Source organism: Micromonospora sp. GCM10011541, from assembly GCF_042650725.1.
Lineage (GTDB): Bacteria > Actinomycetota > Actinomycetes > Mycobacteriales > Micromonosporaceae > Micromonospora > Micromonospora sicca.
Map to the genome: position 1 here is coordinate 783,937 of NZ_JBHSBP010000049.1, position 114,434 is coordinate 898,370.

At 73.7% G+C, this 114,434-nt stretch carries 96 protein-coding genes, 1 tRNA gene and 3 pseudogenes (1 of these 100 running past the window's edge); 55 read left to right on the plus strand and 45 right to left on the minus strand.

Annotated features, from left to right (window positions below; genetic code table 11):
* Window positions 1-122 precede the first annotated feature (122 nt).
* Both ACFOYX_RS20935 and ACFOYX_RS20940 read left to right on the plus strand, forming a co-directional pair.
* Window positions 123-338: a biotin/lipoyl-binding carrier protein gene (locus ACFOYX_RS20935; protein ID WP_109804212.1), complete on the plus strand. Its 216-nt coding sequence runs from the start codon at window positions 123-125 to the stop codon at window positions 336-338.
* Window positions 335-844 (plus strand): GNAT family N-acetyltransferase, encoded by a 510-nt coding sequence (locus ACFOYX_RS20940; RefSeq protein WP_322441270.1) that lies wholly within the window; start codon window positions 335-337, stop codon window positions 842-844. The genes ACFOYX_RS20935 and ACFOYX_RS20940 overlap by 4 nt, the downstream gene beginning before the upstream one ends.
* Before the next feature lie 60 nt (window positions 845-904).
* Here ACFOYX_RS20940 and ACFOYX_RS20945 read toward each other — a convergent pair whose 3' ends face one another.
* Window positions 905-1,474, minus strand: coding sequence for a TetR/AcrR family transcriptional regulator (locus ACFOYX_RS20945; RefSeq protein WP_109804210.1), 570 nt, complete (start codon window positions 1,472-1,474; stop codon window positions 905-907).
* A 112-nt stretch (window positions 1,475-1,586) separates the two neighbouring features.
* Here ACFOYX_RS20945 and ACFOYX_RS20950 point away from each other — a divergent pair, with 112 nt between their 5' ends.
* A complete protein-coding gene (locus ACFOYX_RS20950; protein ID WP_322441271.1) occupies window positions 1,587-3,176 on the plus strand; it encodes an MDR family MFS transporter in 1,590 nt (529 codons plus the stop codon).
* A gap of 69 nt (window positions 3,177-3,245) precedes the next feature.
* Here ACFOYX_RS20950 and ACFOYX_RS20955 read toward each other — a convergent pair whose 3' ends face one another.
* Window positions 3,246-5,081 (minus strand): tetratricopeptide repeat protein, encoded by a 1,836-nt coding sequence (locus tag ACFOYX_RS20955; protein ID WP_322441272.1) that lies wholly within the window; start codon window positions 5,079-5,081, stop codon window positions 3,246-3,248.
* Window positions 5,082-5,265: 184 nt separating this feature from the next.
* On the opposite strand from ACFOYX_RS20955, the gene ACFOYX_RS20960 reads away from it, so the two are divergent.
* A complete protein-coding gene (locus tag ACFOYX_RS20960; RefSeq protein WP_109804207.1) occupies window positions 5,266-6,297 on the plus strand; it encodes an SIS domain-containing protein in 1,032 nt (343 codons plus the stop codon).
* A gap of 25 nt (window positions 6,298-6,322) precedes the next feature.
* A complete protein-coding gene (locus tag ACFOYX_RS20965; RefSeq protein ID WP_109804206.1) occupies window positions 6,323-7,870 on the plus strand; it encodes a sensor histidine kinase in 1,548 nt (515 codons plus the stop codon).
* Window positions 7,871-8,052: 182 nt separating this feature from the next.
* Here ACFOYX_RS20965 and ACFOYX_RS20970 read toward each other — a convergent pair whose 3' ends face one another.
* Window positions 8,053-9,690: a glycosyltransferase family 39 protein gene (locus tag ACFOYX_RS20970; protein ID WP_377534250.1), complete on the minus strand. Its 1,638-nt coding sequence runs from the start codon at window positions 9,688-9,690 to the stop codon at window positions 8,053-8,055.
* A 401-nt stretch (window positions 9,691-10,091) separates the two neighbouring features.
* Between ACFOYX_RS20970 and ACFOYX_RS20975 the strand changes: the two genes are divergently transcribed.
* Genes ACFOYX_RS20975 through ACFOYX_RS20990 form a run of 4 tightly spaced genes read left to right on the plus strand, consistent with a single transcriptional unit; the run spans window position 10,092 to window position 13,595 of the window.
* Window positions 10,092-11,804, plus strand: coding sequence for a nitrite/sulfite reductase (locus tag ACFOYX_RS20975; RefSeq protein WP_322441273.1), 1,713 nt, complete (start codon window positions 10,092-10,094; stop codon window positions 11,802-11,804).
* Entirely contained in the window at window positions 11,801-11,959 is a 159-nt protein-coding gene (locus ACFOYX_RS20980; RefSeq protein WP_322441274.1) for a hypothetical protein, read from the plus strand. The genes ACFOYX_RS20975 and ACFOYX_RS20980 overlap by 4 nt, the downstream gene beginning before the upstream one ends.
* Window positions 11,956-12,717 (plus strand): phosphoadenylyl-sulfate reductase, encoded by a 762-nt coding sequence (locus ACFOYX_RS20985; protein ID WP_322441275.1) that lies wholly within the window; start codon window positions 11,956-11,958, stop codon window positions 12,715-12,717. The genes ACFOYX_RS20980 and ACFOYX_RS20985 overlap by 4 nt, the downstream gene beginning before the upstream one ends.
* Entirely contained in the window at window positions 12,699-13,595 is an 897-nt protein-coding gene (locus tag ACFOYX_RS20990; protein WP_377534252.1) for a sirohydrochlorin chelatase, read from the plus strand. Before ACFOYX_RS20985 ends, ACFOYX_RS20990 begins: the two co-directional genes overlap by 19 nt.
* Here ACFOYX_RS20990 and ACFOYX_RS20995 read toward each other — a convergent pair.
* Both ACFOYX_RS20995 and ACFOYX_RS21000 read right to left on the minus strand, forming a co-directional pair.
* Window positions 13,549-13,806, minus strand: coding sequence for a WhiB family transcriptional regulator (locus ACFOYX_RS20995; RefSeq protein ID WP_089012725.1), 258 nt, complete (start codon window positions 13,804-13,806; stop codon window positions 13,549-13,551). The genes ACFOYX_RS20990 and ACFOYX_RS20995 overlap by 47 nt on opposite strands.
* Before the next feature lie 444 nt (window positions 13,807-14,250).
* Window positions 14,251-15,201 carry a diacylglycerol kinase family protein gene (locus ACFOYX_RS21000; RefSeq protein ID WP_109804406.1) on the minus strand — a complete coding sequence of 317 codons (951 nt, stop codon included), beginning with the start codon at window positions 15,199-15,201 and terminating at the stop codon, window positions 14,251-14,253.
* 43 nt (window positions 15,202-15,244) lie between these two features.
* Between ACFOYX_RS21000 and ACFOYX_RS21005 the strand changes: the two genes are divergently transcribed.
* On the plus strand, window positions 15,245-15,634 hold the full coding sequence (locus ACFOYX_RS21005) for a hypothetical protein (protein ID WP_322441276.1): 390 nt from the start codon (window positions 15,245-15,247) through the stop codon (window positions 15,632-15,634).
* Window positions 15,635-15,676: 42 nt separating this feature from the next.
* Here ACFOYX_RS21005 and ACFOYX_RS21010 read toward each other — a convergent pair whose 3' ends face one another.
* The 3 genes from ACFOYX_RS21010 to sodN form a co-directional block, all read right to left on the minus strand.
* Window positions 15,677-16,084, minus strand: coding sequence for an ATP-binding protein (locus tag ACFOYX_RS21010; RefSeq protein WP_109804408.1), 408 nt, complete (start codon window positions 16,082-16,084; stop codon window positions 15,677-15,679).
* A 32-nt stretch (window positions 16,085-16,116) separates the two neighbouring features.
* Complete coding sequence (locus ACFOYX_RS21015; protein WP_109804413.1) at window positions 16,117-16,626, minus strand: GNAT family N-acetyltransferase; 510 nt, start codon at window positions 16,624-16,626, stop codon at window positions 16,117-16,119.
* A gap of 65 nt (window positions 16,627-16,691) precedes the next feature.
* On the minus strand, window positions 16,692-17,096 hold the full coding sequence (gene sodN, locus ACFOYX_RS21020; protein WP_109804409.1) for a superoxide dismutase, Ni: 405 nt from the start codon (window positions 17,094-17,096) through the stop codon (window positions 16,692-16,694).
* An 84-nt stretch (window positions 17,097-17,180) separates the two neighbouring features.
* Here sodN and ACFOYX_RS21025 point away from each other — a divergent pair, with 84 nt between their 5' ends.
* From ACFOYX_RS21025 to ACFOYX_RS21035, 3 genes are all read left to right on the plus strand, one after another.
* Window positions 17,181-17,531 (plus strand): S24/S26 family peptidase, encoded by a 351-nt coding sequence (locus ACFOYX_RS21025; RefSeq protein WP_109804410.1) that lies wholly within the window; start codon window positions 17,181-17,183, stop codon window positions 17,529-17,531.
* A gap of 140 nt (window positions 17,532-17,671) precedes the next feature.
* Entirely contained in the window at window positions 17,672-18,847 is a 1,176-nt protein-coding gene (locus ACFOYX_RS21030; RefSeq protein ID WP_322441277.1) for an NADP-dependent malic enzyme, read from the plus strand.
* Window positions 18,848-18,930: 83 nt separating this feature from the next.
* On the plus strand, window positions 18,931-19,893 hold the full coding sequence (locus tag ACFOYX_RS21035; protein ID WP_322441278.1) for a zinc-binding dehydrogenase: 963 nt from the start codon (window positions 18,931-18,933) through the stop codon (window positions 19,891-19,893).
* Window positions 19,894-19,917: 24 nt separating this feature from the next.
* Here ACFOYX_RS21035 and ACFOYX_RS21040 read toward each other — a convergent pair whose 3' ends face one another.
* The 3 genes from ACFOYX_RS21040 to ACFOYX_RS21050 form a co-directional block, all read right to left on the minus strand.
* Window positions 19,918-20,883 carry a chlorophyllase gene (locus ACFOYX_RS21040; RefSeq protein ID WP_322441279.1) on the minus strand — a complete coding sequence of 322 codons (966 nt, stop codon included), beginning with the start codon at window positions 20,881-20,883 and terminating at the stop codon, window positions 19,918-19,920.
* A gap of 85 nt (window positions 20,884-20,968) precedes the next feature.
* Window positions 20,969-21,124 carry a hypothetical protein gene (locus ACFOYX_RS21045; RefSeq protein ID WP_322441280.1) on the minus strand — a complete coding sequence of 52 codons (156 nt, stop codon included), beginning with the start codon at window positions 21,122-21,124 and terminating at the stop codon, window positions 20,969-20,971.
* A 16-nt stretch (window positions 21,125-21,140) separates the two neighbouring features.
* Window positions 21,141-22,100, minus strand: a complete 960-nt coding sequence (locus tag ACFOYX_RS21050) for an alpha/beta hydrolase (protein WP_322441281.1) — start codon at window positions 22,098-22,100, stop codon at window positions 21,141-21,143.
* Window positions 22,101-22,258: 158 nt separating this feature from the next.
* Here ACFOYX_RS21050 and ACFOYX_RS21055 point away from each other — a divergent pair, with 158 nt between their 5' ends.
* Window positions 22,259-22,429: a hypothetical protein gene (locus ACFOYX_RS21055; RefSeq protein ID WP_322441282.1), complete on the plus strand. Its 171-nt coding sequence runs from the start codon at window positions 22,259-22,261 to the stop codon at window positions 22,427-22,429.
* A 13-nt stretch (window positions 22,430-22,442) separates the two neighbouring features.
* Here ACFOYX_RS21055 and ACFOYX_RS21060 read toward each other — a convergent pair whose 3' ends face one another.
* The 8 genes from ACFOYX_RS21060 to ACFOYX_RS21095 form a co-directional block, all read right to left on the minus strand.
* Window positions 22,443-23,564, minus strand: coding sequence for an acetate kinase (locus ACFOYX_RS21060; RefSeq protein ID WP_322441283.1), 1,122 nt, complete (start codon window positions 23,562-23,564; stop codon window positions 22,443-22,445).
* Window positions 23,561-25,627, minus strand: coding sequence for a phosphate acetyltransferase (pta, locus tag ACFOYX_RS21065; protein WP_375373507.1), 2,067 nt, complete (start codon window positions 25,625-25,627; stop codon window positions 23,561-23,563). Before pta ends, ACFOYX_RS21060 begins: the two co-directional genes overlap by 4 nt.
* Before the next feature lie 70 nt (window positions 25,628-25,697).
* A complete protein-coding gene (locus ACFOYX_RS21070; protein WP_322441284.1) occupies window positions 25,698-26,417 on the minus strand; it encodes a DUF998 domain-containing protein in 720 nt (239 codons plus the stop codon).
* A 103-nt stretch (window positions 26,418-26,520) separates the two neighbouring features.
* A complete protein-coding gene (locus ACFOYX_RS21075; protein WP_091570976.1) occupies window positions 26,521-26,700 on the minus strand; it encodes a DUF6104 family protein in 180 nt (59 codons plus the stop codon).
* Window positions 26,701-26,790: 90 nt separating this feature from the next.
* The gene (locus ACFOYX_RS21080; RefSeq protein ID WP_322441285.1) at window positions 26,791-30,516 is read right to left on the minus strand and encodes a multifunctional oxoglutarate decarboxylase/oxoglutarate dehydrogenase thiamine pyrophosphate-binding subunit/dihydrolipoyllysine-residue succinyltransferase subunit; all 3,726 of its coding nucleotides are present in this window, start codon (window positions 30,514-30,516) and stop codon (window positions 26,791-26,793) included.
* Window positions 30,517-30,775: 259 nt separating this feature from the next.
* Window positions 30,776-31,609, minus strand: coding sequence for an ABC transporter permease subunit (locus tag ACFOYX_RS21085; RefSeq protein ID WP_322441286.1), 834 nt, complete (start codon window positions 31,607-31,609; stop codon window positions 30,776-30,778).
* Window positions 31,606-32,544, minus strand: coding sequence for an ABC transporter ATP-binding protein (locus ACFOYX_RS21090; protein ID WP_322441287.1), 939 nt, complete (start codon window positions 32,542-32,544; stop codon window positions 31,606-31,608). The genes ACFOYX_RS21085 and ACFOYX_RS21090 overlap by 4 nt, the downstream gene beginning before the upstream one ends.
* 161 nt (window positions 32,545-32,705) lie before the next feature.
* Window positions 32,706-33,362 (minus strand): hypothetical protein, encoded by a 657-nt coding sequence (locus ACFOYX_RS21095; protein WP_322441288.1) that lies wholly within the window; start codon window positions 33,360-33,362, stop codon window positions 32,706-32,708.
* A gap of 243 nt (window positions 33,363-33,605) precedes the next feature.
* On the opposite strand from ACFOYX_RS21095, the gene ACFOYX_RS21100 reads away from it, so the two are divergent.
* The 10 genes and pseudogenes from ACFOYX_RS21100 (at window position 33,606) to ACFOYX_RS21145 (ending at window position 42,852) form a co-directional block, all read left to right on the plus strand.
* Entirely contained in the window at window positions 33,606-34,385 is a 780-nt protein-coding gene (locus tag ACFOYX_RS21100) for a GNAT family N-acyltransferase (protein WP_322441289.1), read from the plus strand.
* The gene (locus ACFOYX_RS21105; protein ID WP_322441290.1) at window positions 34,382-35,251 is read left to right on the plus strand and encodes a lysophospholipid acyltransferase family protein; all 870 of its coding nucleotides are present in this window, start codon (window positions 34,382-34,384) and stop codon (window positions 35,249-35,251) included. The genes ACFOYX_RS21100 and ACFOYX_RS21105 overlap by 4 nt, the downstream gene beginning before the upstream one ends.
* Before the next feature lie 106 nt (window positions 35,252-35,357).
* Entirely contained in the window at window positions 35,358-36,200 is an 843-nt protein-coding gene (locus tag ACFOYX_RS21110) for a DUF4097 family beta strand repeat-containing protein (protein WP_322441291.1), read from the plus strand.
* Window positions 36,197-36,820, plus strand: coding sequence for a PadR family transcriptional regulator (locus ACFOYX_RS21115; protein ID WP_322441292.1), 624 nt, complete (start codon window positions 36,197-36,199; stop codon window positions 36,818-36,820). Before ACFOYX_RS21110 ends, ACFOYX_RS21115 begins: the two co-directional genes overlap by 4 nt.
* Window positions 36,821-36,918: 98 nt before the next feature.
* Window positions 36,919-37,620 carry a response regulator transcription factor gene (locus tag ACFOYX_RS21120; protein WP_109800454.1) on the plus strand — a complete coding sequence of 234 codons (702 nt, stop codon included), beginning with the start codon at window positions 36,919-36,921 and terminating at the stop codon, window positions 37,618-37,620.
* Window positions 37,617-37,773, plus strand: a pseudogene (locus ACFOYX_RS21125) (two-component sensor histidine kinase); the annotation flags it as partial. The gene ACFOYX_RS21120 and the pseudogene ACFOYX_RS21125, both read left to right, overlap by 4 nt.
* Window positions 37,774-38,054: 281 nt before the next feature.
* Window positions 38,055-39,167 (plus strand): annotated as a pseudogene (locus ACFOYX_RS21130) (ATP-binding protein); the annotation flags it as partial.
* Window positions 39,168-39,229: 62 nt separating this feature from the next.
* The gene (locus ACFOYX_RS21135; RefSeq protein ID WP_322475096.1) at window positions 39,230-40,795 is read left to right on the plus strand and encodes a trypsin-like peptidase domain-containing protein; all 1,566 of its coding nucleotides are present in this window, start codon (window positions 39,230-39,232) and stop codon (window positions 40,793-40,795) included.
* Between the two features lie 187 nt (window positions 40,796-40,982).
* Window positions 40,983-41,654, plus strand: a complete 672-nt coding sequence (locus tag ACFOYX_RS21140) for a BON domain-containing protein (protein WP_322441294.1) — start codon at window positions 40,983-40,985, stop codon at window positions 41,652-41,654.
* 136 nt (window positions 41,655-41,790) lie between these two features.
* The gene (locus ACFOYX_RS21145) at window positions 41,791-42,852 is read left to right on the plus strand and encodes a glycosyltransferase family 4 protein (protein WP_322441333.1); all 1,062 of its coding nucleotides are present in this window, start codon (window positions 41,791-41,793) and stop codon (window positions 42,850-42,852) included.
* Here the strand turns inward: ACFOYX_RS21145 and ACFOYX_RS21150 are convergent.
* Window positions 42,839-42,970, minus strand: a complete 132-nt coding sequence (locus ACFOYX_RS21150; protein WP_322441295.1) for a hypothetical protein — start codon at window positions 42,968-42,970, stop codon at window positions 42,839-42,841. The two genes, ACFOYX_RS21145 and ACFOYX_RS21150, sit on opposite strands and share 14 nt — an antisense overlap.
* A 155-nt stretch (window positions 42,971-43,125) precedes the next feature.
* Between ACFOYX_RS21150 and ACFOYX_RS21155 the strand changes: the two genes are divergently transcribed.
* From ACFOYX_RS21155 to ACFOYX_RS21185, 7 genes are all read left to right on the plus strand, one after another.
* Window positions 43,126-43,959, plus strand: a complete 834-nt coding sequence (locus tag ACFOYX_RS21155; protein ID WP_109805011.1) for a patatin-like phospholipase family protein — start codon at window positions 43,126-43,128, stop codon at window positions 43,957-43,959.
* Window positions 43,959-44,978, plus strand: coding sequence for a 1-acyl-sn-glycerol-3-phosphate acyltransferase (locus ACFOYX_RS21160; protein ID WP_322441296.1), 1,020 nt, complete (start codon window positions 43,959-43,961; stop codon window positions 44,976-44,978). Before ACFOYX_RS21155 ends, ACFOYX_RS21160 begins: the two co-directional genes overlap by 1 nt.
* 49 nt (window positions 44,979-45,027) lie before the next feature.
* Window positions 45,028-45,348 (plus strand): divalent-cation tolerance protein CutA, encoded by a 321-nt coding sequence (gene cutA, locus ACFOYX_RS21165; protein WP_109805013.1) that lies wholly within the window; start codon window positions 45,028-45,030, stop codon window positions 45,346-45,348.
* Between the two features lie 47 nt (window positions 45,349-45,395).
* Window positions 45,396-48,935, plus strand: coding sequence for an SCO7613 C-terminal domain-containing membrane protein (locus tag ACFOYX_RS21170; protein WP_322441297.1), 3,540 nt, complete (start codon window positions 45,396-45,398; stop codon window positions 48,933-48,935).
* 126 nt (window positions 48,936-49,061) lie between these two features.
* Window positions 49,062-50,114 carry an acyl-CoA desaturase gene (locus ACFOYX_RS21175; protein ID WP_322441298.1) on the plus strand — a complete coding sequence of 351 codons (1,053 nt, stop codon included), beginning with the start codon at window positions 49,062-49,064 and terminating at the stop codon, window positions 50,112-50,114.
* Window positions 50,115-50,201: 87 nt separating this feature from the next.
* A complete protein-coding gene (locus ACFOYX_RS21180) occupies window positions 50,202-50,495 on the plus strand; it encodes a 4a-hydroxytetrahydrobiopterin dehydratase (protein WP_201749429.1) in 294 nt (97 codons plus the stop codon).
* Window positions 50,492-51,640, plus strand: coding sequence for an FHA domain-containing protein (locus ACFOYX_RS21185; RefSeq protein WP_201749428.1), 1,149 nt, complete (start codon window positions 50,492-50,494; stop codon window positions 51,638-51,640). The genes ACFOYX_RS21180 and ACFOYX_RS21185 overlap by 4 nt, the downstream gene beginning before the upstream one ends.
* A gap of 55 nt (window positions 51,641-51,695) precedes the next feature.
* On the opposite strand, the gene rocD is transcribed toward ACFOYX_RS21185, so the two are convergent.
* The 3 genes from rocD to ACFOYX_RS21200 form a co-directional block, all read right to left on the minus strand.
* Window positions 51,696-52,910 (minus strand): ornithine--oxo-acid transaminase, encoded by a 1,215-nt coding sequence (gene rocD / locus ACFOYX_RS21190; protein WP_201749430.1) that lies wholly within the window; start codon window positions 52,908-52,910, stop codon window positions 51,696-51,698.
* On the minus strand, window positions 52,910-53,725 hold the full coding sequence (gene ddaH, locus ACFOYX_RS21195) for a dimethylargininase (protein ID WP_201749427.1): 816 nt from the start codon (window positions 53,723-53,725) through the stop codon (window positions 52,910-52,912). The genes rocD and ddaH overlap by 1 nt, the downstream gene beginning before the upstream one ends.
* A 301-nt stretch (window positions 53,726-54,026) precedes the next feature.
* Complete coding sequence (locus ACFOYX_RS21200) at window positions 54,027-54,686, minus strand: thrombospondin (RefSeq protein WP_322441299.1); 660 nt, start codon at window positions 54,684-54,686, stop codon at window positions 54,027-54,029.
* 326 nt (window positions 54,687-55,012) lie between these two features.
* Between ACFOYX_RS21200 and ACFOYX_RS21205 the strand changes: the two genes are divergently transcribed.
* The gene (locus ACFOYX_RS21205; protein ID WP_322441300.1) at window positions 55,013-55,822 is read left to right on the plus strand and encodes a DNA-formamidopyrimidine glycosylase family protein; all 810 of its coding nucleotides are present in this window, start codon (window positions 55,013-55,015) and stop codon (window positions 55,820-55,822) included.
* A gap of 147 nt (window positions 55,823-55,969) precedes the next feature.
* On the opposite strand, the gene ACFOYX_RS21210 is transcribed toward ACFOYX_RS21205, so the two are convergent.
* The 3 genes from ACFOYX_RS21210 to ACFOYX_RS21220 all read right to left on the minus strand — a co-directional run bounded on the left by ACFOYX_RS21210 (window position 55,970) and on the right by ACFOYX_RS21220 (window position 58,809).
* Entirely contained in the window at window positions 55,970-56,131 is a 162-nt protein-coding gene (locus ACFOYX_RS21210; RefSeq protein ID WP_322441301.1) for a hypothetical protein, read from the minus strand.
* 80 nt (window positions 56,132-56,211) lie between these two features.
* A complete protein-coding gene (locus tag ACFOYX_RS21215) occupies window positions 56,212-57,591 on the minus strand; it encodes an FAD-dependent oxidoreductase (RefSeq protein ID WP_109799764.1) in 1,380 nt (459 codons plus the stop codon).
* 69 nt (window positions 57,592-57,660) lie between these two features.
* Window positions 57,661-58,809: a glutamate--cysteine ligase gene (locus ACFOYX_RS21220; RefSeq protein ID WP_322441302.1), complete on the minus strand. Its 1,149-nt coding sequence runs from the start codon at window positions 58,807-58,809 to the stop codon at window positions 57,661-57,663.
* 187 nt (window positions 58,810-58,996) lie between these two features.
* Here ACFOYX_RS21220 and lysX point away from each other — a divergent pair, with 187 nt between their 5' ends.
* The 4 genes from lysX to ACFOYX_RS21240 all read left to right on the plus strand — a co-directional run bounded on the left by lysX (window position 58,997) and on the right by ACFOYX_RS21240 (window position 65,714).
* Window positions 58,997-62,332, plus strand: a complete 3,336-nt coding sequence (lysX, locus tag ACFOYX_RS21225) for a bifunctional lysylphosphatidylglycerol synthetase/lysine--tRNA ligase LysX (RefSeq protein WP_322441303.1) — start codon at window positions 58,997-58,999, stop codon at window positions 62,330-62,332.
* Window positions 62,329-63,024, plus strand: a complete 696-nt coding sequence (locus ACFOYX_RS21230) for a DUF998 domain-containing protein (RefSeq protein WP_322441304.1) — start codon at window positions 62,329-62,331, stop codon at window positions 63,022-63,024. The genes lysX and ACFOYX_RS21230 overlap by 4 nt, the downstream gene beginning before the upstream one ends.
* Window positions 63,025-63,118: 94 nt before the next feature.
* Window positions 63,119-63,862, plus strand: coding sequence for a membrane protein insertase YidC (locus ACFOYX_RS21235; protein WP_322441305.1), 744 nt, complete (start codon window positions 63,119-63,121; stop codon window positions 63,860-63,862).
* 286 nt (window positions 63,863-64,148) lie between these two features.
* Window positions 64,149-65,714: a cellulose binding domain-containing protein gene (locus tag ACFOYX_RS21240; protein WP_322441306.1), complete on the plus strand. Its 1,566-nt coding sequence runs from the start codon at window positions 64,149-64,151 to the stop codon at window positions 65,712-65,714.
* A gap of 41 nt (window positions 65,715-65,755) precedes the next feature.
* Here the strand turns inward: ACFOYX_RS21240 and ACFOYX_RS21245 are convergent, their stop codons facing one another.
* Window positions 65,756-66,427, minus strand: coding sequence for a DedA family protein (locus ACFOYX_RS21245; protein WP_322441307.1), 672 nt, complete (start codon window positions 66,425-66,427; stop codon window positions 65,756-65,758).
* A gap of 87 nt (window positions 66,428-66,514) precedes the next feature.
* Window positions 66,515-67,114, minus strand: coding sequence for a DUF1349 domain-containing protein (locus tag ACFOYX_RS21250; RefSeq protein ID WP_322441308.1), 600 nt, complete (start codon window positions 67,112-67,114; stop codon window positions 66,515-66,517).
* 56 nt (window positions 67,115-67,170) lie between these two features.
* Here ACFOYX_RS21250 and ACFOYX_RS21255 point away from each other — a divergent pair, with 56 nt between their 5' ends.
* Complete coding sequence (locus ACFOYX_RS21255) at window positions 67,171-68,823, plus strand: alpha-amylase family protein (RefSeq protein WP_322441309.1); 1,653 nt, start codon at window positions 67,171-67,173, stop codon at window positions 68,821-68,823.
* 102 nt (window positions 68,824-68,925) lie between these two features.
* On the opposite strand, the gene ACFOYX_RS21260 is transcribed toward ACFOYX_RS21255, so the two are convergent.
* On the minus strand, window positions 68,926-72,672 hold the full coding sequence (locus ACFOYX_RS21260) for a S8 family serine peptidase (RefSeq protein WP_322441310.1): 3,747 nt from the start codon (window positions 72,670-72,672) through the stop codon (window positions 68,926-68,928).
* Between the two features lie 225 nt (window positions 72,673-72,897).
* Between ACFOYX_RS21260 and fabG the strand changes: the two genes are divergently transcribed.
* Window positions 72,898-73,656, plus strand: coding sequence for a 3-oxoacyl-ACP reductase FabG (gene fabG, locus ACFOYX_RS21265; protein ID WP_109800491.1), 759 nt, complete (start codon window positions 72,898-72,900; stop codon window positions 73,654-73,656).
* Here fabG and ACFOYX_RS21270 read toward each other — a convergent pair.
* A pseudogene (locus ACFOYX_RS21270) lies at window positions 73,629-74,143 on the minus strand (hypothetical protein). The gene fabG and the pseudogene ACFOYX_RS21270 overlap by 28 nt on opposite strands.
* Entirely contained in the window at window positions 74,136-74,531 is a 396-nt protein-coding gene (locus tag ACFOYX_RS21275; protein WP_375373500.1) for a hypothetical protein, read from the minus strand. Before ACFOYX_RS21275 ends, ACFOYX_RS21270 begins: the two are co-directional and overlap by 8 nt.
* Window positions 74,532-74,699: 168 nt before the next feature.
* Between ACFOYX_RS21275 and ACFOYX_RS21280 the strand changes: the two genes are divergently transcribed.
* Entirely contained in the window at window positions 74,700-75,599 is a 900-nt protein-coding gene (locus ACFOYX_RS21280; RefSeq protein WP_322441312.1) for a Gfo/Idh/MocA family oxidoreductase, read from the plus strand.
* 215 nt (window positions 75,600-75,814) lie between these two features.
* On the opposite strand, the gene ACFOYX_RS21285 is transcribed toward ACFOYX_RS21280, so the two are convergent.
* Complete coding sequence (locus ACFOYX_RS21285) at window positions 75,815-76,006, minus strand: DUF2795 domain-containing protein (protein WP_109800488.1); 192 nt, start codon at window positions 76,004-76,006, stop codon at window positions 75,815-75,817.
* Window positions 76,007-76,110: 104 nt separating this feature from the next.
* Here ACFOYX_RS21285 and ACFOYX_RS21290 point away from each other — a divergent pair, with 104 nt between their 5' ends.
* Window positions 76,111-77,367: an erythromycin esterase family protein gene (locus tag ACFOYX_RS21290; protein WP_322441313.1), complete on the plus strand. Its 1,257-nt coding sequence runs from the start codon at window positions 76,111-76,113 to the stop codon at window positions 77,365-77,367.
* A 17-nt stretch (window positions 77,368-77,384) separates the two neighbouring features.
* Here the strand turns inward: ACFOYX_RS21290 and ACFOYX_RS21295 are convergent, their stop codons facing one another.
* The 3 genes from ACFOYX_RS21295 to ACFOYX_RS21305 all read right to left on the minus strand — a co-directional run bounded on the left by ACFOYX_RS21295 (window position 77,385) and on the right by ACFOYX_RS21305 (window position 80,677).
* Window positions 77,385-79,565, minus strand: coding sequence for an MMPL family transporter (locus ACFOYX_RS21295; protein WP_322441314.1), 2,181 nt, complete (start codon window positions 79,563-79,565; stop codon window positions 77,385-77,387).
* Between the two features lie 36 nt (window positions 79,566-79,601).
* Entirely contained in the window at window positions 79,602-80,147 is a 546-nt protein-coding gene (locus ACFOYX_RS21300; protein ID WP_109800495.1) for a TetR/AcrR family transcriptional regulator, read from the minus strand.
* A 155-nt stretch (window positions 80,148-80,302) separates the two neighbouring features.
* The gene (locus ACFOYX_RS21305) at window positions 80,303-80,677 is read right to left on the minus strand and encodes a helix-turn-helix domain-containing protein (RefSeq protein WP_201749502.1); all 375 of its coding nucleotides are present in this window, start codon (window positions 80,675-80,677) and stop codon (window positions 80,303-80,305) included.
* Window positions 80,678-80,777: 100 nt separating this feature from the next.
* On the opposite strand from ACFOYX_RS21305, the gene ACFOYX_RS21310 reads away from it, so the two are divergent.
* On the plus strand, window positions 80,778-82,196 hold the full coding sequence (locus ACFOYX_RS21310) for an MFS transporter (RefSeq protein ID WP_322441315.1): 1,419 nt from the start codon (window positions 80,778-80,780) through the stop codon (window positions 82,194-82,196).
* A gap of 126 nt (window positions 82,197-82,322) precedes the next feature.
* On the opposite strand, the gene ACFOYX_RS21315 is transcribed toward ACFOYX_RS21310, so the two are convergent.
* Window positions 82,323-83,726, minus strand: coding sequence for a PLP-dependent aminotransferase family protein (locus tag ACFOYX_RS21315; RefSeq protein ID WP_322441334.1), 1,404 nt, complete (start codon window positions 83,724-83,726; stop codon window positions 82,323-82,325).
* Between the two features lie 53 nt (window positions 83,727-83,779).
* On the opposite strand from ACFOYX_RS21315, the gene ACFOYX_RS21320 reads away from it, so the two are divergent.
* On the plus strand, window positions 83,780-84,541 hold the full coding sequence (locus tag ACFOYX_RS21320) for an isocitrate lyase/phosphoenolpyruvate mutase family protein (protein WP_322441316.1): 762 nt from the start codon (window positions 83,780-83,782) through the stop codon (window positions 84,539-84,541).
* A 48-nt stretch (window positions 84,542-84,589) separates the two neighbouring features.
* Complete coding sequence (locus ACFOYX_RS21325) at window positions 84,590-85,549, plus strand: ATP-dependent DNA ligase (protein ID WP_322441317.1); 960 nt, start codon at window positions 84,590-84,592, stop codon at window positions 85,547-85,549.
* Window positions 85,550-85,606: 57 nt separating this feature from the next.
* Here the strand turns inward: ACFOYX_RS21325 and ACFOYX_RS21330 are convergent, their stop codons facing one another.
* The 8 genes from ACFOYX_RS21330 to ACFOYX_RS21365 all read right to left on the minus strand — a co-directional run bounded on the left by ACFOYX_RS21330 (window position 85,607) and on the right by ACFOYX_RS21365 (window position 93,974).
* Window positions 85,607-86,878, minus strand: a complete 1,272-nt coding sequence (locus ACFOYX_RS21330) for an ROK family protein (RefSeq protein WP_377534264.1) — start codon at window positions 86,876-86,878, stop codon at window positions 85,607-85,609.
* 96 nt (window positions 86,879-86,974) lie between these two features.
* On the minus strand, window positions 86,975-88,081 hold the full coding sequence (locus ACFOYX_RS21335) for a sugar-binding protein (protein WP_322441318.1): 1,107 nt from the start codon (window positions 88,079-88,081) through the stop codon (window positions 86,975-86,977).
* A gap of 53 nt (window positions 88,082-88,134) precedes the next feature.
* Entirely contained in the window at window positions 88,135-89,433 is a 1,299-nt protein-coding gene (gene mmsB, locus ACFOYX_RS21340) for a multiple monosaccharide ABC transporter permease (RefSeq protein ID WP_322441319.1), read from the minus strand.
* Window positions 89,430-90,977, minus strand: coding sequence for a multiple monosaccharide ABC transporter ATP-binding protein (gene mmsA / locus ACFOYX_RS21345; RefSeq protein WP_322441320.1), 1,548 nt, complete (start codon window positions 90,975-90,977; stop codon window positions 89,430-89,432). The genes mmsB and mmsA overlap by 4 nt, the downstream gene beginning before the upstream one ends.
* Window positions 90,978-91,370: 393 nt before the next feature.
* A tRNA-Arg gene (locus tag ACFOYX_RS21350) sits at window positions 91,371-91,442 on the minus strand.
* Window positions 91,443-91,593: 151 nt separating this feature from the next.
* On the minus strand, window positions 91,594-92,289 hold the full coding sequence (locus ACFOYX_RS21355) for a winged helix-turn-helix domain-containing protein (protein ID WP_322441321.1): 696 nt from the start codon (window positions 92,287-92,289) through the stop codon (window positions 91,594-91,596).
* Window positions 92,290-92,475: 186 nt separating this feature from the next.
* The gene (locus tag ACFOYX_RS21360) at window positions 92,476-93,144 is read right to left on the minus strand and encodes a DUF305 domain-containing protein (RefSeq protein WP_322441322.1); all 669 of its coding nucleotides are present in this window, start codon (window positions 93,142-93,144) and stop codon (window positions 92,476-92,478) included.
* Between the two features lie 8 nt (window positions 93,145-93,152).
* Complete coding sequence (locus tag ACFOYX_RS21365) at window positions 93,153-93,974, minus strand: DUF3105 domain-containing protein (RefSeq protein WP_322441324.1); 822 nt, start codon at window positions 93,972-93,974, stop codon at window positions 93,153-93,155.
* A gap of 98 nt (window positions 93,975-94,072) precedes the next feature.
* Between ACFOYX_RS21365 and argS the strand changes: the two genes are divergently transcribed.
* The 10 genes from argS (at window position 94,073) to ACFOYX_RS21415 (ending at window position 112,297) form a co-directional block, all read left to right on the plus strand.
* The gene (gene argS / locus ACFOYX_RS21370; protein WP_322441325.1) at window positions 94,073-95,740 is read left to right on the plus strand and encodes an arginine--tRNA ligase; all 1,668 of its coding nucleotides are present in this window, start codon (window positions 94,073-94,075) and stop codon (window positions 95,738-95,740) included.
* A gap of 6 nt (window positions 95,741-95,746) precedes the next feature.
* A complete protein-coding gene (lysA, locus tag ACFOYX_RS21375; protein WP_322441326.1) occupies window positions 95,747-97,129 on the plus strand; it encodes a diaminopimelate decarboxylase in 1,383 nt (460 codons plus the stop codon).
* 8 nt (window positions 97,130-97,137) lie between these two features.
* A complete protein-coding gene (locus tag ACFOYX_RS21380) occupies window positions 97,138-98,451 on the plus strand; it encodes a homoserine dehydrogenase (RefSeq protein WP_322441336.1) in 1,314 nt (437 codons plus the stop codon).
* 104 nt (window positions 98,452-98,555) lie between these two features.
* Window positions 98,556-99,605, plus strand: coding sequence for a threonine synthase (thrC, locus tag ACFOYX_RS21385; RefSeq protein ID WP_322441327.1), 1,050 nt, complete (start codon window positions 98,556-98,558; stop codon window positions 99,603-99,605).
* Between the two features lie 214 nt (window positions 99,606-99,819).
* Window positions 99,820-103,095 (plus strand): efflux RND transporter permease subunit, encoded by a 3,276-nt coding sequence (locus tag ACFOYX_RS21390; protein WP_322443682.1) that lies wholly within the window; start codon window positions 99,820-99,822, stop codon window positions 103,093-103,095.
* A gap of 177 nt (window positions 103,096-103,272) precedes the next feature.
* Window positions 103,273-104,094 carry a polysaccharide deacetylase family protein gene (locus tag ACFOYX_RS21395; protein ID WP_322443683.1) on the plus strand — a complete coding sequence of 274 codons (822 nt, stop codon included), beginning with the start codon at window positions 103,273-103,275 and terminating at the stop codon, window positions 104,092-104,094.
* Between the two features lie 9 nt (window positions 104,095-104,103).
* A complete protein-coding gene (locus ACFOYX_RS21400; RefSeq protein ID WP_322443684.1) occupies window positions 104,104-105,348 on the plus strand; it encodes an MFS transporter in 1,245 nt (414 codons plus the stop codon).
* 114 nt (window positions 105,349-105,462) lie between these two features.
* The gene (gene thrB / locus ACFOYX_RS21405; protein ID WP_322443700.1) at window positions 105,463-106,401 is read left to right on the plus strand and encodes a homoserine kinase; all 939 of its coding nucleotides are present in this window, start codon (window positions 105,463-105,465) and stop codon (window positions 106,399-106,401) included.
* 294 nt (window positions 106,402-106,695) lie between these two features.
* A complete protein-coding gene (rho, locus tag ACFOYX_RS21410) occupies window positions 106,696-108,669 on the plus strand; it encodes a transcription termination factor Rho (protein WP_322443685.1) in 1,974 nt (657 codons plus the stop codon).
* A 142-nt stretch (window positions 108,670-108,811) separates the two neighbouring features.
* Window positions 108,812-112,297: a phosphodiester glycosidase family protein gene (locus ACFOYX_RS21415; protein WP_322443686.1), complete on the plus strand. Its 3,486-nt coding sequence runs from the start codon at window positions 108,812-108,814 to the stop codon at window positions 112,295-112,297.
* A gap of 52 nt (window positions 112,298-112,349) precedes the next feature.
* Here ACFOYX_RS21415 and ACFOYX_RS21420 read toward each other — a convergent pair whose 3' ends face one another.
* Window positions 112,350-113,246 (minus strand): AAA family ATPase, encoded by an 897-nt coding sequence (locus ACFOYX_RS21420; RefSeq protein WP_322443687.1) that lies wholly within the window; start codon window positions 113,244-113,246, stop codon window positions 112,350-112,352.
* 267 nt (window positions 113,247-113,513) lie between these two features.
* On the opposite strand from ACFOYX_RS21420, the gene rpmE reads away from it, so the two are divergent.
* Both rpmE and prfA read left to right on the plus strand, forming a co-directional pair.
* Window positions 113,514-113,738 (plus strand): 50S ribosomal protein L31, encoded by a 225-nt coding sequence (gene rpmE, locus ACFOYX_RS21425; protein ID WP_109804941.1) that lies wholly within the window; start codon window positions 113,514-113,516, stop codon window positions 113,736-113,738.
* 108 nt (window positions 113,739-113,846) lie between these two features.
* A protein-coding gene (gene prfA, locus ACFOYX_RS21430) for a peptide chain release factor 1 (protein ID WP_109804940.1) crosses the window boundary here: on the plus strand, window positions 113,847-114,434 show its 5' portion. 501 nt of this gene lie beyond the right edge of the window; 588 of the gene's 1,089 nt are visible here — the first part of the coding sequence; the start codon lies at window positions 113,847-113,849; the stop codon falls past the right edge of the window.

Consider the following 114,434-nt stretch of genomic DNA (forward strand, 5'->3'; position numbering starts at 1 on the left):
GTTGCCTCGCCCATGGTCCGGCGGGGCCGAAAGCGGCGTGCCGGCCGCTCCGCGTCCGGCGTGACCCGGGTCATGATTGGATACCGTTCGCAGGCACACCGGTGGAGAGGGAGGGCCGTGACATGGCCGAGGAGATCCGCGCCGAGATGGTGGCGAACGTCTGGAAGGTCGTCGCGACGGCCGGAGACACCGTGTCCGAGGGGGACACGCTGGTGATCCTGGAGTCGATGAAGATGGAGATCCCCGTGATCGCCGAGTCGGACGGCGTCGTCCAGCAGATCGCGGTCAACGAGGGGGACGTCGTGCAGGACGGCGACCTGATCGCGGTGATCGGTTGACCGGCCTCACCGTCCGTCGGGCCGACCCGGCCGACCACCCGGCGGTGGCCCGGCTGACGGTCGCCGCCTACGAGGCCGACGGGCAGCTCAAGGGCGAGAACGGGTACGCCGTGGTGCTCGCCGACGTGGCCACCCGGGCGGAGACCGGCGAGGTGCTGGTCGCCGTCGACACCGGCACCGGGGAGGTGCTCGGGGCGGTGACGTTCGTGCTGGCCGGCACCCCGTACGCGGAGCTCTCCGGGCCCGGCGAGGCGGAGTTCCGGATGCTGGCGGTCGACCCGGCGGCGCAGGGCCGTGGCGCCGGGGTGGCGCTGGTCCGCGCCTGCGTGGCCCGGGCGACCGAGCTGGGCTGCTCGGCGGTGGTGATCTGCGTACGCAGCGGCATGGCCGTCGCGGCGCACCGGCTCTACCAGCGGATGGGCTTCGTCCGGGTGCCGGAGAAGGACTGGTCCCCGCTGCCGGGGGTGGAGCTGCTCGGGCTCCGGCTGGACCTCACCGGCGACTGACGGCGCCCGTACCGGCCTCCGGGCCGGCCCGGAGGCCGTACCGCGCCGGTGACCGGCGGGTCAGCCGGCCTCGCCGATCTTCGACAGCAGCTCGTCGGCGACCTCGAGAGCGATCTTCTTCCGCTCCTCGTCGGTGATGTGCGGGGCGCGTACCGCGAACCAGCTGCTGTGCACGGCGAACAGGGTGAGCGCGGCGCGGAGCTGCGCGGCGGGCGAATCGTCGCCCCGGCACAGCTGGTCGGCGAGGCCCAGCATCCGTTCCCGCATCTGCATCCCGGCGGCGAGGCTCTTCAACACGGTCTGGTTCTGCTCGAAGAAGCGCATCACCGACGGCTGCTCGCTGGCGAATATCGCGTCGGCGTACCGGGTGATCAGGGCCCGGCGGGTGGCCAGGGTGGCCGGTTGCGACCGGGCCCAGTCGATCAGCTCGTCCATCCGGTGCAGCCGGTCCTCGACGAAGCTGTTGACGATCTCGTCCTTGCTCTTGAAGTGGTAGTAGAGGGCGGCCTTGGTCACACCCAGCCGCTCGGCGATCTCCCGCAGCGAGGTCTTCTCGTACCCCTGCTCGGTGAAGAGCTCCAGCGCGACGGCCTGGATGCGTTCCCGCGTGCCGCCTGTGCTCTCCCTCACCTGAACCACCCAACTCACTTGACGGTTTTCTGCTGTCCAACTTACCGTGCGGCTAGTAAGGTGACTAGCCGGGCGGCAAGTAAGTGCGACACATCTCCGGGGGAGCTTACCCATGACTCAGGAAACCCAGGCGACGGCGAGACCCAACATCCGGGTCGTCCTGTTCGGTCTGATGATCGCGATGATGCTCGCGATGCTCGACAACATGATCGTCAGCACCGCGCTGCCGCGGATCGTCGGCGAATTCGGCGGCGTCGACCACTTCACCTGGGTGGTCACCGCGTACGTGCTGGGCACCACGGTCTCCACTCCGATCTGGGGCAAGCTCGGCGACCTGTACGGCCGCAAGGCCGTCTTCCTCACCTCCGTGGTGATCTTCCTGATCGGCTCCGCGCTCTGCGGCATGTCGGGCTCCGGCATGTTCGGCGGCGCCGACACCGGCATGATCGAGCTGATCGCGTTCCGGGCCGTCCAGGGCCTCGGCGCGGGCGGCCTGATGGTCGGCGTGATGGCGATCATCGGTGACCTGGTGCCGCCGCGCGAGCGGGGCCGCTACCAGGGCATGATCGCCGGCATCATGGCCATCGCCATGGTGGCCGGCCCGCTGGTCGGTGGCTTCATCACCGACAACCTCTCCTGGCGCTGGGCGTTCTACGTCAACCTGCCGCTGGGCGGCGTCGCGCTGCTGGTCCTGGCCACCACCATGCACCTGCCGAAGTACCGCACCGAGCACAAGATCGACTGGCTGGGCGCCGCGCTGCTCTCGGTCGGCATCACCGCGATCGTGCTGGTCACCACCTGGGGCGGCAACGAGTACGACTGGACCTCGCCGCAGATCCTCGGCCTCGCCGTCCTCGCGCTGGTCGCCCTGGTCGTGTTCGCCGTCGTCGAGCGCCGCGCCGTCGAGCCGATCCTGCCGCTCGGGCTCTTCGCCAACCGCAACTTCGCCCTCATCTCGGTGATCGGCTTCCTGCTCGGCTTCGCGATGTTCGGCGCGATGAACTTCCTGCCGCTCTACCAGCAGACCGTGCAGGGCGCCTCGGCCACCAACAGCGGCCTGCTGTTGCTCCCGCTGATGTTCGGCATGCTGGTGGTCTCGCTGGTCGTCGGCCGGACGATCACCAAGACCGGCCGGTACCGGATGTTCCCGATCGTCGGCGGCGTGGTGATGACCGCCGGCATGTTCCTGCTCAGCCGGCTCGACGTCGACACCAGCAAGGCCGAGTCCTCGGTCTACATGGTCGTGCTCGGCGCGGGCATGGGCTTCCTGATGCAGACCTCGATGCTGATCGCGCAGAACAGCGTCGAGCAGAAGGACCTCGGCGCGGCGAGCGGCGGAGCCACGTTCTTCCGCTCCATCGGCGGTTCGTTCGGCATCTCGCTCTTCGGCGCGATCTTCGCCAACCGGCTCGCCGACTCGGCGGCTGGCAGCGCGTTCAGCGGCGGTGGCGGTGAGGGCGGCCGGATGGACCTCGAGCAGCTCAAGGCGCTCCCGGCGCAGGTGCGCGAGCTGGTGCTCGGCGGACTGTCCGACGCCATCTCGCACGTCTTCCTCTGGGCGGTCGTCTTCACCATCGCGGTGCCGGTGCTCGCCTGGTTCATCAAGGAGGTCCCGCTGCGCTCGGCCAACGACGCCCCGCCCGCGGACGCCACCCCCGAGGAGCAGGCCGAGACCGCCCTGGGCAAGGCCCCGGTCGCCTGACGCACGCTCCGCGGCCACGCCGATCCCACCCGGGGTACGGCGTGGCCGCGGTCGTTTCCAGCGCGTTGGTCAGGGGCGCCAGAGGAGGGCGGCGAGGCGGCGCCAGAGGCGGCGCAGTGCCCCCGGTCGCTGGTGTGGGTCGGCGGCCGGGATGGCGGCCAGCTCGCGGGCCAGGGCCTTGGTCGTCTCGTCCAGCGCCGGGGTGGCCAGGGCCAGGTGGGCCACGGAGGTGGCGATCGGCACCCGGCGTTCGCGGGACACGGCCGCCACGTCGGCGAGGCGTTCGGCCACCGCCCGGGCCACGTCGGGGCGTACCGCGGGATCGACCCAGGCGGCGGTGACCAGGGCGAACAGCGCCGCCTCGGTGATCCAGTCCTCGACGCCCCAGACCAGTTCCAGCAGCACCCGCCGCCGGGTGGACTCCGCCCACGGTTCGTCGGTGCGGTGGTGCAGCAGGCCGAGGCAGGCCCAGACCTGCACGCAGCGCACCCAGAGCGAGGGGTCCTGGCCGGCGAGCACCCGGCCCAGCGCGGTCGGCGGCGCCTTGGGCGGGTGCACCAGCAGGGCGAGCAGGTCGGCCAGCTCCAGGGTGGCCAGCCCCACCGCGGCGTCGTAGGCGGCCGGTGGGTGCGGCCACGCCGGGTGGGCGAGCTGCCGGATGCGTTCGGCCGCCTCGGCCGACGGGACCGGCAGGGTCGGCGCGGCGTGGGTGCCGTCGTACCGCCAGAGCTGGCAGGTGGTGGCGCGGCGGGGCTGGCGGGGGTCCGGGTCGGTCACCTCGGTCACCTCGACGTCGAGGCCGGGCACGGCCGCCGCGACGGTACGCATCGCGCTGGGCGGCTCCAACGCGTCCAGCCGTACGGCGAGCCGGGCGGCGCCCTCGGCGGCGAGGGCCTGCCGCAGCGCGTCCAGCATCGGGCCGCCGGCCGGGGTGACCTGCCCCAGCCAGGGGCGGCTGCGGCAGCACTCGGCGAGGTCGCCGTGTTCGTGGCTGTCGTCGGGGTGGTCCCGGCCGAAGTCGGCGAGGGCGACCAGGTGGGCCACGTCCCCGTCGCGCTGGAAGCGCAGCCGGTGCGCGGTGTGCACGGCGCAGTCGAAGGTGGGGTCGCGGGCCAGGGCCCGGTCGATCCAGTCGAGCGCCTCGTCGAGCCGGCCGGCGTCGGCGAGCGTGCCGGCGATGTCGGCGTAGACCGCGAGGTCGTCGGGGTCGTGCTCGACGGCGCGGCCGAGCGCGGCCAGGGCGTCCCGGGTCCGGCCGGCGCTGCGGTACGCGTACCCGAGCCAGACCTCGCCGAGTTTGGTCGGCTCCGCGCGTACCCCCCGGGAGGCCCAGGTGACGGCGAGGGCGACCGCGCCGATCCGCCGGGCCAGCGCGGACGCCGCGCCCAGCAGCAGCGGGTGGCCGGGGTGCACGGTGACCGCGTTGCGGGCCAGGGTGAGGTACGGCCGCAGCGGGTCGCGGAGCCGTCGGGGCACCGGGTCGGGGGCCGCCGCGCAGATCTGCATGAGGATCCGGGCGGTCCGCTCGGGTTCGAGGCGTTCGGGCAGCTCGGGGGCGGTCACCCAGGGCACGCCCGCCCAGTCGGCGCCGGGCGCGTAGCCGGTGGCCGCGGCCAGCAGGTCGAGTCCTTCGGCCGGTCGCCCGGCGGCGGCGAGCAGGTGCGCGCGGGCCACCACCGCGCCGACGAATGCGTGGTGTCCCAGCGGGAAGAGATCCAGGTCTCCGCCGCTGGCCGCGGCGACCCGGGCCAGGATCTCGTGCACCTCGGGCAGCGTGGGGGCCTGGACGAGCGCGGCGGCGACGTGGTCGGCGGCGTGCTGGAGATCCCCGTCGCCCAGCGCCAGGCGGGCGAGCGCGAGCTCCCCCTCCGCGGAGAGCGCGGAGTCGTCCGTTCCGTCGGGCACGTCGTCCTCTCGGTGAGTCGGTTCGCCAGCCGGGCAAGCCTAGGGGATGGTGCGTCGATTCGGTGATCCACTGCGCATTGCTGTTCGTTACATTGCTCGTGTGGGCGCAAAGGTGCAAGACTGAGCACCGATCGCGCGACATTCGCGCAGGGGGGAGTTCTCCGTGACCCGTCCAGGGGCCGGCATGGCCGCCGACATCGACGAGCAGCCGGCCGGCTACGACCGCCTGCTCTCCGCCGAGCACGCCGGGGCGATCGCCCGGGTCGCGGCGGTGATCGCCGAGCGCCGGCCCCGGCACGTGGTCTTCACCGCCCGCGGCACCTCCGACCACGCCGCCCTCTACGCGGCGTACCTGACCGAGATCCGCCTCGGCCTCCCCGCCGGCCTCGCCTCGCCGAGCGCGATCACCGTCTACGGCGCCCGGCCCGACCTCTCCGACGCCCTCGTCGTCGGGGTCAGCCAGAGCGGCGGCTCGCCCGACCTGGCCGAGGTGCTCCGGGTCGCCCGGGCCTCCGGCGCGCTCACCCTCGCCGTCACGAACGCGCCCGACTCCCCGCTGGTGGAGACCGCCGAGCTCGCCGTCGACATCGCCGCCGGGCACGAGCGGGCCGTCGCCGCCACCAAGACGTACACCGCCGAGCTGCTCGCGCTGCTGATGCTCGTCGAGGGGGTACGTGCCGGCGACGGCGTGCTGCCGGCCGAGGAGCAGGCCGCCCTCGCCGCCCTGCCCGAACTGGCCGAGCGCACCCTCGCCGACGCCACCCCGGCCCAACTCGCCCCGCGCTACCGGTTCGCCGCCCAGCTCGTCACCACCGGCCGGGGGTACGCGTACCCGACCGCCCGGGAGGCCGCGCTGAAGCTGATGGAGACCTCGTACCTGCCGGCGCTCGCCTTCTCCGGCGCCGACCTGCTGCACGGCCCCCTGGCCATGACCGACCCGGACGTCCCGGTGCTCGCCGTCGTCGGCTCCGGCCCCGGCGGGCGGTCGATGGGCGAGGTGCTGCCCCGGCTCGGCGAGCGCCGCGCCGACGTGGTGGTGGTCGGCTCCGCCGACGTCGAGGGGGCCACCCGGATGGCCGTCCCCGAGGTCGACGAGCGGTACGCCCCGCTGCTGGACATCCTCCCGTTGCAGCGGCTGGCCCTGGCCCTGGCGCTGACCCGGGGCGAGGACCCGGACGCCCCGCGCGGGCTGAAGAAGGTCACCGCGACGATGTGACCGCCGGCGTGGCACGCTGTGTCTCGTGTCCACGCTGCGCGACCTCGCCGAGGAGCACACCCAGCTCCGCCCGGCCGACATCGACCACCTGCACCGGATCGCCGGGGACTGGCAGCTGCTGTCCGACCTCTCCTTCGCCGACCTGCTGCTGTGGGTGCCGGTGGACGGCGACGGGACGTTCCTCTGCGTCGCCCAGGTCCGCCCCACGACCGCCCCCACCGCGTACCTCGACGACCAGGTGGGGCGGATCGTCGGCGGGCCGGAGGTCGCGCACCTGGAGGTCGCCCACCGGCAGGGCCGGATCTGGCGGGAGGGCGACCCGGTCTGGTACGGCGACGTGCCCGCCCGGCACGAGGCGATCCCCGTCCGGCTGCGTACCGCCGACGGGGAGAACGGCGAGGTCGTCGCCGTGGTCGGGCGGGACACCAACCTCTCCACCGCCCGCACGCCCAGCCAGCTCGAACTGAACTACCTGACCACCGCCGACGACCTGGCCCAGATGATCGCCGACGGCACGTTCCCGCCGCCCCGGCACCCCGGCGAGACCACCTCCGCGCCCCGGGTCGGCGACGGTTTGGTCCGCCTCGACGCCAACGGCAAGGTCACCTACGCCAGCCCGAACGCGCAGTCCGCGTACCGCCGGTTGGGCTACGCCTCCCACCTGGTGGGTGAGGACCTGGCCAAGCTGCACCGCCGGCTGGCCGGCGACCCGCTGGAGGGCACCGACGCGGCGAACGCCATCCTGGCCGCGCTGCGCGGGGACGCCCCGCCCCGGCGGGAGATCGACGCCCGGGGCGCCACCATGCTCACCCGAGCCTTGCCGCTGATGCCGGCCGGCGTGCCGATCGGCGCGCTGGTGCTGGTCCGCGACATCACCGAGGTACGCCGCCGGGACCGCGCCCTGATCACCAAGGACGCCACCATCCGGGAGATCCACCACCGGGTGAAGAACAACCTCCAGACCGTCGCCGCGCTGCTCCGCCTCCAGGCCCGCCGGGTGTCCATGCCCGAGGCCCGGGTCGCCCTGGAGGAGTCGGTCCGCCGGGTCGCCTCGATCGCCCTGGTGCACGAGACGCTCTCCATGTCCAGCGACGAGGCGGTCGAGTTCGACGGGATCGTCGACCGGGTGGCCAGCGCGGCCACCGAGGTCGCGGCGACCGAGGTGACGGTCGGAATGCGCCGCAAGGGCAGCTTCGGCGTGCTGCCCGCCGAGATCGCCACCTCGCTGGTGATGGTCCTCAACGAGCTGCTGCTCAACGCCGTCGAGCACGGCTTCCCGCCCGCCGGCGAGGAGGGCGCGGTCGTCGCCGACGGGGACGGCAAGCCCGAGGTGGTGGTGTCCGCGCACCGGTTCCGCAAGCAGCTGCACGTCTCGGTCGCCGACAACGGTCGCGGCCTGCCCGAGCAGTTCGACGCCGAACGCGGCGGCCGGCTCGGCCTGCAGATCGTCCGGGCGCTGGTGACCGGCGAGCTCCGCGGCACCATCGAGCTGCGCAACGGCGCCACCGGCGGCACCGAGGCCGTCCTGGTGGTCCCCCTCGCCCGCGGCTCCGCCGACCGCCTCACCCCCTGATCCGCCGCGTGGCGCCGGGTCGGGGCGTCGCGCAACTGCCGGGAAGTCGCGGTATCGGGGCCCGTTTTCACCCCCACCTCCCGTATGTTGCGAGGCTGTCGACGGCCCGGGGGGCTCGCGGCGGCCCACGGGCTCCCCGCGAGCGGCGGGCTGCCGGCAGGCCGTGCGGTGGGACGGCGGGATCAGCGGGTGAGCAGGGCGACGGTGAGGCCGGGGCGCGGCCAGACCTGGCGGACGGTGAAGCCGTCCCGCAGCGCCGCGCCCTTCGCCCCCGGCACGGCCGCCGCCGGGTCGCTCCGCCACCCGGCGACCACCAGCCAGACCCGGCCCGCGCCGGCCAGGCACTCCGCCGGCCGGTCGCACTCGCCGGCCCAGAGGTCCGCGCGCTGCCGCTGGTCGCAGACCACCAGCACGTCGCGGGGCTGCCGGGACCCCAGGTGGTACGCGGTGCCGAGGTCGAGGAAGAGCCAACTCTCCCGGGGGGAGAAGACGATCACGTCGCCGGGCTGCTCATGGTCGGCGATCACCCGGGCCACCCCCCGGTAGTCGACCGTGGCGCTGCGCGGCCACTCGTGCGTACGCCGCAGCCCCGCCTGGTCGGGCAGGCCGAGCAGCCCGGCCAGCACCACCACGGCGAGCGCCGGCGCCAGCCGTACGCCGGCCGGCGCCGCGCCGGCCAGCAGGCAGCCGAACGGCACGGTGAAGACCAGGTAGCGCGGCACCCACAGCGGCACGACCACCCCGGCGGCGAAGACCAGCAGCACCGGCAGCAGCACGCAGGCCGCGGGCAGCAGGGCCCGCCGGCCGAGCCGTCCGGCACCGAGCGCGGCGAGACCGAGCAGCAGGCCGCCGACCGCGCCGCTCTGCGCCACGCCGCCGGGGAGCGCCGCCAGGTCGGTCAGCCGGGCGGGGTCCACCCAGTCGAGCTGCCGGGACCGCTGCCCCCGCGCCACCAGCACCAGCGGACCGACCAGCAGCACGGCCGGCACCAACGCCACCAACCACCGCAACAGGGCGTGACGTCCGGCCCGCCGCACGCCGCCCAATCCCTCGCCGCCTGGTCGGGCGTCGCCAGGTTGCCCGTCGCCGGGCGGTTCGACGTCGGGCCGGTCATCGGCCGGCGGGTCGTCCCTCCGACGGCTGTCGGCGGGCCGCTCGGCGCCATCCGGGGGAGTGTCGAGGCCGGCGGCCGCCGGGTCGCGCCACTGGACCAGCAGCACCGCGACGGCGTGCGCGGCGAGCAGGGTGAGCGCGATCAGGTGGGTCAGGCCCAGCGCGGCGACGGCGGCGGCGTAGCCGGCCCAGCGGGCCCACGACGGGCGACGCAGCGCCTCGACCAGCAACAGCGTGGCGAGCACGGCGAGCAGCGTGGCCAGCGCGTACGGGCGGGCTTCCTGGGCGTACCGCGAGGTGCCGGGGAGGACGGCGAGGAGCAGCCCGGCCAGCAATCCGACCCGGGCGTCGACCAGCCGCTCGCCGAGCCGGGCGGTCAGCCCGGCGGTGGCCGCCATGGCCAGCACCGACGGCAGCCGCAGCGCGGTCGTCGAGTCGCCGAACAGCGCGATCCAGCCGTGCATGAGCAGGTAGTACGGCCCGGTGGCGGCGTCGATGGTGCCGGCCAGCCGGACCAGGTCGCCGACCGGCCGGGTCGCCGCGCTCCAGGTGGCCAGCTCGTCCCGCCAGAGCTGCGCCCGGCTCACCCCGGTGAGGCTGACCGCCAGCGTGAGCGCCGCCGGCGGCAGCCAGACCAGCCACCGTCGGTTGCTCCTGGCGGGAGCGGCCGCGCCGCTGGCCCGTCTCGGCTCCGAAGGTGCGGTCACATGTCGCAGCGTCACACAGCCGGACGGCCGGGCGGGCTGGTCCGCCGATTCGCGCGCGGGGCTCGGCTGCTCCCGCCGCCGACCGAGGGCGCGGCACGGTAGCACCCGGGGACGGGCGGTCCGTGATGTGGGATCACACACGCGGTCATTGGCCGGTCAACCGGGGGTGTGGGAGCATGGCACTCATGACCGCCGCTGTCGTCCGCCGCTTCGTGGCCCGTCGCCACGTCGATTACGGCCGCGTGCGCAGCGCGATCTGTCCGGCCAACTGACGACGCCCGACCCATCCGTCTCGGGCGCGTAGTCGCGCCGGCCGTCGAAGACATCGCCGTCCACGGCCCTCATGAGGGGCCGGCCGCCGCGTCCGCGTCCAGGCACAGCAGACATCGGAGGACGCCGCGATGGCGGTCAGCAGCACCCCGACCCGGCCCGAGACCCCGGCGGCCCCCGCCGCCCGGGCCGCCCGCCGTCCGCGCGGGGAGGGGCAGTGGGCGCTCGGTCACCGCGAGCCGCTCAACGCCAACGAGCGGATCAAGAAGGACGACGATCCGCTGAACGTCCGGGCCCGGATCGAGACCATCTACGCCCACCGGGGCTTCGCCTCCATCGACCCGCAGGACCTGCGCGGCCGGTTCCGCTGGTGGGGCCTCTACACCCAGCGCAAGGCCGGCATCGACGGCGGCCGTACGGCGGTGCTGGAGCCGCACGAGCTGGAGGACGAGTTCTTCATGCTCCGGGTCCGGGTCGACGGCGGCCAGCTGACCCTGACCCAGCTCCGGGTCATCGCCGACATCTCCCGGGAGTTCGCCCGGGACACCGCCGACATCACCGACCGGCAGAACGTCCAGTTCCATTGGATCCGGGTCGAGGACATGCCGGAGATCTGGCGCCGGCTGGAGGCGGTCGGCCTGCAGACCACCGAGGCGTGCGGCGACTGCCCGCGCATCGTGCTCGGCAGCCCGGTCGCCGGGGTGGCCGAGGCCGAGCTGGTCGACCCGACCCCGGCGATCGACGAGATCGTGAGCCGGTACGTCGGCGACAAGCAGTTCTCCAACCTGCCCCGCAAGTTCAAGACCTCGATCTCCTGGCTGGTCGACACCCCGTACGAGGCGAACGACGTCGCCTTCCTCGGCGTGGACCACCCGGAGCACGGCCCCGGTTTCGACGTCTGGGTCGGCGGCGGCCTGTCCACCAACCCGATGCTGGCCAAGCGGCTCGGCGTGTGGGTGCCGCTGGCCGAGGTGCCGGACGTCTGGGCCGGCGTGGTCGGCATCTTCCGCGACTACGGCTACCGCCGGCTGCGCAACCGGGCCCGGCTGAAGTTCCTGGTCGCCGACTGGGGCGTGGCGAAGTTCCGCGAGGTGCTGGAGAAGGAGTACCTGGGCCGGACCCTGCTCGACGGCCCGGCGCCGGAGCTGCCGAGCAAGCCGGTCGACCACATCGGCGTGCACCGGCAGCGCGACGGGCGGCACTACGTGGGGGCCGCCCCGGTGGTCGGGCGGGTCTCCGGCGGGCAGCTCGCCGAGCTGGCCGACGTGGTCGAGGCGCACGGCAGCGACCGGGTTCGGCTCACCCCGTACCAGAAGCTGCTGGTCCTCGACGTGGCGCCGGAGCGGACGGAGTCGCTGGTCGCGGCGCTGCGCCGGATCGGCCTGGAGGCCCGGCCGTCGGCCTGGCGGCGCGGCACCATGGCCTGCACGGGAATCGAGTTCTGCAAGCTGGCCATCGTCGAGACGAAGGCCCGCGGCGAGGAGCTGGTGGCCCGGCTGGAGGAGCGGCTGCGCGACTTCGACGCCGACATCTCCATCCACCTCAACGGCTGCCCGAACGCCTGCGCCCGGACCCAGGTCGCCGACATCGGGCTGAAGGGCCAGCTGGTGGTCGGTCCGGACGGCCGCCAGGTGGAGGGCTTCCAGGTGCACCTGGGCGGTGGCCTCGGCATGGCCGAGGGGCAGACCGCCGGCTTCGGCCGCAAGCTGCGTGGCCTGAAGACCACCGCCGAGGAGCTTCCGGAGTACGTGGAACGGCTGGCCCGCCGCTACCTGGCCGGCCGGATCGAGGGTGAGACGTTCGCCAACTGGGTGATCAGGGCCGACGAGGAGGAGTTGCGATGAGTGACGCCCGTTCCGCGCCTCTCTACTGCCCGTACTGCGGTGAGGAGAACCTGCGGCCGAGCGAGGCCGGGCACGGCGCCTGGGAGTGCCACGCCTGCGCCCGGGTCTTCACCGTGAAGTTCACCGGCCTGCTCGGCAGGGCGGTGGCCCGATGAGTCTGGTCTCCGCCACCAACCTGGGCCTGGTCGGCGTGGGCGGCCCGGCACCGGCCGACCCGCGGCGCCGCGACCCGGAGGAGCTGCGCGCGCTGGCCGAGGCGGCCGGGCGGGAGCTGGAGGGTGCCCCGGCGCTGGAGATCGCCCGTTGGGCCGCCGAGACCTTCGGCGACCGCTTCTGCGTGACCAGCTCGATGGCGGACGGGGTGCTCGCGCACCTGGTCTCCCGGGTCGCGCCCGGGGTGGACGTGGTCTTCCTGGACACCGGGCTGCACTTCCCGGAGACGCTGCGGGTCCGCGACGAGGTGGCCCGCCGGCTGCCGGTGAACGTCCGCTCGATCCGTCCCCGGATGACCGTCGGGCAGCAGGACGGCCAGTACGGCCCCCGGCTGTTCAACCGGTCCCCGGACGACTGCTGCCAGCTGCGCAAGGTCGAGCCGCTGGAGCGGGCCCTGACCGGGTACGACGCCTGGGCCGCGGGGCTGCGTCGGGACGAGTCCCCGACCCGGGCCAACACGCCGGTGGTGACCTTCGACGCCCGGCGCGGCAAGGTCAAGGTGAACCCGATCGCGACCTGGACCCAGCGCGACGTGGACGCCTACATCTCCCGCTACGACATCCCCGTCAACGAGCTGCTCAGCCGCGGCTACGGCTCGATCGGCTGCTGGCCCTGCACCCGGCGCACGAAGGCGGGGGAGGACCCACGGGCCGGCCGGTGGGCCATGTTCGAGAAGACCGAGTGCGGCCTGCACGTGTGACCTCGGCGGGCGCCGGGGCGGTCGTCGGGTCCGCCCCGGTGGTCCTGGTCGCGCACGGCAGTCGCGATCCGCGCGCCGCCGAGGCGACCCGTGCGCTGGCCCGGGCCGTCGAGGCGGCCCGTCCCGGGACGACGGTGCTGCCGAGCTGGCTGGACCACACCGAGCCCGGGCCGACCGGCGTGCTGCGTGAGCTCGCCGCCGCGGGACATCCCCGGGCGGTGCTGGTCCCGCTGCTGCTGACCGCCGCCTACCACCGGAAGGTCGACATCCCGGCGGCGGTCGCCGCCGCCCGGGAGTCGGGGCCGCCGATGGACGTCCGGATCACCGACGTGCTGGGACCGGCGGACGGGGTGGTGGACGCCGCGCTGCTGACCGGGCTGCGGCGACGGCTGGCCGAGGTCGAGCCCGGACCGGTGGACGCCCTGGTGCTGGCCGCGGCGGGCACCCGGGACGCGCGGGCGCGTGGCTCGGTGGGCCGGGTGGCGGCGGCCCTCGGGGCGCGGCTGGGGGTGCCCTGCCGGGTGTCGTACGCCTCGGCGGCGTCCCCGGCGGCCGGCGTCGCGGTGGCGAAGTTGCGCGCGGCGGGCGCCCGGCGGGTCGCGGTGGCCGCCTACTTCCTGGCTCCGGGCCTGTTCCACGACGCGGTGCTGGCGGCGGCCCGGGACGCCGGCGCGACGGCGGTGGCCGCCCCGCTCACCGACGCCCCCGACCTCGCCGATCTGGTGCTTCGTCGGGTCGACGCCACGTGGTCGACGAGTCGCGCCGCCGGACCCGAACAGCACAACGCCCCGGCGGGTGACCCTGCCGGGGCGTTCAGCTTGTGCGGTGTGGTCAGGCGGAGTGAGCGCGCAGCACCCGGAGACCGCCGCGGCGCTTGACCGCACGGCGCTCCTCTTCGCTCATCCCGCCCCAGACGCCGGCATCCTGACCGGACTCGAGCGCCCACTTCAGGCACTCGTCGGTCACGGAGCAGCGCCGGCAGACGGCCTTGGCCTGCTCGACCTGCAGGAGAGCCGGACCGGACGTCCCGATCGGGAAGAACAGCTCCGGGTCCTCGTCGCGGCAGACAGCATGGTGACGCCAGTCCATGGCGGCAACACTCCTCATTCTGGATGGGTGGCAGATATCGCTTCGTGCTTTTCTTATATGCATCCGCATTGCCGATTGGTGACGGTCAGCGTCCATCAATTCGGCACTGCGTGAGCAGGCTGCGGGCCCCTGGACCTGCTGGAACAGCTCAACCTGCCGAGCATATCCAGGCAATGTCCCGGTAACTCAAGTTCGCTTGTGAATACTTTCACGAACTGCCGCGATGTCAAGGGTGCCACTCGGAAAAACTCCGAGCAGTGAGCGAGCTCACCACCCTTTTGTCCGGGTTTCAGAGCGCTCTGGTTACCCGGCGTGCCACAGTCGAGGATCAATATAGTACAGTGCGCGTGACATTGCTGACATTTCCGGCACCTACCCCTCGGGTGTGGCGGTCACCGCGGCTGGCGGTGGGCGACCACGTCAACCGACGGGAGTACCCGAGACCTAGCAGATTACTCTCAGTGCGGCCGGAACGGATGTGAATCTAACTTTCTCCCGCTCTCCCAGGTAGTCCCCGTCGAGCTGAAAAGCCTGGGGACGGGCCGAGAGCAGGGTGAACTCCGCCACGTCGTGCAGCCGTAGCACCTGACGGCCGCGCGGATCGGGCTTCCGGGAGAAGGACTGGGTCACGATCCGTGCCGTACTGGCGACCCGGAGCTGACGCATCGCCAGCACGTCCAGGCCGAGGTCGAACGAGGCGTCCGGGTTCGGGTTGATCTCGCGCTCGCCCAGATACGTCCACGGTGCGGTGTTCTGGATGATGACGGTCGCCAGCTCGGCCTCGGGCTGCTCGCCGGGGCGTTCCAGGCTGATCGCCGGGTGCCGGCGGTCGGAGCCGAAGAAGTACTGGCCGAGGGTCGACCGCACATAGAGCCCGGGCGAGGAGACCCGTCCCTTCCGCCGGGCCCGCTCGACCCGGTGGATCACCGCGGCGTCGACGCCGAAGCCGGCGCAGAACGTGAAGTACCGGTCGTCCGCCCGGCCCAGGCCGATCGTCCGGGAGCGGCCCAGGCGCAGCCCCTCCAGGATCATGCTGGTCCCCTCCGGCCATTCCCGGGGCAGCCCCAGCGCCCGGGCGAAGACGTTCGTCGAGCCGCCGGGGACGGTGGCCAGGGCGGGCAGCCGCTCCGCCGGCGTGTCGCCGGTCCGGAACGTCGGCGGCTCGGCCGCCATCAGGCCGTTCACCACCTCGTTGACCGTGCCGTCGCCACCCAGCGTGACCACCAGGTCGACGCCCTCCTCGGCGGCCTCCCGGGCCAGGTCCATGGCGTGACCCCGTCGGCGGGTGTACCGCACCGACAGGTCGACTTCGCTGCGCAGCGCCCGGACCAGCACGTCCCGGCTGCGTTCGCTGGTGGTGGTGGCCTTCGGATTGACCACCAGGACGGCCCGCATGGGCGGCACTGTACCGCGCCTACCGGCGGGTATCGTGTCGCGCGTGACCATCGACTCCGGGCCGATCCCCGACACGCTCCGTTGGGCGGTACGCCTGCTGCGCGCCGAGGCGGTGGCGCTCGGCCTGGTCGCGGTCTGGCTGATCTGGTCCGACCTCACCGCCACCACGACCCACCTCACCTCGGCGTTGCTGGTCACGGCGTTCGCGCTCGCCGGCGCGGTGGCGCTCTGGGCCCTCGGCGGCGCGTTGGCCCGCCGGAAGAGCGGTGCCCGGGCCCCGGCCATCGTGCTTCAGCTCATGCTGCTGCCGATCGGCTGGTACATGATCCAGGGCGGGCTGGGCTGGCTGGGCCTGCCGCTGATGGCCCTCGGCCTGGGCGTCACCGGCCTGCTGGTCAGCCCGCCGACCAACCGGGCGCTCGGCTTCCAGTGACCCGGCCGCCCACACCCCTCGGGGGCGGTGCGGGACGCGCGGTCAGTAGCCGGAGGCCCGGCGGGTGAGCAGCGAGATCGTGGCTCGGCCGTCGGCCGCCTTCGCGGCCGCCGACGTGGTCAGCGCGGTGAGCACCTTCCAGGCGAAGGACGACTCGGACGGGAGCGTGGCGCCCCGGACGGTCGGCACGGTCACCTCGACGGTCAGCGCGTCGTCGGTGACCGTGAAGCGGCACTCCAGTTCGGCGTTCCGGGTGGCGATGGCGAGCAGCATGGCGCACGCCTCGTCCACCGCGATGCGCAGATCCTCGATCTCGTCGAGGGCGAACTGGAGCCGGGCCGCGAGACCTGCCGTGGCGGTACGGAGCACACCGAGGTAACTGCCGTCGGCGGGCACGGTGAGGTGCACCACGTCGTCGTCGGTCGTCGGCTGGCCGGTCAGTTGAGTCACGCCTCATCCCCCCGGTGCGGGACTCTACCCGGTCAGGTGTGCGACTGCGGGGGCACGGCCGTGGCCTGCGCCGCGAGGCCGTGCAGCGCCGGGCCGGCGAGCCGGTACGGCACCCACTCGTCCATCTGCACCGCCCCGATGGACGCGTAGAAGCCGGCCGCCGGATTCCACTTGATCATCCACCACTCGAGCCGGCGGTAGCCCCGTTCGACGCAGATCGCGGCGAGGGTGGCGAGCAGCAGCCGCCCCGCCCCGGTGCCCCGGGCGGCCGGGCGGACGTAGAGGTCCTCCAGGTAGATGCCGTGCACACCTTCCCAGGTGGAGAAGTTGAGGAACCAGAGCGCGAAGCCGAGCGGAGTGTCCCGGTCGTCCACCGCGACGTGGCCGAAGAGCGCCGGCGCCGGGCTACGACTGCTCCAGCTCGGCGCGTCTGACGCCGCGCCGCGACCTGGAGCAGTCGCGAACAGGGCGGCGGTCAACTGCTCGGCGGTCAGGTGGCACTGCTCCGGGGCGCGCTCGTACTCGGCGAGTTCGTGCACCATCGCGACGACGGCCGGCACGTCCTCGGGACGCGCCGGCCGGATCGTCGGTGCCTGGGCGGCCAGGGTCACGCCTTCTTGGTCTCCCAGAAGATCTTGGAGATCTCGTCGATCTTCTGCAGCAGCTTGTCGGCCACGGCCGGGTCCACGCTGCCCTTGGCGCCACTGCCGCCGGCGAGCTTGGTGGCCTCGTTGAAGAGCGTGTGCAGGTTCGGGTACTTCTCGAAGTGCTCCGGCTTGAAGTAGTCGGTCCACAGCACCCAGAGGTGGTGCTTGACCAGCTCGGCCCGCTGCTCCTTGATGATGATGGCGCGGGTGCGGTACTCCGGGTCGGTGTTCGCCTGGTACTTCTCGGAGATCTTCTTGACCGACTCGGCTTCGATCCGGGCCTGCGCCGGGTCGTACACGCCACACGGCAGGTCGCAGTGCGCGCTGGCGGTCACACGGGGCGAAAGGATGCGGGGAAGGCGCATCAGGGTCCTCCATGGGATGTTTGCGATGATCCAAGCCGACATTACTCCTGGACATGCTCCCCGGCGGGCGGGAGGTGAAACCCGATGCGCCCCACAGGCGACTCCGCCGCGCCCGAGCTGCGCGGCCCGTTGGTGACCGTCCTGGTCACCGGCCCCTCCATGGTCCCGACGCTGCGGCACGGGGACTCGGTACTGGTACGCACGGGCGGTCGGGCCGTGCGTGCCGGCGACGTCGTGATCGCGGTCTTCCGCAGCCGCCCCGACCTGCTGGTCGTCAAGCGCGCGGTCCGTCCGCAGGACGGCGGTTGGTGGTTACGCGGCGACAACGACCTGGTCGCCGACGACTCCCGGGCGTACGGGGTGGCCGACGTCCGGGGCCGGGTGGTGGCCCGGTACTGGCCCCGGCCGGGCCGGGTGGGCCGCCGGCGGATATGACCCCGCTCACATCGGCGCTCCGCGTGCGCCACTATGCTCGGAAAGTGCCCGGGTGACCCCCTGCACCGCCCGCCCCGCTCGCCGCTGACCTCGCGCCCGAGCCGGCTGGTCCGTCTGCTCGACAGATCCTGGAGTCACCAATGTCTTCGTCCACCGTGGACCCCGCTGATCCCGTCTTCCGGCTGCACGTCGGCGGCAAGATGGCCGTCGCCTCGACGGTGCCGCTCACCAGCCGGGAGGACCTCTCCCTCGCGTACACCCCCGGGGTGGCCCGGGTGTGCGAGGCGATCGCCGCCGACCCCGCCCTCGCCGACGACTACACCTGGGTGTCGCACGCCGTCGCCGTGGTGACCGACGGTTCCGCCGTACTCGGCCTGGGCAACATCGGCCCGCGCGCGGCGCTGCCGGTGATGGAGGGCAAGGCGGTGCTGTTCAAGCAGTTCGCCGGCGTGGACGCGGTGCCGATCTGCCTGGACACCCAGGACGTGGACGAGATCGTGGCGACGGTGAAGGCGCTCGCCCCGTCGTTCGGCGGGATCAACCTGGAGGACATCAGCGCGCCGCGCTGCTTCGAGGTGGAACGCCGGCTCGACGAGGAGCTGCCGATCCCGGTCTTCCACGACGACCAGCACGGCACCGCGATCGTGGTGCTGGCCGCGCTGCGCAACGCCGCCGCCCTGCTCAACCGGAAGCTCGGCGACCTGCGGGTGGCGGTCAGCGGCGCCGGCGCGGCCGGGGTGGCGGTGACCAAGATGCTGATCGCCGGGGGAGTGAACCCGGACCAGGTCGTGGTCTGCGACTCCAAGGGGATCATCGGCCGGCACCGCGAGCTGACCGGGACCAAGGCGGAGCTGGCGGAGATCACGAACGCCGAGGGCCGCCAGGGGGACATCACCGAGGCGCTGCGCGGCGCGGACGTCCTGGTCGGCGTCTCCGGCGGGCAGATCCCCGAGGCGGCGGTGGCCGGGATGGCGCCCGGTGGCATCGTCTTCGCGCTGGCCAACCCCACCCCCGAGGTGCACCCGGAGGTGGCCGCCCGGCACGTGGCGGTGGTCGCCACCGGGCGCAGCGACTACCCGAACCAGATCAACAACGTGCTCGCCTTCCCCGGCGTGTTCCGGGGCGCGCTGGACGCCCGGGCCACCCGGATCACCGAGGGGATGAAGGTGGCCGCCGCCGACGCGATCGCCGGTGTGGTCGCCGAGTCGCTGACCGCCGAGGCGATCGTGCCCTCTCCGCTGGACCCGCGGGTCGCCCCCGCGGTCGCCGAGGCGGTGGCCGAGGCGGCCCGCCGCGACGGGGTCGCCCGCCGCTGAGCGGCACCGAGCCGTACCGGGGGCCCTTTCTATCGCCTTTTGGTGGGAAGGGCCCCTTCTTAACGGGCGCTCAGCTTGTTACCGTGCCGATCATGCGTGCCGCCTTTGCTTCTAGCTTCGACGCCGACAACCCGCTCGCCGCGCTCAGCGTCGGCGACCGCCCCGAGCCGACCCACCCGCAGGACGACTGGATCACCGTGCAGGTGCGGGCCAGCTCGCTCAACCACCACGACCTCTGGTCGCTGCGCGGGGTGGGGCTCGGCCCGGACCAGCTGCCGATGATCCTCGGCTGCGACGCGGTCGGCACCGACCCGGACGGCAACGAGGTGGTCATCTACCCGGTGGTGCCCACCCCCGGCGACCCCCGCGGCGTGTCCATCCTCTCCGAGCACTTCGCCGGCACCTTCGCCGAGCGGGTGGCCGTACCCCGGATGAACCTGCTGCCACTGCCCACCGGCCTGGCGGCGACCGACGCGGCGTGCCTGCCCACGGCCTGGCTGACCGCGTGGCGGATGCTCACCACCAGGGGCCGGGTCGACGAGGGCGAGTCGGTGCTGGTCCAGGGGGCGGGCGGCGGCGTGGCCACCGCGGCCGTCGCGCTCGGCGTCGCGCTCGGCAAGCGGGTGTACGCCACCAGCCGGGACGCCGCCAAGCGGGAGCGGATCACCGAACTGGGGGCGACCGCGCTGCAACCCGGCGCCCGGCTGCCCGAGCGGGTCGACGTGGTGATCGAGACGGTCGGCGCGGCGACCTTCGACCACTCCCTGAAGTCGGCCGCGCCGATGGCCCGGATCGTCGTCTCCGGCGCCACCGCCGGGTACGAGCCCAAGGTCAACCTGCGCCGGGTCTTCGCCATGCAGCTGGAGATCCTGGGTACCTCGATGGGCACCCCGGACGAGCTGACCGAGCTGCTCGCGTTCTGCGCCGAGCACGAGGTGCGCCCGGTGGTCGACAGCGTGGTGCCGTTCGGCCGGATCGAGGAGGCCTTCGCCCGCCTCGCCTCCGGCGAGGTCTTCGGCAAGGTCGTCGTCGACCACACCGCCTGAGCCGCCCCGCCCCCCGGCGGCCGCTCAGAGGTGGTCGTCGAGGGTGGCCAGGTCGCCGCGGGTGGCGTCGGTGGGGAGGCGGTCCTTGGCCTCCGCGTCGCCGTAGAGGGTCCAGCGGAGGAACTCGACGGTGGTGTCGGAGACCACCCGCAGCGCCTTGCCGTCGGTGAGCAGGGCTCGGCCGTGGTCGCCCTTCGGCAGGCTGAGCATGGCCTTCGGCCAGGGCACCGCGTCGTACACCGCCTTGCCGGCGGCGTAGTTCACCACCTCGTCGGCCTCGCCGTGCACGAAGAGCTGCGGCGCGGCGGCGCCGGCGAAGGCGGTGCCCACCCCGAGCGCCGTCCCGGCGAAGACGATGCCGGCGTCGAGCCGCTCGTCGCGGCCGGCGGTGAAGAGCCCGATCGTGGTCACCCCGCCGGCGCTGTGCCCGGCGGCGGCCACCCGCTCGGCGTCCAGCCGCCCGCGCAGCGGATCGTCGGCCTTCGTGTCGAGGGCGAGCACCTGGGTCAGCGCGTACGACACGTCGGCCGGCTGGTTCAGCACGTCGAGCACGTTGCCGTCGCCGCCCGTGCCGGTATGCGGGAACCGCGGCGCGGCCACCACGAAACCCGCCGCCGCCCAGCGGCTCAGCAGCAGCTGGTAGTCCTCCGGGCGGGCGCCCAGGCCGTGGCTGAACATGACCACCGGGAACCGGCCGGTCGCGGCCGGCGCCGAGCGCTCCGGCGTGCCGCCGGCCGCCCCCCGGGCCGGGTACCAGAGGGTCACCGGCAGGGGCCGGTCGCCGTCCCGGTTCAGCTTCAGCTGCCGTACGCCGACCGCGAAGGTCTCGGTGGGCGCGTGCCCGGCGGGCACCCGCGGTGCCGGGGTGGTCGCCTTCGGCGGGGCGGTCGGCACGCTGCGCACGGCCGGTGCGGCACCGTTCGAGCAGCCGGCCAGGCCCACGGTGAGCAGGGCGGCGGCGACCAGGACGGAGGTACGGCGACGGGACATGAAGACGATTGTGCCTCGCGCCGCCGGATCGCCGGCCCGACATCGAACGGAGCGTGACCGATCGTCCGGTGCCTGAGCTGTCGTCTCAGCTGCCCGCCCGGCCGGGGAGGCCGGCCCGAAGGCGGGCGACGTCGGCGGCGTCCTTGGCCCGCCGGGGCCGGCCGGGCATCCAGACCGGGAACATCTCCTTGAACTCGATCTGCGCCGCCACGCTGATCACGGGTGCGGTGCGAGCGTCCATCGATAACCGGTGGGGGCTAGTCGGGGAGGGCGCGGGTGGTGAGCGCGGTGACGGCGGGGAGGTGGGCGTCGGCGGGGAGGCGGTGCAGCGCCGCCCGGTCGTCGTAGAGGGTCCAGCGGAGGAAGTCGGTGGTGGTGGCGAGAACCTGGGTGAAGCCGGGGTGGCCGGGGGAGAGGTATTCGCCGTGGCCCTGACCGGGCAGGCTCAGGAAGGCCGCCGGCCCGGTCGCCCGGGCGTACGCGGCGCGGCCGACGGACTCCGGGACGATCGGGTCCGCGCCGCCGTGCACGAAGAGCAGCGGCGCGGGCGGCCCGGCGAAGCTGCCGGCCAGACCTCCCCCGGCGAGCACGATGCCGGAGCGCAGCCGCGCCGAGTGGCCGGAGGTGAACATGCCGGCAGTGGTGAAGCCGCCCGCCGAGTGACCGGCCGCGGCGATCCGGTCGACGGCCAGGTGCCCGGCGAGCGGGTCGTCGTGGGCGTCGAGGCGTACCAGGTGGCGGATCAGGCGCCAGCCGTCGGCGGGCTGGTTGCGGACGTCCGCCCGGGTGAAGTCCGGGGCGCGCAGGTTGGTGCGGGGATAGGTCGGGGCGGCTACCACGAAGCCCGCGGCGGCCCACCGGGTGGTCAGCGGGGCGTGCAGCTCGGGGAGGCTCCGCAGCCCGTGGCTGTAGACCACGACCGGGAACCGTCCCGCCGCGACGGGCGCGGCGGCCATCGGCGCCGGCCCGGTCGTCGACGGGCCAGCCGGGCCAGCCGGGGCGGCGGCGGGGTACCAGATGGTGACCGGGAGTGGTCGCGGGCCGTCCGGGTCGACGGTGAGCTGCCGGACGCCGACCGGCCAGCTCCGCTGCGGGGCGTGCCCGGAGGAGGCGGCGCCGATCGCGCCGGGCCCCGGACCGCCGGTCGCGGCGGTGGCCGGCCCGCAGCCCGCCAGCAGCGCCGTCACCAGCACGGCGGCCAGCCGCTGCCCCTCCACCGTTTCACGGTAGGCGACCGGGTGGGCCCAGCGACCCCGCCGTCCGGACCGGCTGCCGGCGCCACCCGGTCGGTGCCGCTCCGCCGGCCGGGCCCGACTCGCCCCCCACCGGCCCGGCGGTACGACCCGCGTCGGCGGGCTTCGCTAGGGTCACCGGCATGTCTGAGAACTACCGCGACCCGAGCGGCAACACCGAGCAGTTCCGCGCCTTCGTCCACACGCCCGAGGGCACCGCCCCGGAGGCCGCGCCGTCCCGCCTCCCGCTGATCGTCGGCGCGGCGGTCGTGGTGCTGCTGGTGGCCGTGGTCGCCTGGCTCGCGCTGGGCTGAGCCACGCCCCGGGTCAGTGGTGGGTCGCCGCCACCACGGCTCGGGCTTCCCGGGCGATCTCCCGCTCCTCGTCGGTGCTGATGACGCAGACCGTCACCTCGGCCCCGTCCGGCGAGATCACCCGGTCGCCGCTGGCGTCGTTGCGGGCGGGGTCCACGGTGATGCCGAGCCGGTCCAGCCCGGCCAGCGCGGCGGCCCGGACCGGCGCGGCGTGCTCGCCGACCCCGGCGGTGAAGGTCACCGCGTCGACCCGCCCGAGCAGGGCGTAGTACGCACCGACGTACCCGGTGATCCGACGGCGGTAGACGTCGAAGGCGAGCGCCGCGGCGGCGTCCCCGGCGTCCCGCCGGGCCAGCACCTCGCGCATGTCGTTGGCCCCGGTCAGGCCGAGCAGGCCGCTGCGGTGGTTGAGCAGGTCGTCGATGTCGTCGACGGTCATCCCGCCCTCCCGGCGCAGGTGGAAGATGACCGTCGGGTCGACGTCGCCGCTGCGAGTGCCCATCACCAGGCCCTCCAGCGGGGACATCCCCATCGAGGTGGCCACGCTCCGGCCACCCTGGATCGCGCAGGCGCTGGCCCCGTTGCCCAGGTGCAGGGTGATGACGTTGACCTCCTCGTACGGCCGGCCGAGCAGCTCCGCGGTGCGCCGGGAGACGTACGCGTGCGAGGTCCCGTGGAAGCCGTAGCGCCGGACGCCGTACCGCTCGGCGATGTCCCGGTCGATGGCGTAGGTGGCGGCGGCCTCGGGCAGGGTGTGATGGAACGCGGTGTCGAAGACGGCGACCTGCGGGACGTCCGGCAGCGACTCACGGGCCACCCGGATGCCGGCCAGGTTCGCCGGGTTGTGCAGCGGCGCGAGCGGCACCAGATCCTCGATCGCGGCCAGCACGGCGTCGTCGATCAGCATCGGTTCGGTGAACGTCCGGCCGCCGTGCACCACCCGGTGCCCCACCGCCTCCAGCCCGGTCAGGTCCAGCCGGGCGAGGATCTCCCGGACCGCGGTCTCGTGGTCGGCCGCGCCGCCACCCGGCTCGCCGACCCGCTCCACCGTGCCCTTGTCGCGGACGTCCTCGTCGTCGTAGAGGCGGTACTTGACCGACGAGGATCCGCAGTTGAGGACCAACACCCGGCTCATGACGACTCCTCGGCGGCGGCCTGGATGGCGGTGATGGCGACGGTGTTGACGATGTCCGGGACGGTCGCGCCCCGGGACAGGTCGTTGACCGGCCGGCGCAGGCCCTGCATCACCGGGCCGACCGCCAGGGCGCCGGCCGAGCGCTGCACCGCCTTGTACGTGTTGTTGCCGGTGTTCAGGTCCGGGAAGATGAAGACCGTGGCCCGTCCGGCCACCGGGCTGTCCGGCAGCTTCGTGGCCGCGACCTGCGGATCGATCGCCGCGTCGTACTGGATCGGGCCCTCCACCAGCAGCTCCGGCCGGCGCTCGCGGACCAGCTTGGTGGCCGCCGCGACCTTCTCCACGTCGGCGCCGGCGCCCGAGCTGCCGGTCGAGTACGACAGCATCGCCACCCGCGGCTCGATGCCGAACCGTGCCGCGGTGTCGGCCGACGAGATGGCGATGTCGGCGAGCTGGGCGGCGTCCGGATCGCGGTTGACCGCGCAGTCCCCGTAGACCAGCACCCGGTCGGCGAGCAGCATGAAGAAGACGCTGGAGGCGACCGAGACGCCCGGCACGGTACGGATGATCTCGAAGGCCGGGCGGATGGTGGCGGCGGTGGTGTGGGTGGCCCCGGAGACCATGCCGTCGGCGTGGCCGGTGTGCACCATCATGGTGCCGAAGTAGTTGGGCTGCGCCACGACGTCGTGGGCCAGCTCGACGGTGAGGCCCCGGTGGGCGCGCAGCTTCGCGTACTCGGCGGCGAACTCGTCCCGCCAGCCGCTGGTGACCGGGTCGACCACCTGGGCGTCCCCGATGTCGATGCCCAGCTCCCGGGTGCGCCGGGCGATGTCATCGGGGCGGCCGAGCAGGGTCAGGTCGGCGACGCCCCGGCGCAGCAGGATCTCCGCCGCGCGCAGGATCCGCTCCTCGGCGCCCTCCGGCAGCACCAGCCGGCGACGGTTCGCCCGGGCCCGGTCGATCAGGGCGTTGGAGAACATCAGCGGGGTGACCCGCTCGGCGCGGCTGACCCGCAGCCGGCGGGCCAGGTCGACGGTGTCCACGCAGCGTTCGAAGGCGCCGAGCGCGGCCTCGACCTTGCGCGGGTTGTCGACGCTCGGGCGGCCCTCGATCCGGCTGGACGCGGCCACGGTGTCGTAGCTGTCGCTGGTCACCGAGAGCACCGCGAGACCGGTGTTCAGCCCCTCGACCAGCCGCATCGCCCGCGGGTCGGGCTGCTCGCCGAGGGTGAGCACCAGCCCGGCCACCGAGACCAGACCGGCGACGTGCGCGGCGCTCGCCGCCACCAGCAGGTCGGCCCGGTCGCCCGGGGTGATCACCAGCGCGCCCTCGGTCAGGTGGTCGAGCAGGGTCGGCACGTGGGCGGCGCCCACCACGTAGTCGAGCACGTCCCGGTCGAGCGCGGCGTCGTCGCCGGCCAGCAGGGTGGCGCCGAGGGCCGCCGCCACCTCGGCCACCGTCGGCGCCGACACGGTCGGCACCTCCGGGATCGCGTACGTGGGGACAGGCAGCTCGGGGAGGGTCATCGGGCCGGGCACCCGGTTGGCGATCACGGCCAGCACGGTCGCGCCCAGGTCCTCCAGGTCGTGGTACGCCCCGCGGGCCGCCGCCGCGATCGCCTCCGGCTGCTGACCGAAGCCGTCCACCACGGGCACCACCACGCTGCCGAACTCGGTGGCCAGCCGGGCGTTGAAGGCCAGCTCGCGCGGGCCGGCGCCGTCCCCGTCGGCGAAGTCGCTGCCCACCACGACCATCGCCGGGCAGCGCCGCTCGACGTCCCGGTAGCGGGCCACGATCCGGGAGATCAGCTCCTCCCGCCGGCCGTCCGCGACCAGGGCCGTCGCCTCCGCGTACGTGCTGCCGGACAGCTCGGCCACCGGGAGGTCGACCCGGTAGCGGTCGGTGAGCAGGGCGAGGATCGGGTCGGTGCCGGCGCCGGCGACCAGCGGCCGGAACGTGCCGATCCGTTCCACCTGCCGGGAGAGGAGCTCGGCGAGGCCGAGGGCGATGGTCGACTTCCCACCGCCGGACCCCACGCTGGTCACGTAGACGCTGCGGGCCACGAGGACCACGCTACAAGATCGCCGTAGCCCGCGCCCGGGTCCTGGTGCCTGGGCCCACCGACCCGGTCGATCAGGATCGGGCCGGTGCCGCCGGCGTACCGGTGTGGCCGGACCCTTCGGCTGCCGGCGGTCCGTCCGGGAGGTCGGCCGAGCGGAAGAGGGCGTCGCTCTTCGCCACCCACGCGGCGCCGAAGGCGAGGACGGCGACGGTCTCGCACCAGAGCACCGGCTTGACCGTGTGACGTACGTCCGCGGGCAGCGCCGTGCTCGCCAGCGCGAGCGTGATCGCGGCCAGGATGAGCAGGCCGCAGGCGCGGTAGACCCGGTTCGCCGACCGCGACGGGGGCAGGCCGGCCCGGTCCGGCCTGGTGAAGAGGAACAGGCAGAAGGCGGCGAGGAGCAGGAACAGCGCCGCGGCGGCGGCCTGGTGCACCACGCCGATCGTCCGGTCGGTGCCGCTCGTGGTGCCGGCCGGCGCGCCGACCGTGGTGGGGAAGAGGGCCACCGCGATCGCCAGCACCCCGGCGACCGTGCTCAGCGCGTCGTCCGGCCAGCGGTGCCGGTAGCTGATGAGGAACACCCCGACGGCGCAGAGCGCGCCGACGAAGACGTCCCGCATCTCGGTGTGGTAGTAGCCGCTGAGCGAGTCGAGCAGCGTCAGATGTCGGGTGGCGACGAGGTGACCGACCACCAGCACGACCGGCAGCGCGATGCCGACGGAACCGATGCCGAGGCGCAGGCGGCGGACGGTCACCGCGTCCTGCGGCGGCTTGCGGGTCTCGAGGTCCACTTCCGCCTCCCTGTCGTCCGGCGGCGTACCCCCCGGCGGGCCGTGGTGGGACGCGGGGCGCTGCTCTCCAGTGGACGCGACGGGGCAGCCCCGCGTCAAACGCTCAGTCCTCGTCCTCGTCGTCGAGGCGGGCGAGCCAGGTCGCGAAGCGCTCGATCGGGGTTTCGAACTCCGGGTTCAGGTCGACGAAGTCGCGCAGGCGCTCGCCCAGCCACTCCAGGCTGACCTGCTCGTCGCCCCGGCGCTCGACCAGTTCCTCGATGCCGCGGTCGGTGAAGTACATCGGTGTGTCCTCTCGAAAACGGGGTCACCACATGCGGCGGGGCAGCGGCCGTCGTACGGTCGCTGCCCCGCCGCTGGCGGTGCGGTCAGGTCACGGGCGGGGGAGGGCCGCCTCGATCAGCGCCCTCTGCTCGACCTCGTGCATCTTCGCCGAGCCGCCCGCCGGGGCGGCGGCGGCGGGGCGGGAGATGCGGCGCAGCCGGACGTCGGTCAGGTGCTCCAGCAGGTTGAGCGCGACGAACGACCAGGCGCCCTGGTTGGCCGGCTCCTCCTGCACCCAGGCGAAGTCCTCGGCGTTCGGGTACTGCGCCAGGGCGGCCCGGATCTCCTCGACCGGCAACGGGTAGAGCTGCTCCATCCGGATGATCGCGGTGTCGGTGACGCCCCGCTCGGCCCGGGCCTGGAACAGGTCGTAGTAGACCTTGCCCGAGCAGAGCAGCACCCGCTTCACCTGCTCCGGCGCCGGGGCGGCGGTGTCCCGCAGCACCGGCTGGAAGGTGCCGGTGGTGAAGTCCTCCACCGGGGAGACGCAGAGCTTGTGCCGCAGCAGCGACTTCGGCGTGAACACCACCAGCGGCTTGCGCTTCGGCGACAGGGCCTGGCGGCGCAGCAGGTGGAAGTAGTTCGCCGGGGTGGTCGGGATGGCCACCCGCATGTTGTCCTCGGCGCAGAGCTGGAGGAACCGCTCCGGGCGGCCGGAGGTGTGGTCCGGGCCCTGGCCCTCGAGGCCGTGCGGCAGCAGCAGGGTGACGGCGGAGCGCTGGCCCCACTTCACCTCGCCCGAGGAGACGAACTCGTCGATCACCGACTGGGCGCCGTTGACGAAGTCACCGAACTGGGCCTCCCAGCAGACCAGCGCGTTGACGTTCTCGACCGAGTAGCCGTACTCGAAGCCCATCGCGGCGTACTCGGACAGCAGCGAGTCGTGTACGAAGAACCGGGACCGCTCGCCGTCCCCGGTGAGCGACTTCAGCGGCAGGTAGTCGTCGCCGGTCTTCGCGTCGACCACCGAGGCGTGCCGCTGGACGAAGGTGCCGCGGCGGGAGTCCTGCCCGGCGAGCCGGACGGTGACCCCGTCGTGCAGCAGCGCGCCGAAGGCGATGATCTCGCCGTAGCCCCAGTCGATGTTGCCCTCGACGGACATCTTCGCCCGCTTGTCGAGCAGCTGCTGGATCCGCTTGTGCGGGGTGAAGCCGTCCGGCAGGTTGACGTGCGCCTCGCCGATCGCCTTGACCACGGCGGCGTCGGTGGCCGTCTCCACGATCGGCTCCGGCTCCTCCTGCCGGGCTGGCCGGCTGAGCTGGCGCGGGGTGGTGGCGGCGTCCCGGGTGGCCTTGAAGACCCGCTCCAGCTGCGACTGGTAGTCGCGCAGCAGCTCCTCCGCGTCCTCCACGGTGATGTCACCTCGCCCGATCAGCTCCTCGGTGTAGAGCTTGCGCACCGAGCGCTTCGAGTCGATGATCTTGTACATCTGGGGGTTGGACATCGACGGGTCGTCGCCCTCGTTGTGCCCGCGCCGCCGGTAGCAGACCATGTCGATCACGACGTCCTTGTTGAACGCCTGCCGGTACTCGAAGGCCAGCCGGGCCACCCGCACCACGGCCTCGGGGTCGTCGCCGTTGACGTGGAAGATCGGCGCCTGGATCATCCGGGCCACGTCGGTGCTGTAGAGGCTGGAGCGGCTGTACTCCGGGGCGGTGGTGAAGCCGACCTGGTTGTTGACCACCACGTGCACGGTGCCGCCGGTGCGGTACCCGCGCAGTTGGGAGAGGTTGAGCGTCTCGGCGACCACGCCCTGGCCGGCGAAGGCGGCATCACCGTGGACCGCCAGCGGCAGCACGGTGTAGCCCTCCAGCTTGAGGTCGATCCGGTCCTGCTTGGCCCGGACGATGCCCTCCAGCACCGGGTCCACCGCCTCCAGGTGCGACGGGTTCGCCACCAGCGAGACCTTGACCGAGTGGTCGCCGCCCGGGGTGGTGAACTTGCCGTTCTGGCCGAGGTGGTACTTCACGTCGCCGGAGCCCTGCGTCGAGCGCGGGTCCAGGTGCCCCTCGAACTCCGAGAAGATCTTCTCGTACGGCTTGCCGACGATGTTGGCGAGCACGTTGAGCCGGCCGCGGTGGGCCATGCCGATGACGACCTCGTCGAGCCCGCCCTCGGCGGACGACTCCAGGATCTCGCCGAGCAGCGGGATCAGCGACTCGCCGCCCTCCAGCGAGAACCGCTTCTGCCCGACGTACTTGGTCTGCAGGAAGGTCTCGAACGCCTCGGCGGCGTTGAGCCGGTTGAGCACGTGCTTCTGCTCGTCCGGGTCGGGCTTCTCGTACTTGCGCTCGATCCGCTCCTGGATCCAGCGCCGCTCCTCCGGGTCCTGGATGTGCATGTACTCGATGCCCACCCGGCGGCAGTACGAGTCGCGCAGCACGCCGAGGATCTCGCGCAGCTTCATCCGCTGCTTGCCGGCGAAGCCGTTGACCGGGAAGGTCCGGTCCAGGTCCCACAGGGTCAGCCCGTGCTGGAGGACGTCCAGGTCGGGGTGCTTGCGGATCTTGAACTCGAGCGGGTCGGTGTCGGCCATCAGGTGGCCGCGCACCCGGTACGCGTGGATCAGCTCGTGCACCCGCGCGGTCTTGTTGATCTGGCCCTCGGAGTCGACGGCCACGTCGCGGACCCAGCGCACCGGCTCGTAGGGGATCCGCAGCGAGGTGAAGATCTGGTCGTAGAAGCCACGCTCGCCGAGCAGCAGCTCGTGCATCACCTTGAGGAACTCGCCGGACTGCGCGCCCTGGATGATCCGGTGGTCGTAGGTGCTGGTCAGCGTGATGATCTTGCTGACCGCCAGCTCGGCCAGGGTGGCCTCGCTCATGCCCTGGTACGGCGCCGGGTACTCCATCGCGCCGACGCCGATGATGGCGCTCTGGCCCTGCATCAGCCGCGGGATCGAGTGCACGGTGCCGATGCCGCCCGGGTTGGTCAGCGAGATCGTGGTGCCGGCGTAGTCCTCCATGGTCAGCTCGTTGCGGCGGGCGCGCCGGACCACGTCCTCGTACGCCTGCCAGAACTGCCGGAAGTCCATCTGCTCGCAGCCCTTGATGGACGGGACCACCAGGTTGCGCGAGCCGTCCGGCTTGGTCAGGTCGATCGCGATGCCCAGGTTGACGTGCTCCGGGCGGACCATCGCCGGCTTGCCGTCGACCTCGGCGAAGGAGTTGTTCATCTCCGGGTGCTCGACCAGCGCCCGGACCAGCGCGTACCCGATCAGGTGGGTGAAGCTGACCTTGCCACCGCGCCCGCGGGCGAGATGGTTGTTGATCACGATGCGGTTGTCCACCAGCAGCTTGGCCGGGACCGCGCGCACGCTGGTCGCGGTCGGCACGGCCAGCGAGGCGTCCATGTTCTGCACGATCTTGGCGGCCACGCCGCGCAGCGGGGTGGTGCCCGCGGCGGTCGCGGTGGGCGCCTTGGCGGCCGGCCTGGCCGGGGCGGCCTTCGCCGCGGGCGCCGGCTTGGCGGCGGGCTTCTCGGCCGGCTTGGCCGGCGCGGGGGCCGGCTTCGCCGGGGCCGGCTGCTGGGTGACGGTGGCGACCGCCTCCTGCTGCTCGGCCGGCTCCGGCTGGGCGGCCGGCTTGGCCTTGCCGTCAGCCGGACGCGGGGTGGCGGCGCCGGGCGCGGGTCGGTAGTCGGCGAAGAAGTCGTGCCAGGCGGAGTCGACGCTCGAGGGATCGGCGAGGTAGCGCTGGTACATCTCCTCGACGATCCATTCGTTCGGGCCGAAACCCGCCAGTGGGTTCTCCTGCGAAGTCTGCTGGGTCGACACGGCCGGTAATCGCCTCTTTCACGCGGGTTCGTAATGTCACGCGGTGTCCGCCGTGCCCGAATAGGGGCTGCACGGGAGACGGGTCCCAGGCTACGCCGTAGGAATGCCGCAGGCATTCTCGCCTCCGGCTGGTGGTCCGTTTCACAGAAGATGCCAGAAGTTCGGCAAACGCTGCCTGCCCGGTCGTCTCCTGCTAGACGCGGAACGGCCCCCGGCCGGTGAGGTTGCGTCACCGCCCCGGGGGCCGTCGTCGTACCGGTCAGGCGATGTCCCGCCGGCGCATGATCATGGTGCCGATGGCGCCGGTCACCACCGCGTACCCGATGAGCACCGCGGCGCCCACCCACTGCGGCGGGTTGCCCGGCAGCTCGGTGCCGCTGATCATCAGCGTCGACGCGGTGGACGGGACGATCACCGCCAGCTTGCTGATCCAGTCCCACTCGAGCCACTGCCGGAGCAGGAAGAAGATCAGGTTCGCCGCGGTCGTGCCGACCAGGTACAGCACCACGGCCGTGATGGTCGCGCCGATCTGGCTGCGGATCAGCACGCCGAAGCCGACCCCGAAGATCCCCCAGAGCACGTACGCGAGCAGGTTGAGCAGGATCGCCCGGGTCACGTCCCACGACCCGAAGTGGGCGTCCCAGCCCTGGACGCCGAAGTAGATCAGCGTCGCCGGAATGGTCAGCAGGGTGGTGACCAGCCAGAACAGCGCGCCGAACAGCGTCGCCGTGACCAGCTTCGCCGCGACCACCATGGTCCGCTGCGGGGTGGTGAGGAAGGTCGTCGTCGCGGTCTGGTGGTAGAACTCGTTGGTCACCACGATGATGCCGAGCAGCAGCACGAAGAGCAGCCCGAAGTACTGCCCCGAGGTGAACAGGTTGGCCGCCTGGTAGACCTCGCTGGCGGTGGCCCGGATCTGCTCGGCCTGGTCCGCCGGCACCCCCTCAAGGTCCTGCCCGCCGGTCAGGCTGATGTCGGCGTTCACCGCGTTCACCAGGAACGCCAGCGCCAGGGTGACCAGCGCGCCGATGCCGAAGAGCCACCAGGTGTTGGTCGTACGGATCTTGAGCAGCTCGGATCGGACCAGGTTCATCGGATGTCCGCCTTTCCGGCCGTCAGTTCGAGGAAGACCCCTTCGAGGTCGGGGCGTTCGGTGGTCAGCTCGTGCAGCTCCACCTTGGCGGCCAGCGCGATCCGGCCCACGGTGGGCGCGTCCACCCCGGCGACCAGCAGCGTGCCGTGCTCGTCGGTGTCCACGGTCGCCGCCTGTTCGTGCAGCGCGGCGGTCAGCTCGGCCGCCTGCGGGGTGCGGACCCGCACCCGGGTGCCGTGCGCCATCGAGCCGATCACCTGGTCCACCGGACCCTGCCGGATCAGCTTGCCGGCCGCGATGATCACCACGTCGTCGGCGAGCAACTGCATCTCCGACAGCAGGTGGCTGGAGACCAGCACGGTCCGGCCCTGGGCGGCCAGCCCCTTGAGGAAGCCGCGCATCCACCGGATGCCCTCCGGGTCGAGGCCGTTCGCCGGCTCGTCCAGGATCAGCACCTGCGGGTCGCCGAGCATCGCGGCGGCGATGCCGAGCCGCTGCTTCATGCCCAGCGAGTAGCCCTTGAACTTGCGCTTCGCCGCCGGGGCGAGCCCGACCAGGGCGAGCGCCTCGTCGGCCCGCCGGCGGGGCAGCCCCGCCGCCGCGCAGATCACCCGCAGGTGGTTGATGCCGGTGCGGCCCTTGTGCGCGCTGGAGGCCTCCAGCACCGCGCCCACCGAGCGCAGCGGGTCGGCCAGGTCGGTGTACCGCCGGCCGCCGATGGTCGCCGTGCCGGCCGTCGGGGCGACCAGGTTCAGCAGCATGCGCAGCGTGGTCGTCTTGCCGGCGCCGTTCGGGCCGAGGAAGCCGGTCACCCGCCCCGGTTCGACGGTGAAGGACAGGTCATCCACCGCCCGGACGTTCTTGTACTGCTTGCTCAGTCCGGACACCACGATCTGGCCGGTCCCGGCGCTGGGGCTCCACTGCCCGTCGGACATCGTTCTCCTCTCCTGCCACGACGCGCGGGCGCGCCGGTGGGACGCCGTTGCGGCGGGCGCCGGGCACAGCGTGGCAAGGCGGCGCAAGCAGGTCAATCAGGCGCTGTCCGTAGTCCCGTCTCCCTCCTGGGCAGGAGGTGATCATCCCCAGGGAGGAGACGTCAGGCCGGCGGCAGCGCGATCCAGGTCGCCCGGGCATGGCCGAGCAGGGCGCCGTCCGGGCCGTACAGGCTGGAGTGCACCTCCGCCTTGCGCCCCTCGGCGCCGACCATCGCCCCGGTCACCACGCACTCGTCACCCGGCGCGGGCAGCGCGGCGACCACCGCGGCGATCCGGCCGAGGACGTACGGGCGGCCGGGCGCGATGACCGCCCAACCGCCGGGGCAGTCCAGCGCGGCCCAGACCGTCGCCGGGACCACCCGCTCCGGCGCGCGGAACGGCGCCGCGGTCCGCCCGTCCGGCAGCCGGCCGGGGAAGATCCGCAGCCCGTCCGGGTTCGCCGGGCCGCAGACGTAGCAGCCGGGGAACGGGTGATCCACCAGACCGGGGTACTCCCGGGCGGCGGTCGCCGCGGTCGCCCGGTCCACCGCGGGGACCACGGCGGCGAACGGCTCGACCGGGCGTACCTGCGCGACGACCTCGCCGTCCGGGTCGCGGATCTCCCCGTCGACCTGGTGCAGCGGGGTCTCCAGTGGCGGCGGTCGGCGCAGCGTGACCTCCACCGGGCCGCGGTCGTCGAGCGCCGCCGCGAAGACCCCGGCACTCCAGCCGCCGTTGCCCGAGCCGGGCGGGCCGTTGAAGCGCGACTGGATGATCATGTACGTCCTCCGGGCTGGTCCGGGCTCCGGCCGCGTCACCGGCGCCGCCCGGGCAGCCTCGCACGCCGTTGCCGCCCCCGCCGCACCGGCCGACACCGGCCGACACCGGCCGACACCGGCCCGGCGACGGTCGGCGGCGGCCCGCCGCAGGCGAACCCGGGGACCAGAGCGCCGGTTGGCGTTCACCGGATCGACACCCCTCACCCCCGCAGCCGGCAACCCGAGGCCCTTACACAGATACCCATGGCCGTTCTGCACGCCGCTGGCGCACCCCTCACGACCAGCGGATACACCCTGCTGATCGCCGACGACCCGACCCTGGTCGCGGCTGCGCAACGTCTGCGCCACCAGGTGTTCGCCACCGAGCTCGGGGCGACCCTCCACCCCGGTGCCGCCGGGCTGGACAGCGACGAGTTCGACGCCCACTGCGACCACCTGGTGGTGCTGCGGGAGGGCACCGGCGAGGTGGTCGGCACCTACCGCCTGCTGCCGCCGGGGCGCACCGACCGCCGGTACGCCGAGGGCGAGTTCGACCTGGCCGCGCTCGACCCGCTCCGCGGCGACCTGGTCGAGGCCGGCCGGTCCTGCGTGCACCCGGACCACCGGTCCGGCGCGGTGATCAACCTGATGTGGGCCGGCATCACCCGGTACCTGCACCTGCGCGGGTCCCGCTGGCTGGGCGGCTGCGCCTCGGTGCCGGTGGCCGACGGCGGGACGGCCGCGGCCGAGGTGTGGGCGCAGGTCCGGGCCGGGCACCTGGCGCCGCCGCCGCTGCGGGTCCGCCCGCTGCGCCCGTGGTCGGCCGAGGCGCCGGTCGCCGTCGATCCGGCGACCCTCTCGCCCGCCGAGCGGCGCGCGCTGGTCCCGCCGCTGCTGCGCGGGTACCTCCGGCTGGGCGCCTGGGTCTGCGGCGAGCCGGCGTACGACCCGGACTTCGGGGTCGCCGACTTCTACGTGCTCTTCTCGCTGGACCGGATGAACCCCCGTCACCTGCGCCACTTCCTCGGCGGGGAGCAGCCGTGACGGCCGACGATCTCTGGCGGCCGGCCTCCGGCTGCGGCCCGGAATGCCTGCCGCTCGCGGTGGAGCAGACCGTGCCGGCCCTGCGGCGGGCGGGCCGGCTGGTGGGCGTACTCGGCATGCTCGTGCTCGGGGTCGGCCTGGCCGGCCTGCTCGCGGTCCTGCCCGCCCGGGAGCGGGACGCCGCGGTGCGCGGCTGGGCCCGGGGGACGCTGCGGGCCCTCGGCATCCGGCTGGTGGTCCGGGGTCGGCTGCCCCGCCGACGGGCCCTGCTGGTCGCCAACCACGTCTCCTGGCTGGACGTCCTCGCCGTGTTGGCCGTCGCGCCGGCCCGGATGCTGGCGAAGCGGGAGGTGCGGGCCTGGCCGCTGGTGGGCCAGCTCGCCGCCGCGGCCGGCACGGTCTTCGTGGACCGGGCGCGCCCCCGCGAGTTGCCGGCCGCGGTGGGCCGGGTCGCGGCCGCGCTGCGCGCCGGTCACCCGGTCGCGGTCTTCCCCGAGGGGACCACCTGGTGCGGCGAGGCGGCCGACTGCCGGCCGGGCCGGGGTTTCCGGCCGGCCATGTTCCAGGCGGCGGTGGACGCGGGGGCGCCAGTGGTGCCGCTGCGGATCGGCTACCGGTACGGCGCGACCGGCACGGCGACGACGGCGGCCGCCTTCCTCGGCGACGAGACCCTCTGGGACTCGTTACGCCGGGTGCTGGCGGCCCGCGACCTGACCCTGTCGGTGGCGGTGACCGCGGCGCTGCACCCGGCCGTGGACGCGGACCGCCTTCTGCTGGCCCGGGCCGCCGAGTCGGCGGTGCACCTGGTCCCCGCCCGGCGCCCGGCCCCGCCCGTGCCGGTGCGGGGGTTGGACCTGGCGGCCTGACGGATCCCCGACTCGGGACAGTCTTGATACGTCGCGATGTATCGCGTTAGGCTCTCCTCGTCGCTCGACGTACCGGGAATCGGTACGTCACCGAGGGGAGGACGCCATGGCCAGCTGGACGGTCGACAGCCCGCAGCGGATCACTCTGGACGAGCCGGTCACCCGGCTCGAGGTACGCCTGATCACCGGCCGGCTCAACGTGGTCGGCACCGACGGGCCCGCCCGGGTCGACGTCACCCGGGTCAGCCGGCGGCCGGTCGTCGTGGAGCACCGGGACGGGCGGCTGCACGTCGGCCACGAGCGGATCCCGCGCTGGCCGGGGTTCCTCTGGTGGCTCGGTCAGCTCGGCCGCCGGTTCCGGGCCGAGGTGTCCATCGCCGTACCGGCCGACGTGCTGGCCGACCTGCGCCTGATCGACGGCTCGCTGGTCGCCTCCGGCCTGCGCCGGGAGACCCAGGTGGACGTCACCTCCGGGCAGATCACCCTGATGGGGCTGCGCGGGCGGACCGCCGCGAAGATCATCTCCGGCCCGGTGGAGGCGCTCGGAGTCGCCGGCGACCTGACCATGGAGACCGTCTCCGGCGAGGTCATCCTCGCCGACAGCGCGGCCGGTCGGGTGCACGCGCACACCGTCTCCGGGGCGATCACCTGCGACCTGGACAACCCGCGGCGCAGCGAGATCCGGCTCAGCACCATCTCCGGCAGCGTCACCGTCCGGGTCCGCGAGGACAGCGACCTCGCCGTCCACCTGCACACCACCTCCGGCCGGATCACCAGCGGCTTCCCGCAGGTACGCGGCGACGCCGGGCTCGGCGCGACCAAGGACAGCCACGGCGTCCTCGGCGCGGGCGAGGGTAAGCTCTGGGCGTCCGCGACGTCGGGCAGCATCGCGCTGCTGGCCCGGCCGGTCGACGAGACCGACGAGGTCGACGAGGAGGAACTACCGTGACCGCCGTGTTCAGTCACGGGCGGCTCCGGCTCTACCTGCTCAAGCTCCTCGACGACGGCCCCCGGCACGGCTACGAGCTGATCCGGTTGCTGGAGGACCGCTTCCTCGGTCTGTACGCGCCGAGCGCCGGCACCATCTACCCCCGCCTGCAACGGCTGGAGGTCGAGGGCCTGGTCACCCACACCGCCGCCGGCGGCCGCAAGGTCTACGAGATCACCGACGCGGGCCGGGCGGAGCTGCGGCAGCGCGCCGGTGAGCTGGCCACCCTGGAATCGGACATCACCGCCTCCGTCGAGGACCTCTCCGCCCTGGCCGGCGAGATCCAGACCGAGGTACGCGGCTCGGTGCGTGACCTCAAGCGCGAACTGCGCGAGGCGACCCGGCAGACCCGGCAGAGCCGGGCGGCCCGGTGGGAGCCCCCGCCGACCCGGCCGGCCACCAACGGCACGCCGCCGCCGGGCGAGTCGCCGCTGCTCGCCGAGTTCGACCAGCGGCTCGCCGAGTTCACCGTCGAGGTCGGCGCGCTGGTCCGCGCCGGCCGGCTCAGCGACAGCAAGCTGCGGACCGCGATCCGGGTGCTGGACGGGGCGCTGGACGGGCTGCGCCGGCTGCTCCGCTGACGGCCGTCCCCGGCCCGGCGGGCCGGGGACCCAGGCTCACAGGTTGTTTCCAGGAAGCGCCCAGCGGGGCCGCAGCGAGAGCGCGGATGATGGGCCACATGGTGGCTACCCAGACCGAGGCCCGACTGCTCGTCGTCGAGGACGACCCGAACATCCTCGAACTGCTCTCCGCGAGCCTGCGCTTCGCGGGCTTCGACGTGGCCACCGCGACCAGCGGCAGCGCGGCGCTGCACGCCGCCAAGGACCACCGGCCCGACCTGGTGGTGCTCGACGTGATGCTGCCCGACCTGGACGGCTTCGAGGTCATCCGGATGCTCCGCGAGGGCGGCACCCGTACCCCGGTGGTCTTCCTCACCGCGCGGGACGCCACCGACGACAAGATCCGCGGGCTGACCCTGGGCGGGGACGACTACGTCACCAAGCCGTTCAGCCTGGAGGAGCTGACCGCCCGGATCCGGGCCGTGCTGCGGCGCACCGCCACCGGGGAGCAGGCGCCGTCCCGGCTCACCTTCGCCGACCTGGAGCTGGACGAGGAGACCCACGAGGTGCACCGGGCCGGCCAGCGGGTGCAGCTGTCGCCGACCGAGTTCAAGCTGCTGCGCTACCTGATGCTGAACGCCAACCGGGTGCTCTCCAAGGCGCAGATCCTCGACCACGTGTGGAACTACGACTTCCGGGGCGACGACAACATCGTCGAGTCCTACATCTCGTACCTGCGGCGCAAGGTCGACAACACCCAGCCCCGCCTGATCCACACCCTGCGCGGGGTGGGGTACGTGCTGCGCAAGCCGGCGGCGTGAGCGTCGTCGAGCAGGCGAAGGGACGGCTGCGGAGCGTACCGCTGCGGATAAAGCTGGTCGCCTCGGTCCTGGCCCTGGTGGCGGCGGCCCTGGTGGTGATCAGCCTGCTGACCGCCTTCTTCCTGCAGAGCTACCTGGTGGGCCGGGTCGACAGCGAGCTGGACTCGTACCTGGACCGGGCCCAGCAGACGATGCCCACCGATGCCACGACGAGCAGCCTGCCGAGCGACTACATGGTGGTCACCGCCAGCCGGAGCACCGGCCGGGGCCAGATCGTCTACGACAAGTCCCTGGTGCCGGAGGACCTGCCCGGTTCGCTCAACCAGTTCTCCTGGTACGAGCAGCACGCCGACCAGCAGGCGTTCACCACCGACGCCGCGGACAAGCATCTGCGCTGGCGGGTCATGGTCAAGCGGCTGAACGACGACCAGTTCATCGCCGTCGGGCAGAACATGGTCGACGTCGACCTGGCCGTCAAGCAGCTCGTCTGGATCGACCTGCTGGTCGGCGGGGCGGTGCTGATCCTGCTCGCCTCGGTGGGCGCGGCGATCGTCCGGACCAGCCTGAAACCGCTCGTCGAGATCGAACGGACCGCGGCGGCCATCGCCGGGGGCGATCTCACCCGGCGGGTGCCCGACCCGGAGGAGGGGCGGCCCTGCCCGACCTCCGAGCTGGGCCGGCTCTCCCGCGCGCTGAACGCCATGCTGGCCCAGATCGAGGCGGCCTTCACCGCCCGCGCCGCCTCCGAGACGGCGGCCCGCAGCGCCGAGGTCAGCGCCCGGGACGCGGCGGCGGCGGCGCAGGCCTCCGAGGCGCGGGCCCGGCGCTCCGAGGAGCGGATGCGGCAGTTCGTCGCGGACGCCTCGCACGAGCTGCGTACCCCGCTGACCACCATCCGGGGCTTCGCCGAGCTGTACCGCCAGGGTGCGGCCCGCGCGCCGGAGCAGACCGCCGGCCTGCTGCGCCGGATCGAGGACGAGGCGGCCCGGATGGGGCTGCTGGTGGAGGACCTGCTGCTGCTCGCCCGGTTGGACCGGGAGCGGCCGATCACCCTGGCCCCGGTGGAGCTGCCGGTGCTGGCGAGCGACGCGGTGCAGGCCGCCCGGGCGGTCGCCCCGGACCGCCGGATCGAGCTGGACATCGAGCCGGGCGCCGGCACGCTGCTGGTGCACGGTGACGACGCCCGGCTGCGCCAGGTGATCGGCAACCTGATGACCAACGCGCTGACCCACACGCCGCCGGACGCCTCGGTGACCCTGCGGTTGCGTACCCAGCCGGGCAACCTGGCCGTGGTGGAGGTTGCGGACACCGGCCCGGGGCTGACCCCGGAACAGGCCGAGCGGGTCTTCGAGCGGTTCTACCGGGCCGACGCGGCGCGGACCCGGCGGGCCACCGGGGTCACCAGCACCGGACTCGGGCTGGCCATCGTCGCGGCGCTGGTCGGCGCCCACCACGGCACCGTCGAGGTGGCCGAGACGCCGGGCGGCGGGGCGACCTTCCGGGTCAAGCTGCCGCTGCTGCCGGACGCCCCGGACGAGGCCGACTGACTTTCAGAAAACATTCAGGCACGTTCCAGGCTGGTCGCAGTGCCAGGGGAGAAGGTGGTTCCATGACCGAGTACGAGACCGACCCACAGCGGTCGCCGGCTCCCGCCGACGCCGAGCCGTCGCATTCCACCGCCGAGCTGCCCCCCGTCGAGCGCGGGCAGTCCGACTCCACACCGCCGGCCGACGCGCCGGTTCCGGCCGACTCCCCGGCCGCCGGAACCACCGCCGCCGCAGCGCCCGACCCCACCGCCGCCGGCCGGCCGGCGACCCCGGCCCCCGCGAGCCCGTACGGTCCGCCCGCGGCGACCCCGTCCGCCCCGCCGTACCCGGTCTCCGGGCAGCCGCAGCACCCGGTCTCCGGGCAGCCGCAGCACCCGGTCTCCGGGCAGCCGCAGCCGGGTACGCCCTGGTACGGCGGGCAGCAGCAGACCGGCTGGCCCGCCGGGACGCCGCATCAGGGCGGTACGGGCTACCCGCACGCCGGCGGGCCGGTCCCGCCGTACCAGGGGCACCAGCCCTACCAGCCGCACCACCCGGGACAGCCGGTCCCGCCGTGGGGCCCGGCGCCGGCCGCCCGGCCGAGCCGGGCGGGCAAGTTCGTCGGCGCGGGCGCGCTGGTGCTGGCGCTGATGTTCGGCTCCGGTGTGGCCGGCGGCGCGCTCGCCCTGGCCCTCGACGGGGACGGCGGGGTCACCCGCACCTACTCGGCGGCGCCCGTGCTCAACAGCGCGGACCTGCCGAAGATCGCCGCCGCCGTCCAGGACAGCGTGGTCTCGATCATCACGGACAACGGTGAGGGCTCCGGGGTGATCCTCAGCGCCGACGGTTACGTGCTGACCAACAACCACGTGGTCGCCTCCGCCAGCGGCGACACGGTGAAGGTGGTCTTCGCCGACGGCAAGACCGCACAGGCGAAGATCGTCGGCACCGACCCGAAGACCGACCTGGCGGTGGTCAAGGCCGGCGGGGTCAGCGGGCTGAAGGCGGCGAAGTTCGGCGACAGCGACGGGATGCAGGTCGGCGACCAGGTGCTCGCCCTGGGCAGCCCGCTCGGCCTGCAGGGCTCGGTCACCGCGGGCATCCTCAGCGCCCGGGACCGGACCATCCAGGCGGGCAGCGAGGGCCAGCAGCAGGACCCGCAGCGGGCCGCCAGCTCGATCTCCGGCCTGCTCCAGACCGACGCCCCGATCAACCCGGGCAACTCCGGCGGCGCGCTGGTCAACACCCGGGGCGAGGTGATCGGCATCAACACCGCGATCGCCACCGCCGGGCAGGGCAGCAACGGCAACATCGGCGTCGGCTTCGCCATCCCGAGCAACAAGGCGAAGGACGTCGCCGAGAAGCTCCAGCGCGGCGAGAAGGTCAGCCACCCCTCGCTCGGGGTCAGCGTCAACGCCGCCGAGGACGGCGGGGCGCTGGTCGCCGCGGTCACCCCGGGCAGCGCCGCCGAGAAGGCCGGGCTCCAGCGGGGCGACGTGATCACCAAGTTCGGCGACAAGGTGATCAACGACTCCAACGACCTGGTGGGCGCCGTCCAGTCCGGCAAGGTGGGCGACCGGGTCGAGGTGCAGTTCAAGCGGAACGGATCGGCACAGACGGCAACCGTGACGCTCGCCGAGACGTCATAAGGGATTGACGCGCCGAGAAGGCGCGGGGATACGGACCTTCCTCCGCCAGACGGCGGGTGACGGAGCCAAGGGGGTTGGCTCCGTCGCCCGCCGCCTTTTCCGTACCCGCTCACCCGCATCGGGTGAGCCCGGCTCACCCCGCCCGGCGGCATCCTCGACGGACGGGAACCGTAGGGGAGGGGACGTGATGACCACCGCAACCGCCGCCCGCACCGATCCGGAGATCCAGCGGGACGTGCTCGACGAGCTCGACTGGGACGCGCAGACGCGGCCGACCGAGATCGGCGTGACGGTCGCCGCGGGCGTGGTCACGCTCACCGGCTGGGTGGACAGCTACGCCCGCCGCTGGGCTGCCGAGCGCTGCGCCCACCGGGTACGCGGGGTGCGGGCGGTCGCCAGCGAGATCGAGGTACGCCTGCCCGGCACGGACGAGCGCACCGACGCGGAGATCGCCATCGCGGCCGGCCGGGCGCTGGAGTGGGACAGCTTCGTGCCCGCCGAGCGGCTGGACGTCACGGTCGCCAACGGCTGGGTGATGCTCCGCGGCGAGGTGGAGTACGGCTTCCAGCGGCGTACCGCGGAACGGGAGCTGCGCCGGCTGCGCGGCGTACGCGGGGTGACGAACCTGGTGGAGGTCCACCCGCCCAGCCCGCTCAGCGACGAACAGATCCGCCGGGACCTGCAACGGGCGCTGATCCGGCGGACCGGCACGGAACGTGTCGACATCGAGGTCAGCGGGGACACCGTGGTGCTGAGCGGGGTGGTCCGCTCCTGGTGGCAGCGGGACGAGGCGGAACGGGTGGCCTGGTCGATGCCGGGCGTCCGGGAGGTGCACGAGCGGCTCGTCGTCGCCGGATGAGGCCGGGCCGCCGTTTGCCGCCGCCGGCACCGGGAAAGCGCCGCCGATCACCATCGTCGGGGACCAACGGGGAGGACTCGTGGCCGTGAACAACCTGTCGTCGGACCGCTCGCGGGCAGGGCCACTGCGGATCGCGATGGTGGCGCCGCCCTGGCTGTCGGTGCCGCCACCCGGTTACGGCGGGCTGGAACACGTGGTGGCCGGGCTGGTGGACGGCCTCGTCGGGGAAGGTCACGAGGTGACCCTGTTCGGCGCCGGCGCGGACCACGGCACCGGCGCGGAGTTCGTCTCCACCGAGCCCGTGCTGCAGTACGAGCGGCTCGGCGAGGCGCTGCCCGAGCTGGCCCACCTGGCCCGGGTCAACCGGCTGATCTCCGCCGCCGATTTCGACGTGATCCACGACCACACCAACATCGGGCCGCTGATCGCCGGCCATCGGGCGGTGCCCACCGTGGCGACCGTGCACGGCAACCCGGTGGGCGAGTACGGCGAGGTGCTCAGCGACATCGACCAGGACGTCGGTCTGGTGGCCATCTCGCACGCCCAGCGGCGGGCCAACCCGGGGCTGCCCTGGGCGGGCACGGTGCACAACGCGATGCCGGCGCGGGACGTTCCGAGCAAGCGGACACCCGGTCGGGGGCCGGTGCTCTGGCTCGCCCGGTTCAGCCCGGACAAGGGCCCGGAGGTGGCGATCCGGGCCTGCCGGGCGGCCGACCTTCCGCTCACCCTGGCCGGCAAGTGCAACGAGCCGGCCGAGCGCCGCTACCTCGAGCAGGTGGTCGAGCCCCTGCTGGACGAGGACGTGACGCTGGTGCTGAACGCGGACCGGGAGGCCACCCAGCGGCTGCTGCTCGACGCCCGCTGCCTGATCATGCCGATCCAGTGGGAGGAGCCGTTCGGCATGGTGATGCTGGAGGCGATGGCGACCGGTACGCCGGTGGTGGCGCTGCGCCGGGGCGCTGTGCCGGAGCTGGTCCGCCCGGGCCGGACCGGCCTGGTCTGCGACCGGCCCGACGAGCTGCCGGCGGCGCTGCGCGAGTCGTCCCGGTTGGACCCGGCCGACTGCGTGGCGCACGTCGCGGAGAACTTCTCGGTGGAGCGGATGGCCCGCGGCTACGAGGCGGTGTACCGGAGCTTCCTCGCGGACCGGGCCGTCGGCCCCGGGGCGCGGGAGCCGGCCCGGGTCACGGCCCGCTGACCGGTGCCGTCCGCGCCGCGGTCAGCCCGGCGGCCGCGGCGTCGAGCTGACGGGCGTACCCGGGTGCGATGCGCCCCTCGCGCTGCCGCTCCCCGATCTTGGCGCGGAGCCGGTCCACCGCGGCCGTCAGCTTTGCGGGAACGTGTCCGGCCTGTCGACGGCTGTCCGTTCCCTGGTCGCGCTCCGCGACGTCGGCGCGGCCCGCGGTGACCGCGCGCGGCCGCCGGCCGGCTCCGCCGGGCCCGTTTCGGGCCGCGTGCCAGGATGAACGTCATGAGTGGCGGTCCGGTGGCGTTCGTGCTCGGCGGCGGGGGAGTGCTCGGCGCCGTCGAGGTCGGCATGCTCCGGGCGCTGTTCCGGGCCCGGATCCGGCCGGACATGGTGCTGGGCACCTCGATCGGGGCGGTCAACGGCGCCCTGGTCGCGGCCGACCCGTCCGAGGCCGTCACCGACCGGCTGGTCCGGCTCTGGGCCTCCCCCGAGGCCAGCGAGGTGTACGGCGACTCGGTCGCCCGGCAGCTGCGCCGCTTCGCCGCGCGCACCCACCTGCACTCGCCCCGGCCGCTGCGCCGGCTGCTGGAGAGCGAGTTGGGCGAGGACACCACCTTCGAAGACCTGAGGGTCCCGTTCCGCTGCTGCGCGGCGAACATCGAACGGGCCGCCGAGCACTGGTTCCACAGTGGACCGCTGGTGCCCGCGGTGCTCGCCTCCGCGTCGGTGCCCGGGCTGCTGCCGCCCACCCAGATAAACGGCCAGCACTACATCGACGGCGGGATCGTGAACTCGATCCCGATCGGGGAGGCGGTCGCCGCCGGCGCCACCCGGATCTTCGTCCTCCAGGTGGGACGGATCGAGCGGGAGCTGAGCCCGCCCCGGCGGCCCTGGGAGATCGCCCAGGTCGCCTTCGAGGTCGCCCGGCGGCACCGGTTCGCCCGGGAGATGGCGGCCCTGCCCGACGGGGTGGAGGTGCACGTGCTGCCGACCGGCGGCGGAAGCCCCCGCGACGACAGCCCGTGGGCGTACCGGGACATGGCGGCGGTGGGCCGGCGGATCAGCCGGGCGTACACCGCCTCCCGGCACTACCTGGCGACCCAGCTGGAGCACTGATGCCGCTGCCGCCCCGGTGGGTACGCCGGTTGCTGCTGGCTCCCGGCGTGGTGCTGCTCGCCGCTGCGGTGGTGGCCACCCTGCCCGCCTGGGCGCTGGTCGCGCTGGCCGCCTCGCCGCTGGTCCCCGGCCGGCTGCGACCGCTGCGGCTGCTCTGGATCGGCGCGGTCTACCTGGTCTGGGACGCCGCCGCGCTGGTCGCCCTGTTCGGGCTCTGGCTGGCGTCGGGCTTCGGCACGCGCAAGCGGTCGCCGGCCTTCCAGCGGGCGCACTACCTGCTGGCCGGGCACTTCCTGCGGGTGCTGTTCTGGCAGGCCCGCTGGACGCTGCGACTGAGCATCGACGTGGTCGGTACGGACCCCGACACCGCGCTGCCCGGCCGGCCGGAGCTGGTGCTCTGCCGGCACGCCGGCCCCGGTGACTCCTTCATCCTGATCCACGCGCTGGTGAACTGGTTCCATCGGGAGCCGCGGATCGTGCTCAAGGAGAGTCTCCAGTGGGACCCGGCGATCGACGTGCTGCTCAACCGGCTGCCGAACCGGTTCATCGCCCCCGGGCCGGACGGCCGGGACACGACGGTCGCACAGATCGGCCACCTGGCCACCGGCCTGGACGACGACGACGCGTTCGTGATCTTCCCGGAGGGCGGCAACTTCACCCCGAGCCGGCGGCTGCGGGCCATCGCCCGGCTGCGCGCGCTGGGGCTGGAGCGGATGGCGCTGCGCGCCGAGCGGATGCAGAACGTGCTCGCCCCGCAGCCGGGCGGGCTGTTGGCCGCCCTGGACGCCGCCCCGGACGCCGGGGTCGTCTTCGTCGCGCACACCGGGCTGGACCGCATGCTCACCGTCACCGACGTGTGGCGGGAGCTGCCGATGGACAAGCGGATCGTGATGCGGTTCTGGTCGGTGCCGCCCGAGGAGGTCCCGGTCGACCGGCAGGAACGCATCGACTGGCTCTTCGACTGGTGGGCCCGGATCGACGGCTGGATCGCGGCCAACCGCGACGGGGTCGGCGCCTGACCGGACCCCGTTCCAGGCTTTTCGGAGGAACGCCACGTAGGGTGCGCTCGTGGAGCAGATCTGCGTGGTGACGACGGTGGTGGACGCGCGCTCGGTCGCGGACGTGCTGGCGGCTGCGGCCGTCGCCGGGCGGTTGGCGGCGTGCGCCCAGGTCGGCGGGCAGTTGGACAGCACCTACTGGTGGCAGTCGGCGATCCAGACCACCGCCGAGTGGACGCTGCAGTTCAAGACCGCCCCGGACCGGGTGACCGCCCTGGTCGACCAGCTCCGCGCCAACCATCCGTACGAGGTGCCGGAGATCCTGGTGACCCGGGTGGAGAGCGGCAACCCCGACTACGCGGCCTGGGTGCACGAGCACACCCGCCCCTAGGTACTCCTACTCTGGGCGGCCGGCCGCCCGGGCACCATGCTGTCCGGGTGGAGAACACCGGCTACCCCTGCCCCGGCTGCGGCGCGCCCGCCGACCTCGCCTCCGGCTGTCCCGGCTGCAATCGCCCGCCGTACCCGCCCGCCGCCGAGGTGGTCCGGCTGGACCGGGAGATCGCCACGCTGGCCCCGGAGGTGGAGCGGGCCCGGGTGACGTACCAGGACCTGCTGGCCCGGCTGGGCTCGGCCCGGCAGCGCCGGTCGGAGCTGGCCGCCCGGATCCGCCTGGAGATCCCGCCGCCGCAGCCGGTGCGACCCGTCCCGGTCCCGCCGGCGCCGGTCGTGGTCGGGCCGGGCCGGCCGGAGACCTCGACCCGGACGGTGCAGGGCCTGCTCTTCGTCCTCGGTGGACTCCTCCTCGGCACCGCGGCGATCGTCTTCACCGCCGTCGCCTGGGCGGCCGTCGGGGTGGCCGGGCGGGCGCTGATCCTGGCCGCGGTCACCGTGCTCGCGCTGGCCGTGCCGCTGGTCGCGACCCGGCGTGGGCTGCGTGGCACGGCCGAGACGTTCGCCGCGGTGGGGCTGCTGCTGGTGCTCCTGGACGGGTACGCCGCCTGGACGGTGGACCTGTTCGGCGTGGCCGGCTGGCCGGGAACCCGGTACGCCGCGCTGGTCGGGGGGATCGGCGCGGCGGTGTCGGCCGGGTACGCGCGGCTGAGCCGGCTGACCGTGCCGTGGTTCGCGGCGCTGCTGGCCGCGCAGCCGGTGCTGCCCCTGGCCGCGGCGGCGGCCCGGCCGTCCGCCGCCGGGTGGGCGCTGGTCTGCACCGGGGTGGCGCTGGGCGACCTCGTGGTGGTGGTCGCCCTGCGTCCCCGGGTCTCGCCCGCTACCTCACCGGTGCGGGCGGGCGTCCTCGTCGGCACCCCGGCGGTGGTCGCCGGGCGGGTGCTCGGCTGGCTCGGCCACGGGGTGGCGCTCGCCGTCGCGGCCGGCTGCGCGCTGGTGCCGCTGGCCTGGGGTCGGGCCGCCGGCACCCCGCTGCTGGCCGGCGGTCCGCTGCTGCTGGTGGCGCTCGCCCTGCTCGGCGGGGCGCTGGCGGCCGGCGGCCGGGCGTACCGGGTGGTCGCGGCCGGGCTGCTGGTGCCGGTGCTCGCCACCGCGCTGCTCCGGCCGGTGGCCGAGCTGCGCCCGGGGCTGCTGCTGGTCGCGGCCGGGTCGGTGGCGGCCGTCCTGGCCGGGGCGGTCGCCGCGCTGCCCGCGCGGCTGCGCACCGGGCCACGGGTCGGGGCGCTGGTGGTGGCCGGTGGGCTCGCGCAGGTGGCCACGCTGGTCACGGTGGTGCTCGCGGGCGGTGCGGTCCTCCGGTCGCTGCCGCCGTGGCGGGGCGCCGCCGCCGGGCCGGCGCCGCACTGGGGGTGGCAGCTGCCGGTGGCCGTGGTGCTGACCGCGGCGGCGGTGGCCCTGCTGCTGCCCCGGGCCGCCCGGCCGGTCGTCGCGGTGGTGGGCGGGGCGCTGGCCGTGCTGGCCGCCCCGGCGGCCGCGCCCACGCCGTGGCCGGTGGTGGTGGCGGCCGACCTGCTGGCCGCCACCGCGCTGCTGGCCTTCGCCGTCCTCCGGCCGCGCCGGCGGTCCGCGACCGTGCTCGTCCCGACCCTAGGCGGGGCCGTCCTGCTCGGTCACGGGCTGCTGGTCGGGCTGGCCGACCCCGGCGGGGCGGGAGCGGCGCTGGCCGTCGTGGTCGTGGCCGGCGCCCTGGTCGCGGCCCGGGGCCGGCGGGGCGCCGGCGTCCAGCCGGCCGTCGGCGGGGTGGCGCTGGGCGCGGCGGTGCTCGCCGTGCCGGCGGCGGTGGCGGTCGGGCTGATCGCCGCCGGGGCGCCGTCCTGGTGGCAGCTGCGCGGGGCGTTCGCCGCCGTCGGGGTGCTGGTGGTCGCGGTCCTCGCCGTCCGTCGACAGTGGCCGGACCTGCTCGGGTACGCCTCGACCGGGTTCGCCGCCGCGCTCGCGCTGGTCGGGGCCGCGCCGCTGGTCGTACCGGGGGACGAGCGGGTGTCGCTCTACGCCACGCTGGGCGTGCTGGCGGCGCTGGCCGTCGGCGGGGGTGCCCGGCCGGGCGTCGCCCCGCGCCTGGTCGGGGCGGGACTGTCCGGGCTGGCGCTGCTCGCCGTCGCGCCGGTCACCCTGCGGGTGCTCGTCGACCTGCCGGTCCCGCCCTGGTCCGGGGTGCCCGCCGTCGACCGGGTGCCGGGCGCCGCGGGCACCGGCCTGACCCTGCTGCTGCTCGGGGCCGCCGCGGCGGCGTACGCCCGGATCGTGCGCGGCGGGCGGTGGATGCCGGCGCTGGCCGGGCTGCCGTTCGGCGCGGTCGGGCTGCCGGTGCTGCTGGTGGCGGCCGGCGCGCCCTGGCCGACGGCGCCGGCGGTGGCGTTCGGCGTCGGGCTGGCCGCGCTGCTGGTCGCGGCGCTCGCCGTGCCGCGCCCGCCCCTGCCCGCGGTCACGCTGCCGGTCGGGCTGGCGGTGGCCGCCCCGGGGCTGGGCGGGCTGCTCGCCACCCGGGCCGGGACGCTCGCCGGACTGGGTGCGCTGGTCGTGGCGGCGGCCGTCGTCGGCGCGGTCGGGCGGCACGCCGACACCCGGCTGGCCGGCTGGCTGTCGGGCGTGCTGGCGGCGGCCGGCTTCGCGGTGACCGGGGCGCTGGCCGGCGGGCTGCCGCTGCGTACCGCCGCCTTCGGAGTGCTGGTGGTGGCGGTGCTGGTCCTGTTCGCCGCGCCGACCCTCGCCGCCCGCGAGGCCGCCGCCGGCCCCGCGAGCCAGGCTGCGGCCGGCCCCGCGAGCCAGGCCGCCACCGGCTCCGCAGGCCAGGGCGCAACCGGTCCGGAGGCCGCGACCGGTGCCGGCCGGGCCGGGCAGAAGGCGACCGGGCGGGGGCCGGCGCTCGGGGTGGCGCTGGAGGCGGCCGCGCAGGCGGTCGCGGTGCTGGCGCTGCTGCTGACCGGCGGCGCGCTGCGGCACGCGGCGGCGATCTGCGCGCTCTGGGGCGCGGCCGTGGCGCTCCGGGTGCTGCGGCGGGGCGAAGCCACCTCCCGGCGCTGGGTCCTCGCCGGCATCGCCGGCGGCAGCGAACTGCTCGGCGGGTGGCTGCTGCTGGCCGCCGGTGGGGTGGTGCTGCTGGAGGCGTACACGGTGCCGGCGGCCGGGCTGGCCCTCGCCGCCGGCCTGGTGGCGCTGCGTACCCGGGCCGGACTGAACAGCTGGCTGGCGCTCGGCCCGGGGCTGGCCGCGGCGCTGCTGCCCAGCCTGGTCTCGGTGCTGGTGGCGGTGGATCCGCAGCCGTGGCGGCGGCTGGCGCTCGGCGTCGTCGCGCTCGGCGCGGTGCTCGCCGGGGCGGCCCGGCGCTGGCAGGCGCCGGTCCTGCTGGGGGCGGCCACCCTGGTCCCGCTCGCGCTGCACGAGCTGGCCCGCGGCTGGGACCTGCTGCCCCGGTGGATCTATCTGGGCCTCGGCGGGCTGGCGCTGATCGCGCTCGCCGCGACCTACGAGCGGCGCCGGCGGGACCTGGCACGGTTACGAACAGTGGTCGCCAGGATGAGCTGAGGGTAGGGTCTGCCTTACCCCCACCTCGGGGGCGAGCAGGATTACTCAGCGCAACCGCGCCGACCAGACTCGGTACGGCGGCCGCGCCACCGGGCGTGGCACACGACCGAGGAACGGGGAGCGCAGATGACCACTCCGACGCTGACAGAACCACCGGCACGGCGGGGCAGTGACTACGCAGGGTTGTCCCGGCGGGTCGCCGAGGCCGGCCTCCTCGCCCGTCGCCCGGGCGGGTACGCGGTGCGAATCGCGCTCACTCTCGGTGGTTTTCTGGCCGGCTGGGTGGTGCTGGTCGCGGTCGGCGACTCCTGGGCTCAGCTGCTCGTCGCGGTCGGGATGGCGGTGGCCACCACCCAGGTGGCGTTCCTCGGCCACGACGCGGGGCACCGGCAGATGTTCCGCCGGCGCGGCCACAGCGAGGCGGCCGGGCTGATCGCCGGGAACCTCGCCGTCGGGACCAGCTACGGCTGGTGGGTCGACAAGCACAACCGGCACCACGCCAACCCCAACCACGAGGACGAGGACCCGGACGTCGGGGCGGGCGCCCTGGTCTGGACGTACGAGCAGGCGGCGGCGACCCGCGGTTTCGGCCGCTGGCTGGCCGCCCGGCAGGCGTGGTTCTTCTTCCCGATGCTGCTGCTCGAGGGGCTGTGGCTGCACGTGGCGAGCGTCCGGGCGCTGGCCGGCCGGGAGCCGGGCGGGCGGTGGACCACCCCGATCCGGCACCGGGCGGTCGAGGCGCTTCTGCTCGGCGCGCACGCGGTCGGCTACCTCGGGCTGCTCTTCGCCGTCATGTCGCCGGGGAAGGCGCTGCTCTTCGTCGCCGTGCACCAGGGTCTCTGGGGGCTCTACATGGGCTGCGCGTTCGCCCCCAACCACAAGGGCATGCCGATGCCGTCCGCCGACGACGACCTCGACTTCCTGCGCAAGCAGGTGCTGACCTCGCGCAACGTGCGGGGCGGCCGGTTCGTGGACGTGGCGCTCGGCGCGCTGAACTACCAGATCGAGCACCACCTCTTCCCGAACATGCCCCGGGCCAACCTGCGGCGGGCGCGGCCGATCGTCCGGGCGTACTGCGCCGAGCAGGGCATCGCGTACGCGGAGACCGGGCTGGTCGAGTCGTACCGGCAGGCGATGGCCCACCTGCACGAGGTCGGCCGCGCGCTGCGCGAGCGGTGACCCGTCCGCCGGCCCCCGCCCTGCTCAACCACGTGCCGGGCGGTGGCGGGGCGGGGTGGCGGACGGGCCTCCCGGTAGGGTCGACGCATGGCAGACCTGCTCACCGCCGAGGCGGTACGAGACGAGCTGGGCGGGCTGGCGGACTGGTCGGGTGACCCGGCCGGGATCAGCCGTACCGTCGAGCTGGGCAGTTTCCCGGCGGCCATCGCGGTGGTCGACCGGGTCGCCGCGGCGGCCGAGGAACTCGACCACCATCCCGACATCGACATCCGATGGCGGACCCTGACCTTCCGTTGCGTCACGCACTCGGCCGGTGGGGTGACCCACCGTGATTTCGCGTTGGCCCGGCGGATCGACGACATCGTCCGGAGCGCCCGATGAGATTCGAGATCAGCAAGGTGCTGGACGCCATCGAGGGTCGGGTCTGCACCGACCCGTCGCTGGCCCGCGCCGTGGTGGACCTGGCCGAGGTGATCCGCTGGCAGGACCTCGACGGCGGCCGCCCGGCCAGCCTGCTCCGGCTCGGCATGGTGATCGACGCCCTGGCCCGGCAGCTGGAGGAGGACAGCGTCCCGGTCTACGCGATCGTGCACCGGGCCCTGCTCTCCGACGCCGACCTGACCTCCAACGAGCGGATGGTGGTCCGCCGCTGGGCCGACGACGGCCTGGTGGAGGTGCTGGACAATCCGGGCGACCGGATGCTGGAGGTCGCCGACCTGCTCGGGCTGCCGGTGCTCAGCCGGGTCCGCTTCGACGGGCTGGGCGGCCGGTGGCCGTGGCTCGGGCAGGCCGGGCGGGTGCTCGCCCCGGTGCCCGGCGCGGGCGGGCCCGTCTTCATCGCGCACGTCGGGGGCGGCCAGAGCCCGGCCACCGGTACCCGGTCGTCGGCGGGCGCGAAGCTGCTCGCCCGGCAGTGGCGCTGCCCCGAGCCGGGCTGCGCGCTCTTCGGCGGTGGCGGGGGCGGCGGCGCGTTCGCCGACCTGGCCCGGGTGGACCGCGCCCCGGCCGGGCAGCCGCCACCCGCGCTCCGGAACGGCGTGCCGACCTGCCCCCGGCACGGCGCCCGGCTCGGTGACGCCGGGCCGCGGCCGCGTACGGAGGTGCTGGCGGTCCGGATCGGCGGGCTGGTCCGCCGCCGGTTCGTGCTCACCGAGACCCAACCGGTGCTGGTCGGGCGGGCCCCGGAGCAGTCGACCGGGATCACGCTCGGCCAGTGGCTCAACGACGAGTCGCGGCGCTGGGTCAGCCGCAACCACGTCCGCTTCGAGCTGCGCGTCGGCGAGGTGATCGTGACCGACACCAGCACCAACGGCTCGGGCATCCGCCCGGCCGGCTCGATGGCCGAGCCGGACCGGCTCCCGCTCGCCCCGCAGCAGTCCCGGGTGCTGGGCGAGGGGGACATCGTCGAGCTCTATCCCGGCGTGCAGATCGGCCGCGCCGACGAGCTGCCCAGCGGCGCGCCCTTCACCCCCACCTCGGTGATGGCCGAGGCCCCCACCATGGCCATGCGCCTGCCCCGCCCCTGACGACGGAGAAGGGCGCCGGGACCGTTTGGTCCCGGCGCCCTTTCGCGTACGGGTCTCAGCCCTCCAGGATGGCGGCGAGCTGGGCCACGGCGTGGTCGATCTCCTCCTCGGTGATGACCAGCGGCGGGGCGAGGCGGATGGTCGAGCCGTGGGTGTCCTTGGCCAGGACGCCCCGCTCCATCAGCCGCTCGCAGGCCTGCCGGCCGGTCATCAGCGCCGGGTCGATGTCCAGGCCGGCCCAGAGGCCGCGGCCCCGGACGGCGAGCAGGCCCTTGCCGACCAGCGCCTGGAGACCGGCGTGCAGCCGCTCGCCCAGCTCGGCCGAGCGCCGCTGGAACTCGCCGGTGGCCAGCAGCCGGACCACCTCGGTGGCGACCGCGCAGGCCAGCGGGTTGCCGCCGAAGGTCGAGCCGTGCTGGCCCGGCTTCAGCACGCCGAGCACGTCGGCGTTCGCGGCGACCGCCGAGACCGGCACGATGCCGCCGCCGAGCGCCTTGCCCAGCAGGTACATGTCCGGCACGACGCCCTCGTGCTCGCAGGCGAAGGTGGCGCCGGTCCGGCCCAGGCCGGACTGGATCTCGTCGGCGATGAAGAGCACGTTGTTCTCGGTGCAGACCCGGCGCACGCCCGGCAGGTAGCCCGCCGGCGGCACCACGACGCCCTGCTCGCCCTGGATCGGCTCGAGCAGCACCGCGACGGTGTTCTCGTCGATCGCGGCGGCCAGCGCGTCCAGGTCGCCGTAGGGGACCACGGTGAAGCCCGGGGTGTACGGCCCGAAGTCGGCGCGCGCGTCCTCGTCGGTGGAGAAGCTCACGATGGTGGTGGTCCGGCCGTGGAAGTTGCCCTCGGCCACCACGATGTTCGCCTGGCCCGGGGTGACGCCCTTGACCTGGTAGCCCCACTTGCGGGCCACCTTGATGCCGGTCTCCACCGCCTCGGCGCCGGTGTTCATCGGCAGGACCAGGTCCTTGCCGCACAGCTCGGCCAGCTCCTTGCAGAAGTCGGCGAACTGGTCGTGGATGAACGCCCGGCTGGTCAGGGTGAGCCGGTCGAGCTGCGCGTGCGCGGCCTCGATCAGCTTCGGGTGCCGGTGGCCGAAGTTCAACGCGGAGTAGCCGGCCAGGCAGTCCAGGTAGCGGCGGCCGTCCACGTCGGTCAGCCAGGCGCCCTCGGCGGAGGAGACCACCACCGGCAGCGGGTGGTAGTTGTGCGCCGTCCAGCGCTCCGCGTCCCGGACCGCACCCGGCGTCCGCAGCATGTCGTCGACGATCACTTGATTGCCTTTCCCTGACGGAGTCGCAACGTGCAGCACTTGGGTCCGCCGCCGGCCTTGCGCAGCTCGGACAGGTCGATCCCGATGGTCTCGTAACCCCGGTCGCGCAGCTTGGCGGCCAGGTCGGTGGCCTGCGCGGGCAGCACCACGTGCCGGCCGTCGCTGACCGCGTTCAGTCCCAGCACCTCGGCGTCGGCCATGGTGGCGTGGATCGCGTCCGGGAAGAGCCGGCGCAGCACCGCCTGGCTGCCGGGCGAGAACGCCTCCGGCAGGTACGCCACGGTCCGCTCGTCCAGCACGGTCAGCGCGGTGTCCAGGTGGTAGAAGCGCGGGTCCACCAGCTGCATGGTGATCACCGGGTAGCCGAAGACCTCCTGCAGCTGCGCGTGCGAGGCGTGCGCGGTGCGGAAGCCGGTGCCGGCCAGCAGGTGGTCGCCGACCAGCAGGACGTCGCCCTCGCCCTCGTTGACGTGCTTCGGGTCGTACATCTCGAAGCCGGCGGCCTCGAACCAGGCGCGGTAGGCGGGGGCCTCGTCGGCGCGCTGCGGGTCGCGGAACTGTACCGCCATCGCCTTGCCGTCGATCACCGTGCCGCCGTTGGCGGCGAAGACCATGTCCGGCAGGCCGGCGACCGGGTCGACCAGCTCGACCTCGTGGCCCAGGTCCAGGTACGTCTGCCGGAGCTGCTCCCACTGCCGGATCGCCAGCCCGGCGTCGACGGGGGCGGTCGGGTCCATCCACGGGTTGATCGCGTAGTCGACGGCGAAGTACGTCGGCCGGCACATCAGAAAACGCTGCCTGGTGGCGTCCATCGTCATTGTCCTGCTCCCAGCGGTCGGGCGCGCCCGGCCACCGTGGCCCACGGGCTGGCGCCGTTGGTCAACGGTATGCGGCCCGGGCCGACGACAACCACCGCCGGAAGTTGCGTTGGCCGCCGGATCGTTGCGTCTGGGGCTGAGGAGTCGACGAATCGTTGCGTCGGGCCGGTAGCCGCGTCTGAACACGCTTCGGGGGCGGCGAATCGCCGCCCCCGAAGGAGGTTGTGCCCGGCTGGTGAACCACCAGAGCTGGTCGGGCGTGCCGGCGCACCGCCGGCGGGCCGGGAGGTGCCCGTCAGAAGAGACCGGCAAACTGTGAGTCGAGCCACTCCCGGAACCGGCCGACCCAGTCGCCGTCAGTGGTCGGCCAGTCGAACTGGCCGGTCAGCGACACCACGCCGAGCACCACGGCGGCGAGACCGACCAGGATGCCGATCAGCGCGTCGGTCTTGCCGGCGATGTGCCGGCGGCGAGTGGCGATCAGACCCAGCACGGCGAGGACCGCGCCGACCGCGCCCAGCCCGGTGCCGTACCCGGCGAGGGCGCCGGTGAGCACGAAGAGCGCGCCGACCACCGAGACGATCAGGCCGAGGGTGGCCAGCAGGCTGGCCCGGGGCTTCGGGCCGACGGCGACCCGCTCGGCGCGGCCGTCGAGGTCGGCGTGCTCCCCGTCCACCGGCACTGGCCGCGGCACCGACCGGCCGCGCTCCAGGTCGAAGGTCCGCTCCTGGACCGGGTCCGGCGTCACGGCGCCGGCCTGCGGGGTCTCCGTGGCCACCGGCCGTACGGTGGCGGCCCGCGCGGTCGCCGCCCGGCGCTCCGCGTCGGAGTCGCGGCCGTCGCCGGTGGCGGTGCTCCGGTACGTGGCCCCGTCGCCGTCCCGTCCGTCGACGCGCCCGTCGCCGTTCACGTCCTCGTTCTGCGCCGGTTCCTTCCGGCGCGACAGAATGTTCACTTCACACCTCCTGGTCAAGGGCGTGGAGGCCGCGGAAGCGCAGTGGCAGCCACGCGTGACGAAACAGGATTTACCCAGCAGTGTCATCCATCACACCCGTCCCGGACCCGCCGCGGTCGGATCGGCTCTCCGGCGCGGCCACGAGGAGCCCGGCCTCGCCGGTGGAAGTGTGGTGCGGTGGCGCTACGAACCTGATGACGTGAACGAATCACCGGGCGCATCGCTGGGCCGGTCCGCTGATTCGTTCACGACATCAGCTCCAGAGGAGCTTCGCGGGTTGCTGCCGGGTGGCCTACGGCGACATCGGTCCGGCTACCGTTGCCGACGTGCCAGAGGGACACACCATCCACCGCCTGGCGGCCCGGCACGCCGAACTCTTCGTCGGCGACAAGGTGCAGGCCGCCAGCCCGCAGGGCCGCTTCGCCGAGGGCGCGGCCCGGCTCAGCGGCACCGTCCTGGACGGCATCGAGGCGTACGGCAAGCACCTGCTGCACCACTACGCCGGCGAGCTGACCCTGCACGTCCACCTCGGGCTGTACGGCAGGTTCGCCGACGGCCCCGGCGAGCCACCGCCGCCCGTCGGCCAGGTGCGGCTGCGGTTGACCAGCGACCGGCACTGGCTCGACCTGCGCGGGCCGACCGCCTGCGAGCTGCTCACCCCGCCCGAGGTGGCGGCACTGCGCGACCGGCTCGGCCCGGACCCGCTGCGCGCCGGCGCCGCCCCGGACCGGGCGTACGCCCGGATCTCCCGCAGCCCGACGCCGCTCGCGGCGCTGCTGCTCGACCAGTCGGTGGTGGCCGGCACCGGGTTGATCTTCGTGACCGAGGCGCTGTTCCGGGCCGGGCTGCCGCCCACCCTGCCCGGCCGGGAGCTGACCCCGGCCGGCTGGCGGGAACTCTGGGCCGACCTGGTCGCGCTGATGACCCTGGCCGTGGAGGCGGGCCGGATCGACACCGTGCGCGACGCCCACCTGCCCGAGGTGATGGGCCGCGCCGCCCGCGTCGATCGGCACGGCGGCGAGGTGTACGTCTACCGCCGCCCCGGCGCGCCCTGCCACGTCTGCGGCACCGAGGTCAGCCGGGGCGCGCTGGCCGGCCGCAACCTCTACTGGTGCGCCACCTGCCAGGCCCGCTGAGCTCGCACCGCCGCACTCTTCGCCGCGGGGGCCGGCGACCCGGCTCGGCCCCGCTCACTCGTCGCCGAGCAGCCAGCGGACCACCTCGACCTGGTGACCGTGCGGCGAGGGGACCCGGCGCAGGGCCGGCGGTCGGGGACCGGCCGGTCAGCGGAGCCGGCGGATGTCCCCGTGCGTCCGGTAGAAGCCGCCGCGGCCGGACTCCCGGACCTCGGTGACCAGGTAGCGCGCGCCCGGCTCGCGGATGCCCTTCGGGAACTGCACCGACCAGTCGCGCCGGTAGCCGGTGGAGAGCCCCTGGATGCGCACGGCGCCGGAACCGGCACTGCGACAGCGCGGACACGCTGACCGCGGCCCCCGACAAGGATCGGGTGTCGAGTGTGGGCGGGTCAGCGGCCGGCGCCGGCGAGGGCGTCGACGGCCTTGCGGGCCGCGATCAGCACCGGATCCCAGACCGGCGCGTACGGCGGGGCGTAGCCCAGGTCCAGCGCCGTCATGTCGTCCACGGTCATGCTGTTCCACAGCGCCACGGCCAGCGTGTCGATCCGTTTCGCCGCCTCGGACCAGCCGACGATCTGCGCCCCGAGGAGCCGGCCGCTGGGCCGCTCGGCGATCAGCTTGACGGTCATCCGCCGGGCGCCCGGGTAGTAGCCGGCCCGGTTGGTCGACTCCGCCACCACCGACACGAAGTCGAAGCCGGCCGCGCGGGCGTCCCGCTCCCGCAGCCCGGTACGCCCCACCTCCAGGTCGCAGACCTTGGTCACCGCCGTGCCGATCACGCCGGGGAAGGTGGCGTACCCGCCGCCGATGTTGATGCCGGCCACCCGGCCCTGCTTGTTGGCGTGGGTGCCGAGCGGGACGTGCACCGGCATCCCGCTGATCCGGTGCAGGGTCTCCACGCAGTCCCCGGCGGCCCAGACGCCCGGCACCCCGGGCACCCGCATCCGCCGGTCCGTGCGGAGCCCGCCGGTCGGCCCGAGCGGCAGGCCGGCGGCCTCCGCCAGGGCGGTGTTGGGGCGTACGCCGAGACCCAGGATCACGACGTCGGCCGGCATCGGTCCCTCGGCGGTGACCACGGTGGCGATCCGCCCGTCCCGCTCCTCCAGCCCGGTCACCGACAGGCCGGTACGGATCTGGATGCCGATCCCCTTCAGGGCGTCGGCGACCAGTTCTCCCATGTCCCCGTCCACGGTGGACATCGGCTGGTCGGACTGCTCGACCAGGTCGACGGTGAGCCCCCGCTGGATCAGCGCCTCGGCCATCTCGACGCCGATGTAGCCGCCGCCGATCACCACCGCCCGCCGGGGCCGGGGCTCCCGTTCCAGCCAGTCGAGCAGCGCCGCCCCGTCGTCGAGGGTCTGCACACCGAACACCCCGGCGGCGTCGGTCCGGGCCCACGGGGGCTGCACCGGGACCGCGCCGGTGGCGTACACCAGGGTATCGAAGCCCTCCCGGACCTCCCGGCCGTCCGCCAGGTCCCGGGCGACCACCTCGCGGCGTTCCACGTCGATGCCGGTCACCTCGTGCCGGATCCGGATGTCGATGTCGAACGACTCCCGGAAGGTGGCCGGGTCGCGGGCGATGAGCTGCTCCCGGTCGGGCACCACCCCGCTGACCCAGTAGGGGATGCCGCACGCGGAGTACGAGGTGAAGTTTCCCCGCTCGAAGGCGACGATCTCCAGGTCGTCGCGGTCGCGGCGACGCCGGGCCTGGGACGCGGCGGCCATCCCGGCCGCGTCCCCGCCGACGACGATCAGCCGTTCCGCCACGGGATCAATCCTGTCACGCGGGGAGCGCCCGCGGGCCCGCCCCGCGCGCCCCGGCCGGGGCCGCGCCGGTCAGCCCCGGGTCTGCCGGGCCACGTCCTCGACCACGTCGACCATCCGACCGGTACGGGCGAAGACGGCGCGTTGCCGGGCGGCTCCGCTGCCGTGCCGGCGCAGCCCGCCCAGCAGGTCGGTCACCTGGTCGAGGTCGCCGTGCTTCGCCAGCTCCGGCCGGACCCGGTCGACCAGCTTCTCCAGCAGTGCCCACGCCGGGCGCAGCTCGCCGTCGGTCAGGTCGACGCCGTCGCCCTCCAGCCCGTCGTGCGCGGCCCGCCAGTGCGCGGCGACGAGCAGGTGATGGTCGGTCCGGATCGCCGGCCGCCCCTCGGCGATGTCGGTCATCGCGGTCGCCACCAGGGCCCGCACCAGGGCGGCGACCAGCACGGCGTCGTCCACAGACGGGCAGACATCGCCGATCCGGATCTCCACCGTCGGGTACTTCGCGGACAGCCGGGCGTACCAGTAGAGCATCCCCTCGTCGAGCATCACCCCGCTGCCGATGAGCTGCCGGATCAGCCGCTGGTAGTGCTCATGGGACGTCAGGAAGGGGGTGGGCGCCACCGACGGCCAGCGTTCCCACTCCACCGACCGCCAGCTCGCGTAGCCGGTGTCCTCTCCCTTGACGAACGGCGAGTTGGCGGTCACCGCGTGCAGGATCGGCAGCCAGGGGCGGACGTGGTTGAGCACCTGCACGCCGGTGTCCGGGTCGGGGATGCCGACGTGCACGTGCATCCCGTTATTGCCCGGGCCGGGCACCAGCAGCCGGAACCGCTCGATCATGCGGTCGAACCGGGGCTTGTCGACGACCGGCGGCACCGGGCCGTCCACCGGGCCGGTGCCGATGGCGAGCACCCGTACGCCGGCCCGCTCGGCGGCGTCGGCCAGCGCGGCGCGCAGCACCCCGAGCGAGTGCCGGATGGACGAGAGTTCCAGCCCGGGCGGGGTGCCGATCTCGATCTGGCTGGTCTGGAACTCCCGCTCGACCTGGCCGCGCAGCTCGGCCGGCACCTGTTCCATGACCAGGTCGACGGCTGGCACCGCCGCGCCGGTGTGCGGGTCGACGAGCAGGAACTCCTCCTCGACGCCGACGGTGAACAGGTCGGTGCCGCCCGCGGCGGTCTTCCGTTCCCGCTCGGCCACTGACCCGCTCATCGCCCTCACCGCACCTTTCGCGCCGGCCGCGGCGTCGCGCCGCGTCGTCGACGGCCCACTACCCACCGTGTCGGCGCGGGGAAACGCGGCCCGGCGTGTCGGTCCGGACCCGGTGCTTCCGCGACGGGTCCGTCGGCGGGCGTGGCTACGATGAGGCCGGTCGACGCCGGGCGTCACCGGCGCGAGGGAGGCCACGTTGACCCGGAGCACCGCGTCGCGGACGGTGACCGACCCGCGGCGCGCCGACCGGGGCTGGCGAGGCCAGGTGCCCCGGGCCTTCGCCACGCTGCTCTGGGTGATCGCGGTGGTCTGCGCGCTGGCCGCGCTGAGCAGCGCCGCCCGCTCCGACATCCAGCCGGTCCGTACCGCGATCGACGCCCTGCTGCTGCCCGCGCCGGCGAACCTGGCGTACGCGGTCTTCCTCGGCACCCTCGCCTCGGCGGTGCTGCGCCGCAAGCGGCTGGCGTACTGGGTGCTGGTCGGCTACTTCATCCTCAGCCTGGCCGTCGGCGTGCTGGCCGGCGTGCTGCTGCTGGCGGTGGGCAGCAACGACCTCACCGACGACGCCGGGGAGCGGCTGTTCAGCTCGCTGGAGACGGTCGGGGTGTGGGTCGGCATCGCCTTCGCCGCCGGGGCGTCGGCCCTGCTGCTGGCCGCCCGGCGCGAGTTCTACGCCCGGGTGCGCAGCGGCAGCACCCGCCGTGCCCTGGGGGTCTTCCTCGGGCTGGCGGCGGTCGCCGTCGGGCTCGGCTACCTGCTGCTCCTGGTCGAGCCGGGCAGCCTGCGGACCTGGGTGGACCGGCTCGGCTACGCCATCGAGAAGGTGTTCGGTGGCGCGATCACCCTGGACGTCACCCGGCAGGGGCAGGCGCCCGGCTGGGTCAACCTGCTGCTCGGCGGCTTCGGCGCGGTCGCCTTCGTGGCCGGCCTGTTCACCCTGCTCCGGTCGCAGCGGGCCGCCGCCGTGCTGCACGCCGATGAGGAGGAGCGGATCCGGGAGCTGCTGGCCCGGCACGGCGAGCGGGACTCGCTCGGCTACTTCGCCACCCGCCGGGACAAGGCGGCGATCTTCTCCGCCAGCGGCAAGGCGGCGATCACCTACCGGGTGGTCAACGGGGTCAGCCTGGCCAGCGGCGACCCGGTGGGAGACCCCGAGGCGTGGGGGCCGGCCATCGAGGCGTGGCTCGACCAGGCCCGCGCGTACGCCTGGACCCCGGCGGTGATGGGCACCAGCGAGGCGGGCGCCAAGGCGTACCACCGGCACGGGCTGAAGGTGCTGCACCTGGGGGACGAGGCGATCCTGCTGGCCCGCGACTTCGACCTGGACGGGCGGGACATGCGCCCGGTCCGCCAGGCCGTGCACCGGGTGGAGCGGGCCGGCTACACGGCCCGGGTGCGCCGGCACGCGGAGATCCCGCCGGCGGAGCTCGCCGGGCTGGCCAGGCTGGCCACCGCCTGGCGGGACACCGCACACGAGCGGGGCTTCTCGATGGCGCTGGGCCGGCTCGGCGACCCGGCCGACGGCGACTGCGTGCTGGTCGAGGCGCGGGACGCGGCCGGCCGGGTGCGGGCGCTGCTGTCGCTGAGCCCGTGGGGCGCCGACGGGCTGTCGCTGGACCTGATGCGCCGGGACCGGTCCGCCGAGAACGGGGTCACGGAGTTCATGGTGGCGACGCTGATGGGCGCGGCGCCCCGGCTCGGCGTCGATCGGGTGTCGCTGAACTTCGCGGTCTTCCGGTCGGTCTTCGAGCAGGGGGCCAGGATCGGCGCCGGCCCGGTCATCCGGCTCTGGCGGCACACGCTGCTCTTCTTCTCCCGCTGGTGGCAGCTGGAGTCGCTCTACCTCTCCAACGCCAGGTACCAGCCGCACTGGACCCCGCGCTACCTGTGCTTCGCCGAGCGCCGGGAGCTGGCCCGGGTGGGTCTCGCCGCGGCGGTCGCCGAGGGCTTCGTCGCCCTGCCGGGCGGGCGACCCACCCCGCTGCACGGGGTGCCGCCGACCGGCGGCGGGGTGGGCTACGTGCCGCCGGCCGCCGCGACGGTCCGGGCCGTGCCGCCGGAGCCGGCCGCAGTGCGCCGTCCGGAGCAGATCCGGGTACGCCTGGCGAAGCTGGACCGGCTGCGCGCCGAGGGCGTCGACCCGTACCCGGTGGGCTTCCCGCGGACGCAGAGCTGCGCCGAGGTGCGCCGACGGCACGCCGGCCTGGCCCCGGACACCGGCACCGGGGAGATCGTGTCGGTGGCCGGCCGGGTGCTGCTGGTCCGCGACCACGGGCACGTCTGCTTCGTGACGGTCCGGGACGGCAGCGGCGACCTGCAACTGATGCTGGAGCAGGACCTGGACCGCTGGCGGGCCACCGTGGACATCGGCGACCACGTGGGCGCCACCGGCGAGGTGTACGCGACGAAGCACGGCGAGGTGTCGGTGCGGGTGGCCGACTGGGCGTTGACCGCCAAGTGCCTGCGTCCGCTGCCGGACAAGCACCACGGGCTGGCCGACCCGGAGGCGCGGGTCCGGCAGCGCTACCTCGACCTCGCCATCAACCCGGCGGCGCGGGACCTGCTGCGGGCCCGCGGCGCCGCCCTGCACAGCCTGCGGCGGTCGCTGGCCGACCGGGACTTCCTCGAGGTGGAGACGCCGATCCTGCAGCGGGTGCACGGCGGCGCCAACGCCCGCCCGTTCCTCACCCACAGCAACGCGTACGACCTGCGGCTGAGCCTGCGCATCGCCCCGGAGCTGTACCTGAAGCGGCTGGCCGTGGGCGGGGTGGAGCGGGTGTACGAGCTGGGCCGGGCGTTCCGCAACGAGGGCGTGGACCACAGCCACAATCCGGAGTTCACGGTGCTGGAGGCGTACCAGGCGTACGCCGACTACCACGTGATGCGCGAGCTGGCCCGGGAGCTGATCGTCGCCGCGGCGGTCGCGGTGCACGGGTCGCCGGTGGTGCGCCGCCCCGGGACGGACGAGTCCGTGGACGTCGGCGGCGAGTGGCCGGTGCGTACGGTCAACGAGGCGGTCTCCGCGGCGCTCGGCGAGGAGGTCACCGCCGACACCGACGTGGCCGCCCTGCGCAAGCTCTGCGACGCCGCCGGGGTCGCGTACGACCCGCGCGGGGAGCGCGGCGCGGTGCTGCTGGAGCTGTACGAGCGGCTGGTCGAGGCGCGCACCGAGGCGCCGACGTTCTACCTGGACTTCCCGACCGACGTCTCGCCGTTGACTCGGCAGCACCGGGACGACCCACGGCTGGCGGAGCGGTGGGACCTGGTGGCGTTCGGGTTGGAGCTGGGCACCGCGTACTCGGAGCTGGTCGACCCGACGGAGCAGCGGCGCCGGCTCACCGCGCAGTCGTTGCGGGCGGCCGGCGGCGACCCGGAGGCGATGGAGCTGGACGAGGACTTCCTCACCGCGCTGGAGTACGCCATGCCGCCCACCGGCGGGCTCGGCCTGGGCGTGGACCGGCTGGTGATGCTGCTGACCGGCCGGTCGATCCGGGAGACCCTGCCCTTCCCGCTGGTCCGCGAGTCATCGTGAGCCGCGGCCCGACCCGGTTGTCGCCGGGGCTGGCGCTCGGGCTGGCCGGGGTCCTCTACTCGTCGTGGCTGATCGGGCCGCTGCTGAACCCGGCGTTCGGCCTCCTCGACGGGTACGCCAGCGAGCTGGCCGCCCGGGACCAGCCGTACCACCTGGTCTTCGGCCTGGGTGACCTGGTCGTCGGCGCGCTGGCCTCGGCGACCGGGGTGGTGCTGGCCCGGCGGGCCCGGGGCTGGCCGCGGTGGGCCTGGTGGGGGCTGGTCGCCTTCGGCGTGGCCACCGCCCTGGACGGCACGGTGAGTTCGATGGACTGCGCCCCGACGGCGGACGCGCGGTGCGCCCGGTTGGCGGAGCTGGGCGCGCTGTCCTGGCGGCACCAGGGGCACTCGGTGAGCTCGTCGGCGGCCGTCGTCGGCGGGCTGGTCTCACTGGTGGCGCTGCTGGTGGCGCTGCGCGGCCGTCGCGTGCCGTTCCGGTGGGGTTTGGTGGTGGCCACGGTGCTGCTGGTCGGCACGGCCGGGACCCTGGTCGAGCTGGCCCACCTGGACGCGGCGCTGGGCGCCTGGCAGCGGGTCCAACTGCTCGGCCTGTCCGGCTGGCTGGTGTACGCCGGCGTCGTCGCGGCCCGCACCGACCCGGGACCGGAGGCTGGAGCCCTCAATGTCGGCGCCCGGCGTGACCCCGGGTCCTAGGCTGGCGGCGTGCCGGGGTTGCCGATGGCGGTGGCGGGGGCGTGAGCGTACGCGCCGTCCCCGCGGGACCTCCGGAATCGGACCGAGGGGTTCCATGCTCGCCTTCGCACCACTGCACGCCGCGGCGTCCGTCGCCGCCACCGTCGTCACCTGGCTCGCCGACACGCTCGAACCGCTGACCGGCGGCGCGGCCACGGCCGCCGCGATCGTCCTGTTCACCATCGGCGTCCGCCTGCTCATCTCGCCGCTCACCCTGGCGCAGGTCCGCGGGGAGCGGCGCCGCGCGGCGCTCGCCCCCGAGGTCCGCGACCTCCAGCGCCGGTACGCCGACGACCCCACCAAGCTGCAGAGCGAGTTGTTCGCGTTGTACCGGCGGGCCGGCGCCAATCCGGTCGCCGGCTGCCTCCCGGCGCTGCTCCAGGCGCCGTTCTTCCTGGTCATGTACCGCCTCTTCGCTACCGGTGACGGCCGCCCTGCGCTGCTCGACGAGCGGCTGGCCGGGGTGCCGCTGGGCTGGCACCTCGGCGACGGGCTGACCGGGCCGGTGGTCGCCGTCTTCGGGGTGCTGCTGGCGGCGCTGCTCGTGTTGGCCTGGTACTCGTCGCGGCGGGCCCGTCGGGCGGCCGCCACCACCGGCACTGTCGCCGGTACGCCCACCGAGGGGCCGGGCGCGGCGACGCTGGGCCGGCTGCTGCCGCTGCTGCCGTACACCACGGTGCTGGTGGCGTTGGTGGTGCCGCTGGCGGCGGTGCTCTACCTGGTCACCACGACCGGGTGGACCGCGCTGGAGCAGGTGGTGCTGCGTCGCCCGCAGCCGGCGGACACCGCCGGACGCTGAACTTCGTCAACCGGTTCACACCTTCCGTCGCTGAGGCGTCGGCCAGGGGTCCCCTCCCGTCGCCTCCGGGCCCGGAGGGGACCCCTCCGCAAACTCCTCTGGACAGAAACAGTTAACAGTCTTAATAATATCGCTGACGTTGATGCCCGTGGATGCCCGTTCGGGTGTGGAGGGTCGCATGAAACGGTCCGCACCTGGCCACCCTGCCCTGACCCGCGGGCCCCACCACGACGCCGGCCCGCCCGGACCGGCCACCCCCCACCACATCAGGTCCCGGGAGGACATCGTGAAACTCCGCCCCACCCGCGTGGCGACGTTCGCCGTCGCGCTCGCCGCCGCCCTGGTCGCGGCCACCGTCGTGGCCGCGCCACCCGCCTCCGCCGCCACCGCCGCCTTCGTCCGCACCTCCAGCTGGAGCAGCGGGTACGAGGCCAAGTTCACCGTCACCAACAACAGCTCGGCGAGCATCTCCTCGTGGAACGTCCAGTTCGACCTGCCCGCCGGCAGCACCGTCGGCTCGTTCTGGGACGCCCTGCTGACCACCTCCGGCCAGCACGTCACCGCGGTCAACCAGTCCTGGAACGGCGCCCTCGCCCCGGGCGCCAGCACCACCTTCGGCTTCATCGTCAGCGGCACCGGCGACCCCACCAACTGCACGGTCAACGGCGGCTCCTGCACCGGCGGGGGAGGCGGCGACCCGTCCGCGCCGCCCACCCCGGGCGGGCTGCGGATCACCGGCAGCACCGACTCCGCGGGCTCGCTGGCCTGGAACGCGGTCTCCGGCACGGTCACCGGCTACCGGGTGTACGAGGGCAGCACCGTGCGGGCCACCGTCACCGGCACCTCCGCCACGGTCTCCGGCCTGGCCGCCTGCACGACGCACAGCTACACGGTGGCCGCGTACAACGCCAGCGGCGAGTCGCCGAAGTCGGCGGCGGTGTCGGCCAGCACCACCGGCTGCACCGGCGGCGGCAGCGGCCCGATGGCCGCCGCGCCCTACCTCTACCCGGGCTGGGGCGACCCGCCCGCGCCGTCGACCGTGATGGGCGCGACCGGGATCAAGTGGTTCACCATCGCGTTCGTGCTCTCCGGCGGCGGCTGCACGCCGGCCTGGGACGGCTCCGGCCCGCTCATCGGGGGCGCGCACGCCAGCACCATCGCCGCGATCCGGGCGGCCGGCGGTGACGTGATCCCGTCCTTCGGCGGGTGGAGCGGCAACAAGCTCGGCCCGAACTGCTCCTCGGCGAGCGCCCTCGCCGGCGCGTACCAGCAGGTGATCAACGCGTACGGGCTGAAGGCCATCGACATCGACATCGAGAACAGCGACGAGTTCGAGAACGAGGTGGTGCAGGACCGGATCCTCGGCGCGCTGAAGATCGTCAAGCAGGACAACCCGGGGATCAAGACGATCGTCACCTTCGGCACGTCGACCACCGGCCCGTCCTGGTGGGGCACCCGGCTGATCAACCAGGCCGCCGCGCTCGGTGCCAACATCGACACCTTCACCATCATGCCGTTCGACTTCGGCGGCGGAGCGAACATGTACCAGAACACGGTGAACGCCGCCGAGGGGCTGAAGAACGCGCTGAAGACGGCGTTCGGCTGGTCGGACGCCACCGCGTACACGCACATGGGCATCTCCGGCATGAACGGCCTCTCCGACCAGCAGGAGCTGACCTCCCCGGCCACCTGGACCCAGATCCGCGACTGGGCCAAGGCCCGGGGACTCTCCCGGTTCACCTTCTGGTCGGTCAACCGGGACCGGCCCTGCGCGGGCGGGGGCGTGGTCTCCAACTGCTCGGGCATCGCCCAGAACACCTGGGAGTTCACCTCGATCACCGCACGGTACTGATCGAAGCGCGGTCCCCGCGCGTACCGGACGCGTCGTCGCGGTCAGCGGCCGGCAGTCACCGACTGCCGGTCGCGCCGCGCGCGCCGCTTCCGGATCTTCCTCGCCGACCAGCTCACGATCATCACGCCGAAGATGGCGAAGATCGCGTAGTTGAACCAGTCGCTGTACCGGTCCACCTGCTGCCACCGCGAGCCGAGGGCGAAGCCGAGCCCGGCGATCAGCGCGTTCCACACCCCGCTGCCGATCGTGGTCAGCAGGACGAACTCGCCCAGCGGCATCCGGTTCGCCCCGGCCGGGACGGAGACCAGGCTGCGGACCACCGGGACCAGCCGTCCGATCAGCACCGCCCACCGGCCGTGCCGCTCGAACCAGCGGTCGGCCTTCTCCAGGTCGTCGCGGTCGACCAGCGGGATGTGGTCCAGCCAGCGCTTCAGCCGCTCCTCGCCGAGCGCGGCGCCGAGCCAGTAGAGCACCAGCGCGCCGAGCAGCGAGCCGGCCGTGGCGGCGAGCACGATCAGCACGACGTTGAACCGGCCCTCGGCGGAGAGGTAGCCGGCCATCGCCAGCACGATCTCGCTCGGGATCGGCGGGATGATGCTCTCCAGCGCCACCAGGAAGGCCACGCCGAGCGCGCCGAGCGAGTCGATGACGGTGGCCACCCAACCGGTCAGCCCGCTGAACTGGTTCGGGTCGACGTGCTGGGCGAGAGCCATGGGCGTCCTTCCGGCCGGGGATCGGACAGTGGTACCCCGACCGTCACCGGTCACACCTGCCGGTGACCCGCCCCACTGATCACCCGATCAGTCCGCCGGGTGCAGCGCGGCGTCGGCCCGCCCCCGCCGCCAGCCGGTGAACCGCACGATCAGCCCGCCCCGGGTCGGCGAGCAGCAGAACGGCCCCGCCGACGCCTCGGCCCCGGGTTCCAGCGGGGCGAGCCGCACCAGCCGCCACGGCTCGCCGGCGGCCCGGGCCCGGACGGTCAGCGCGTCGCCGGACCGGCTGACCCGCACGGTCACCTCCCGCCCGGACCACTCCGGCACCGGGGCGACCGACCAGTCCGACACCTCCCGGGTGACCACCCCGCCGAGCTGCGGCCGGCCGTCGCTGACCTCCACCCCGGCCTTGGTCCAGCACCGCTCGTCCACCCGGACCAGCACGCCCGCCTGGTCGAACTGCTCGGCGTAGTCGAGCTGGAAGCTCACCTCCACCGCGCTGCCGGCCGGGAACGGGGCGAGCAGCGCCGAGCCGTCGTCGTGCACGAAGCCGTAGCTGGTGTGCCGCCAGAAGTCGCTGCCCTCGGCCGGTTCGACCAGCAGCCCACCGGCGGACTCCGCCGCCCGGACCGGCGGGTTCAGCCAGGTGCCGGCGGACCACTCGACCCTGCTCGTCTCGGCGTTCATGCCGGCACCGTACCCGCGGGTTTGCCGCTCCGGGCGACGGGAGAAGTAAACCGGGCATGGGTGACAGGTGGTACCAGGAGGCGGTCGTCTACTGCCTCGACATCGACACGTTCGCGGACTCCGACGGCGACGGGGTGGGTGACATCCGCGGCCTCCTCGGCCGGCTCGACTACCTCGCCCGGCTCGGCGTGACCTGCCTGTGGCTGCATCCGATCCACCCGTCGCCGAACAAGGACGACGGGTACGACGTCACTGACTTCTACAACGTGAACCCGCGCCTGGGCACCCTCGGCGACTTCGCGGAGCTGCTGCACCAGGCGCGGAACCGGGGCATCCGGGTGATCATGGACCTGGTGGTCAACCACACCTCGGACGAACACCCGTGGTTCCAGTCCGCCCGGTCCTCGCCGGACTCGCCGTACGGGGACTGGTACGTCTGGTCGGACGAGGAGCCGCCGGACCGCCACCAGGGCATGGTCTTCCCGGGCGAGCAGAACGAGACGTGGAGCTACGACCGGACCGCCAAGGCGTGGTACTACCACCGGTTCTACAAGTTCCAGCCCGACCTCAACATGGCGAACCCGAAGGTCCGCGAAGAGGTCAAGAAGATCATGTCGTTCTGGCTCCAGCTCGGCGTCTCCGGCTTCCGGATGGACGCGGTGCCGTTCATCATCGAGCTGACCGAGGCCGGCAACCCGGACTCCCCGAAGGACATGGAGTTCCTCACCGAGCTGCGCCAGCACGTGCAGTGGCGCCGCGGCGACGCCATCCTGCTGGCCGAGGCCAACGTCGAGCCCGACCAGCTCCCGGTCTACTTCGGCGACAGCGGCGGTTCCGCCAACCGGCTGCACATGCTCTTCGACTTCATGCTCAACGGGCGGCTGATGCTGGCCCTGGCGCGGCAGGATCCGGAGCCGGTGATCGAGGCGCTGCGGGACACCCCGAAGCTGCCCGTGGGCGGGCAGTGGGCCACCTTCCTGCGCAACCACGACGAGATCGACCTGTCCCGGCTGACCGCCGAGCAGCGCAACCAGGTGTACGAGCAGTTCGGCCCCGACGAGGACATGAAGCTCTACGGCCGGGGCATCCGCCGTCGGCTCGCCTCCATGCTCGGCAACGACCGGCGGCGCCTCGAGCTGGCGTACGCCCTCCAGTTCTCGCTGCGCGGCACGCCGGTGCTGCGCTACGGCGAGGAGATCGGCATGGGCGAGGACCTCTCGCTACCCGGGCGGGAGGCGATCCGTACCCCGATGCAGTGGTCGTACAAGGAGAACGCCGGCTTCTCCACTGCGGACCCGGAGAAGCTGGTCCGCCCCGTGATCGACAAGGGCGAGTTCAGCTACGAGAAGGTCAACGTGACCGCCCAGCGGCGGGACCCCCGCTCGCTGCTGGCGTGGTTCGAGCGGATGATCCGTACCCTGCGGGAGGCCCCGGAGGTCGGCTCCGGCTCCACGACCCACATCGACGTGCCGATGCCGCCCGGGGTGCTCGCGCACCGTGCCGACGGCCCGACCGGGACGATGGTCTTCCTGCACAACCTGGGGACCGAGGACGCCGAGGTGGACCTGAGCAGCCTCCAGCCCGAGGCGGACCTGCCGATCGACGTGCTCGCCGACCGAGGCTACGGCGACGTGGGCAAGCTGGAGCGGCTGAAGCTGTCCGGCTACGGGTACCGCTGGATCCGGCTCTGCCGGGGCCGGCCCGTCTGACCACGGGCCGGTGTCGCCGCCGATGCGGGCGGTCCCCGGTCCCGCGTGACGTCCGACCGGCTTCAGCCGGCCGGACGTCACGCGATCACGGCGCGGAGACGATCAGCGCACGCCGAAGGCGCGGATCACGGTCTGGTCGACCGAGTTGCCCGAGCCGTCCCTGGCGCTGGCCCGCAGCGACACGTACCCGGCGCCCTTCGGCGCCCGCAGGTTCGCCGCCCAGGATCCGTCCTTCGTACGGTCCAGCGGTTGCCGCTGCCAGTGCGCGCCGTCGTCGTACGAGATCTCCAGCGTGACCGGCCCGATGCCGCCGCGGCCGGTGGCCCCGGGGAGATGCGCGGCGGACACGGTCAGACCGGTCTCGCCCTTCGCGGTACCGGCGGCGTCGGTGTCGACCGCGTAGTCGAGCTGGAGCAGCGGCAGCACGCTCGACTCCACCCCCGCGGCCGGCGCCGTCGACCGGAACCGCCACTCCGTCTCGGTGCGGGTCGAGTACGGGCCGGCGCTCGGGTCCTGGGTGGTCCGGGTGACCAGCCGGTAGGGCAGGTCACCCGCGCCCGGCGCGGTGCCGCTGACCCACGTGCTGGTGCTCTGGCCGAGCAGCGTGTCGCCCTGGTACAGCTGGTTGGTCTGCTCGGCCGCGTTCATCGCCATGCCGACGTGGTCGGCCCCGCCCCAACCGGGTACGTCCAGGTTGAGGGTGGTGCCGGACCGGGTGGGCAGCTTGAAGTTGTTGTTCAGGTGCGGCCGTTCGATCGGCTCGAAGAACTGCTCCTCGCCGCTGCTGCCGGCCCGGTAGCCGGTCCGGGTGTCGATCTGGTACGTGCCGGAGTCGAGGTACGCCTCCTGGCCCCACTGGTACAGGTCGCCGGTGGACACCCAGTCGGTGCGGACCGGGGCGAGCGGCCGGTTGCTGGTGAGGCCGATGCCCCAGTCCGAGTACGACGGCCAGTCGAACCGGAACTCGCCACCCCGGGTCTGCGTCGCCGGGAAGGCGAAGCCGACGTCGATCCGGGCCAGGGTCCTGCTGGTCTCGGTCCGGGTCAGCCCGGCCGGGATCCGGTTGTGGTACGCCTGGACCAGGTCGTACAGGTAGTCGGCGACCGGCTGCGAGGCCACCTCGATCTTCGTCGACCCGTCCTGGATCTGCTGGATCAGCGCCTCGCCCTCGTCCCTGCTGAGCAGCGCCACCTCGATCGGGGTGGGGGTGAAGAAGTCGGACCGGTAGTCGCGCACCTCGCGCCACGGGTAGTCGTTCACCACCAGCATCAGCTTCGCGCCGGCGGCGTTCGCTGCGGCGGCCTGTGCGGAGTCGCCGACCTCCCCGTTGTGCCGGACCACGACCACCTTGCCCCGGGCGTCCAGGTCGGCGTAGTCGCTCGCCGCGCCGTCGCCGGCGAACACGGCGGGCAGGGTCCAACTGCCCTTCGGCAGCTGCGTGGTGCCCTGCTGGCGGACCACGTCGTCGAAGTCGACCTTCGTGGTGCCGACGCTCAGCACCGGCTGTTCCCGGCGCCAGCGGGCGCCGACGTAGAAGTCGCCGTGCGTGACGTCGTGGCTGGTCGGCTGCGCCCAGAAGCTGTCGTAGAACACGCCGCCCTCGATGAACGAGCGCCAGCGGCCCTCCCCCTGGGACCGGAAGTAGTCCAGCCGGGCGTACGTGTCGGAGGTCGGCTGCGGCGCCAGCGACCGGACCCGGCGCGCTGCCGTGCCGTCCAGCCGGACCGTGGTGTCCGCCCGCAGGTCGATGTCCGGGTCGCCGAGCAGGGCCAGGCCGAGCGAGTTCGGCCCGTGGCCGCCGGTGACGTTCAGGAAGCTCATCGCCGAGTAGACGCCCTGGGGCAGGTACAGCTGCGCCGTCCCGTCCTCGTCGGTGTTGACGAAGTCCGGCCCGTAGCTGCCCGGCTGGCCCAGCTCGATGACGCCGGCGGTCGGCTTGCCGGCCCGGTCGGTCAGCTCCAGCCTGAGCCGGTGGTACGGGGTGAACGTGCCGACGCCGATCGCGGTGCGGGTCAGCACCGCCCGGTCCGGCCCGGTGGCGACGAGTTGCCCGGTGTACCGGCTGCCGGCGCTGGCCCGGGTGGTGTCCGTGGTCAGGGTGACCGTGGCGGTGCCGTGCGCGGGCACGGTCACCTGCCCCGCGGACAGGCCGAACAGTCCGGCCGGCGCGGTCGCGGCGTCCACCGCCAGGTCCAGCGTGATCGGCTGGCCGGTGGTGTTGGTGTACGTCACCGGCTGGGTGGTGCCGCCCGCCGTCGCGGTGTCGTACCGCACGCTGGTGTAGACCGTGCCGGTGGCGACGACCGGGGCGCGTACCGCCGCGGCGACGTCGACCCGGCCGGTACCGGCCTGGTACGCGTCGTACTGTGGGGTGGCTCTGGTCGTGCTGACCAGGGCGTTCTTCAGCTGCTGGCCGGTCCAGTCCGGGTGCTTCGCGGCGAGCAGGGCGGCGGCGCCGGCCACATGCGGCGCGGCCATCGAGGTGCCGTCCATGGTCTGGTAGGCGCCCTCACCCGGCGCGTACTGCGATCGGGCCGCGAGCACCCCGACGCCGGGCGCGGTCAGCTCCGGCTTGATGGCCTCGTCGCTGATCCGTGGCCCCTGGCTGGAGAAGTAGGCGAGCTGGTCGTCGACGTCGACCGCGCCGACGGTCAGCGCGGCGTCCGCCGCGCCCGGGGCGGTCACGCTGCCCGGCGCGCCGAGGTTGCCGGCGGAGACGACGAACAGGGCGCCGGTCTCCGCGCTGAGCGAGTTGACCGCCTGGCTGATCGGGTCGGTCCCGTCGCTGGGCTGGCTCGAGCCGAGGCTCATGTTGATGACCGTGGCGTCAGCCTCCCGGGCCGCCCACTCCATGCCGGCGAGGATCCACGAGTCCAGCCCGTAGCCGGCATCGCTGAGCACCTTGCCGACGGCGAGCCGGGCGTCCGGGGCGACGCCCCTCTCCCGCCCGCCGGAGGCGGCGCCGGTGCCGGCGATGGTGGAGGCGACGTGGGTGCCGTGCCCGATCCGGTCGGCGAGCTCCTCACCGGGCACGAACACGGCCGACTCGGCGATCCGGCCGGCCAGGTCCGGGTGGGCGGCGTCGATGCCGGTGTCCAGCACGGCCACGCGTACGCCCGCGCCGGTGTCGCCGCCGGCCCACACCTCGGGGGCGCCGATCTGCGCGGTGGTGTCGGCGAGGTCGGCGTGCACCCGCCCGTCCAGCCAGATCTTGGCGATCCCGCCGCCGAAGCGTCCGGTGGCGCCGGTGGTGGCGGCCCCGGCGGTCGACCTCGTGCGGGTGCCGGCGGTGATCGCGGCCCAGAACTCGTCGGCCTGGTCCCGGTCCTCGCTCAGCGCGGCGCCGGAGATGCTGCTCAGGGTGCGGGTGCGGGTCGCTCCGGTGGGTGCCGTGCCGGCGCGCAGCCCGGACCCCGCCTCGGCGTACGACACGATCAGCGGCAGGTGGTCCACGTGCGCGTCGTCGTACCCGTCGGCGATCAGCCGGGTGACGTTGAACAGCCGCTTGTCCAGGGTGCCGGCGGCCAGGTAGGGGAGCACCGACTGCGGGTACACGTACAGGTCGCTGCCGGATTCCACCACCCGCACCTGGGCCGGGGCGCCGTCGGGACGCCGGGCGTCGAGGGTGCCGCCGTTCGCGCTCCGCCGGGTGGTGACCACATCACCGGTGATCAGGGTGACCGACCGGGTACCGGGCGGGGTGGGCAGGTCGGTCGCTGGTGCGGAGGTCGGGCCGGGAGCGGCCGCCGAGCCGGGGGCGGCGGCCAGGGCTGGTGAGCCTCCGGTCGCCGCCAGGACCGCGGAGACCACGGCGGCGGGCCAGGCTCCCCGGGGACGCGAGAACTTCACGTGACGTTGTTCCTTGTCTCGTCATCTGCTCGGGCCGCTGGCGGTGCCGACAGCGACGTCTCCGGATGCCTGTCCATCGTTGGGGAACAGGGCGGCGGGCATCTGTCGGAGGATCAGGCGAGACGGTACGCCGCCAAGATCGCTCCGTACAGGAGTGCTTCTTACGCCCGCCGGTGGGCGGGGTTAAGCTCCTTCGATCGAGCCACAAGTTACCGGGAGGTAATCATGTCGGAGGAGCCCCGCGTCGCCATCGTCACCGGAGCCGCGCGCGGCATCGGCGCGGCCACCGCCCGCCGGCTGGCCGCCGACGGCATGGCCGTCGCCGTCGTCGACATCGAGGAGTCGGCCACCAAGGAGACAGTGGACGCGATCGTCGCCGCGGGCGGCCGGGCGCTCGGCGTGGGCGCCGACGTGTCGGACCGGGCCCAGGTGGAGGCGGCCGTGGAGCGGGTCGCCGCCGAGCTCGGCCCGCCGACCGTGCTGGTCAACAACGCCGGTGTGCTCCGCGACAACCTGCTGTTCAAGATGACCGACACGGACTGGGACACGGTCATGGGCGTGCACCTGCGCGGCGCGTTCCTGTTCAGCCAGGCCGCCCAGAAGCACATGGTGGAACGGAAGTGGGGCCGGATCGTCAACCTCTCCAGCACCTCGGCGCTGGGCAACCGGGGCCAGGCGAACTACTCGGCCGCCAAGGCCGGGCTGCAGGGCTTCACCAAGACCCTCGCCATCGAGCTGGGCCCGTTCGGGGTGACCGTCAACGCGGTCGCGCCGGGCTTCATCGTCACCGACATGACCGCCGCCACCGCCGCCCGGATGAAGGTGGACTTCGAGGCGTTGCAGCAGCACGCGGCGGCCGAGATCCCGGTCCGCCGGCCCGGCCGGCCGGAGGACGTCGCGCACACCATCTCGTTCCTGGCCAGCGAGGGCGCGTCCTTCGTCTCCGGCCAGGTCATCTACGTGGCCGGCGGCCCCAAGGACTGACCGGTCGCACCGCGTCCCGCCCGACGCCGGGCGGGACGCGTCAGCCGGTGGTGTCGCGGGTGCGCCAGAGCCAGAAAAGGCCGAGGACCGGCAGGACCAGCGGGATGTAGCCGTAGCCGCTGCCGAACCCGGACCAGACCGTCTCGTCGGGGAAGAGCGCCCGGTCGGCCAGGCTGAGGATGCCCACCACGACGACCCCGACCAGCTCCACCGAACAGCAGGCCAGCGCGACCCGGCGGCCGGCGTGCCCGGCCCGGGCCAGCCCGACCGCGGCCACGATGTAGATCACCGCGGCCAGGGCGGAGAGCAGATACGCCACCGGCGCCTCGTCGAACTTGGTGGCGATCTGCAGCCCGGCGCGGGAGGTCGCGGCGATGGCGAAGAGGATGTAGACCGCGATCAGCAGCCGGCCCGGCCCCTTGTTGGTGGCGGGTTGCGGCGCCGGTGGCCGGCCGCCGCCGTCCGGACGTACCCCGACCTCAGCCACCGAGCACCTCCCAGGTCTGTCCGAGCCGGACCACCACGACCGGCGTCACCAGGCAGATCGCGCAGACGATCGCCGAGCCCCAGCGGGTCGGCTCCATCCGGGCCAGCACCCAGGCCAGCGGCGGCAGGCAGACCAGCGTCACCAGGTAGCCGAAGAACGCGCCGGGCTCGCCCGGCCGTTCCCCGCCGCCGAGCGCGACCAGCGCCACCACGGTCAGCGCCAGCAGCGCGACCTCCAGCACGGCCAGGCCCACGAACTGCACGCGGTCCGGCGGCCGGTGGCGCACCGCGGCCAGCAGCGCCCAGAGCGCGAGTACGAGCGACAGCACGATCGTCACCGTCGCGAGGAGCCCGTCCACCGGCGAACCGGCCGTGGCCGCGCTGGTCATCGATGGCATCCCGTCGGAGTCCCATTCACCGGCACAGCCTACTAACCCCCGTAGTACTGCCCACCGGCCGGCTCTCCGTCGGGTCGCCCTGCGTGCGGCACGGCGGACCGACTAGCGTGGATCACGGCCACGGGTCGCCGTGGTGGACGACGGAAGCGGGAGTACCTCGTGCTGCGGTTCGGCTTGTTCGGCACCGGTCACTGGGCGGCGGAGACGCACGCCGCGGCCATCGACGCCCACCCCCGCGCCGAGCTGGTCGGGGTCTGGGGCCGGGACCGGGAGAAGGCCGGCGCGCTGGCCGGACGGCACGGCGTGCCGATCTTCGACGACGTCGACGCGCTGATCGACGCGTGCGACGCGATCGCCGTGGCGCTGCCGCCGGACGTGCAGGCCGACATCGCCGTCCGGGCCGCCTCCGCCGGCCGGCACCTGCTGCTGGACAAGCCGCTGGCGCTCAGCCTCGCCGACGCCGACCGGGTGGTCGCCGCGGCCGAGGCGTCCGGGGTGGCCTCGGTGGTCTTCTTCACCCAGCGGTACCACCCGAACGTCACCGGCTTCCTCGCCTCCACCGCCGCGGCCGGCGGCTGGCAGCACGCCCGGGCCACCATGTTCGCCTCGATCTACCAGCCGGGGAACCCGTACGGGAACTCGCAGTGGCGGCGGGACCGGGGTGCGCTGTGGGACATCGGCCCGCACGCGCTCTCCCTCATCCTGCCGGTGCTCGGCCGGGTCAGCCGGGTGGCCGCGATGGACGGCCCGAGCGGTCTGGTGCACCTGCTGCTCACCCACGACGGCGGGGCGACGAGCACGCTGTCGCTCACCCTGGACGCCCCGCCGGAGGCGATGACCCGCGACTTCGTCTTCTTCGGCGAGAACGGCACGGAGACCGTGCCGCCCGGCGACGGGAGCGTGCTGGCCGCGTTCGGCACGGCGATCGACCAGCTGCTGGAGGAGATCGACGCGGGCACCCGGGACCACCGCTGCGACGTCCGCTTCGGCCGCGAGGTGGTCGCGGTGCTGGACGCCGCCGAGACGGCCCGCAGCGAGGGGCGCACCGTCGAACTCTGACCCCGCCCCGTCGCTCGGCCGCCTCCGGCGCCGGCCGTTGTCCTCTGCTCACCCAGTTGGAGCAGTGGCTCACGCTCTTCCGCCTGCTGCACTGAAAGGGCACCTATCCGGCCGGGCGGCCCGTTCCCCACCGTTTGCACCGACGGGTCCAGTGGCAGTACGACTGGTCGGCCCTTCCCGGCGGGTCAGCGTCACGGTGGGCTGACCCGCCCGTCTCAGGCGAGAGTGCCCAGCGCCTCGCCCAGCTCGGCGGGGGAGTCGAACTGCTCCGCGGGCAGCGCCTTCAGCATCTGCAACACCTCGGTGCTGGCCCCGTTCTCCTGGCCCCAGCGGATCAGGTCCTCGCGGGAGACCGGGTAGTCGAGCCCGGCCAGGTACTCCTGCAACTGCACCCCGGTCACGGTCATGCCGACCGGCTACCCGCTCCGCCCGCCGCCATGCGCCGGCGCCGCACCCGCCGCGCTGCGGCGCGGGACCGGTTTGCCCGCGCGGGTCCCGGGTAGCCGCGGGCATGCTGGTACAGCGGCTCGGCGCGCCGAGCGACTTCGACCCGTTGCTGGAGCGTGTCCGGGACGCCCGGATCGTGATGATCGGCGAGGCGACGCACGGCAGTTACGACTACTACCGGCTGCGGGAACAGTTGACCCGGCGGCTCATCGCCGAGCAGGGCTTCGACTTCGTCGCGGTGGAGGGGGACTGGCCGGACTGCGACCGGGTGCACCGCTCGGTGGTCGGCGCCCCGGGCGGGTCGGCCGACCCGCAGACCGCCCTGGAGCACTTCGAACGCTGGCCCACCTGGATGTGGGCCAACGCGGAGGTGGCCCGCTTCGGCCGCTGGCTGCGGGCCTGGAACCTGGAGCGGCCGGAGGGCGAGCGGGCCGGCTTCCACGGGCTGGACGTGTACAGCCTCTGGGAGTCGATGCAGGCGATCTTCGACTATCTGGGCGAGGAGGACCCGGCCTCGCTGGAGGCGGCGCAGGAGGCGTACCGCTGCTTCGAGCCGTACGGCAAGCGGGTCGAGGAGTACGGCATGGCCAGCCGGTTCGTCTCCGCGCGCTGCGAGGAGGAGGTGGTGCGGCTGCTGGCGCGTACCCGCGAACAGGCCGCCGCGGACGGCCCGGACCGCTTCTCGGCCTGGCAGAACGCGGAGGTGGTGGCGGGCGCGGAGCGCTACTACCGGGCGATGATCGGCGGCGGCCCGGAGTCGTGGAACGTCCGGGACATCCACATGGCCGACACCCTGGACCGGCTGCTCGACTTCTACGGTCCGGACGCCCGGGGGATCGTCTGGGCGCACAACACCCATGTCGGCGACGCCCGGGCCACCGACATGACCGCCGACGGAATGATCAACATCGGTCAGCTCGGCCGGGAACGGCACGGCCGGGACGCGGTGGCGCTGGTCGGGTTCGGCAGCTACCGGGGGAACGTGGTCGCGGCGCCGCGCTGGGGCTCGCCGGCCGAGGTGATGGTGGTGCCGCCGGCCCGGGAGGGCTCGGTCGAGCGGCGGCTGCACGAGCTGATGCCGGAGCGGGCGGTGCTGGTCTTCGGCGGCCCGGACCAGCCCGAGTGGGTCACCGGCCAGGCCGACCACCGGGCGATCGGCGTGGTCTACGACCCGAGCTTCGAGTCCTGGGGCAACTACGTGCCGACCCGGCTGGGCGACCGCTACGACGCCTTCATCTGGTGCGACGAGGCGACCGCGCTGCACCCGCTGCCCGCGCTGACCACCCCCGGCGAGATGGAGACCTACCCGGCCGGGGTCTGACCGGCCGGGCAGGCCGGTCACACCCTGGCGGGTTCGGCGTCGGCGAGGTGGGCGCGGAGACCCTCGCCCTCGACGTCGACGTTGGGGACGATCCGGTCGAGCCAGCGGGGGAGCCACCAGGCCTTCCCGTCGAGCAGGGACATCACCGCCGGGACGATGGTCATCCGGACCACGAAGGCGTCGACGGCGACGCCGATCGCGAGCGCGAAGCCCATCGACTTGATCACCGGGTCGTCGAGGAAGATGAAGCCGCTGAAGACCGAGATCATGATCAGCGCGGCGGCGGTGACCACACGGGCGCCGTGGCCCATCCCGTTGATGGTGGCCTGCTGGGCGGTGTCGCCGTGCACGAAGTCCTCCCGCATCCGGGAGACCAGGAAGACCTCGTAGTCCATGGCCAGGCCGAACAGGATGCCGATGAGCAGGATCGGCAGGAAGCTGATCAGCGGGCCCGGGGTGTCCAGGCCGACCAGGCCGGCCAGGTGCCCCCGCTGGAACACCGCGACGGTGATGCCGAACGTCGCCGCCACGGTGAGCAGGAAGCCCAGCGCCGCCTTGACCGGGACGAGGATCGAGCGGAACACCAGCATCAGCAGCAGGATCGAGAGCCCGACCACCAGCAGCAGGTAGATCGGGAGCGCGTCGGAGAGCTTCTCGGACACGTCGATGCCGATCGCGGTGACACCGGTGAGCAGCACGTCGGCCGTGTCGATGCCGGAGACCTGGTGGCGGATGTCGTGCACCAGCGTCTCGGTGGCCGCGTCGGTCGGGCCGGTCTTCGGGATCACCCCGAGCAACGCGGTCCGCCCGGTGGGGTCGAGCTGCGGCGGGGCCACCGCCAGCACCCCGTCCGTCTTCTGGATCAGCGCGGTCACCTGCGGGACGGCGGCCTGGGTCGCCTGCGGCGAGTCAGCGGTGACCACCACCGCGAGCCGGCCGGTGAAGCCGGGGCCGAAGCCCTCCCGGATCAGGTCGTTGCTGACCCGGGCGGCGGTACCCTCCGGCGCGTTGCCGGCGTCCGGCAGCGCGAGCCGCATGTCCTGGGCGGGCAGCGCGAGCAGCCCGAGGCCGACCAGGCCGACCAGGATGACCGGGATCCGCAGCCGGGTCACCCAGCGCGCCCAGCGGAAGCCGAAGCCGGAGCGGTCCTCCGAACCGGTGGCGGCGGAGTCGACCGCCGCGCGTCCACGGAGCTTGCGGGGGAGCACCCGGCGGCCGGCGAAGCCGAGCAGGGCCGGCGCCAGGGTGATCGCGACCAGCACGGCGACGCTCACCGTGCCGGCAGCGGCCAGACCCATCACGGTCAGGAACGGGATGTCCACCACGGCCAGGCCGGCGAGCGCGATGACCACGGTGGCGCCGGCGAACACCACGGCGGAGCCGGCGGTGCCCACGGCCCGGCCGACCGCCTCCTCCGGGGACAGCCCGTCGAGCAGGTTCTGCCGGTGCCGGGAGGTGATGAAGAGCGAGTAGTCGATGCCGACCGCGAGGCCGAGCATCAGGGCCAGGATCGGCGCGGTGCTGGTCAGCTCGACGGCGCCGCTGAGCGCGAACAGGCCGGCCATGCCGACGCCCACGCCGATCAGCGCGTTCAGCATGGTCATCCCGGCCGCGACCAGCGAGCCGAAGGTGACCACCAGGACGATCGCGGCGACCAGCACGCCGAGCGCCTCGGTGGAGCCGACCTCCGGCTCCGCGTTCAGCACCTCGCCGCCGGGGGCGATCTGCCACCCCTGCGCCTCGGCCTGCGCGCCGACCTTCTCGTACGCGGCCCGCTGCTCGTCGGTCACCTCGTCCGCCCGGCCGGAGAACTGCACCTGGATCAGCGCGTACCGGCCGTCCGGGGAGAGCGCCTTGACCTGGTACGGGTCGGCCGCGCCGACCACCCCGGGCAGGGTGGCCGCCTCCTGGGTGACCTGCCTGACCACCCCTTGCCCCTCGGGGCTCATCAGCTGGCCGGGCTGCGGCGCCTTCACCGCGATGGTGCCGGTGGCTCCGCTGGCCGCCGGGAACCGGTCGGCGAGCAGGTCGATCGCGCGCTGCGATTCGGTGCCGGGCATGGTGAAGTTGCTCGCCGTCGGGCCCTTGAGGGTCGCCGCGGCGACGCCGAGCCCGACGAGTACGACGAGCCAGGCGACGGCGACGAGTCGCCGCCGGCGCAACGAGGCCCGGCCGAGCCGGTACAGCAGGGTCGCCATGAACGTTCCTTGTCCTCGGTCGTGTGCGTACTGGAATCAGGTGGTGGGCTCGAGCGCGCGCAGCGCCACGGCCAGCAGCGCGGGCCGTAGCTCCTCGTCCGGGATGTCGAGGAACTCGCCGCAGGTCTCGGCGATCCCGGCGAGGACCACCAGCGCGGCGATGCGCGCCGCCGGCCGGTCCGAGTGGCCGGCGAACGCGTCGATCAGCCGCTCGGAGACCTGCTGGACGTGCGCGAAGGCGGGCTGCTGGAGCAGGTCGGGGAACTCGCCGCGGAGCAGTGCGATCTCCCGCCGGAAGCGGACTGCCAGGTCGACGAAGCCCTCGGCGGCGACCCGCTGGGCGGCGGCGCCGGTGTGCCCGGCGAGCCGCGCGTCGAGCGCCTCCAGCACCGCGATGGCCGGGGCCATCAGCTCGCGGAGCAGGGCCTCCTTGTTGGCGAAGTGGTAGAGCACCGCGGCCTTGGAGCAACCGACCTCGCGGGCGATGTCCTGCAACGAGGTGCCCTTGTAGCCGGTGACGGCGAACCGCCGCGCCGCCGCGGCGAGGAGCTCGGCATGGGTCTCCGGGGTCGGTCGTGCCATGTGAACCAGCATGCCTGACCGATCGGTCAGCACCTGACCGATCGGTCAGACGGATTGCGTGGCATTCGCCACAGAGCTCACTCGCCCGGGCTTCCGGTCCAGTCGGCCGGCCACTCGCCGGCCAGGTCAGCGGTGCCGCCGGTGAGGGGAGTGACTCAGCCGGTCGGCGTGCCGTGTTCCCGGTCGTACGCGGCCCGGGCCTCGGTGATCGCCGCCCGGTGCCGTTCCGCCCAGGCGGTCAGCGCGACCAGCGACTCGTAGAGCTCCAGCGCCATCGGGGTGGCGGTGTACTCCACCTTCGGCGGCACCGTCGGGTACACCTCCCGGTGCAGCAGGCCGTCGCGCTCCAGGTTGCGCAGGGTCAGCGTGAGCATCCGCCGGCTGATCCCCTCGACCTGCCGTTCCAGCTCGGTGAAGCGGACCGGCCCCTGGCTGGCGGCGACCAGGATGCCGATGCTCCACTTCCCGCCCACCCGGTCCAGCGCCTCGCGGACGGTACAGGCCCGGGCCTGTCCGGCCGTGATGGACACACACCTGTTCCCCTGGGACACCGAAGTGCCTCCTTCCGCTCCGGCTCATGGTCACAGACGATGGCCTCGGTAACAAACCGTGCACCAAGGAGGCACTTCGATGACGGGGACCCATCGCTGGTCGGCGCTGCTGGTGCTCTGCGCCGGCAGCCTGATGATCATCCTGGACGGCAGCGTCGTCGCGGTCGCGCTGCCCGCGATCCAGCGCGACCTCGGCTTCGCCACCTCGGGTCTGGCCTGGGTGGTGAACGCCTACCTCGTCGCCTTCGGCGGCCTGCTGCTGTTCGGCGGGCGACTCGGCGACCTGGCCGGCCGGCGCCGGGTCTTCCTCACCGGGGTCGCGATCTTCACCCTCGCCTCAATGGCCTGCGCGCTGGCGGCCGGACCGGCGACGCTCGTCGTCGCCCGTTTCCTCCAGGGCACCGGCGGGGCACTGGCCACCGCGGTCGGGCTCGGCATGGTCGTCGCGCTCTTCCCCGTCCCGGCCGAACGGGCCCGGGCCATCGCGGTGTTCAGCTTCACCGGCGCGGCCGGCGCCTCGCTCGGTCTGCTGGCCGGCGGGTTCCTCACCGAACTGGCCGGCTGGCGGTCGATCTTCCTGATCAACCTGCCGATCGGGCTGCTGATCGTCGCCGGGGCGCTGCTGCGGGTGCCCGCCGACCGGGGCGTCGGGCTCGCGGCGGGACTGGACCTGACCGGCACCGTGCTGGTCACCGCCGGCCTGATGGCCACGGTGGTCACCGTCGTCGGCACCGGCGAGCAGGGCTGGACCTCGCCCCGGACCCTCGGCACCGCCGGACTGGCCGCCGCCCTGCTCGCGGCCTTCGCGGTCCGGCAGACGGTCGCCGCCGTACCGCTGCTGCCGCCCCGGATCCTGCGGACGCCCGACCTGGTCGCCGCCAACCTGGTGCAGTTCCTGACCGTCGCCGCGTTCTTCGGCTTCCAGTTCCTGCTCGCCCTCGACCTGCAACTGGTGCTCGGGCTCGACCCGGCCGCCACCGGGCTGGCCTTCCTGCCCACCCCGGTGCTGATCGCGGTGGTCTCGCTCGGCCTGGCCGGCCGGTTGATCGCCCGCTTCGGCGGCCGGGCGGTGCTGCTCACCGGACTGGGGCTCGCCGCCGTCGGCTTCCTGCTGCTGGCCCGGCTGCCCGCCGACGGGCACTACCCGACCGAGGTGCTGCCCGCGACGCTGGTCTTCGGGGTGGCCGGCGGCCTGACCCTGCCGGCGGTCACCATGCTCGCCATGGCCGGCGCGGATCCGGCCGACGCCGGGCTCGCCTCGGGGCTGGCCAACACCACCCAGCAGGTCGGCGGCGCGCTCGGGCTGGCCGCGCTGGCCACGCTCGCCGCCCACCGGGCCGCCGGGCTGCGCGGCGCAGGCTGGTCCGAGGTGGCGGCCCTGGCCGGCGGGTACCGCGCCGCGTTCGGCGTGGCCGCCGCCCTGGTCACGGTCGCGCTGCTGGTCGCGGCGACCACCCTGCGCCGGGCGTCCGCGCCGGTGCCCGTCCCGGCCCGCTGACCTCCGGCCTACCGACCGCCACGTTGGACATCCCGGGTCCGGTGAGCGGCCAGGAGCGCCGCCGGGCTCGGGGCCGGCGGCGCTCCCGGCCGGCGCGGAATCCGGACCCGCCCGCGGCCCGTGCGGTCAGGCCGGCGCCGCGGCGGTACCCAGCACCTCGGCCAGCGTCGCCAGCGCCGCCGGGTAGGCGTACGAGGGCGGGGTGGCGTACCCGACGACCAGACCGGGGGGCCGGCCGCCGGGGTGGTGGCGGTGCCCGTCCAGCCCGTCCAGGGCCAGCCCCCGCGCCGCCGCCCGGGCCAGCACCTCCGCCTCGGACGGCCCGTCCGGCGGCAGCGGGACCACGGCGTGCAGTCCGGCGGAGATCCCGCCCGCCAGCCGTCCGCCCAGCCGGTCCAGCAGCAGGTCCCGGCGCTGCCGGTAGTGCCGGCGGACGGTACGCACCTGCCGGTCGTACCCGTGGCTGTCGATCAGGTCGGCGAGGGCGAGCTGCCCGACCACCTCGGTCTGCACGTCCAGGTGGCGCTTGGCCTCCACCACCGGCTCCACCAGCCGGGCGGGCAGCACCAGCCAGGCCAGCCGCAGCGCCGGCCCCAGGGTCTTCGCCGCGGTGCCCACGTAGGCGACCTGCTCCGGCGCGGTGCCCTGGACCGCGCCGACGGGCTGCCGGTCGTAGCGGAACTCGCCGTCGTAGTCGTCCTCGACCACCAGGGCACCGGCGTCCCGGGCCCAGCCGGTCAGCGCGTGCCGGCGGGCCGGGTGCAGCGTCACCCCGCTCGGGTACTGGTGGGCCGGCGTCACCACCGCCGCCGCCACGTCGGCCAGCTCGCCCGCGCCGAGCAGCTCGGCGCGGGCGCCCCGGTCGTCCACCGGCAGCGGCACCACCCGGCCGCCCTGGCGGCGCACCACCTCCCGGTGGAACGGCAGCCCCGGGTCCTCCATCGCCAGCACCGCCCGGCCGGCGTCGCGGAGCACGGTGGTGAGCAGGACGAGGGCCTGGACGTACCCGGCAGTGACCACGATCCGCTCCGGGTCGGCCAGCACCCCGCGGGCCCGGCCCAGGTAGCCGGCGAGCGCCGCGCGCAGCTCGGGCCGGCCGCGCGGGTCGCCGTAGCCGTACGCGGCCGCCGGGGCGGTGGCCAGCGCCCGGCGGGTGGACCGCAGCCAGGCGGCGACCGGGAAGGTGCCCACGTCCGGGCTGCCCGGCCGCAGGTCGTACCGGGGTGGGGCGGTGGCCGGCGCCGGGGCGGGACCCGGTGGGGCGGCCGGCCGCTGCGGGCTCACCTCGGTGCCCGCGCCCACCCGGGCCACCAGCCAGCCCTCGGCGACCAGCTGGTCGTAGGCGGCGCTGACCGTACCCCGGGCGACGCCCAGCTCGGCGGCGAGCGCCCGGGTCGCCGGCAGCCGGGTCGACGGCGGCAGCCGGCCGTCGCGGATCGCGGCGCGCAACGCCCGCTCCAGCCCGGCCCGCCGGCCGCCGGTCGCGTCCAGCTCCAGGTGCAGGTCGACGCCGAAATCGGCCCAGTCCATCGGCACGGGATTGGAGCTTACGGGCGGGCCATCTGCCGGCCGACAATCGGGCCATGACCGACTCCCGCTCCGCGGCCGCCCTGCGCGCCCTGCACCGCCCCGGCGACCCGCTGATCCTGCCGAACGCCTGGGACGCCGGGTCGGCCCGCGCGGTCGCCGCCGCCGGCTTCCCGGCGGTCGCGACCAGCAGCGCGGCCGTCGCCGAATCGCTCGGCCACGCCGACGGCGAGGCCACCCCGGTCGACGAGATGCTCGCCGCGGTGGCCCGGGTGGTCCGGTCCGTCCCGGTCCCGATCACCGCCGACCTGGAGCGCGGGTACGGGCTGCGCCCGGTGGAGCTGGTCGACCGGCTGCTCGCCACCGGGGCGGCCGGGCTCAACCTCGAGGACTCCGACCCGCGTACGGGACAGCTGTGCGACGTGGCCGAACAGGCCGAGCTGCTCGCGGCCGTCCGGGCGGCGGCCGGGCCGGACCTGGTGGTCAACGCCCGGGTGGACGTCTTCCTGCACGCCACCGCCGACCACGCCGCAGGGTTCGATGAGGCGGTCCGCCGGGCCCGGCGCTACCTGGCGGCCGGCGCCGACTGCGTGTACCCGATCGTGCTGGCCGACCCGGAGCTGATCGGGCGGTTCGTGGCGGCGGTCGGCGGCCCGGTCAACGTGCTGCTGCGCGCCGGCACGCCCGGGGTGGCGGAGCTGGCCCGGCTCGGGGTGGCCCGGGTCAGTCTCGGCTCCGGCGTGTACGCCGCTGCCCGGCAGCGGGCCGCCGCGATGCTGACCGCGCTGGCCGCCGGCGGCGACCCGTTCGCCGGTTGATCGCCGCGTCGGGTTGCCACCGACCGGTACGGACGGCAAGGTGGGCGGATGAGCGGGGCGGACGAGACCCGGGACGGGGTCGCACTGACCAACCTGGACCAACCGCTGCTCGCCGGCGGGGACGTCACCAAGCGGGACCTGGTCGACTACCTGGACGCGGTGCGGGACCGGATCCTGCCCGGCCTGCGGGACCGGCCGCTCTCGGTGATCCGGCTGCTGCGCGGGCAGGACCCGTTCATGCAGAAGAACCTGCCGAAGTACACCCCGGAGTGGGTGCGGCGCACCTCGGTCTGGGCGGAGGCGTCGCACCGGCAGGTGTCGTACGCGCTCTGCGACGACCGGCGCACCCTGCTCTGGTTCGCCAACCAGCGGGCGATCGAGTACCACCCGACGCTCGGCACGGCGACCCACCCCGACCGCCCCACCCACCTGGTGCTCGACCTCGACCCGCCGGAGGGAGGCCCGTTCGGCACGGTCGTCCGGGCCGCCGAGCTGGTCCGGCGGGCGCTCGCCGGGGTCGGGCTGACCGGGGCGGTCAAGACCAGCGGCGCCAAGGGTCTGCACGTCTTCGTACCGGTGGTCGGGGAGACCACCGCGGAGGAGGCGGCGGCGGCCACCCGGGCCCTCGCGGTGCACACCGAGCGGCTCGACCCGGCGCTCGCCACCACCGCCTTCATCCGGGAGGACCGGGGCGGCCGGGTGTTCATCGACCCGACCCGGGCCGGCGGGGCGACGGTGGTGGCCGCGTACAGCCCGCGGATCCGGCCCGGCCTGCCGGTCTCCTTCCCGGTGGCCTGGGCCGACCTGCCCGCGGTGACGCCGGCGGACTTCACCGTGCGGACCGTACCGGCGCTGGTCGGCGAGCGGGACCCGTGGGCCGCGGCGATGCCCGCGCCGCAGCGGCTCCCCGCCGACCTGGTCGCCGAGGGCAGGACCATCCCGGTGGCCCGGGTGCAGGCCATGCACGAGGGCCGACGCCGGGCCCGGGCCCGCCGGGAGGGTGGCTGAGGACCGCCACCGTCCGGACCGAACCCGTCGACGACCGACCAGGGCCGCCGCCGAGGGTCAGGCCGGGGCGTCGGCCGGACCGGTGCCCGGCTGGCCGGCGACGCCGGCGTTGAGCGGGTCGGCCAGCAGCTTGTCGAAGGCCAGTTCGGCGGCGCCGATCAGGGGCGCGTCGCGGCCGAGGGCCGCCGCCTCCAACCGCACGTGCTCGCGGGAGGCGGGCAGCGCCATCTCGTCCAGGCGGCGGCGCACCGTGTCCGCGCCGATGGCGTAGACCTCGCGTAGGTAGCCGCCGAACACCACGCTGTCCGGGTTGACCACGTTGACCAGGTTGGCCACGCCGAAGCCGAGCCAGTCGGCGACCTGCTGGACCGCCGCCCGGGCGGTGGGCTCGGCGTCGGCGGCGGCCCGCAGGACCTCGGCGACCGCGGCCCGTTCCGCCGGATCCCGGCCGGCGTGCCGCAGCAGCGCCGCCTCGCCGACTTCGGTCTCCCAGCAGCCGCGCGAGCCGCACCCGCAGGGCAGGCCGTCCCGGTTGACCACCATGTGGCCGACCTTGCCGCTGTGCCCCCGGTGGCCGCGGACCAGCCGGCCGTCGATGATGATGCCGGCGCTGACGCCGAGGTCCCCGTGCAGGTAGACGAAATCGTCGACGCCCGCCGCCACGCCGCGGACGTGTTCGGCGAGGCCGGCGATGTCGGCCATGTCGGCGGCGACGAAGCCCGGGCCGGCGGCGAGCTCGGCCCCGAGCTCGGCCCCGAGCGCCTCGTCGGCGCCGCCGATGCGGATCCGTCCGTCGGGGTCGCGGGTGGTGTCGGCGACGGCGACCGCGCCGCCGACGAAGAGCGCATCCCCGGCGACGGAGCGTTCCATGTCGCGGACCAGGTCGGCCAGCGGGCCGACGGCGTCGAAGGCCGACATGCCGCAGGGGCGGCCGGCCTCGCGCAGGTCGAGAATGCGTCCGCCGAGGCCGATGCGGGCGGCGCGCAGCCGGTCCACCTCGATGCTCAGCGCGTGCGCGTAGACCCGGTCGGACCGCGGGCTGACGACCAGCGAGGGACGCCCGGCGCGGCGGGCGGTGGTCGGTGCCACCTCGGTGACGAGACCGGTGGCGGCAAGGTCGGCCGCGAGCGCGCCGATGGTGCTGCGGTTGAGGCCGAGCCGGGCGGTCAGCTCGGCCCGGGAGGTCGGACCGTGCACGTGGACGTGGCGCAGCACGGCGCCGAGGTTCTGCCGGCGGATCTCCTCCTGGCTGGCGGAGGGCGACGACGGCACGGGGAACGCCGGATTGCGGCCCGGCCGGGGGACACCGGAACGTAGGGGTGTCGCCACGGTCGGGCCTCCTTTCGGTTGTCGGGCGCCATGACGACGAAGGGTCCCGGAAGGAGGATTCCGGGACCCGACGTCGTTGCTGACTACCTGTGGTGCTTACTTGGTGAGCGGCGCGAGCTTCGGGTCGTTCGCGTACGCCTCGGCCGCGTTGGCCTTGGTGACCGCCACCGGCGGGAGCAGGTAGGTGTCCACGACCTTGCTGCCGTTGTTGTAGGACTTGGTGTCGTTCACCTCGGGGGTGTTACCGGCCTGCAGGGCCTTCACCATGGCGATGGTCTGCTTGACCAGGTTCCGGGTGTCCTTGTTGATCGTCATGTACTGCTCGCCAGCCATGATCGACTTGACCGACTCGACCTCGGAGTCCTGGCCGGTGACGACCGGGACCGGCTTGCCGGCACCCTTGATCGAGGTGATGATCGCGCGGGCCAGCGTGTCGTTCGGGGAGAGGACGCCGTCCAGCTCCTTGCTGCCGTAGGTCGAGGTCAGCAGCTGGTCCATGCGGGCCTGCGCACCCTCGGCCTTCCAGCCCTGGATGGCGGTCTGCTTGACGTCGGTCTGCTTCGAGGCGACGACCACGTTGCCCTTGTCGATCTCCGGCTTGAGCACGCTCATCGCGCCGTTGAAGAAGACACCGGCGTTGTTGTCGTCCGGCGAGCCGGAGAAGAGCTCGATGTTGTACGGGCCGTTCGGCTTCTTGGCCTTCATGCCGTCCAGCAGGGCCTGGCCCTGGAGCTGGCCGACCTTGAAGTTGTCGAACGCGACGTAGTAGTCGAGGTCCGGCGTGTTGGTGATCAGCCGGTCGTACGCGATGACCTTCGCGCCGGCCGCGTGCGCCGCGGCGACCTGGGTCGACAGCTGCGCGGCGTCGGTCGCGCCGATGACGATGACCTTGGCGCCCTTGGTCACCATGGCGGTGATCTGCGCCTGCTGGTCGGCGACGGTGGTGGACGCGCCGGCGTACTGGACGTCGCTCTTGAAACCGGCCTCCTTGAGGCCGTTGGTGAACAGGTCACCGGCGAGGACCCAGTTCTCCGAGGTCTTCGACGGCAGGGCGACGCCGATCAGGGAGTCGGCCGCGAAGCCCTTGGTGTCACCCTTCGAGCCGCCGGAGTCTCCGTCGCGGCCGGAGCCGCAGGCGGTCGCGGTGAGAGCGAGCGCCGCGATGGCACCGATGGCCACCGACTTGCCAATGAGATTACGCATGACTGGGTAGAACCCTTCTGGAGAGGTGATACGGGGGAGTGGTCTGGTGACCGTCAGCCGGACACCGCCGTCCGGGCGGGCTCGCGCTCCGCGTCGGACGATGACGTGGGTGGGGTGGGTGTGTCACGACGGAACGAGCGCGTGATGCTCCCGATGACCGAGAAGCGTCCCTGGCTCTTGTTGTAGACGTCGATCGCGACGGCCAGCAGCAGGACCAGGCCCTTGATGATCTGGACCCGGTCGGTCCCGACGCCGAGGAGCTGGAGGCCGTTGTTGAGCACGGCCATGACCAGACCACCGACGATCGAGCCGCTGATGGTGCCGATACCGCCGGAGACGGCCGCGCCACCGATGAAGACCGCGGCGATCGCGTCCAGCTCCCAGCCGTTGCCGTCCTGCGGGCCGGAGGCCGCCGAACGGGCCACGAAGATCATGCCGGCCAGTGCGGCCAGGACGGCCATGTTCATCATGACGAAGAAGTTGACCCGCTTGAGCTTCACACCGGAGAGCTCCGCGGCCCGGGAGTTGCCACCGACGGCGTAGATGTGCCGGCCGCCGGCGGTGTTCCGGGTGTAGAAGGAGTAGATCAGGATCAGCGCCACCAGGATGATGCCGGAGACCGGGAAGCTGGTGCCGACCCGGCCGCTGGCGAAGCGCAGCGAGGCGAAGACGATCACACCGACCATGACGGCCATCCGCAGCAGCGAGATCCACATCGGGGCCGGGTCGGCGTTCATGTCCCGGCGGGTCTTGCGCGCCTGGAACTCCCGCCACACCACGGCCACGCACGCGGCGAGGCCGAGCAGCAGGGTCAGGTTGTTGTAGCCGGTGTTCGGCCCGACCTCGGGCAGGAACCCGGAGCCGATCAGCCGGAAGCCCTCGGGCACCGGGATGGTGTTCGCGTTGCCGATGAACTGGTTGCCGCCGCGGAAGAGCAGCATGCCCGCCAGGGTGACGATGAACGCGGGCACCCCGATGTAGGCCACCCAGAAGCCCTGCCAGGCGCCGATCGCCGCGCCGATCGCGAGGCCGAACAGGATGGCGACGGGCCAGGGCAGCGACCACTCCGCCATCGACTTGGCCACCAGGATGCCGGTGAAGGCGGCGATCGAGCCGACCGAGAGGTCGATGTGCCCGGCGACGATCACCATCAGCATGCCGATGGCCAGGATGAGGATGTACGAGTTCTGGTTGAACAGCGCGATCAGGTTGTCCGATCGCAGGGTCAGGCCGTCGGTCAGGATCTGGAACAGGACGACGATCGCCACCAGGGTGAAGATCATCCCGAACTGACGGGCGTTGGACGTGGTGCCTCCGAAGAGGTTCTTCTGCAGGTCCTTCAGTCGGCTCATCGTGTCTGCAACTTCTTCGTCGAGGTCATCTGCTTCATGAGGGTTTCCGGGTCCGCGTCCTGCCGGGCGATCTCGCCGGTGATGGTGCCTTCGAACACGGTGTAGATGCGGTCGCAGAGCCCGATCAGCTCGGGCAACTCCGAGGAGATGACGACGACGCCCTTCCCCTGGTCGGCGAGCCGCTGGATGATGCCGTAGATCTCGTACTTGGCGCCCACGTCGATGCCGCGGGTCGGCTCGTCGAGGATCAGCAGGTCCGGGTCCGTGAACATCCACTTCGCCAGCACGACCTTCTGCTGGTTGCCGCCCGAGAGCTTGGAGACGCTCTCGTCGACCGTCGGGGCCTTGGTCCGCAGTTCCCTGCGGTACGCCTCGGCCGCCTTGTACTCCGCCACCTCGTCGAGGACGCCGTGGTGCGAGATCTTCGACAGCTTGGCGGCCACCGTGGACGCCTTGATGTCGTCGAGCAGGTTCAGGCCGATCGCCTTGCGGTCCTCGCTGACGTACGCGAGCCCGTTGGCGATCGCGTCCGCCACCGACTTCAGCACGATCTCCTTGCCGTCCTTGATGATCGTGCCCGACTCGTACACCCCGTACGAGCGGCCGAAGACGCTCATCGCCAGCTCGGTGCGGCCCGCGCCCATCAGCCCGGCGAAGCCCACGATCTCGCCGCGGCGGACGACGAAGCTCTCGTGCTTGCAGACCTGCCGCTCGGCGGAGATCGGGTGCCGGACGTTCCAGTCGCGGACCTCGAAGAAGACCTCGCCGATCTTCGGGGTGTGGTCCGGGAACCGGCTGCTCAGCTCGCGACCGACCATGCCCCGCACGATCCGGTCCTCGTCGGCGCCGTCGACCTTGACGTCCAGCGTCTCCACCGTCCGGCCGTCGCGCAGGATGGTGATCTGGTCGGCGATGGCCTCGATCTCGTTCAGCTTGTGCGAGATCATGATCGAGGTGATGCCGCGGGACCGGAAGCCCCGCAGCAGGTCCAGCAGGTGCCGGGAGTCGGCCTCGTTCAGCGCCGCGGTCGGCTCGTCCAGGATGAGCAGCTTGACGTCCTTGGCGAACGCCTTGGCGATCTCCACCAGCTGCTGCTTGCCGACCCCGATGTCCTTGATCAGGGTGTCCGGGTCCTCCTGCAGACCGACCCGGGCCATCAGGTCCAGCGCCATCCGGTTCGCGGACTTCCAGTCGATCGCCCCCCGCTTGCGGGGTTCGTTGCCGAGGAAGATGTTCTCGGCGATCGACATGTCCGGGATGAGCGCGAGCTCCTGGTGGATGATCACGATCCCGGCGTGCTCGCTGGAGCGGATGTCCGAGAACCGGGTCTCCGCACCCTGGTAGACGATCTGACCGTCGTACGTGCCGTACGGGTAGACCCCGCTGAGGACCTTCATCAGCGTGGACTTGCCGGCACCGTTTTCACCGCAGATGGCGTGGATCTCGCCGGCGCGCACCACCAGGTTGACGTCGGAGAGGGCCTTGACTCCGGGGAACTCCTTGGTGATGGAACGCATCTCCAAGAGGATGGGCACGTCGCTCATCGCTCGTACCACCTCGCCAACGTCATGGATGCCTCCGGGGGGATGGCCTTCGCTGTTTTTGTTGCCGACGGCAACGTATTCCGACCCGAAGGCGATTCGCAAGGGCTGGGAGGCCTGCGCGGGTAACAATCCCGCAATATGGCGGTGCTCTGCGTCACCATGCCGTCACGCTGCCCTCAGCAGCCACTAACGCATCCCACGCCCCGTCCGCGGGGCCCGATCGCGCGGGGTCGCCGGCTGTGACCTGGGGATCTCCCGGGGCGGCCGGGGCACCTCGACGCGGCGTTACCGGTGGGTGGTCGGAGCCGGAAGGGCCGTCCGGCGGCCGGGCAGGACCTGCCACACGGAAAACGCCCCGGCGTGCGCCGGGGCGTTTCTCGTTGGTTTTTGTTGTGCCCCCGGCAGGATTCGAACCTGCGCCCCCGCCTCCGGAGGGCGGTGCTCTATCCCCTGAGCTACGGGGGCTCAGCGACCCGAGAAGAGTAGCAAACCCCCTCCGGGATCGCCCAATCGGTATCCGGCGGCCCGCGACGTGTCGCTACCGCCGGTCGGACGGGGCCGCTCGCGGGCGCGACGGTCCGCGGCCGATCGTGCGCCCCCGCCAGTCGGCAACCGGTCAGGCGGCGACCACTGCGCGGCCGCAGCTGGGCAGCGGGTGCAGGACGATGCGCCGGGGCAGTCGGCGCGGCCACTCGTTCTTCGGCCAGGAGCCGTCCACGATCAGGTGCACCGTCCGCTCCTCGGCGCCGCTGAGTCGCAGCACGAAGTCGCGGGGGAGCGGCGGGTCGACCGTGGGCGTGGTGATCATGAAGCGCACCCGGCCCCGGGAGGAGACCGCGGAGACCACGTCCGCCGCCGGCATGGTGCCGCGCAGCCGTACCCGGCCGATCCAGTAGACCTCGGCGAGGTGCTCCTGGGCGGCCCGGATGATCGCCGGGTACTCGCCGCGTACCCACCGCTCGACCGCGCCGACACAGAGCCCGCAGGCGCGCTCCCGGGGCTCCCGCGGACCCAACCCCCAGGCCCGCAGGTACGCCCCGACCGTGCCGGCGTCCATCGTCAGGTCGAACCGGCGCTGGATGAGGGCGGTCAGGCTCTGTCGCGTCCAGAGCTCCTCGTCCAGGCCGAACTCGTCGGGGTGGACGCCCCGCAGCGCGTCGATCAGTTCGAGTTCCTGTTCGCGGCTGAGCGTTCCCGACTCGCCCTGCCGCAGTCCGCGACGGACGGCTGCCACCGCCCCGTCACCGCCGATGGTGTGGCGCCGGCACCAACTGGTGACCGAGCGCCCTGCGTCTCTGAGTGCAACCCCCACGTCTTGGGCAACGAGCCCGAATCGCAACTGGTCACGATATGTGGGGAGAAAAGTCTCCAAGCAACGTAATCGGTCGGATAGCTCAAACCGTTATAAAGCGGCATAACGGGCAGGTGCCCGCCGGAGACGCCGAGGGGCCCGCGTCGCGGACGACGCGGGCCCCTCGGTGCGGGACGGTACGACGGATCAGCCGCCCAGGCGCTTGAGCGCCGCCTGAAGGTTGGTGAGGTCCGTCTGCTGGGTGTTCTTCATGGTCTGCGCGACCGTCAGCACGTCGTCGTCGTGCCCCTCGTCGAGGATGCCCTGGATCATGTGGATCCCGCCGAGATGGTGCCGGATCATCAGCTGGAGGAAGAGCACGTCGAACTGGCGCCCCCGCGACCCGCTCAGCGTGGTGAGCTCCGCCGGGGTGGCCATGCCGGGCATCAACCCGTCCTTCACCAGCCCGGCGCCGTCCGGCATCCAGGCCATCGCCGGCTGGTCCCCGGTCGGGTCCAGCTTCCACAGCCGCAGCCAGGTCTGCATGGTGCCGATCTCGCCCTGCTGGCCGGTGGCGATGTCGCCCCCGATCTGGCGTACCTCGGGGTCCTCGCCCTGCTGGAAGGCCATCAGCCCGAGCTGCACCGCCTGGGCGTGGTGGGTGCTCATGTCCCGGGCGAAGCCCGCCTCGGCCGAGCTGTCACCCGGTCGGGTGACCGTCGGGGTGAGCAGGCCGCCCGCGTACCCGAGGAGCAGCCCGACCACGACGGCAGCGGCCAGGGCCAGCGTGCCGAACCGGCGCGTGGCCCCCCGGCCGCCGTCGGCGGCGACCGAGGCCTCGTCGGGCGCGCTGTCCGTCGTGACGGGTGCGGTCATCGGCATCCTTACTGGGTGGGCTGCTCAGGCATCTGCTGGCCCAGGTCACGCGGCGTGGTGCCGGTCGCGGTGACGCCCTGGGCGCAGTTGGCGTTCGGGCCCTCGATGGAGGCGTTGACCCGCAGCGTCTTGATGAACTCGTCGATCCGGCCGTCGTCGGCGTTGTCGACCTTGAGCTGGAAGCCCCAGGCCTGGAGCGAGATCGGCTTGTCCAGCCCGTCGAACGGGCTGAGCATCAGCTTGTCCTTGCCCTGCACCTTGGCCTTGAGCTTGGCCACCTGGTCGGCCGGCAGGTCCGGCCGGTAGGTGATCCAGACCGTGCCGTGCTCCAGGCTGTGCACCGCGTGCTCGTTGGCGATCGGGGCGTCGTAGACGTCGCCCATGCAGTTCTGCCAGGACGGGTTGTGCGGGCCGGCGACCGGCGGGAGGACGTCGTACTTGATCGCGCCCTGCTGGTGCTTGCCGCCCTCGACCAGCGCCTTGTCCTTCTTGCGGAAGTCGACGACGCCATTGATCGCATCGGCCCGCTCCTGCCACGGCTGCGAACCGCGGTAGGCCGCGAAGGCGCCGTAGCCGATGATGGCGGCCGCCAGCACGCCGACGGCGACGAAGAGCGCGATCGGACCCCACGCGCGGCCCTGGCTCACCTTGACCGGCGCGATCGGCTTGCGGCCCTTGCCGCCGGCGGTCTGCCGCGGCGTGCCCTTGCCGGCGCCGGCCTTGCCACCGGACGGCTTGTCGGCAGCGGCCGGCCGGCCGGCGGCCGGCTTCTTGCCGGTGCTGACCACGGTCGGGCGGCGTTCCGGGCCGCCCGGGGTGCTGATGCTCATCGTGCCTCGTCAGGTCGGTCGGTCAGGGAGCTGGCGGGCGCGTTCACATGCTGGGTCGCCGCCGCGGTGCCCGAGTCTACCCCCGATAACATGGTTCGGTGACTCCCGCAGAACTCGCCGAGGTCGTCCTCTCCGCAGCCCACGCCGTCTTCGTCGACCGGGGGCTGGATCCGTCCGCGCTGCCCGCGCAGACCGTCGTCGAGCGACCCCGTAACCCCGAGCACGGCGACTACGCCTCGACGCTGGCGCTGCAGCTCAGCAAGAAGGTCGGCGTACCCCCGCGGGAGCTGGCCGCCGCCCTGGCCGAGCGGCTGGGCCGGGCGCCCGGGATCAAGTCGGTGGAGATCGCCGGCCCGGGCTTCCTGAACATCCGGCTCGACGCGGCCGCCGCCGGGCAGCTCGCCAAGATGATCGTCGAGTCGGGCCCGGAGTACGGCCGCAGCGACACCCTCGCCGGCCAGAAGATCAACCTGGAGTTCGTCTCGGCGAACCCGACCGGCCCGGTGCACATCGGCGGGGTCCGCTGGGCGGCCGTCGGCGACGCGCTGAGCCGGCTGCTCCGTGCCACCGGGGCGGACGTCGGCACCGAGTACTACTTCAACGACGCCGGCTCCCAGATCGACCGGTTCGCCCGGTCGCTGCTCGCCGCCGCCAAGGGCGAGCCGGCCCCGGAGGACGGCTACGGCGGGGCGTACCTCGCGGAGATCGCCGCCGAGGTGGTCAAGCGCCGGCCGGACGTGCTGGAGCTGGACGACGCCGCCGCCCAGGAGGTGTTCCGGGCCGAGGGCGTCGCGCTGATGTTCGAGGAGATCAAGTCCTCGCTGCGCGACTTCGGCGTCGAGTTCGACACCTACTTCAACGAGAAGGACCTGCACGACCGGGGCGAGCTGGACCAGGCGCTGGCCCGGCTGCGCGAGCAGGGGCACGTCTTCGAGGCCGAAGGCGCCACCTGGCTGCGCACCACCGACTTCGGCGACGACAAGGACCGGGTGCTGCGCAAGTCCAACGGCGAGTGGACGTACTTCGCCGCCGACTGCGCGTACTACCTGGACAAGCGCGAGCGCGGGTTCGAGCGCGTGGTGATCATGCTGGGCGCCGACCACCACGGCTACCTCGGCCGGATGAAGGCGATGGCCGCCTGCTTCGGCGACGACCCGGAGCGCAATCTGGAGATCCTCATCGGCCAGCTGGTCAACCTGGTCCGTGACGGCGCCCCGGTGCGGATGAGCAAGCGGGCCGGCACCGTGGTCACCCTGGAGGACCTGGTCGACGCGATCGGCGTGGACGCCGCCCGGTACGCGCTCGCCCGCTACTCGGCCGACTCGCCCATCGACATCGACGTGGAGCTGTGGACCCGGGCCAAGAACGACAACCCGGTCTACTACGTCCAGTACGTGGGCGCGCGGACGGCCGGCGTCGCGCGGCAGGCCGCCGAGGTGGGGCTGACCCGGGGCGCGCCGGAGGACTTCCGCCCGGAGCTGCTCGCCCACGAGAAGGAGCACGAGCTGCTCAAAGCACTAGCCGGGTTCCCGGCCGTGGTGGCCACCGCCGCCGAGCTGCGCCAGCCGCACCGGCTTGCGCACTACCTGGAGCGGGACGTGGCGCCGGCGTTCCACCGGTTCTACGACCAGTGCCGGGTGACCCCGCAGGGCGACGAGGAGATCACCGACACCCACCGGGCCCGGCTCTGGCTGAACGACGCCACCCGGGTGGTCATCGCCAACGGCCTGCGCCTGCTCGGCGTCTCCGCCCCGGAGAGGATGTAACTCCCGATGCGCGCTCACGAGGCCGGTGCCCTGCACGGTGACATCGGCAGCCGCCCGCCCTGGCTGCGTCCGCCGGGCGACGTCAACGCCCTGGTGCCGCAGCTCTGGCCGCGCAACGTGACCCGGGCCGCCGACGGCGCGCTCGCCGTCGCGGGGCTCAGTGTCCGCGACCTCGCCGCGGAGTACGGCACCCCGGTGTACGTCCTCGACGAGGACGACCTGCGGTCGCGCTGCCGGGAGTTCCGGGCCGCCTTCCCGGACGAGGACGTCTACTACGCCGGCAAGGCCTTTCTCTGCCGGGCGGTGGTCCGGATGATCGCCGAGGAGGGCATGTTCCTCGACGTCTGCACCGGTGGCGAGCTGGCCACCGCGCTGTCGGCGGGGATGCCGCCGGAGCGGATCGGCTTCCACGGCAACAACAAGTCCGTGGCCGAGCTGAGCCGGGCCCTGGACGCCGGGGTGGGCCGGATCATCCTCGACTCGTTCACCGAGATCGACCGGCTCACCGCGCTGGCCCGCGAGCGCGGCGTACGCCCCCAGGTGCTGATCCGGGTGACGGTCGGCGTGGAGGCGCACACCCACGAGTTCATCGCCACCGCGCACGAGGACCAGAAGTTCGGTTTCTCGCTGGCCGGCGGGGCGGCCGCGGCGGCGGCCTTCAAGGTCATCGACGAGGACGTGCTGGAGCTGCGCGGGCTGCACTCGCACATCGGGTCGCAGATCTTCGACGCCAGCGGCTTCGAGGTCTCCGCCCGCCGGGTGCTCGGCCTCCAGGCGCAGATCCGCGACGCCCGCGGCGTGGAGCTGCCCGAGCTGGACCTGGGCGGCGGCTTCGGCATCGCGTACACCACCCAGGACGACCCGGCCGCGCCGCACGACCTGGCCAAGCGGCTCCGCAAGATCGTCGACGGGGAGTGCGCGGCCGAGAAGCTCGCCGTGCCGCACCTCTCCATCGAGCCCGGCCGGGCCATCGTCGGGCCCGCCGTCTTCACCCTCTACGAGGTCGGCACGGTCAAGGACGTCGACGGGATCCGGACGTACGTGAGCGTGGACGGCGGGATGAGCGACAACATCCGCACCGCGCTCTACGACGCGTCGTACTCGGCGACGGTGGCCAACCGGGCGTCGTCGGCCGAGCCGCTGCTCGCCCGCGTGGTGGGAAAGCACTGTGAGTCCGGGGACATCGTGGTGAAGGATGAATTCCTGCCCGCCGACGTGCAGCCCGGAGATCTTGTCGCGGTGCCCGGCACCGGGGCCTACTGCCGGAGCATGGCCAGCAACTACAACCATGTCCCGCGGCCCCCGGTCGTGGCCGTCCGCGACGGTCGGGCCCGTCTGATCGTTCGACGGGAGACCGAAGAAGACCTGCTCGCATTGGATGTCGGATGACCTCACCTGTGCGCCTGGCGCTGCTCGGCTGCGGCACCGTCGGCAGCGACGTGGTGCGGCTGCTGCACGAGCAGTCGGCCGACCTCGCCGCCCGGATCGGCGCCCCGCTGGAGATCGCCGGGATCGCCGTCCGCCGGCTCGGCCGGGACCGCGGCGACCTGCCCGTCGACCCCGCCCTGTTCACCACCGACCCGCTCGGCCTGATCAAGCGGGACGACGTCGACATCGTGGTGGAGGTCGTCGGCGGCATCGAGCCGGCCCGCGGTTGGCTGGTCGAGGCGCTGCGCGCCGGCAAGAGCGTGGTCACCGCCAACAAGGCGCTGCTCGCCGAGGACGGCGCGACGCTGCACGACGCGGCCGCCGAGGGCGGGGCCGACCTCTACTACGAGGCGTCCGTCGCCGGGGCGATCCCGCTGCTGCGCCCGCTGCGCGAGTCGCTGCACGGGGACCGGATCAACCGGGTCACCGGCATCGTCAACGGCACCACCAACTTCATCCTCTCCGCGATGGACGCCACCGGCGCCGGCTTCGCGGAGGCCCTCGAAGAGGCCACCGAGCTGGGGTACGCCGAGGCGGACCCGACGGCCGACGTGGAGGGCTTCGACGCCGCCGCCAAGGCCGCCATCCTCGCCTCGCTGGCCTTCCACACCCGGGTCACCGCCGCCGACGTGCACCGGGAGGGCATCACCGAGGTGACCGCCGCGGACGTGGCCAGCGCGAAGGCGATGGGGTGCACCATCAAGCTGCTCTGCATCGCCGCCCGCAACACCGACGCGGCGGGCCGGGAGACGGTCGGCGTGCGGGTGCACCCGGCGATGCTCCCGTTGACCCACCCGCTGGCGAGCGTCGGCGACGCGTTCAACGCGGTCTTCGTCGAGGCCGAGGCGGCCGGGCAGCTGATGTTCTACGGCCGCGGCGCGGGCGGCGCGCCGACCGCCAGCGCCGTCCTCGGCGACGTGGTGGCGGTGGCCCGCAACCGGCTCGCCGGGGTGCACGCGGCCAGCGAGTCCGCGTACGCCGACCTGGCGGTGCGGCCGATGGGCGAGGCGCTGACCCGCTACCACATCAGCCTCGACGTGGCGGACCGGCCGGGTGTGCTGGAGGCGGTGGCCGGGGTGTTCGCCCGGCACGAGGTCTCCATCGCCACCGTGCGGCAGGGCCCGGCGGGTGGCGGCCCGGCCGGCCGGGGCTCCGACGCCGAACTGGTCATCGTCACCCACGTGGCGCCGGACGCCGCGCTCGCGGCCACCGTCCGCGCGCTGCGCGGGCTGAAGATCGTCCGGTCGGTGACGAGCGTGCTGCGGGTCGAGGGCGGGCTGTAGGCGGTGTCCCGTCAGGTGGTTAATGCCGGGTGCGCCGGGCGGCGACCCGGGTTGCTGGTCCAGGCTTGACATGCGACAGGGCCGGTAGAGGCGAGGAGAGCGACATGTGGCGGGGCCTGATCGAGACGTACCGGGACCGGCTGCCGGTCACCGACGCCACCCCGGTCGTCACCCTGCACGAGGGGAACACCCCACTGCTGCCCGCGCCGGTGCTCTCCGCCCGGCTGGGCTGCGAGGTGCACCTCAAGGTCGAGGGGGCCAACCCGACCGGCTCGTTCAAGGACCGGGGCATGACCGTCGCGGTCTCCAAGGCGGTCGAGGCCGGTGACAAGGCGATCATCTGCGCCTCCACCGGCAACACCAGCGCCTCCGCCGCCGCGTACGCGGCCCGGGCCGGGATCACCTGTGCGGTGCTGGTGCCGCAGGGCAAGATCGCGCTGGGCAAGCTGGCCCAGGCGCTGGTGCACGGCGCCAGGCTGCTCCAGGTCCAGGGCAACTTCGACGACTGCCTGGCGCTGGCCGGCAAGCTCGCCCAGGACTACCCGGTGGCCCTGGTCAACTCGGTCAACATCAACCGGCTGCACGGGCAGAAGACCGCCGCCTTCGAGATCGTCGAGGCGCTCGGCGACGCGCCGGACATCCACTGCCTGCCGGTCGGCAACGCCGGCAACATCTCCGCCTACTGGATGGGCTACTCGGAGGACCGGTCGGCCGGCAACGCCACGAAGGCACCGAAGATGTACGGCTTCCAGGCCGCCGGCGCCGCCCCCATCGTCACCGGCCAGGTCGTGCACGAGCCGTCCACCATCGCCACCGCCATCCGGATCGGCAACCCGGCGAGCTGGACCAAGGCGGTCGACGCCCGGGACGCCTCGGACGGCCTGATCGCGGCGGTCACCGACCGGGAGATCCTGTCGGCGTACCGGCTGCTGGCCCGGGAGGTCGGCGTCTTCGTCGAGCTGGGCAGCGCGGCAAGCGTGGCCGGCCTGCTGCAGCAGGCCGCCGCGGGCCGGGTCCCGCCCGGCTCCACCGTGGTCTGCACGGTCACCGGCCACGGCCTCAAGGACCCCGAGTGGGCCATCTCCACGGCCCCGGCCCCCACCACCATCGCCAACGACCCCCTGGCCGCCGCCCGCTCCCTGGACCTCGCCTAACCCCCACCCCCCACCCCCCTGCCTTCCGCCGCGTTGATCATGAGGTTGGCGGGCTGAGGGAGCGCTCTTCGCCCCGCCAACCTCATGATCAACCCTGTGCCGGGCGGGTCGGGTGGGGTCTGGTGGGGTGGGTGGGGTGGTGGGGGTGGGGTGGATCGGGTCGGGCAGACTTCGGGCTACCCCGCAGACCCTTTCTCAGGAGTGAGCCACGCCGATGTCGCTGCTCGCCAGATTCAGCCTCGCCAACCGGGGCTTGATCGCCCTCATCGCGCTGGTGACCACGGCGTTCGGGGCGTTCGCCGTACCGTCGCTGAAGCAGCAGCTGCTGCCGTCGCTGGAGTTCCCCGCCGCGTTCATCGTGGCGGCGTATCCGGGTGCCGCGCCGGAGATCGTCGAGTCCCAGGTCACCGAACCGATCGAGAACAGCCTCCAGGGCATCCCGGGGCTGGACAAGGTCACCTCCACCTCCCGCGAGGGCGCCACCACCGTCCAGGTGCAGTACGAGTTCGGCACCGACCTGGACGACGTGGTGAACAAGATGCAGACCGCGCTGAACCGGATCGACGCCCAGCTCCCCGCCGGGGTGGACCCGCAGGTCATCGCCGGCAGCACGGACGACCTGCCCGCCGTGGTGGTCGCCGCCAGCGGTGGCGGCGACGAGCGGGCGCTGGCGGAGAAGCTGCGCCAGACCGTCGTACCGGAGCTGGAGGGCCTGGACGGGGTCCGCACGGTCGACGTGACCGGCACGCGCGACCAGGTCGTGCTGATCACCCCCGACCGAGCGAAGCTGGCCGCGGCCCGGCTCGCCCCCACCGCCATCGCCCAGGCGTTGAAGACCAACGGCGTGGCATTGCCGGCCGGCGCGGTCGCCGACGGCAGCCGGTCGCTTCCCGTCCAGGTCGGCACCCCGGTTCGGACCGTCGACGACCTGCGCGGCATCGTCCTGGCCACCGCTCCCGCGGCGCCGGTCCGGCTCGGCGACGTGGCCCGGGTCGAGCAGCAGCTCGCCCCGGCCACCGCGATCACCCGGACCAACGGCAAGCCCAGCCTGGGCATCGCCGTCACCGCCACCCCCGACGGCAACGCCGTGGAGATCTCGCACGAGATCCGGGACCGGCTCGACGACCTGAAGGCGGCCTCCGGCGCGGACCTGACGGTCGTCTTCGACCAGGCCCCGTTCGTCGAGCGGTCCATCGAGAGCCTCACCACCGAGGGCCTGCTCGGCCTGCTGATGGCGGTCGTGGTGATCCTGGTCTTCCTGCTCTCCCTCCGCTCCACGCTGGTCACCGCGGTCTCCATCCCGCTGTCCGTGCTGGTCGCGCTGATCGCGCTCTGGGCCGGCGACTACTCGCTCAACCTGCTCACCCTCGGCGCGCTCACCATCGCCGTCGGCCGGGTGGTCGACGACTCCATCGTGGTGCTGGAGAACGTCAAGCGGCACCTGGAGTACGGCGAACCGAAGCGGGACGCGATCATCGTCGCGGTCCGCGAGGTGGCCGGCGCGGTGACCGCCTCCACCCTCACCACGGTGGCCGTCTTCGCGCCGATCGCGCTGGTCGGCGGCTTCGTCGGGCAGCTCTTCGCGCCGTTCGCGATCACCGTGACGGTCGCCCTGCTGGCCTCCCTGCTGGTCTCGCTGACCGTGATCCCGGTGCTGGCGTACTGGTTCCTCAAGCCGCGCCGCGGCGGCGCGGACGACGCGGCGGCGCGGCGTGCCGCCGAGGAGAAGGAGCTGCGCAGCCCGCTGCAGCGGGGGTACCTGCCGGCGATCGGGTTCGCCACCCGGTCCCGGAAGACCCGCTGGATCACCGTGGGGCTGGGGCTGCTGGTGCTGCTCGGCACCTTCGGGCTCGCGCAGAAGCTGGAGACCAACTTCCTGGACGACTCAGGCCAGGACACCCTGAACATCAGCCAGGAGCTGCCGGCCGGCACCGGGCTGGCCGGCACCGACCAGGCCGCCGCGAAGGTCGAGGCGGTGCTGGCGCGTACCGAGGGCGTCAAGACGTACCAGGTGAGCGCGGGCGGCAGCGACCAGCCGTGGGCGGGCGGCGGCGGCAACAACACCGCCACCTACTCGGTCGCGCTGGACGAGGGCACGGAGGCGGCCGAGGTCAAGCAGACTCTCCGGAAGGAGTTCGACGCCCTCGGTGCGGACGCCGGTGAGCTGAGCTTCGGTGCCGGGCAGAGCACCTCCGCCAACCAGCTCGAGGTGGTCGTGCAGGCCGCCGACCCCGAGGCGCTGACCCGGGCGGCCGAGGCCGCCCGCGACGCGATGGCCGGTACGCCGGGCGTCGAGGACGTCTCCACCAGCCTGGCCGAGCGGGTGCCCCGGATCGACGTCACCGTCGACCGGGTGGCCGCGGCTCGCGCCGGGCTGTCCGAGGCGGCGGTGGGCCAGCTCGTGGCCCAGGCGTACCGGGGCGCGCCGCTGGGCCAGGTCGGCCTCGACGGAGCGCAGCAGGACGTGGTGCTGAGCACCGGGGCCCGCCCGCCGATGAGCGTGGCCGAGCTGCGGGCGCTGCCCGTCGGCCCGGTCAAGCTGGACGACATCGCCGACGTGAACCAGGTGGAGGGGCCGCAGCAGGTGACCCGGATCGACGGTGAGCGCAGCGTCTCCGTCACCGGTACGGCCACCGGTTCCAACCTGGGCGCGACCACCCAGGAGCTGCAGAAGCGGCTGGACGCGCTGGACGTGCCCGGGGCGACCTTCGCCGTGGGTGGCGTCAGCGCCGACCAAGAGGAGGCCTTCGCCGACCTGGGGCTGGCCGTGCTGGCCGCGATCGCGATCGTCTTCCTGATCATGGTGGGGACGTTCCGCAGCCTGACCCAGGCGCTGATCCTGCTGATCTCCATCCCGTTCGCCGCCACCGGCGCGATCGGGCTGCTGCTGGCCACCGGGACGCCGCTGGGCGTGCCGGCGCTGATCGGCGTGCTGATGCTGGTCGGGATCGTGGTCACCAACGCGATCGTGCTGCTCGACCTGATCAACCAGTACCGGGCGCAGGGCAGGAGCGTGACCGAGGCGGTGGTCGAGGGTGGCCGGCGCCGACTGCGCCCGATCCTGATGACCGCGGTCGCCACCATCTTCGCGCTGCTGCCGATGGCCTTCGGGCTCACCGGCGAGGGCGGCTTCATCTCGCAGCCGTTGGCCGTGGTGGTGATCGGTGGCCTGCTCAGTTCGACGCTGCTGACCCTGATCCTGGTGCCGACGCTCTACACGATGGTGGAGCGCACCAAGGAGTCGCTGCGGGAGCGGCGGGCGCGCCGCACCGGTCGCACCGCCGCCGGTGACCCGGCGCCGGCGGAGGTCCCGGCGACCGTGGGGGCCGGTGCCGGCGACCAGTGGGCGGCGGCCGGGGCGGCCCCCGCCGAGCGGGCGGTCGCGAACCCGCCGGCCCGGCCGTCGGCGGCGCTGATCGACGGGACCGACCAGTTCGAGGTGCTGCGCCTGCCGAAGAGCCGGCGGTCACCGTTGCCGCCCAGCGAGTGAGCTGACGACCTGGAGACGCCCCCGGCAGGCCGAGCCCGCCGGGGGCCTTTCCGTGCTGTCCGCACTGGCGCAAACCGCGTCGGATGTCCGACGCTGTACCGTGAGCGAGTTGTCACATACTGTGAGTGTTGGATCGCTCCCGGGAGGGGCGGCAGTCCCGAAGCGGGGGCGGGGGCCATGGCGGACGGTGCGGGCCGGTGGGGCCGCCGGGCCGTGCTGCGCCGGACCGCCCTGCTGGCGGGCGGCGCGGCGCTGGGCACCGCCGCCAGCGCCCAGACCGCCTGGATCGCCGACCGACGCCTCCCGCTCGCCGACGGCCCGGCCAGCGCCACCCTCGGCACCCGCCACCAGCAGGTCGGCGCAGGCGGCGTCGAGGTCACCTGGGGGGTGCCCACCAGCGACCGGCTGGTCGCGCTCACCTTCGACGACGGCCCGCTGCCACAGTGGACGCCGATGGTGCTCGACACGCTGGACGAGCATGGCGTACCGGCCACGTTCTTCCTGGTCGGGGCGCGGGCCAGGGAGCACGCGGCGCTGCTGCGCGGGCGGCTGGGCCAGCACGAGGTGGGCAACCACAGCTGGGCCCACCAGGACCTGGCCCGGCTCGACGCGCACGCCGCCTACGACGACCTGCGGCGCAGCCACGACGCGATCGCCGAGGCGGCCGGGGTGCCGCCCCGGCTGGTCCGCCCGCCGTGGGGGCACCTCGGCGGGGCGGTGCTGCACGCCGCCGCCCGGCTGAACTACCGGCTGGTGCTCTGGACGCTGCAGATGGTCGAGGGCGAGTTTCCGGGCGACCCGGCCGGCCACGCCCGGCGGATCGTCGCCGACGTGCGGCCCGGCACCATCCTGCTCGGCCACGACGTCGGTGCGGAACGGCGGCTGGTCGCGCTCCGCGGGCTGCCCGACATGATCACCGGGCTGCGCGCCCGCGGCTACACCTTCGTGACGGTCTCCCAGCTGCTCGGGCACAGCACGGTCGTCTTACCGGCCCGGTAGGGTTCCGGCGTGTCACCCACCCTCTCGGTCCTCGTGCGCAACCGCGACTTTCGCAACCTCTTCCTCGCCGAGCTGGTGGTCTTCGGGGCGGACTGGTTCGTGATGGTGCCCCTGCTGGTGCTCCTGCCAGAGCTGACCGGCAGCGGGGTCTGGGGCGCGCTGGTGCTGGCCGTGGACACCGGCACCGTCGCCCTGTTGCTGCCGTACACCGGCACCATCGCGGACCGGTTCGACCGCCGGAAGATCATGATGGTGGCCAACATCGCCGCGCTGGTCGGCGTCCTGCTGCTGCTCGGCGTCCGCAGCGCCGGGACGGCGTGGCTGGCGATGGTGGCGATCGGCGCCGTGGCGGTGGCGAAGGCCTTCTACTCGCCGGCCGCCCAGGCCGCCCTGCCCAACGTGCTCGACCCGGACGACCTCGCCGCCGGCAACGCGATCGCCGGTTCCGCCTGGGGCACCATGACGGTCGTCGGCGCCTCGCTCGGCGGCATGCTGAGCGCCGCCGCCGGCCCGTACGCCTGCTTCTGGGTGGCGGCGGTCGGCCTGGCGCTCGCGGCGGGCCTGGCCGCGCTGATCCGCCGGCCGTTGCAGGCCGCCCGCGAACCCGGCGGCACCGTGCAGCGCACCTGGCCGGCGATCCGCGAGGCGTTGCGCTACATCGTCCACCGGCCTCGGGTGCTGGCCCTGGTCACCGTGAAGTCGGCGGTCGGGCTGGGCAACGGGGTGCTGACCGTGTTCCCGCTGCTCGCCGGCGTGTACGGGGTGGGCGCGGTCGGCACCGGCCTGCTCTTCGCCTCGCGGGGCGCGGGCGCCCTGGTCGGGCCGATCCTGATGCGGCGGGTGCTCACCAACCGGGCCTGGCTGCTGCCCGGCCTGGCCCTGTCGATGTCGCTGTACGGCCTGTCCTACCTGGGCGTCTCGGTGGTCGGCTGGTTCCCGCTGGTGCTGGTGCTCGTCTTCCTCGCCCACTTCGGCGGCGGCAGCAACTGGGTGCTGTCCAACTACGCCCTCCAGGGCGAGGTGCCGGACCGGTTGCGCGGCCGGGTCTTCGCCACCGACATGATGCTGGCGACGCTGGCCATCTCGCTGAGCCAGCTGGTGGTGGCCCTGGTGGTGGACACCGTGAACGAGCGGACCGTGCTGGCCGGTTGCGGACTGGTCACCCTGGTGTACGCCGTCGGCTGGCGGCTGGCCACCCGCCGGCTCTCCCTCACCGAACCGGCGACCGAGCCGGAGTCCACCCCCGCCCCCTGACCTGCCGGCGGCGCGGCGAGCGGCCCGACCACCCGGGGTGGGTGGGGCTCGATTCCCATGGATCGGGCGGACCGCCGCGATGTCGGTCCCGAGCCCTAGCATGAGCCGGTGCCGATGACTTTCACCGCCGGGCCCGTCCGGGTCCGGGTGCCCGCGACCAGCGCGAACCTGGGCCCGGGTTTCGACGCGCTCGGCCTGGCCCTCGGGCTGTACGACGACGTGGCGGCCGAGGTGACCCCGGGCGGCGTACGCGTGACCGTGGCGGGCGAGGGCGCCGGCGAGCTGCCCGAGGGCGAGCGGCACCTGGTCGCGACGGCCATGCGGGCCGCGTTCGACGTGCTGGGCGGACAGCCGCCGGGCGTCGCGCTGGAGTGCGTCAACCGGATCCCGCAGGCCCGCGGCCTGGGCTCGTCCTCGGCGGCCATCGTCGCGGGCGTGCTGCTGGCCCGGGCGCTGGTCACCGACGGGGCCGAGCGGCTCGACGACGACGCGGCGCTGCGACTGGCCGCCGAGATCGAGGGGCACCCCGACAACGTTGCGCCCTGCCTGCGCGGCGGCTTCACCATCGCCTGGACCGAGCCGTCCGGGGCGCGCGCGGTGTCGCTGGCCGCCGCCGACGGCGTCCGGCCGACCGTCTTCGTGCCCGCGGAACGCGGTCTGACCGCCGCCGCGCGGGCCGCGCTGCCGGCCACCGTCCCGCATCCCGACGCCGCGCTGACCGCCGGCCGGGCGGCGCTGCTGGTGCACGCGCTGACCGCGGCGCCGGGGCTGCTGCTGCCCGCCACCGTCGACCGGCTGCACCAGGACTACCGCGCCGCGGGCATGCCGGGGACCGCGGCCCTGGTCAGCGCCCTGCGTGCGACGGGTGTGGCGGCTGTGGTCAGTGGGGCGGGACCGACCGTGCTGGCCCTCACCGAGGTGCCAGCGGGCTTCGACCCGGGAACAGACTGGCAGCTCTGGCAGTTGCCCATAGACGTCAGCGGTGCCCGGGTTGCCCGGGGTAGACTGGGACACGCCGAGCGGGACCCTGTTGCCGCAGGTCGGAAGAGTTGATTACGCTCTAGACTCAGCACAGCCGCGAAGCATGCGATCTCCTGCGGGTCGGCGCACCCCCGAAGCTCTCGGCGGTCAGCCCGTCACCCCTGCCAAGGCCCACGCCGCACCGCAGTTTCCACAGGTCGCCGCAGACGGCGAGACCTGCTCACCGATGTTGGTGAGTCGGGAAACCGACCGGCTGCTGTGTCACAGACTCCCGCGACGCGTCAATGCGAGGCGGGTGCACCGAGGCCGCCCGGCCACCTGGTTTTCGACTCCGGGCAGTCCCGGCCTATCGAGGGAAGGAATCCATTGAGCGACACCACCGACGTGACGTCGGATGTTTCCAACGTCGCTGGCGATGCCACCACCGCCGCCCCCACACGCCGTCGGCGCAGCGGTACCGGCCTGTCGGCGATGCTGCTGCCAGAGCTGCAGAGCCTGGCCGCGTCGCTCGGTATCTCCGGTACGGCTCGCATGCGTAAGGGCGAGCTGATCAGCGCGATCACCGAGCGGCAGGGCGGCGCCGCCGCCGGAACCCCTCGACCGCGGGCCGAGGTCGCGGCCGCGGCCGCTCCCGCCCGGGACGAGGTACACGCCGAGGTGCTCCAGGAGCGGGCCGATACCGAGCGCCGCCCCGCCGAGCAGGCTCCGCCGGCCCCGGCCGCCGAGGCGACCGAGGGTCGCACCCGGACCCGTCGTGGCCGGGCCACTGCCACCGCCGAGGCGCGCACCGAGGAGGCTCCGGCCGAGACCGGCGAGCGGGCCGAGCGCGGCGGTCGCGAGCGCGGCGCAGAGCGGGCCGAGCGCGGTGCCGACCGGGCCGAGCGTGCCGAGCGCAGTGCCGAGCGCGGCGAGCGGGCCGAGCGCGGTGCCGACCGGGCCGAGCGCGGCGAGCGTGCCGAGCGCGGTGCCGAGCGCGGCGAGCGTGCCGAGCGCGGTGCCGAGCGTGCCGAGCGCAACGAGCGCGGCGACCGCAACGACCGTGGCCAGCGCGCCGAGCGGGACAACGACTCCGACGAGGACGGCGAGGGCGGCGGCCGGCGCGGCCGGCGCAGCCGGTTCCGGGACCGTCGACGCGGCCGGGGCGACCGGGCCGAGGGCGGCGGCGACGGTGGCGGCCGCGAGCCGCAGGTCAGCGAGGACGACGTGCTCGTCCCGGTGGCCGGCATCATCGACGTGCTCGACAACTACGCCTTCGTCCGGACCACTGGCTACCTGGCCGGCCCGAACGACGTCTACGTCTCGATGTCCCAGATCAAGAAGTACGGCCTGCGCCGCGGTGACGCGATCACCGGCGCCGTGCGGGCCGCCCGCGACGGTGGCAGCAGCGACCAGCGTCGCGACAAGTACAACCCGCTGGTCCGGCTGGACACCATCAACGGGATGGAGCCGGAGGAGGCGCGGCGGCGGCCGGAGTTCTACAAGCTGACCCCGCTGTACCCGCAGGAGCGGCTGCGGCTGGAGACCGAGCCGCACATCCTGACCACCCGGGTGATCGACCTGGTCATGCCGATCGGCAAGGGCCAGCGGGCGCTGATCGTCTCGCCGCCGAAGGCGGGTAAGACGATGGTGCTGCAGGCGATCGCGAACGCGATCACCCGCAACAACCCGGAGTGCCACCTGATGGTGGTGCTGGTCGACGAGCGGCCGGAAGAGGTCACCGACATGCAGCGGTCGGTGAAGGGCGAGGTCATCGCGGCCACGTTCGACCGTCCGCCGCAGGACCACACCACGGTGGCGGAGCTGGCGATCGAGCGGGCGAAGCGCCTGGTCGAGCTGGGGCACGACGTCGTCGTGCTGCTCGACTCGGTGACCCGGCTCGGTCGGTCGTACAACCTGGCGGCGCCGGCAAGCGGCCGGATCATGTCGGGTGGTATCGACTCCACCGCGCTCTACCCGCCGAAGCGGTTCCTCGGTGCGGCCCGCAACATCGAGAACGGCGGCTCGCTGACCATCCTCGCCACCGCGCTGGTGGAGACCGGGTCCATGGCGGACACGGTCATCTTCGAGGAGTTCAAGGGCACCGGTAACGCCGAGCTCAAGCTGGACCGGAAGATCGCCGACAAGCGGGTCTTCCCGGCGATCGACATCAACCCCTCCGGCACCCGCAAGGAGGAGGTCCTGCTCGCGCCGGAGGAGCTGGCGATCATCCACAAGCTCCGCAAGGTGCTGCACTCGCTGGACTCGCAGGCGGCGCTCGACCTGCTGCTGGACCGCCTCAAGCAGTCCCGCACCAACATCGAGTTCCTGATGCAGATCGCGAAGTCGACGCCGGGGGAGTGACACCGCCCCGGTAGGACACGAACGAAGGGCACGGCCGTCACGGCCGTGCCCTTCGTCGTACCCGAGGGCCGGCGTGAAGTTTTCCTTCGGTTAAGTCGTCGGGTATTGAAACTTCTATGCAGCGTCGGGTTGACTGTCGTCCATGCGAACCCGCAGACGATCCGCCCGTCTCGTCGGCGTCCTGCTGCTGACGCCGCTGCTCAGCCTTCCCGGACCGGCCCCGGCCGGCCTCGCGGCACCCGCCGGCGACCTCCGCACCGCCGCCGAGGACGCCCCCGCCGCCTCCTCCGCCCCGGCCTCCTCGGTGACGCTGGCCGGCGACGCCGGGGTGGCGCCGGCCGGCACGGCCGGCGTCGAGCCGGCCGGCGGCCTGGAGACCGCGAAGAGCACCCGCCCGGTCGCTCCCGGGCTCGACCTCACCTCCTTCGACCGGTACGACGCCGAGGGCTGGCTGCGCGCCGACGCGCTCACCGCCGACCTCTCCGGCGGCGTCACCGTCGACTACGTCAACTCCGGCACGGTCACCCGGGACGAGCCGCTGCGCGCCGCGGTGGACCGCTCCCGCGCGGTCGCCGCCGTCAACGGCGACTTCTTCGACATCAACAACTCGGGTGCGGCCCAGGGCATCGGCATCCGCTCCGGCGACCTGATCCAGTCGCCGGTCGCCGGGCACCCGAACGCCGCCGCGATCAGCGCCGAGGGGCTGGGTCGGGTCATCCAGGTCGGCTTCGAGGGCACCGCCACGCTGCCGGCCGGACCGGTTCCGCTGACCCAGTTCAACAACATGGTCCAGCCGAACGGCATCGGCGTCTTCACCCCGCTCTGGGGGTCGTACCCCCGGCAGCGGGCGGTGAGCGGCGCGGCCCGGGTGGTCGAGGTCGCGGTGACCGGCGGCCGGGTCGCGGCCGTGGCCACCGCGCCCGGCGAGGGGCCGATCCCGGCCGGGACCACCGTGCTGCTCGGCCGGGAGGCCGGCGCGGACGCCCTCGGCGCGCTGCGCCCCGGCGACGCGGTGGACGTGGCCTGGCGGCCGAAGGCGTCCGACGGCGGCAGCCTGCGCGCCGCGGTCGGCGGCGGCAACGTGCTGGTCCGTGACGGGGCGGTGCAGAACATCGCCGACCCGACCCTCGCCCCGCGCACCTCCGTCGGCTTCTCCGCCGACGGGCGCAAAATGATCATGTTGACGGTGGACGGTCGGCAGGTGGACAGCCGCGGCGTCACGCAGACCGAGATGGGCCGGATGATGGTCGAGCTGGGCGCGTACACCGCGCTGAACCTCGACGGCGGCGGCTCCTCGACCCTGCTCGCCCGGGAACCGGGCGCGGCGGCGGTGCAGGTGGAGAACAGCCCCTCGGACGGCAGCGAGCGCCCGGTCCCCAACGGCCTGGCCATCTACGCGCCGAAGGGCAGCGGCCGGCTCACCGGGTACTGGCTGGAGACGGCGAGCGACCCGACCGCCGCGCCCGGCGTCGCCCCGATCCGCGGTGGCCGCCCGGACCGGGTCTTTCCCGGCCTGACCCGCCGGCTCACCGCCGCCGGCTACGACGAGACGTACGGCCCGGCCGCCGGGGCTCCGCAGTGGCGGGCGAACCCGGCCGTCCACGGAACGGTGGACGACGAGGGCGTCTTCCGGGCCGGCGCGCCCGGCGGCAGCACCGTCACCGCCTGGCGGGCGGAGGCCGGCGGCACCCTCGACCTCACCGTGCTCGGGGAGCTGGACCGGATCGACTCCACCGTGGACCGGCTCGGTCTGAACCGGCAGGGCGACACCGGGCTCTTCGGGGTGGTCGGCTACGACGCCGAGGGGAACACCGCGCCGATCGAGCCGGCCGACCTGAAGCTCGAGTACGACCCGAAGCTGCTCGCCGTCACCCCCACCGGGGACGGCAACCTCTCCGTCAAGGCGCTCGGCGAGAGCGGCTCCGGCCTGGTCACCGTCCACGTCGGCAAGCGCACCACCGTGCTGCCGGTCACCGTCGGACTGACCGACGTCCCGGTCGCCGGCTTCGACGACGCCGCGGCCTGGAAGTTCAGCCAGGCCCGGGCCAGCGGCTCCGTCGCGCCCGCGCCGGGCCACACCGGCCAGGGCCTCAAGCTGTCGTACGACTTCAGCCAGTCCACCGGCACCCGGGCCGCGTACGCCGACCCGCCGGCCTGGATCGAGGTGCCCGGCCAGCCGCAGGCGTTCGGCATGTGGATCTACGGCAACGGCAAGGGGGAGTGGCCCAGCCTGCACCTGCACGACGCCCAGGACACCCAGCACGTGCTGCGCGGCCCGTACCTCACCTGGACCGGCTGGAAGTACGTGGAGTTCGCGGTGCCGGCCGGCGTGCAGTACCCGGTCCGGGTCCGTCGGTTCTACGTGGCGGAGACCAACCCGGCCGCGCAGTACACCAGTCAGATCGTCATCGACGACCTGGTCGCGAAGGTGCCCCCGACGATCCAGGCGCCACCCGAGGAACCGCGCACCGACCGGGCGGTGCTCCGCGACGGCACGGTGGACGGCGCGCCCTGGCGCTTCGCGGTGCTGTCCGACGCCCAGTTCGTCGCCGCCGACCCGGACAGCGACCTGGTCGCCCAGGCCCGCCGTACGCTCCGCGAGGTCAAGGCGGCGAAGCCGGACTTCCTGGTCATCGACGGGGACTTCGTGGACACCGCGTACCCGGCGGACTTCGCGCTGGCCAAGCGGATCCTCGACGAGGAGCTGGGCGGCGAGCTGCCGTACTACTACGTGCCCGGCAACCACGAGATCATGGGCGCCCCGATCACGAACTTCCAGCACGTCTTCGGCGCCACCTCGCGGGTCTTCGACCATGACGGCACCCGCTTCGTCACCCTGAACACCGCCACCGGCTCGCTGCGCGGCGGCGGGTTCGACCAGGTGCAGCTGCTGCGCGACACGCTCGACTCCGCCGCCGCCGACCCGGCCGTCGGCTCGGTCGCCGTGCTGTTCCACCACCCGCCGCGCGATCCCAGCCCGGCGAAGGCGAGCCAGCTCGGCGACCGCAAGGAGGCGGCGCTGGTCGAGCAGTGGCTGGCCGACTTCCAGCACCGCACCGGCAAGGGCGCGCTCGTCGTCAACGGGCACGTCGGCACCTTCCACGCCGACCGGGTGGACGGGGTGCCGTACGTCATCAACGGCAACTCGGGCAAGAACCCGTCCACGCCGCCTCAGCTGGGCGGCTTCACCGGGTGGACCGAGTTCGGCGTCGACCCGGTGACCCCGCAGGAGGCCGAGCGGGCCCGACGCGACCCGCTCGCCGAGGGGCCACGCTGGGTCGACGCGGAGTTCCACGCCCACGTCGACCGGCTCGCGCTGGCCGCGCCGGCGAGCGTGGTGGTGGGCGACCCGGCGGCCGTCACGGCGACGCTGATCCAGCCCGGTGGTCGTACCGTGCCGGTGGCCGCCCCGGTCAGCGCCGACTGGTCGAGCTCGCCGAACCTGCACATCGGCCCGCCCGACGGGGTGAAGCCCTGGCACGTGGCCCGGTTCGACCCGGCCACCGGCCGGCTGACCGCGCTGCGGCCGGGGGCGCAGGTGCTGCTCACGGTGACCGTCAACGGCGTCCGCGCCGAGGCGACGGTCGCCCTCACGGCGGCGACACCTGGGGAGGCACCCGCCGCCTGACCGTCGGCCCCGGGGCGCGTGGCGGACCCGTCACGCGCCCCGGGCCGGCCGGTCAGAAGTCGCCCTCGGCGACCTGGAACACGGTCAGGCCGAGCGAGCGCCACATCCGCACCACCTGCATCCGGTCGTCGAAGACGCCCACCACCCGGTACCGGTCCCGGATCTCCCGTTCGTAGATCTCCTGCTTGACGATCGCGTCCTTGCGGTGGTCGCCGACCGCCCGCAGGTGCAGCGCCAGATAGGGGACCTCGACGTGCCGGGCCAGCCAGGCCTCGGTGTCGGCCCGGGCCGAGGCGTCCCGACCGGAGCAGAAGACCACCCCGTGGCCGGCCGCGTGCATCGCCCGCACCGCCGCGATCACCGCCTCGTTCGGCGCGTCCTCGCCCACCCGGGTCATGTCGTACGGGCTGCGGGAGACGTTCAGCGCCACCGTGCCGTCGATGTCCACCAGCACGATCGCCGGCGGCTCGGGGTGCGGCGGGTGGACCGTGGCCGGCGGACCCGTACGGGCCGTCGGCACCGGTAACGGTAACGGGCGGTTGGCCAGGTAGCGGTCGTGCAGCCGGCGGATCGCCGCCTCGCCGACCCGGTCGGCCTCCGGCCGCGCGGCGTCCCGGCGCAGGCACTCCTCCAGCGGGACGTCGGTGAAGTCGTGCACCTCGAACGTGGCGCCGAACCGCTCGGCCAGTTCCGCCCAGTCCCGCAGGGTCCGGGCCCGCAGGTTGGTGTCGTCCACGCAGACGCTCACCCCGGCCGCCAGCAGCGCCTCCACCTGGGCCCGCTGGGCCCTGCTGACCTGCCCCTCCGCCCACTGGGTGAAGAGCCGCTCGCCGTGCATCATCCGGCGCAGGTCGTCCCGGTTGACCCGGACCACACCCGGCTGGAGCCGGCGGGCGAAGGTCGTCTTGCCGGAGGCCGGCAGGCCCCGGGTCGCGATCAGACGGAACATGCCCTCCACCCCGGTTCGTCCGGTCCCGGTCCGCGCCGGGGTTCTGACGGTACGACCTGGCGAATGCCCACGGGCGGGGCGGGAATGCGTACGGGAGGGTGAGCGTTACCCCTGCCGGACCACCTGTGCGGCCCGCTCCTCGGGTCGGCCGACGCCCATGGCACACTGGTCAATCGGCCACCGGTTCCGGTTCACGCCCGAGCCCGTCGTGTACGACGGGGACACCGACGGCGACCCGGCGACCACCCACGAAAGGACCGAGGCGAGATGAAGCCCAACACCCACCCGGAGTACGTGACCACCGAGGTCAGCTGCTCCTGCGGTAACACCTTCACGACCCGCAGCACCGCCAAGGGCGGCGCCATCCACGTCGAGACCTGCAGCGCCTGCCACCCGTTCTACACCGGTAAGCAGCGCGTTCTCGACACCGCCGGCCGGGTCGCCAAGTTCCAGCAGAAGTACGCCAAGGTTCAGCCCAAGAAGGCCAAGTAGCTTCTCCGACGACGCCCGTGTCCGGCTCCGTGCCGGACGCGGGCGTTCGTCCGTTTCCGTCAGTTTCCACCCATCCCGCCCGGTTGTCGTCGAAGGAGCACCCCCAGCATGAGCAGTGAGCGCCTGGCCGCCCTCCTCGACGAGTACGCCGAGCTGGAGAAGCGGCTCGCCGACCCGGCCATCCACGCCGACCAGGGCACCGCCCGGCGGGTGGGCCGCCGCTACGCCGAGCTCGTCCCGCTGCACAAGGCGGCCGGCGAGCTGGAGCAGGCCCGCGCCGACCTGGTCGCCGCCCGCGAGCTGGCCGCCGAGGACCCGGCGTTCGCCGCCGAGGCCGAGTCGATCGCGGCGACGCTGCCGGCGCTGGAGGAGCGGCTGGCGGAGCTGCTGATCCCGCGCGACCCGCACGACGCCAAGGACGTGATCGTGGAGATCAAGGCCGGCGAGGGCGGCGAGGAGTCGGCCCTGTTCGCCGGCGACCTGCTGCGGATGTACACCCGCTACGCGGAGCGGCACGGCTGGGTCACCGAGGTGATCGACGCGCAGGACTCCGACCTCGGCGGGGTCAAGGACGTCTCGCTGGCGATCAAGACCAAGGGCGTGCCCGAGGGCGGCAACGGCGTCTGGTCCCGGCTCAAGTGGGAGGGCGGCGTGCACCGGGTGCAGCGCGTGCCGGTCACCGAGTCGCAGGGCCGG

Coding starts and splice junctions, on each gene's coding strand:
- ACFOYX_RS21175 (WP_322441298.1), top strand. CDS start 49,062: ATGACCACTCCGACGCTGACAGAACCACCGGCACGGCGGGGCAGTGAC.
- ACFOYX_RS21245 (WP_322441307.1), bottom strand. CDS start 66,427: ATGGCTCTCGCCCAGCACGTCGACCCGAACCAGTTCAGCGGGCTGACC.
- ACFOYX_RS21030 (WP_322441277.1), top strand. CDS start 17,672: ATGTCTTCGTCCACCGTGGACCCCGCTGATCCCGTCTTCCGGCTGCAC.
- ACFOYX_RS21075 (WP_091570976.1), bottom strand. CDS start 26,700: ATGTACTTCACCGACCGCGGCATCGAGGAACTGGTCGAGCGCCGGGGC.
- ACFOYX_RS21275 (WP_375373500.1), bottom strand. CDS start 74,531: ATGACCAGCGCGGCCACGGCCGGTTCGCCGGTGGACGGGCTCCTCGCG.
- mmsA (WP_322441320.1), bottom strand. CDS start 90,977: ATGAGCGACGTGCCCATCCTCTTGGAGATGCGTTCCATCACCAAGGAG.
- ACFOYX_RS21300 (WP_109800495.1), bottom strand. CDS start 80,147: ATGGCACGACCGACCCCGGAGACCCATGCCGAGCTCCTCGCCGCGGCG.
- ACFOYX_RS21140 (WP_322441294.1), top strand. CDS start 40,983: ATGACCACCGCAACCGCCGCCCGCACCGATCCGGAGATCCAGCGGGAC.
- ACFOYX_RS21335 (WP_322441318.1), bottom strand. CDS start 88,081: ATGCGTAATCTCATTGGCAAGTCGGTGGCCATCGGTGCCATCGCGGCG.
- ACFOYX_RS21360 (WP_322441322.1), bottom strand. CDS start 93,144: ATGACCGCACCCGTCACGACGGACAGCGCGCCCGACGAGGCCTCGGTC.
- ACFOYX_RS21320 (WP_322441316.1), top strand. CDS start 83,780: ATGACCGACTCCCGCTCCGCGGCCGCCCTGCGCGCCCTGCACCGCCCC.
- mmsB (WP_322441319.1), bottom strand. CDS start 89,433: ATGAGCCGACTGAAGGACCTGCAGAAGAACCTCTTCGGAGGCACCACG.
- ACFOYX_RS21285 (WP_109800488.1), bottom strand. CDS start 76,006: ATGACCGTGACCGGGGTGCAGTTGCAGGAGTACCTGGCCGGGCTCGAC.
- ACFOYX_RS21145 (WP_322441333.1), top strand. CDS start 41,791: ATGGTGGCGCCGCCCTGGCTGTCGGTGCCGCCACCCGGTTACGGCGGG.
- ACFOYX_RS21310 (WP_322441315.1), top strand. CDS start 80,778: ATGACGGGGACCCATCGCTGGTCGGCGCTGCTGGTGCTCTGCGCCGGC.
- ACFOYX_RS21415 (WP_322443686.1), top strand. CDS start 108,812: ATGCGAACCCGCAGACGATCCGCCCGTCTCGTCGGCGTCCTGCTGCTG.
- ACFOYX_RS21180 (WP_201749429.1), top strand. CDS start 50,202: ATGGCAGACCTGCTCACCGCCGAGGCGGTACGAGACGAGCTGGGCGGG.
- ACFOYX_RS21000 (WP_109804406.1), bottom strand. CDS start 15,201: ATGCGGGCCGTCCTGGTGGTCAATCCGAAGGCCACCACCACCAGCGAA.
- ACFOYX_RS21185 (WP_201749428.1), top strand. CDS start 50,492: ATGAGATTCGAGATCAGCAAGGTGCTGGACGCCATCGAGGGTCGGGTC.
- ACFOYX_RS20985 (WP_322441275.1), top strand. CDS start 11,956: ATGAGTCTGGTCTCCGCCACCAACCTGGGCCTGGTCGGCGTGGGCGGC.
- ACFOYX_RS21110 (WP_322441291.1), top strand. CDS start 35,358: ATGGCCAGCTGGACGGTCGACAGCCCGCAGCGGATCACTCTGGACGAG.
- ACFOYX_RS21160 (WP_322441296.1), top strand. CDS start 43,959: ATGCCGCTGCCGCCCCGGTGGGTACGCCGGTTGCTGCTGGCTCCCGGC.
- ACFOYX_RS21015 (WP_109804413.1), bottom strand. CDS start 16,626: ATGGTGCACGAACTCGCCGAGTACGAGCGCGCCCCGGAGCAGTGCCAC.
- fabG (WP_109800491.1), top strand. CDS start 72,898: ATGTCGGAGGAGCCCCGCGTCGCCATCGTCACCGGAGCCGCGCGCGGC.
- ACFOYX_RS21295 (WP_322441314.1), bottom strand. CDS start 79,565: ATGGCGACCCTGCTGTACCGGCTCGGCCGGGCCTCGTTGCGCCGGCGG.
- ACFOYX_RS20960 (WP_109804207.1), top strand. CDS start 5,266: ATGGCCGCCGACATCGACGAGCAGCCGGCCGGCTACGACCGCCTGCTC.
- ACFOYX_RS21085 (WP_322441286.1), bottom strand. CDS start 31,609: ATGAACCTGGTCCGATCCGAGCTGCTCAAGATCCGTACGACCAACACC.
- sodN (WP_109804409.1), bottom strand. CDS start 17,096: ATGCGCCTTCCCCGCATCCTTTCGCCCCGTGTGACCGCCAGCGCGCAC.
- ACFOYX_RS21255 (WP_322441309.1), top strand. CDS start 67,171: ATGGGTGACAGGTGGTACCAGGAGGCGGTCGTCTACTGCCTCGACATC.
- ACFOYX_RS21055 (WP_322441282.1), top strand. CDS start 22,259: ATGTCTGAGAACTACCGCGACCCGAGCGGCAACACCGAGCAGTTCCGC.
- ACFOYX_RS21045 (WP_322441280.1), bottom strand. CDS start 21,124: ATGGACGCTCGCACCGCACCCGTGATCAGCGTGGCGGCGCAGATCGAG.
- thrB (WP_322443700.1), top strand. CDS start 105,463: ATGACTTTCACCGCCGGGCCCGTCCGGGTCCGGGTGCCCGCGACCAGC.
- ACFOYX_RS21025 (WP_109804410.1), top strand. CDS start 17,181: ATGCGCCCCACAGGCGACTCCGCCGCGCCCGAGCTGCGCGGCCCGTTG.
- thrC (WP_322441327.1), top strand. CDS start 98,556: ATGTGGCGGGGCCTGATCGAGACGTACCGGGACCGGCTGCCGGTCACC.
- ACFOYX_RS21060 (WP_322441283.1), bottom strand. CDS start 23,564: ATGAGCCGGGTGTTGGTCCTCAACTGCGGATCCTCGTCGGTCAAGTAC.
- rpmE (WP_109804941.1), top strand. CDS start 113,514: ATGAAGCCCAACACCCACCCGGAGTACGTGACCACCGAGGTCAGCTGC.
- ACFOYX_RS20975 (WP_322441273.1), top strand. CDS start 10,092: ATGGCGGTCAGCAGCACCCCGACCCGGCCCGAGACCCCGGCGGCCCCC.
- ACFOYX_RS21365 (WP_322441324.1), bottom strand. CDS start 93,974: ATGAGCATCAGCACCCCGGGCGGCCCGGAACGCCGCCCGACCGTGGTC.
- ACFOYX_RS21395 (WP_322443683.1), top strand. CDS start 103,273: ATGGCGGACGGTGCGGGCCGGTGGGGCCGCCGGGCCGTGCTGCGCCGG.
- ACFOYX_RS21290 (WP_322441313.1), top strand. CDS start 76,111: ATGCTGGTACAGCGGCTCGGCGCGCCGAGCGACTTCGACCCGTTGCTG.
- ACFOYX_RS20995 (WP_089012725.1), bottom strand. CDS start 13,806: ATGGACTGGCGTCACCATGCTGTCTGCCGCGACGAGGACCCGGAGCTG.
- ACFOYX_RS21090 (WP_322441287.1), bottom strand. CDS start 32,544: ATGTCCGACGGGCAGTGGAGCCCCAGCGCCGGGACCGGCCAGATCGTG.
- ddaH (WP_201749427.1), bottom strand. CDS start 53,725: ATGGACGCCACCAGGCAGCGTTTTCTGATGTGCCGGCCGACGTACTTC.
- ACFOYX_RS21420 (WP_322443687.1), bottom strand. CDS start 113,246: ATGTTCCGTCTGATCGCGACCCGGGGCCTGCCGGCCTCCGGCAAGACG.
- ACFOYX_RS21135 (WP_322475096.1), top strand. CDS start 39,230: ATGACCGAGTACGAGACCGACCCACAGCGGTCGCCGGCTCCCGCCGAC.
- lysA (WP_322441326.1), top strand. CDS start 95,747: ATGCGCGCTCACGAGGCCGGTGCCCTGCACGGTGACATCGGCAGCCGC.
- ACFOYX_RS21155 (WP_109805011.1), top strand. CDS start 43,126: ATGAGTGGCGGTCCGGTGGCGTTCGTGCTCGGCGGCGGGGGAGTGCTC.
- ACFOYX_RS21250 (WP_322441308.1), bottom strand. CDS start 67,114: ATGAACGCCGAGACGAGCAGGGTCGAGTGGTCCGCCGGCACCTGGCTG.
- ACFOYX_RS20980 (WP_322441274.1), top strand. CDS start 11,801: ATGAGTGACGCCCGTTCCGCGCCTCTCTACTGCCCGTACTGCGGTGAG.
- ACFOYX_RS20935 (WP_109804212.1), top strand. CDS start 123: ATGGCCGAGGAGATCCGCGCCGAGATGGTGGCGAACGTCTGGAAGGTC.
- ACFOYX_RS21040 (WP_322441279.1), bottom strand. CDS start 20,883: ATGTCCCGTCGCCGTACCTCCGTCCTGGTCGCCGCCGCCCTGCTCACC.
- ACFOYX_RS21315 (WP_322441334.1), bottom strand. CDS start 83,726: ATGGACTGGGCCGATTTCGGCGTCGACCTGCACCTGGAGCTGGACGCG.
- ACFOYX_RS21095 (WP_322441288.1), bottom strand. CDS start 33,362: ATGATCATCCAGTCGCGCTTCAACGGCCCGCCCGGCTCGGGCAACGGC.
- ACFOYX_RS21100 (WP_322441289.1), top strand. CDS start 33,606: ATGGCCGTTCTGCACGCCGCTGGCGCACCCCTCACGACCAGCGGATAC.
- ACFOYX_RS21325 (WP_322441317.1), top strand. CDS start 84,590: ATGAGCGGGGCGGACGAGACCCGGGACGGGGTCGCACTGACCAACCTG.
- ACFOYX_RS20950 (WP_322441271.1), top strand. CDS start 1,587: ATGACTCAGGAAACCCAGGCGACGGCGAGACCCAACATCCGGGTCGTC.
- ACFOYX_RS21390 (WP_322443682.1), top strand. CDS start 99,820: ATGTCGCTGCTCGCCAGATTCAGCCTCGCCAACCGGGGCTTGATCGCC.
- ACFOYX_RS21120 (WP_109800454.1), top strand. CDS start 36,919: ATGGTGGCTACCCAGACCGAGGCCCGACTGCTCGTCGTCGAGGACGAC.
- ACFOYX_RS21235 (WP_322441305.1), top strand. CDS start 63,119: ATGCTCGCCTTCGCACCACTGCACGCCGCGGCGTCCGTCGCCGCCACC.